A 115,343-nucleotide genomic window follows, 5' to 3' on the forward strand; every position below is an offset into this window, starting at 1 on the left:
CGCATCGCCTGCACGTCGGCGACGAAATCCGGACGCTCCGAGGCCGACCACACCATCGGCATCAGCGCGGCGCGGTACTGCTCGCCCAGCGCGAGATCACCGGTGGCCGGGCGATTCTTCAACAGCGCCTGGAACTCCCAGGTCCGCGCCCACCGCTTGTAGTAGGCGATGTGCGAATCCAGGGTCCGCACCAGCGCACCGGCTTTGCCCTCCGGCCGCAGCGCCGCGTCCACCTCGAAGAACGCCTGACTCGCCACGCTCATCATCTCCGCGGCCAAGCGCGTGGCGGTGGCGTCGGCGGGTTCGGCGACGAACACCACGTCGACGTCGCTGACATAGTTCAGCTCGCGCGCACCGCATTTGCCCATCGCGATCACGCCCAGCCGCACCGGCACCGGCTCGTCCTTGCAGACCCGCGCGACCGCGACGGCCAGCGCCGCGGTCAGGGCGGCGTCGGCCAGGTCGGTGAGCTGTCTGCCGACCACCTGGTAGGGCAGCACGGGCTCGTTCTCCACCGTGGCCGCCAGATCCAGCGCGGCCAGCAGCATCAGCTGGTCGCGGTACCGCTTGCGCAGCGCCGCCACCACCTCGGGCCCGGCGATCCCGGCGCGGAACAGCATCGGGGCCGCGTTGGGGCCTTGCTCGGGTTCGGCCTCGACGACGGCGAGCAGCTCGGCGAGCAGCTCGTCGCGCCCGGGTAACTCCTTGCGCCGCAAGCACTCCCAGGCCGACGGCGCCGCGACGAGATGGTCGCCGAACGCGCTGGACGAGCCGAGCAATGCGAACAGCCTGCCTCGCAACGCCGTATCGGCACGGATCGCCGAATCGACGGCGTCCCATCCGTCCCCGATGCTCTCGCGCAGCCGCATGAGCGTGCTCAACGCGAGATCGGCGTCCGGCGCGCGGGACAGCGACCACAGCACGGGAATGCTCTCGACGTTGTCCCAGCCCAGATCGCGCAGCGACGCGGCAGCGGACGGCTCGAGCAATCCGAGCCGACCGACACCGGGGACGGCGGAACGCGCAGAAGGGGGCCGGACCATGGTTCTCAAATTACCTGGCCGCGACCGGGGGCACGCCGCCCCCGGGCATCGCTCGGATTACAACCCCAGGTATTCCTTCAGCTCGAACGGCGTGACCTGGCTACGGTAGTCCGCCCACTCCCGGCGCTTGTTGCGCAGGAAGAAGTCGAACACGTGCTCACCGAGGGTCTCGGCGACCAGTTCGGAGCGCTCCATCGCCTGCAGCGCCTCGTCCAGCGTGCCCGGCAGCTCACGGAAGCCCATCGCGCGGCGCTCCGCGACGGTGAGCGACCACACGTCGTCCTCCGCCTCCGGCGGCAGCGTGTAGCCCTTCTCGATGCCCCGCAGCCCGGCCGCGAGCAGCACGGCGAAGGCCAGGTAGGGGTTGCAGGCGGAATCAGGGCTGCGGATCTCGACGCGGCGCGAGGACGACTTGTTCGGCGTGTACATCGGCACGCGCACCAGCGCGGAACGGTTGGAGCGACCCCACGAGGCGGCGGTGGGAGCCTCCCCGCCGTGGATGAGGCGCTTGTAGGAGTTCACCCACTGGTTGGTGACCGCGCTGATCTCCGGGGCGTGTTCGAGGATGCCCGCGATGAACGCCCGCGCCGTCTCCGACAGGTTCATCGGGTCGTCCGGGTCGTGGAAGGCGTTGGTCTCGCCCTCGAACAGGCTCATGTGCGTGTGCATCGCCGAGCCCGGGTACTGGGCGAACGGCTTGGGCATGAAGGTCGCGCGCACGCCCTCGTCGATGGCCACTTCCTTGATCAGGTAGCGGAAGGTCATCACGTTGTCGGCCATGGACAGCGCGTCGGCGTAGCGCAGGTCGATCTCCTGCTGGCCGGGCGCGCCCTCGTGGTGGCTGAACTCCACCGAGATGCCCATGGACTCCAACGCGTCGATGGCGTGACGGCGGAAGTTCGGCGCCGAATCGTGCACGGCCTGGTCGAAGAAGCCGCCGCTGTCCGCCGGGATCGGTTCGCCGCCGCGCGTTCCGTTCTCCAGCAGGAAGAACTCGATCTCGGGGTGCACGTAGCAGCTGAAGCCGACGTCGCCCGCCTTGTTCAGCTGGCGGCGCAGCACGTGGCGCGGGTCGGCCCAGGACGGCGAGCCGTCCGGCATGGTGATGTCGCAGAACATGCGCGCGGAGTGCTGGTGGCCCTTGCTGGTGGCCCACGGCAGCACCTGGAAGGTCGACGGATCCGGCCGGGCGACCATGTCGGCCTCGGAGACCCGGGCGAAGCCCTCGATGGCCGATCCGTCGAATCCGATACCCTCTTCGAACGCGCCTTCCAGCTCGGCGGGCGCGATGGCGACGGATTTCAGGTAGCCCAAGACGTCGGTGAACCAGAGACGTACGAAGCGGATGTCCCGCTCTTCGAGCGTCCGCAGCACGAATTCCTTCTGGCGATCCATGCCCGCGAGCGTAAGCATCCGGCGTTAAATCTGTGTTACATACACGCTTAAGATTGCTGACCTGGATGTTTTCGGAAGACTTCGCACAGCCGGATCGTCCCGTTTGTGAGGTTTTTCCGAACCGGGCCGGGTGGCGTCACCGATCAGCAACCGCGCCCGCCTGCCTCAGCAGGTGAGGCCGGGCGCGGGCACGGTCAGATCGACCAGATAGGCGATGACCGCGTCGTCCACACAGGGCACGCCGCCCGCCAGCGCCACCGTGTGCCGGTTGCCCTGATAGGTGATCAGCGCGGCGCCCAACTGCGCGGCCAGATCCACTCCGGCCTGGTACGGCGTCGCCGGATCCTCGGTCGTCGAGACCACCACCGTCTTCGGCAGACCCGACACGGAGATGCGATGCGGTTCGCTCGTGTTCGGCACCGGCCACGCGGTGCACAGCTCCAGCGGCGCCGCGCCGGTGCTGCGGCCGTCGTCCAGGAACGGGGCCGCCTTGCGGTATTCCGCGTCCTGACGTCCGGCGACCTCGCGATCGGCGATGCGCGGATCGTCCACGCAGCGGATCGCGTTGAACGCGTCGGTGGTGTTGGCGTAGGTGCCGTCGTCGCGGCGGCCGTCGTACAGATCAGCCAGCGCCAGCAACGTATCGCCGCGTCCGTCGCGCAACTCGGACAGCCCCAGCGTGAGCACCTTCCACAACTCGTCTGTGTAGAGCGCCTGGCGCACGCCGGTGAGCGCGTCACCGTAGGTCAGCCCGCGCGGATCGGTGGTTTGCGCCGGCTTGTCCCACAGCGGGTTCACCAGCGCGCGGAACCGCGCCACCGCCTGCGCCGGATCGGAGCCCAGCGGGCAGTCCGGCCGCTGCGCGCAGTCCGCGGCGTAGGCGTCGAACACCTTCTGGAAGCCCGCCGCCTGGCGCAGCGACTCCTGCACCGGATCCTGCGAGGAGTCGATGGCGCCGTCCAGCACCAGGGCGCGCACGCGGTCGGGGTACTTCTCCGCGTACGCCGAACCGATCTTGGTGCCGTAGGAGTACCCGACGTAGGTCAGCTTCGCGTCGCCCAGCGCGGCACGCATGACGTCGAGGTCCTGCACGACCTCCCGGGTGCCGACGTGGGCGAGGAAGTCCTTGCCGGTGCGCTCGGCGCAGCGGTCGGCGTACCGGCGGTTGTCGGCCTCGGCGTCGGCGATGCCCGCCGGGGTGTAGTCCTCCTCCGGCTCGGCGCGCTCGGCGTCCTGCTCCGGAGGTGTCTGGCAGACGATCACGGGCACGGAGGAGCCGACGCCGCGCGGGTCGAAGCCGATCCGGTCGAAGCGCTCGGCCAGCTCCGTCTTGTTGCCGAGCGACGACAAGCCGAGACCGGACTCCCCCGGCCCGCCCGGGTTCATCACCAGCGAACCGACCCGCCGCCCGGTGGCACGGGTGCGGGAGATCGCGATCTGCGCGGTCGCGCCGCCGGGCGCCGCGTAGTCCACCGGGACGGTGATCCGCGCGCACTCGGTGCTCGGCGGGAGCCGGTCGTCCGGCCCGCCGAAACCGGTGCAGTCACCCCACTGCACCGTCTGGCTGTAGAACTTCTCCAGCCCGTCTGGCGGCGCAGGCGTCGGCTGGCCCGATTCGGTGCGGGTGACGGCGCACCCCGACATCAGGACAGCGACCGACGCCAGCACCGCCACCGAAAGCGCACCGCGCCCGTTCCGCACCGTCGACATGCACTCGATATTGCCATCGGCCGAGCGCGGGCACCGCCCCGGGCAAACTTCGGGTTGTGACCAATTGCACCGGTCATCGGCCTTAATCCGCCTCGGTGGCGAGTGGCACACTGATTCTCGTCAGACAATCCCGGGGACCCGGACGGGCCCCGAGGCGACACAGACGAAAGGACGATGATGTCCGTATCCGATTCGGAAACCCCTGCCTACGGTGCGGCGCCCGCGGAGCCCAAGAAGGTCGCGCGCAAGACCCGGGTGCACCACTTGCAGCAGATGAAAGCCGACGGCGAGCGCTGGGCGATGCTGACCGCCTACGACTACTCCTCCGCGCGGCTGTTCGAAGAAGCAGGCATTCCGGTGCTGCTGGTCGGCGACTCCGCGGCCAATGTCGTGTACGGCTACGACACCACCGTGCCGATCACCGTGGACGAACTCATCCCGCTGGTGCGCGGAGTGGTACGCGGCGCGCCGCACGCGCTGGTGGTGGCCGACCTGCCGTTCGGCACCTACGAGTCCTCCCCGCAGCAGGCGCTGGCCACCGCGACCCGGTTCATGAAGGAGGGCGGGGCGCACGCGGTGAAACTGGAGGGCGGCGAGCGGGTGGCCGAGCAGATCGCGCTCGTCGCCGCGGCGGGCATCCCGGTCATGGCGCACATCGGCTTCACCCCGCAGAGCGTGAACACCCTCGGCGGATTCCGGGTGCAGGGCCGCGGCGACGGCGCCGAGCAGCTGATCGCCGACGCCATCTCGGTCCAGGAGGCGGGCGCGTTCTCCGTGGTCATGGAGATGGTCCCGGCCGAGCTGGCGGGGCAGGTCACCCGCAAGCTGACCATTCCCACGGTCGGCATCGGCGCCGGCGCCGACACCGACGCGCAGGTGCTGGTCTGGCAGGACATGGCGGGCTACACCAGCGGCAAGACCGCGAAGTTCGTCAAGCGCTTCGGCAACGTCGGTGACGAATTGCGCACCGCCGCCGCGGCCTACGCCGACGAAGTGCGCCGGGGCACCTTCCCCGGGCCGGAGCACAGCTTCTGACAAGCGACTTCGAAGCGACCGGCCGAGCGGCCCACGCGCCCGTCACGTTGCTCGGCCAACCGCTGGAACCTCTCGTGGGCTGGGCGGGCACTGTGCTGCGCGCACGGAGGATCGAGATCACCGGCGCGGTGGTGGAAACCAAGCGGCGCGCATGGTCACTGCTGGCCCGCATGCCCACCGACGCGGGGCCGATGTGGGTGAAGGCCAACGCCCGTGCCTTCGCCCACGAGGGCCCCTTATTGCGGCTGCTGGCATACCTGCGCCCCGGCAATGTGCTGGAACCGCTCGCGGTGCACCCGGACAACGGATGGCTGCTCTGTCCGGACGGTGGCGCCACGGCAGAGGGTTTCGACGACGGATGGCCCGCCCTGGTCCGCCACTACGCCGAACTCCAGCAGTCACTCGCCGGGCATCTGGACGAATTGCGCGCCACCGGCACCCCGTACCTGCCACCGCACCAATTGATCGGCGTATACCGGCATTTCGAGCCCCGGGTGCCCGGGCTGGGCGACCGCATCGCAGCGGCCGCTGCGGTTCTGACCACGTCCGGCAGGCTCAGCATCGAGCACAACGACCTGCACCCGGGCAACGTCTTCGCGCGCGAGCCGGGGCCGGGCCTGCTCTTCGACTGGGGTGACGCGGTGATCACTCATCCGTTCCTGTCCCACCGCGTGCTGCACAGCCCCTATCGCGCGGCGTACTTCGACCGCTGGCGGCAGATGGCTGATGTATCCGAGGCCGAGATCGCCGCAGCCGACCGGCTGGCTCCGTTGGTCGCCCTACATCCGTGGCAAACTGTGGAAAACGCCGAACCGGCGTTCGACCGCGTGCGCACAGATCTGCTCGACGAGCTGCGCGCGCACTTCCGCTGATCTATTCCCACCGAAAACGGCCGGTTCGGGCCGGTCGGCGAAATCAATGGCAGACTCGATGCCGACAATACCGACACGACCAGAGGTACCCATGCCGTACAGCCGTTGGATTTCACGCAGCACCCTGCTGGTGGCGGGCGCTCTCGCCGCCGCGGCGTTGACCGCTTGCGGCAGCGACTCGGGCCCGGCCCCCACCGGAAGCTCGAGTTCGACCACGGCGTCGTCCACCGCCACGCCGGGCACCACCACGGGCCGCACCACACCGGCGAGCCCGGAGATCTCCGACGCCGCCGCGGTCCAGCTGTGCGACATGATCCGGCCGGAGCTGTCCAACTGGCGGATCCAGGGCGGGACGCTGGGCAAGATCGGCCTGAACGCGCTGGTGCACGAGTGGGCGCTGCGCAACGGCGGCATCAACGGCGCGGTACTGGCCGACAAGCCGATCGTCGACCGCGTCACCACCAAGAGCTGCCCGGACGTGCGTCAGCAGGCCGTGGACGCGTTGGGCATCCCGGATCTGGCTTCGGGCCTGGCGTTCTGAGCCGGGCGGCCGGATGCGCACCCTCTATCCCCCGATCGAGCCTCACGCCTCCGGCATGCTGGCGGTCGGCGACGGCCAGTCCGTCTACTGGGAAGTCAGCGGCGATCCGGACGGCAAGCCGGTGGTATTCCTGCACGGCGGGCCCGGCGGCGGCACCGCGCCGTTCCATCGGCAGTTCTTCGATCCTGCCGCCTATCGCATCGTGCTGTTCGACCAGCGCGGGTGCGGCCGCTCCACCCCGCACCTGGCCGACGGCGCCGGCTTGGAGCACAACACCACCGGCCACCTGATCGCCGACATCGAGGCGCTGCGCGAACATCTCGGCATCGAGCGCTGGCAGGTGTTCGGCGGCTCGTGGGGATCCACGCTCGCGCTGGCCTACGCGCAGCGGCACCCCGGGCGCGTGACGGAGTTGGTGCTGCGCGGCATCTTCCTGTTGCGGCGCAAGGAAATCGACTGGTACTACAACGGCGCCGCGGGCTACGTCTACCCCGACGAGTGGGAGAAGTTCCTCGCGCCGGTGCCCGAGGACGAGCGCGACCAGGATCTGGTCGAGGTCTACCACCGGCTGCTGCACTCACCCGACGAAGACCTCGCTCGCGCGGCCGCGGTCGCCTGGTCCAGCTGGGAGGGCGCGACGAGTTCGCTGCTGCCCCACCCGGATCGGGTGGCCGAGACATCCGAGCCGCGATTCGCACTGGCCTTCGCCAGAATCGAGAACCATTACTTCCGCCACGGCGGGTTCCTCGAGGAGGGTCAGCTGCTGCGCGACATCGGCGCTATCGCGCACATCCCCGCCGTGCTCGTCCATGGCCGCCACGACATCGTCTGCCCGGCGGTCAGCGCGTGGGATCTGCACCGGGCCTGGCCGGGTTCGGTCCTGCACATCGTCGACGACGCCGGGCACGCGGCGAGCGAACCCGGCATCACGCACCACCTGATCGAAGCGACCGACCGATTCGCGAAAGCGGAGGCGAGCACCGTGACTACAGCCGGGGACGCGCTGGTGGACGCGTTGCGCGAGGACATCGACCGGCTTCTCGCCGCCGAGCCCGAGGTCCGGGCCGACGCACCGGATTCGGTCCATCAGATGCGGGTGGCCACCCGCAGGCTGCGCAGCGTGCTGCGGTCCTACGGCAAACTGCTCGTCAAGCAATCGGCCGCCGCGATGGGCGCGGAACTGAAGTGGCTGGCCGGATTGCTCGGCGCGGCGCGCGACGCCGAGGTGCGCGCCGACCGGTTCGCCGCGCTGCTGGCCGAGCACGCCGACCACGCCGACCAGGCGGCCCTCGACGCCGTCACGACGCGCCTGGTGCGGGCCGAACGGGATCGTTATCGCGCGGCCCACGACGAGGTGCTGAGCGCACTGGACGGCACCCGCTACCGCGAGCTGCGCGAAGAACTGTCCGGGTGGCGCACCGATCCGCCGCTGCGCCACTCCCGCGCCGCGGCGTCCGCGACCGACGTCTTCGGGGAGGTGTTGCGCCGCGATCTCGACCGGGTGGAGTCCCTGGTCCGCGCCGAGCCCACCGTGGACCCGCGGGAACGCGTGGAGCTGCTGCACGACATCCGCAAGAGCGCCAAGCGGCTGCGGTACGCGTGCGAGGCGGCGCAGCAGGTGATCGGCGAGGAGGCCGCCGATCGCGGCAGTCGCGCCAAGAAACTCCAAACCGTGCTCGGCGATCACCGCGACGCGGTGGAGTCGCACAACGCGATCCTGCACCGGGCCGCCGAGGCCGCCGCGGCAGGCGAAGACGCCGGTCTCTACGAAATCCTCGCGGCGGCGGAGGACGCGGCAGCCGGGCACGAGCTTTGCCGCTATCCGGCTACCGCCGCCGCGCTGTTCGGAGCGGCCATCACCGGGTGACCCGGAAGTTGCCGTCGCGCCCGGTCACACCGGGTAGGTGAAGGCCACTTTGCGCTCCGCCGGGTCGGCCGACAGCAGCCGCACCCGCACCGTCTCCCCTTCCGGTGGTTTCCCCACGCACGGCCCGAGCACCGGCGGGTCCGCGACGAAGACCACGGCCGGCCGGTTGCCGTTGGCCTCGCGCACCACGACGGCGTCGAATTCCGCACCGATCCGCCGCGCCAGCACGCTCGACTCGGTCAGGTCGATGCAGGCGCGCTCGAGCTTCCCCGCGATGCTGTCGCTGCGCCGCATAGCGTCGGCCGCGCCCGTCAGCCCGTCGCGCACCCAGCGCGGCACCTCGGCTCCCGCGCACCTGGCCAGGCAGATCTCCGTCGCGAACCGGTCCGACAACCGCCGCAAAGGAGCGGTGACGTGCGCGTACGGGGCCCCGATCGCACTGTGCCGCAGGGTGGAGGGCCCGGGTGGCTCCCCGGCCGCGCCGTCGACCACGGTGTAAGACGCTCCGCGCAGCAGGGTGGTCGCCTCGGACATCAGCGCCAACGCCGCGGGTGTGCCGGTGGCCAGCCGGGCCAGCATCTGCCCGACCGGTTCGCCGTCGGGCCAGTCCACGCCCAGCGCCTGCGCGGTCCGGCGCATCGATTCGAGCGCGGGTTCGGACGGGGGCGGCATGGTGCGCAGCAGCGCGACCCTCTCCGCGGCGGGTGCGTCGCCGTCCAGCATGATCCGGGCCGCGCACATGCCGGTCAGCAGGGAGACCTGTTCGTTCCAGTCGTCGGCGGCGGTGCGTGGTTCCACCACCAGCCGCCAGTGCCCGTCGGCGTGCTCGTCCTCGACGACGGTTTGCGCGGGCAATCGCAGACCGATCGCGCCGCGCGCCACCCCCGCCTCGATGCGGCGCGCGCCGAATTCCGGCAGGGCCGCGATCGAGGGATGCAGCAGGCCGGACTCCGCGTCGGCCTGCACGCGCAAGTAGTCGAGCCGGGCCCGGGAGCGCACCAAGGCGCGGACCACCGAGAACCGCACCGGTTCGGCCTGTTCATCGAGCTCGATGGTCCACAGCGCGGCCGGACGCGTCCGCTCGGGAAGCAGGCTCGCGGACCCCTCCGACAGCACGGGCGGGTGCAGCGGCACGGTGCCGTCGGGAAGATAGAAGGTTTGCCCTCGCGCGCCGGACTCTTCGGCGAGCGCGCCGTCAGGGGCGATCACGGCACCCACATCGGCGATGGCGTAATGGACGGTGAAGCCGCCCGGGGTGCGTTCGATATGCAGGGCCTGGTCCAGATCCATGGCCCCGGGTGGGTCGATCGTCACGAACGGAATGTCCGTGCGATCGACCCGGTCGCCCGCGAACACGTCCACCGCGTCGCGGGCCTCCGCGCTGGCCTCGGCGGGGTACGCCGAGGCCAGCCCGAACTCGGATCGGATGGCGCCGAAATCGACCGGCGCCGAGACGATCCGCTGGTGCAGTTCCACGCTGGCGCGCCGGTCCTACTGCAGCGCCAGCATGGTGCCGTTCAACTGGTCGAACGGCCCGTAGACGGTGAAGGTGACCCGGCCGCCCGGCACCGAGGAGGACACCTGAGCGGCGGCGTCCAGCGCCTCGCCGAAGGAGGCGGCGGACGGGTGCGGCAGCCCGGCGAGAGCCAGGCCGACGTGGTTCTGGTGCACCCACACCGTGTCCGCAGGACTCAGGTCGACCTGAACCCCACCCGGCAGCGGGGTCACCGCGACCGCGCCCGCCGAACCCGCACCCAGCACCGCGAAAATCGAAGCGGCGCCCGCGACCAATGCGCCGGCGACCATGGAGCGAACTACTCGCATATGTGTTGAGACCTGCTTTCCCGCGATCGAAGTATGAATAGCCCGGTGCTGCCCCGCATCGGGCCTTACCAACGGCGACTACTTTATGACGTCGATCACGATCAGGGCCAGTTCCGAACGAATCGGACAGCGGAAAATCCGGCCGCGCGACATGAGGACGGTCACGCTGCTAACGTGGCCCGCCGTGACGGGCGTCGGGTTCGCCCGCGCCTTCGGAAATGTCCCACACGTCGACAATTTGGGAGCTTCACACCTATGTCATCGATTTTGTACGACTACCTGTTGCCTCTGCTGGGCCCCGAGCAGGCCGCGTACTGGGCTCAGGTTTTCGTGATCAACCCGGTCTGACCGCGCGATTCTTTTCCCACTCCTCGTCGCCTCCCGTTCACCTCACGGGAGGCGATGGTGGTTACAGGCCGCTAGCATGCCGCTGCGTGACAAGAACTACCGCCGCGCACGCGGCCAGAACCACGGCCGCCCTCGCGGCAGGCGCCACCCTCTTCGCCCTGCTCCTCACCGGTTGCGGGGACGACAAGACCAGCGAGGCCACCTCCTCCGCCAGCACGACGACGGCGCAGGCCGCCGCCCAGGTCGACAGCGTGAAGACAGGCGCGTTCCTCGTCAGCTTCCGCGGCGCGTTCCCCAAGCTGGCCGAAGGCAAGGACGACGCGAAGATCGCGAGCATCCTGACCGAGACCTGTGGGGACATCAAAGCGGGCAAGTCCGAGGACGAGGTCGTCAAGAACATCACCAAGCGCGCGGGCGGCGCCACCCAGCCCAGCGCCGAGGAAGCCAAGGCGATCTATCAAATGGCCAAACTCATGTGCTGACCCCGCTCCTCCCGGCGTGCTTCGCATACCCGATCGAAGTCCCCGGCACGGAAACTCCGTGGCTGCGGGCAGGGGTGCGAAGCAGCCCCAGGGGGCGGACGAGCTGGTCTGTAAGCCGGATCCTGTCCCCGGCCCTGAGGCCGGGGGGCGACCATCCATCTGGGCACTCCGTCGCCGGGTGCCTCGAGCGGTCCACCCGCAGGCTCGGGCGAGCAGCCCTCGAGCGCCTGCGCAGCCGCACCGCGGACGGTGCGACCTTCGACCTTGCTCCGGGCGGGGTTTACCCAGCCGCCCCGGTCACCCGGGGCGCTGGTGCGCTCTTACCGCACCGTTTCACCCTTACCGCACGGCCCGAAGGCCGTGGGCGGTCTGTTTTCTGTGGCACTTTCCCGCGGGTCACCCCGGGTTGCCGTTAACAACCGCCCTGCTCTGTGGAGTCCGGACTTTCCTCGGCGCCGGGCGGCGACACCACCGTGCCCGTTCCCGACGCCGCGGCCGCCCGACCAACTCGTCCGCCGTCCCAGGATACTGGGTACGGTTGGTGGCCATGGAACGTGTCGAGGTCGGCTTCCCATCCGGAAGCGAACAGTGCGCGGCGTGGCTATATCGCCCGGACGGCGCACCCAAACCCCGCCCGCTAGTGGTGATGGGACACGGCCTGGGGGCCAATCGGGAAATGGGACTGGATCGGTACGCGCGGCGGTTCGCGGCGGCGGGTATAGCGGTCCTGGTCTTCGACTATCGGCACTTCGGCGCCAGTCAAGGCACACCGCGCCAGCTGCTGAGCATCGCGCGCCAGCGCGCGGACTGGCACGCCGCCATCGCGTACGCGCGCACCCTGCGCGGCATCGACGCGACCCGGATCGCTCTGTGGGGCACATCTTTCGGGGGTGGGCACGTGCTGTCGGTCGCGCCGGACGACGCCTATCTCGCGGCCGTGGTCGCGCAGGTGCCGTTCACCAGCGGCCTGTCCTCTGCCTTGGCCAAGGGGCCGATCAGCTCGGTCAAGGTGGCCGTCATCGCCGCCGCCGACCTGTTGCTCGCGCCGATCCGCCGCAAGCCGATCGGGATCCGGCTCGCCGGCCGCAAGCGCGCCGCGGCGCTGATGAGCGCGCCCGACGTGCCGGACGGCTTTCGCAGGCTGACCGACGAGAGCGAGACCTACGAGCCGAAAGTGGCCGCGCGGGTGGCATTCTCGACACTCTTCGACGCACCGGGGCGACGCGCGAAGGCTTTGAAGATGCCGGTGTTGTACGCGCTGTGCGACGACGACTCCGTGGCACCGGTGAAATCGGCGTTGCGCGCCGCCGAGCGCACCAAGCACGCGGTGGTGAAGCGTTATCCCGCCGGGCATTTCGACATCTATTTCGACGAGGTTTTCGAGAAGGCCGTGTACGACCAGACCGAATTCCTGGTGTCTGTGCTGCGGCCATAGGTTCTCGGCGGCCCGGTCTTATGCGGCCGGGCCGCACATCGGTGCCGCTCTCGACAGGTTTGCGAAACAGCACGCGCCGATCGGAACGAGGCACCGATGATCGATCCATTGATCTCGGAAGAACGGCGGCCGATTGCTGCGCCGGGGGGACGAACTGCGGCGTGACCTCGCGGCGCTGGCCGGCGATTACGGCGCTCTACCGGATTCGGGCCTGCTGATCGACACCGACGGGGTCGGCGCTCTGACCACCCCCGGATACTGCGCCGCCGGCGCGCGCGAAGTATTCGACGAAGCGGCGCTGGAACTCGCGGCGGCCGCCGTCGCGCTCGAGCGCGCCGCGACGTAGACCGCGCGGCTCGAACCTGTTGTGCTGGAAGGCTGAAGCTGTCGGTGCCCGGCGCTACAGTCCCTGCCATGCATTCCGTCGTGGTCGCCGACGTCGTGCGCCGGATCACGCCGCTCGACGGGCTCGAACAGCAGCACATCGACATCACGCTCAGCTGGCTGGCGGCGACCGGCGACATCTTCCGGCGGGTCCGACCTGCCACGCCGCCGCGGCACCTGGTCTCCTATGTCGTGCTGGTCGATCCCCGGGCGCGGGCAGTGCTGCTCGGCGCGCACCGCCGCTCCGGGCTCTGGCTGCCGACCGGAGGGCATGTCGATCCCGGCGAGCATCCGCTCGAGAGCGCGCGACGCGAAGCGGCCGAGGAGATCGGCATCGAGGCACGCTTCGACGTCATCGGGCCCGATCCGCTGTTCCTCACGGTCGCGACCACCGCCGGCCCTGACGCTCACGAGGACGTCAGCTTGTGGTACGTGATCCGCGGTGACCGCACCCGCCGCCACGCCCTGGATCCGCGCGAATTCGACGGCGAACGCTGGTGTGACGTCGCCGGGTTCGCCCTCCCCGGCACCGACCCCCACCTCGGACGATTCCTCACCAAACTGGACGGCGCGCTCCGGGGTCGCACCGGCTGAGGCCGCCCCCGAGTCGACGGAGCGGGCCGATGCTGTCACGATGGCGCGGATGATTGTCAGGCTTGCGCGGGAGGACGACCTCGCCGGTTTCTCCGAACTGGCGGGTCAGGTAGAGCACTGGTTCGGCGCGGCCGCCGACGACGCCGGGTTCCGTGCCGCGGTGCTGCGGCACGTCGAGCGGGGTACGGCGCTGGTCGCCCGGTCCGCGGGCGCGGAGGTGCTCGGCGGCCTCCTGTTCGGGCCGAAGCCGCCGATCTATCGGGTGCACTGGCTGGTCGTCGCGGAACAGGCGCGCGGCCACGGCATCGGGCGGGCGTTGATCGCGGACGCGATCCGCCGGTATGTGCCCGCCCCCGGCACGCTCGAAGCGGTCACCTTCGGCGCCGATCATCCCGGCGCGGTCGCCAGCGGTGCGCGCGCTTTCTACCAGAGCATGGGTTTCCATCCCGCCGAGGACGCGGCTCCCGGGCCGGAGGGCGGATCCCGGCAGGTCTATCGACGTCGCGTCTGAAGGGCGAGATCAGCGCCGGCGCAACGCGCGCCAGAGGATGAACGCGAGGGTGGAGGCGGGGATGGCTGCGAGGATCGGCTTGTCCCGCAGCGTCTCCAGCAGTGTGCGGCCCGGGCGGGCCACCGGGCCGGGGATGCCCGCGGCGCCGCGTTCGGCTGCCGCGGCGGCGTCCGCCTCGACCTGTTCGGCGCGCTCGGCCGCGCGGCGAACCGACTCCGCTATCGGTGTCTCCTCCCGGTCGGCGTCCCCGGCCGAGTGCCGCGCAGTGGATCCCGCCTCCGTGGTTCCTGCTGTGCCTGCGAGGTCGCCCGCGCCTTCCGGGGCTTCGGCCGACGTCACCGTCTCCGGCTTTCCTCCCGCGCCGCCCGCCGGTTCTTCCGGATCCTGCCTCGAACTCACGGTCTGCGGCTTCCCCGCAACGCCGCCTGCCGCCGCAGCCGCGCTCTCCGGGCCCTGTGCGGAGGTCGCGGTCTCGGACTCGTCTCCGGCACCGCTGAACTCCGCGGCCGCATCTTCGGAGACTTGCGCCGACGTCACGGTCTCCGGCTCCGGCGCCGCACCGAAGGCACCGCTCGCCTGCACGGCCGCGTCTTCCGGAACCCGCGCCGGGCGACGCGTTTCCGTCCGGGCCCCCGCGACATCACCGTGGTCCTCGCCGGACGTGTCCGCAGCGGGCCGCGCGAGGGGTTCGGCCTTCCGGCTCGCCCCCGCCGCACCGCTCAGCGCGTCCGCCGCACCGTGGGACGGCCGCCCGCTTCCGTTCGGCGCACCGCCGGTGCCCGGCACGTCGTCGGTCCCCTTGTCCGCGGGTTGGCGATCGTTCATGGCTGTCTCCTGTGCTCGGCGTCGCGGTGCGGGACGGACGTCCCGGATGCCGTCGCGGCCCGGATACCCTGCGGATGGAAGGGCAAACCAGTCCTCGACGATCGGTCCACTGCCCCCGGTCCGCGCGAAGCCGTTACGCGGGTACAGCCGCTCGGCGAAGGCACTGTGCTCGGCGAACTCCAAGCGGACGACGTCGTGCCCGCCCTCGACCGCCCAGTCGAGCACCGCGCGGACCGGCCGGTCCGACACACCGGTACCCCGCGCCCGCGGCGCCACCCACATCGAGATCAGGTGCACTCCACCGCGTTCCGGGTCGAGCATGCCCACCTCGCCACCGTCCGACTCGGCGACGAACTGCGCCCGATCCGACAGCGCGTGCCGCCAGTCGCCCTCGCTGCGGGCTCGTGCCTCGGCCAGGGGTGGTCTCGCCCGGCAACCACAACGGATTTCCGGTGACCCGTACGCACCGCGGACGCGCCGTCCGCTCATTCGCCGCTCGGCCGCCATTTCCTCGGCGGACCGCCACCGGTCGTCATCGTGCGCGGTGGTCACCGATCACGGAGCCTGCCCAACCCGGCGAGTTCCAATCCGGCGAAGGTCGCGACCGCCGCGGCGCCGACGAGCAGGAACGCCACCCCGAGCCCGGTCAGCGCGAGAACGCCCGACCCCGCCAGTCCGATCATTCCCACGGCCGACAGCGCGTTGACCGCGACGACCACCTGCCCGTGGCGTGCGGGCACCTCGGCGCGCCGCGCGATCGTGAGCAGCGCCGACGCACCGCCGACCATGACGACGCCGAACGCGATGCTCCAGCTCATGGGCAGCCCGAGCGGGTCGCGCAGCAGTCCCGCTCCGGCGAGCAGCAGGCCGCCGAAGATTCCCGTACTCCAGCCGTCCACGCGCAGCGCGGAGCGCAGGAACACGGCGCTGTCGCGATGCGGGGTGGTGGATTCCATATCGTCCTCCCGTTGATCGATCCGGCGGAGCCCATCGGCCCCCGGCACCAACCCTGCTGGCCGGAGGAGGGCGTCTCAATAACCTCGGAGGTCATGGCGGAGCCGCGCGACGGGGTGCTTAGCTGATCGAATGACATCGGTGCGGACACCCTCGCGGGCGGGCATCCTGCTGCGCGAATGGCGGCAGCGGCGCAGGCTCAGCCAGCTCGATCTGGCGCTGGCCGCCGACACCTCCGCGCGGCACCTGTCGTACGTGGAGACCGGGCGCGCCGCACCCAGCCGAGTCATGGTGCTACGGCTGTGCGAGACGCTGGAAGTGCCGCTGCGCGAACGCAACACGGTGCTGGTCGCGGCCGGTTTCGCGCCCGCCTACCGGGAGAGCGGCCTGGACGACGTCCATCTCGCATCGGTCCGCGCCGCACTGGACACCATGCTGACCGCGCACGAACCGTATCCGGCGGTGGTAATAGATCGCCTGTGGAATGTGGTGGTTGGCAACGCGGCGATGAGCGTGTTGATGGAGGGCGTTCCCGAGCACGTGCGCGCGCCGCGACCGAACGTGTACCGGCTCGTGCTGCACCCGGACGGGCTCTCGGCCCGGTTGGCCGACCTCGCCCAGGTGCGCGGACTGTTCTTGGAGCGGCTGGGCAGGCAGGTCGGCGCGAGCGGCGACGCGGAACTGGCCGCGTTGTACGAGGAGGTGTCGGCCTACCCCGATCCAGCCGGAGCGGGCGTACCGGACGCCGGGGCAGGCGCACCGCCGAGCCCGTTCGAGGTGCCGATCCGGATCCGGACGCCGATCGGCGAATTGTCGATGTTCAGCACGATGGCCACCTTCGGCGCGCCCGCCGACGTGACGCTGTCGGAGCTGGCCATCGAATTGTTCTACCCCTTGGACGACTTCACCGCGGCCGCGCTGCGCGAGGCGGCGGCCGCGGCGAAGAGGTGAGCGGCGCTCAGGCGTCCAGCATGGTTTCGTCCCACTCGCGATCCAGGTCGGGATCGGCGGCCGACAGCACCTCGTCCAACCGCAGGCCCAGTTCGCCGATGTTCGGTTCGGTCATCATGTTGAGGTGATCGCCCGGCACGTCGATCACCGTGAACCGGCGGGCCACGTACCGCTTCCAGCCGTTGTCGGCGCTGTCGAACATGCTGCCGACGGTCTTGTGCGCCAGGTCGACGCCCGGCGGCAGGCCCTCGGTCGCGCGCAGCAGCGTGACGTCGCGGTCGTACGGCTCGAGCTTGTAGTCCAGCATGGCCGAGTAGTTCGCGTAGAACACCTCGTAGAGCCGCCGGATCGCCTGCGGCGAACTGTCGGCGGGCAGGATGCCCGACCGCACCGACTCCGCCAGCATCGCCGCGAACAACTCCTCGGAGTTGTGCACGCCGGGCTCGAAATCGACCAGGGCGGAGCGGCTTCCGCGCGCGTACCACAACAGCTCGAGGAAGAACCACCGGATGAGTTTCTCCTCCGGGATCGGTGTCCGCGTGCGAGCGCGCAGCGCCATCGTGTCCAGCAGCGTCACGCTGGACACCTCGTGCTCGGGGAGCTGACGGGCCATCTCCAGGGCGACGTAGCCGCCGAACGACCAGCCCGCCAGGTGATAGGGGCCGGTCGGACGAACCCGCCGTACCGCCTGCAAGTACGACTCGGTCATCGCCGGGATCGTCTTCTCCGGCGCGCTACCGGAATCCGCGCCCGACGCCTGCAACCCGTACACCGGGCGATCCGGATCCAGGTGCCGCGCGAGAGCCAGATAGCACAGCACGTTGCCGCCGATCGGGTGCACCAGGAACAGCGGCGGCTTGGCGCCGCCCACGCTGATCGGCACCAGCGGGTCGAATGTGCGCTGGATGTCGCCCGCCCGCACCAGCGTGGCGAGCCCCGCGGCGGTGGGCGCGCCGATGAACTCGTCCAGCGGCACCTCCACGCCCCAGCGGCGCGACAGCGCCATCACCACGCGCATCGCCCCGATCGACGTGCCGCCCACGGCGAAGAAGTCGTCGTCGACGCCGATCGAGCGCAGGCCAGCGTACTCGGCCAGCAGTTCGACCGCCGACCGCTCGTACTCGTCGGCGGGCTCGCGCCGCGCCGAGACCGAATCCGTGGCGTCCTCCCCGTAGGCGCGCAGCGTCGCGTCGTCACGCTTCCCGCTGGGCGTGCGGGGCAGTTCGTCGAGCCAGACGAACCGCGCGGGCACCATGTGCGCGGGCAGCATCGAACGCAGGTCGTGCCGCAGTGCGGCCAGATCGGTCTGCTCGGCCGCGCCGACCAGGAACGCGATCAGCGAGCCGTCGATTCCACCGAAACCACGCGCCACCACGGCGGCTTCGGTGATGCCGGGGAACTTCTCGACCAGGCCGAGGATGCACAGTTCGACTTCGGCGGGCTCCACCCGGAACCCGCGAATCTTGACCTGGCTGTCGCTGCGGCCGAGGCAGACGATGTCGCCGGAGAACAGCCGGACACCGAGGTCGCCGGTGCGGTAGCGGATTCCGCCGGCGTGCGTGGCGACGAACCGCTGCGCGGTGAGCGCGGGCCTGCCCTCGTAACCGCGGGCGATGCTGCGGCCGCCGAGATAGATCTCGCCGATCACGCCGTCCGGCACCGGCCGCAGGGCGCTGTCGAGCAGTTCCACGGTGTCGCCGTCGACGGCGCGGCCGATGGGCGGCAGCGCCGGGAACTCGTCGGCCGGACCCGTGAGGGTGAACTTGGTCGCGACGTGGGATTCGGTAGGGCCGTATTGGTTCTCCAGCACCAGGCCCGGCACCACTTTGCACAGCGCGCGGATCTCGTCGGTGATGCGCAGCTGTTCGCCGGAGGAGATCAGCACCTTGAGTTCGGTCGGGAACATCCGCCGCGCCACAGCGGCCTCGGCGAAGGCCTGCAAGGCCACGTACGGCAGGAACAGCCGTTCGATGCCCTCCTCCACCACCGTGTTCAACAGTTGCTCGACGTTCGAGCGCAGATCGGCCGAGCTCACCCGCAGGGTTGATCCGGCCGTGAGGGTGGTGAAGATCTCCTGGAACGACACGTCGAAACTCAACGGCGCCAATTGCAGGGTGCTCAGCAGGCCGGTGCCGGTGACCGCGCGGTTCTGCCAGTCCACCAGGGAAGTCAAGCCGCGATGCGGCATCGCGACGCCCTTGGGCTCACCGGTCGACCCGGAGGTGAACAGCACATACGCCACCGCGTCGGGCGAAATGTGATCCGGCAGCGCCACCTCGGCTCCGGGCTCGGCGTCGTCGAAGAGCGCGGCGGTGTCCAGCACCAGGGCGGCGTCGTCGACGATGTCGCGATACGCGGCGTCGGCGATCACCCGGTGCGGGCGGGCGCGGTCGATCATCAGGTTCAGTCTGGCCCGCGGATAGCTGACGTCCAGCGGGACGCACGCGGCCCCGATCCTGGTCAGGGCGAGGACGAGCAGCACCAGCTGCGGGCGGCGCCCCATCAGGATGCCGACGCGGTCGCCCGGCGACACCCCGAGTCCGATCAGGCGCCGCGCCAGCCGATCGGAGCGCTCGATCATCTCGTCGTAGGTGACCGATTCGTCGTCCCCCGCGAGAGCGACGCGGGCGGGGTCAAGGGCGGCGGCCTCGACCACCAGCGTGCCCACGTCGCGGGCGGTCGCGGGACCCGCGCCGCGCTCGATCACCGCGTCGGGATCGGCGACGATGCCGGCCAGCATGCGCAGCTGGGTGCGCGCCACGGTCTCGCACTGTTCGGCGGTGAGTGTGTGGTCGCCGTCGACCCGCAACCACATCCGGCCGTCGCGCGGGTCGGTGGCCGCGGTCACCAGCAGCTGGAAGTTGGTCTCCTCCCGGGCGTCGAAGTCCAGCAGGCGCACGCCGTCCAGCACCAGCATGGGCTGGAAGACGTGGTAATTGACGAAGTTGAACGCCGTCTCGAAGACCGGCCCGCCGTCGGCGAGGATCGACCGCAGCGGGTAGCGGCGGAACGGGTAGGCCTCGCGCTCGCGCCGGGCGATCTGCTCCACCGCGGCACGCCAGGTGGTCGCGCTGCTGTCCAATCGGATCGGCAGCGTGTTGAGGAACAATCCGGCCACGCGTTCGGCGCCGGCCCGGTCCGGGCGGCCGTGGCTCACCACGCCGGTGGTGACGTCCGTGCGGCCGGTGAGCGCCCGCAACGCCAGGCAGTGCGCCGCCAGATAGACCGATTTCTCCGGAACCTGGTGTCGCGCGGCGAACGCCGACACCCGTTCGGCCAGCCCGCGTGGCACCAGCGCCCGTGCCTGCGGCACGCCCGCGACCACCGGCTGATGCACCCCGAGCGCGGTGAGCGCGGTGGGTTCGGCGCCGGCCAGGGCGGTCAGCCAGTAGGCGCGGGCCGCGGTGTCGTGCGCCGCGCCGAGCTCGGCCTGCGCGTACTCGGCCAGCACGGTGGCCGGATGCGGGGTGGCCTCCACCTGGGTGCGGGTCATGCCGAGGTGGTTGAGGTAGTCCAGCAGCAGTTCCAGCACCGACGTGGCCACGCTCCATCCGTCCAGGATGGCGTGGTGGAAGCTCAGCACCAGATCCACCGTGCCGACCGGTTCCTGCGGTCCGGGGCGGACGAATGCCCGGATGGCGAACAGCGGGGCCAGCGAGATGTCGTATTGAGCGTGGGTGCGCTCCTGGAGGTAGATCTCGATCAGGTCCTCGCCGTCCGCCTCATCCATGTCCCCGAGGTCGACGATCTCGAGCTCGTAGGGCGGCGCGACGTGCACGACCTGCAGCGGGACCGAGTACCTGCTCAGTTCGAACGATGAACGCAGCGCGGGTTGCCGCCGCACCAGCCGGTCCACGGCCTCCCGGAATTGCGCCGGTTCCCATGGGATTTCGAGCCGGTAGCGGAAAGCGTCCTTGTAAGTGACCGAGTCGGTGCGCTCGATGCTGTGATAGAGCATGCCCAGTTGCAGGGCGGTCGCCGGAAAGGCGTCCTCGGCCTGGTGCAGCGCGGCCCGGTCGATCAGCGGCACCGTCTGCAGGGGCGCCGCGACGCGCTCGCGGTCGTCGTGCCGGTCGTCGCGCACCACCCGGGCCAGCTCGGCGATGGTCGGCGCCTGGTAGAAGGCGTCCACGTCGAAGTAGAGCCCGGCGCGTTCGGCGGCCGTGCGCACGGCCAGCGCGAGGATCGAATCGCCGCCGTGGGTGAAGAAGTTGTCGTGCACGCCGATCGACTCGATGCCGAGCACGCTTTGCCAGACCTGCGCCAACCTGGTCTCGACAGCGGTGCGCGGCTCGCGGCCCACGACCGGCTCGGCGCCGTGGCCGAGCACGAGGTGTTCGGCGAGCGCGCGCCGGTCCAGCTTCCCGTTGCGGGTCAGCGGGATGCGGTCCACCCGGATCAGCCGGGAGGGCACCATGTAGCGGGGCAGCCGGTCCGCGAGCTGCTCGGCGATCCGCTCGCCGGAGACGTCCTCCCCGACGAAGTAGCCGACCAGTTGCACGCCCTGTGCCTCCGAGACTTCGTCCACCACGGCGGCCGCGCGCACCCCGGCGCAGCCGAGCATGGCGTTCTGCACCTCGCCGAGGGTGATCCGGTTGCCCCGGATCTTCACCTGGTCGTCGAAGCGGCCCAGGTATTCGAGGTTGCCGTCCGGCAGCCATCGCGCCAGGTCGCCGGTGCGGTACCGGCGGCGTCCCGGCACCCCGCGATCGTCGACGAACGCCGCCGCGGTCAGCTCCGGCCTGCCGCGGTAGCCACGGGCCACGCCGACGCCCGCGATGTTCAGTTCCCCCGGCACGCCGACCGGCACCCGGCGTCCGATGTGGTCGAGCACGAGCAGGTCGATGTTGTCGATGGGGCGGCCGATCGGCACCACGTCGAGCGGTTCGTCGGCGGGGCAGTCGAAGTAGGAGACGTCGACGGTGGCCTCGGTCGGGCCGTAGAGGTTCACCAGCTGCGGCGCTGACGCCCCGGCCGCGGCGAAGACCGCGTGGAACCGGCGCACCAGCGCCGGCGGTAGCGCCTCGCCGCTGCAGATCACCCGTCGCACGCTGCCGATCCGCGCGACCGTCGGCGGATCGGCCGCCAGCTCGTCGACGAACGCGGCCAGCATGGAGGGCACGAAGTGCAACACCGTCACGCCGTGCGCCGCGATCGCCTCGGCGATGCGGCGCGGATCGCGCTCCCCGCCCGGTTCGAGCAGCGCCACCCGGGCGCCGGTGATCGCCCACCAGAACAGTTCCCATACCGACACGTCGAAGGTGACCGGCGTTTTCTGCAGGATGACGTCCGCCTCGTGCAGGGGATAGCGCCGCTGCATCCAGATCAGGCGGTTCACCACCGACCGATGCTCGATCATCACGCCCTTGGGCACGCCCGTGGAACCCGAGGTGTAGATGATGTAGCCGAGATCCGCTGGGTGCGAGACATTTTCGATGCCACGTGCCGGGACGGTGTCGGCTACCGCGATCCGGGTGACGCCCAGTTCGTCGAAAACCGCCCGATGCCGTGGCCCCGCCACGACGAAGCGCGCCCCGCAGTCGGCGAGCACGGTCTCGATGCGGGCTGCCGGGAAGTCCGGGTCGAGCGGCACATACGCGCAACCGGCCCGCAATACACCGAAGATCGCGACGAGCATCTCGGTCGAGCGGGTAAGCACCACCGGCACGCATTCGTTGCCGGTCGCGCCCAGCGCGCGCAGCCTGGCGGCGAATCCGTCGGCCAGCGCGGACAATTCGGCGTAGCGCAGCGGTTGTTCGCCCGACCCGGCGACCGGTTCGATCGCGATGCGTTCCGGATGCCTGGCGGCCGCCTCGGCGACCAGCCGATCGAGGGTGGTGTACGGGAATTCCACACGCGGCCCGGATTCGAACGCGGCGATGGCCGCCCGCTCGCGCGCGGGCATCAGCGGCAGCGCCGAGATCGGCTCCTCGGGCCGGTCCAGCGCCGCCACCAGCAGCGCGCCGATGCCGCGCACCACCGACTCCAACGGGAAGTTCTCGTCGAACACGTCCCGGTCGTAATAGAGCTGGAGGTTCAGCGAGCCGTCGCGCGCGTGCTCGACGCCGAGGATGTTCAGCGCCTCGAGCACCGTGCCCGGATTGACGATGTCCAGGGTGGCCAGGATCTTGTCGAGGTGATCGGACGGCGGCATCTTGATGTAGGAGTACGCCACGTCGAACAGCGGCGGCGCGGTCGGGTCGCTGCTGAGCGCGCGGGCCAGGTCACCGTAGGGAAAACGCTCGTAGCGCTTGAGTTCCCGGATCTGCGCGGCCACCTCGGTGGCGACCGCGGACAGCGGCTGGTCCGGGTCGACGCGGATGCGCAGGGGCACCACGTTCGTCCGGTGCCCGGAGGTGCGGAAGGTCTCCGCGCTGTGCCGGTTGAGCATCGGGACACCGATCACCACCTCCTCGGAGCGGTGGATTGTGGTCAGGTAGGCGGCCAGCGCCGAAACGGTGAACGCGAAGACGGAGAACCCGGTCGCCCGGATGCGATCGAGGAAGGCGGGTTCGACCACCACGCGCTGACGTCCCCGGTTGACGTCGGGCGTGCTCGCCCGGCCGGAGAAGAGGGCGGGAACCACGCCTTCGAAGCGGCGCACCAGCGCGTCGCGATCGGCCACCCACTGCGCGGAGGACAGGTACTCCTCGTGTTCGGCGGCGATCTTGCGGTAGGTCGCGGCGCCGCGGTCGGTCTGCTCGGTCACCGGATCCGGCTCGGCGAGTTCTTCCAGCGACAGGTCGGTGCGGCTGTAGTTGTCCACCAGGGCGCTCCACAGCGCGTTCACGCCCCAGCCGTCGATCATCGCGTGGTGCATCGCCACGTACAGGTGGAAATGGCCGGGCCCGTCGACCAGCGCGGCGATCCGGAACGGCTGCCGCGGCGGCGACGGCGTCACGTTGGCCCGGTTCACCCAGTCGCGGCGGGCCGCGGCCGGATCCGACGCCCAGCTGAGATCGACCAGCTCGACCTCGGGTAGCTCGTCGGAGACCCACTGCAGGAAACGGCCTTCGGAGAACTCGAACCGCAGGCGCAGCGCGTCGTCGGCGAGCAGGGCCCGGCGCACCACCGCCCGCAACCGGGCCATGTCGAAAGGCTCGTCCAGGAACGCGCAGTAGGCGTTTCGGGTGACCGGCGCCGGGGCATACCGGTAGGCGACGGACAACACATCGCGCTGGTACGCGCTGACCGGCCAGGCTTCGGGGGGTCTCTCGGAAGTAGCACTCGGTTCGAATGTCACAGTCACTCCTATCGCGACAGTCGCGGCACCGGCCGTGCGCGGATCTACCCAAGCCCACCCTGATCGCTGACACGCAAAGCTGCTACCACACTTATCCAGTTATCGATATCGCGAATCACGGCATCGGCTCTGCCGATGCCGCGACTCTGCTGTTGTATCGGGTGTACGCGCGCCGGTCAGCAGGCCGACAGCAGCGCACGCACGCTTTCGTCGGCGAGCCGATCGGCTCGTTCGCGCGAGACCGCGGGTTCGACATAGCCGATGTTGAGCGACAGCGCGTTGTGCGTCGCGTTGGCGGTGGCCATGATGAAGCCGCTGACGGACATGCCGGAGACGAACTGCGCGCCTTCCAGCTGCCAGGCGCCGATCTTGTCCGGGAAGGGGTAGCTGCCCAGGTAGGTCATGCAGAGATGCCCCGGGCCGCGAGTGTCCATGAGTTTCACCGTGGAGGCGCTGGCGGCCACCGACTTCGGCGCGGCCACCTTCAGCAGGTTCAGCGCGGACAGGTGATCGCGCCGATCCATGCGCGTGCCGTACTCGCGCTCGATCTCCGCGGCGATCTCCCACAGCGAGGCCCACGGCGCGTACTTCGCCGGCGTGGCGATCATGCCCTGATAGGTGCCCACCTCGGTGTCGCCTGCGGCGCCGTCGAGATGTTCGCGGAAGTTGACCGAGCTGCCGACGGTGTACCAGGTGGCCTTCGCGGCGCCCGCCTCCCTGGCCGCCGCGATCAGCAGCGCGGCCGACAGCGCGGCCTGCAGTCCGACGCCGTGGCGGTCGCATCCAGCGGTGAGCGCCTCGAGCTGGTCGCCGTCGAGGCTGCGGTGCACCACCCGGCTGCGGCGTTGCGCGGGCGGCGCGAGCGTGGTCGGCTCCAGCCTGCGCGGCTTGCGCAGTTGCGACTTCTGGTCGCGCAGGAACGATCCCGCGGTGCGCAGCGCACCGCCCGGACCCCGGAAGCGCGGCGGAAACAGCTCCTCCGGGCCCGGTCGCACCGGCGCGGGCGAGAAATCGCCTTCATCCCCGGCGGCCACCTGGAGCACCTGCTTGGCCACCGACAGCGCGCTCTCGCCGTCGGCGATCGCGTAGTGCAGCGTGACGATCAGCTCGTTGGTGCCGTCGGTCTCCTTGATCAGCACCGCTCTGGCCAGCGGGCCGGTGCGCCAGTCGAACGGCTCGCGCAGCTCCACCTCGTCGGCCTCGGCCAGCCAGTTGGTGCTGTCCTCGGATTCGATCACGCGCAGCGGAATCGGCGCCTGCACCGGCACGAAACGCGGTGCGGTGCCGTCCGGTTCGGCGGCGACGGCGACCCGCAAGAGTGGATGTCGGCGCTGCACCTCGTCCAGGCCCGCGCGGATCTGCCCGGCCTCGACGTGCCCGCGGATCCGCACGCGCGACAGGATGTGCAGCGGCGCGAGCTGATCGGCGATCCAGTGCCAGCGCTCGACCGGCGAGAGCGGACGCGGCAGCCGCGCGGTCGGCCCGTCGGGCGCCGGGAAGGACATCGGCTTGCCGAGTTCCCGCAGGAAGAATTCGGTGGGCGCGTGCCGGAAGTAGGTGTCGCGCACGCGCACCAGGCGCGGGTCGGTGGTCTGCTCGATCTTGGCCAGCGACGCCGAACCGTTGACGAACATGGCGGTGCGGTCGGCGCGCAGCTTCTCGTACCGGCGCAGTCCCGCCACCGGGTCCAGGGCGCTGCGCAGCACGCCGGCCAGGACGACCGCGTCCTCGATGGCGGCGTTGGCGCCCTGACCGAGGCTGGGCAGCATCGGGTGCGCCGCGTCGCCGAGCAGCGTCACCCGGCCGCGGCCCCACTGCGCCAGCGGCGGACGGTCCTGTGCGGGCACGGCCAGGATCGCCGATTCGTCGGTCTGCTCGATGCAGGCGCGCACCTCCGGCGCCCATCCGGCGTACAGGCGCAGCAGGTCTTCCCTGCCGCCCTGCCAGTTCGCGGCCTCGTCGGCGGGCAGCGTCTTGGTGCCCCACCAGTACACCCGGCCGTGGCCGATGTCGTGGATGCCGAAACGCATTCCGGTGCCCCAGAAGTGCGCCGAAAGCCCACGGGCGACGTTGCGGTGCTCGAACGGGATGCAGGCCAGCCAGCACACGAAATTGCCGGGGCGCGGCTCGGCGCGGCCGTGCAATTGGGCGCGCACCATCGAGTGGATGCCGTCGGCGCCGACGAGCAGATCGCCCTCGGCGACCCGGCCGTCGGCGAACTCGACGCGCACGTGCTCGCCGTCGTCGACGAAGCGGGTGGCTTGCGCGCCGACGAAAGTCGGCGTGTCACCGATCGCGGTCAGCAGCACGTCGTGCAGGTCGGTGCGGTGCAGCGCTACGGCGGGCGCGCCGAGCTGGGCGTCGAGCCGGTGCACCGGGAGCACCCGGATCGGGCTGCCGTCGGGGTTGCAGAAACGGAAGGTCTCGACCCGTCCGCCGCGTTCGAGCAGTTGCTCATCGATTCCGCGGCCGAGGGTGCGCAGCGCGTTGATTCCGTTGGCCTGCACGGAAAGTCCGAAGCCCTGAGCCCGCAGCTCCGGACCGGCTTCATATAGTTCGACGCCGAATCCCGCATGCCGCAAGGCGGCCGCGGTGGTGAGTCCTCCGATCCCCGCCCCGAGAACGACAACCTTGATCGGACTGCTCATCGAACCTGCACTCTCATCGAACCACTCGACGGCACAGGTGCTTCCTGCCGCGACGCGGCCCACGGGCCACACTGCCCGCGCGAAAGCCATCCCATCGAGCAGCACTGACCGAGGCGACTGCGTCGACCCCGACCAGACGGGCCGCTGGGACGCCTGTGCCTGACCGACCGGAAGCCTACCGCTACTCGGCGCGCAAGGCCGAGTTGAAGTGAGATTCACCGCATCGCGCGATTGTGAAACGCAAATGTGTTGCAATGGGGCATAATTCGCCCTCCGCGCACCGCGTTCGCCCTCGATTCCGGTGCGGCGGCGGCCTCAGAGGTAGGACGTATCGTTCACCAGACGCACCGAGGACCCGCCGTCGGGATAGAACTCCGCTATCGATAGCGACGCCAGATCCAGATGCAACCGGTACAACAGCGACGGGCCGGTTTCGAGGGCCAGCCGCAGCAGCGTCTTGATCGGGGTCACGTGACTGACCACCACCACATTGGCGCCGGGATACCGCTCGACGAGATCGCGCAGCGCCGCGTCCACCCGTGCGAGCACCTGCTCGAAACTCTCCCCGCCGGGTGCGGCGACGGTGGGATCCCCGAGCCAGCGGGCGTGCAAGCCGGGATCGCGCTGCGCGGCTTCGGCGAAGGTCAGTCCCTCCCATGCGCCGAAGTCGGTCTCGATCAATCGCTCGTGGATCTCCACCGGGACCTCGAGCGCGGCCGCGGCCGCGTCGGCGGTCTCCCTGGCCCGGCCGAGCGGCGAACTGACCACCGCGGCGATACCGCCTTTGGCAGCGAGCATCTTCGCGGCGCGGGCCGCCTGTTCCCGCCCGAGCGGGGTGAGCGGCGGATTGCCGCGCCCGGAATAGCGGCGCTGCACCGACAATTCGGTCTGACCGTGGCGAAGCAGCAGCAACCGGGTGGGACGGCCGGTGGCCCGGGTCCAGCCCGGACCGTGCTGCGCCGGAGCGGTCTGCTCGGCGTTCGCGTTCCCGACCTCATCGATCCAGCTCGGCGCCTCGCGCTCGGCGACCGCGAGGGCCGGATCGGCGGCCTCGGCCGTCCGCGCGTCCGGGGCCGCCGCGCGGTTGTTCGCGACGCCGCTTCCCTCGTCCATGGCCTCGTTCGCCAGCCGGTCGGCGTGCGAGTTCTGCGCGCGCGGAATCCAGTCGTAGGTCACCCGGGTGAAGCCGGCGGCGAGCCTGCGAGCCTGGTCGGCGAGCGGGATCAAGGCCGCGTGCTTGATCTTCCAGCGCCCGGACATCTGCTCGACGACCAGCTTGGAATCCATGCGCACCACGACCGACTCGGCGCCCAGTTCGGCGGCCGCCGCCAACCCCGCGATCAAACCGCGATATTCGGCGACGTTGTTGGTGGCTACGCCGAGGAACTCCCGGCGCTCGGCGAGCACCCGGGCGTGGTCGGCGTCGAAGACGACGGCTCCATAGCCGGCCGGGCCGGGATTGCCCCGCGAACCGCCGTCGGCTTCGACGATCACCTCGGGCAACTTCACCGCGTTTCCCCGGCCATCGGTCGCGGCGAACTCACAGCCCCGATTCCTTGGTCCGGACCAGGATCGCGCCGCACTCCGGGCAGCGCACGACCACGTCCGGGGCCGTCTTGGCGATGCGCGCGATCTCGCCGCGATCGAGTTCGATACGGCACGCGCCGCAGCGGCGAGCCTGCAACAGCGCGGCGCCCGCGCCGTGCTGCTCGCGCTGCCGGTCGTAGATGGCGAGCAGCTCGCCGGGCACCTTCGCCACCATGCCCGCGCGATCGGTCACGCAGCGCGTCTGCGCCACGTCCAGATCCGCGAGCGCCTCGTCGCGCTGCCGCCGGGCGGCGGAGAGTTCGTCCTCGGTCTTGCTCAATCGCGCGCCCGCGTGCTCGTAGTCGGCGGCGGAGGCCTCCCTCCGCTCCATCACCTCGAGCAGCTCGTCCTCCAGGACGGAGCGGCGCCGCTGCAGACTGCCCAGCTCGTGCTGGAGTTCCGAAAGCTGTTTGGCGTTCACCGTTCCCGCGGTGAGCATGGCTTGATCGCGCTCCTCGCGCTTGCGCACCGCCTCGACCTCGCCCTCCAGCTTGCGGATGTCGCGGTCGAGGTCGTCCAGCACGATCTGCACGGCCACCGCGGCGTCGGAGTGCGCGTTGCGCTCGGCTTCCAGCCGCGCCACCTCCTGCTGCTCGGGCAGCACGGTGCGGCGGTGCGCGATCCGGGTCAGCTCGGCGTCGACGGCGGCGAGCCGCAGCAGCTCGGCCTGGATCGGGGGTTCGACATTCAACGCGGACAAACTCCTGGACGGGGTGGACGGGACCGAGGTTCCACCGTACCCCGCCGCATCGGCGAACCGGCGTCAGCCGCCGACGGCGCGAGTTTTGATGGCGTCGCGGGAGATGTAGACGTCGTACTCCCCGGGCACCGCGATCACCGCGTTGCCGTAGGCCGAACGCACGAACGGCTGGGTCCACCAGCGGCCCTCGCGCATGTCGGCGAAGAAGTCGCGGTCGCCGTCGTTGAGGAAGATCTGGTTCTGCTCGGTCGCGACGCCGTCGAGGCGCTGGCCGTACAGGCGGCTGATCCGGTAACCGGAATGAAAGCCCAGCGCGTTGACCCACGGCTCCAGCTCGACGATGCCGGATTGCAGCACCCACATGTCGCCTTCGACCCGGTAGGTCTGCCGCTGTTCGGGGTGGTCGTCGTCGCCGTACAGGACGAGGTCGACGTCCATCTGGTGTTCCTGGCCTGCCACCGGCTTGGCCACCACGTGCGCCGCCTTGATCTCGCCGGTCAGTCCGAGGTAGGTCTGCAGCAGGGTCGCGATCCACAGCAGTACCGCCGCGACCAGCAGCAGCGCGAGCCCGCCCGACCCGCGCGCCAGCAGCGGCCGCATCCCCACCCGGCGCCAGGCGATCAGACCGGAGACGATCAGCGCCACACCGACGACCAGCAGCAGGATCAGCCCGATCTGCACGAGCCCGAAATCAACCGGGAAGTTCATGCGGTAGTTGTACCCCGCACGAACTACTCGATTCACGCAAACCGCCCAACCCGTCCGGGCTCGGCGCGGACACGCCCCGACACGCCGTGACCGGTCCGCCGCCGCGCCAACGGCTTCGGACGCTCAGTCGGTGGCGCGCACCGTCCACGGGTCGGTACGCAAGGTGGACACCCTGGTCTCCAGGCCGGGCAGCGCGGTTCGCACAACCGCTTCGGCCTGTGCGCACCACGGGAATTCGGTGGCCCAGTGCGCGGCGTCGACCACGGCGGGACCGCCCTTGCGCAGGTGCTCGTCCACCGGATGGTGACGCAGGTCGGAAGTGACGTACGCGTCGACGCCGAGGCCGCTGACCCTGCCCAGGTAGGAGTCGCCCGCGCCGCCGCAGACGGCGACGGTGTAGACGGAGCGGTCCGGGTCACCCGCGGCCCGCACGCCCCAGGCGGTGGACGGGAGAGCGCGGGCCACGCGATCGGTGAAGGCGCGCAACGATTCCGGTTCCGGCAGGGTGCCGACCCTTCCGATGCCGAGCGACGACGGCAGCTGGGCGCGTTCGCCGATGTGGTAGACCGGGTCCTCGCCGGGATGCGCGGCGAGCAGCGCGGCGAGCACGGCGGAGCGGGCCGAGGAGGGAGCGGCGACCTCCACCCGGTCCTCCTCGGCGTACTGGAGTTCACCCAGGGTTTCCTGCGTCGGAGAGGCTTCGGTCGTCGGACGGGACTGCACGGTCGCGGGCACCCGTACCGCACAGTCGCACTGGTCTGCCCGCTTGCCCGCACCGGCGGCGAAGAGCGCGGCGAGTACCGCCTCGGTGTGCGTACGTGGCACCTGTATCACCCAATTGTCCACGGCCGACTGGGGTTTCGCGTCCAGCGGGCCGGTCACCGTCAGTCCGATGGCCGCGGCGAGCGCGTCGGAGACGCCGGGTTCGGCGGAGTCGGCGTTGGTGTGCGCGGTGAACAACGCGCAACCGGAGCGGATCAGCCGGTGCAGCAGCGCGCCTTTCGGTGTGCTCGCCGCGACCGTGTCGACGCCGCGCAACAGCAGCGGATGGTGCACCACCAGGGCCTGCGCCCGCCAGTCGATCGCCTCGTCGACGACCGCGGCGGTCGCGTCGACCGCGAACAGCACCCGGGTCAGCTCCTCGGCCGGGTCACCGCAGACCAGGCCGACCGAGTCCCATGGCTCGGCCAGCGCGGGCGGGTAGGCCGCGTCGAGCACCCCGATGAGATCCGCGAGCGTGGTCATCGTCCACCTTCCTTCGCTTCGGCCCTGCACTGCATCGCCGGATTCGACCGGATCGCCGCGACCAGCCGATCGACCTCCGCCGCACCGCGGACCGCGACGCGCAGATGATCCGGGCCCAGGCCGGGGAAGGTATCCGCGCGCCGGACCGCGATCCCCGCCGCGGCCAGGTGTTTGCGCAGCAGTGCGCCGTCCGGGACGCGCAGTAGCAGGAACGGCCCCTCGGCCGGGGTGTGGACCTCGATGCCGAGAGCGGTCAGGCGCTCGATCATCGCGGCGCGCTGCTCGGCGAGCGTCCGCGCGCCGCGCTGGGACTCGGCCACGGCCGCCGGGCTCGCGGTGGCTGCGATCGCCTCCAGTTGCAGGGTGCCCAGCGCCCAGTGCGGCCGCCCCTGGTCGAGGCGCGCGAGAACCTTGGGCGCGCCCAGGAAATAGCCGCAGCGCAAACCCGCCAGCGCCCAGGTCTTGGTGAGGCTGCGCAGCACGAGCAGGTCGGGCGCGGAGTCGGCGGCGAGGGATTCCGGCTCATCCGCGACCGCGTCGGCGAAGGCTTCGTCGACCACGATGACGCGGCCCGGCCTGCGCAGGGCGCGGATCGTGTCGGCCGGGTGCAGCACCGAGGTCGGGTTGGTCGGGTTGCCGAGCACCACCAGGTCGGCCTCGGCGGGCACCGCCGCGGGATCCAGCCGGTAGGGCGGTTCCAGTAGCACCCGGGTGACGGGGACGCCCGCCTCCCGTAACGCGAGTTCCGGCTCGGTGAACGAGGGATGCAGCACCGCGGCCGAGCGGGGCGCGAGGCGGGGCAGCAGTGCGAAGCCTTCCGCCGCGCCCGCCAGCAGCAGCACCTCATCGGGAGCACGGCCGTGCCGGGCCGCGACCGCGCGGCGCGCGGCGTCGGCGTCCTCGGCGCTCGGATAGCGGCCCAGATCGGACAGCCGCCCGGCCAGGCGCCGCCGCAGCCACTCCGGCGGCGCGGCTCCCTGGACGTTCACCGCGAAATCGAGCATGCCGGGGCGCGCGTCCACGTCGCCGTGGTGACGCAGTTTCGCGCGATCGACGGTGTCCTCGGCCACGAGATCACACCCTACGTGGCGGGCCGGGGGCGGGACCGGCCAGAATGGCAGGCGTGGGTCAGCTGCACGTCTCGTTCGTCTGTACCGGCAACATCTGCCGCTCTCCGATGGCGGAAAAGATCTTCGCGTCGCACCTCTACCGGGCCGGGCTCGCCAACCGGGTGCGGGTGAGCAGCGCGGGCACCGGTTCGTGGCACGTCGGCGACGACGCCGACCCGCGGACCTGCGCGACCCTGCGCAAGTACGGATACCCGACCGGCCACGTCGCCGCGGTGTTCGGCGCCGAGCACAGCGACGCGGACCTGGTGATCGCGCTGGACCGCTCGCACCAGCGCGACCTGGCCCGCCTCGGCATCCCGGCCGAGCGACTGCGGTTGCTGCGCGCCTTCGACCCGGACGCCGACGACCAGGATGTGGCCGACCCCTACTACGGCGACGCGGCGGACTTCGAACTCGTGCGCGCGCAGATCGAGGCCGCCGTCCCCGGCCTGCTCGACTGGGTGCGCGCCGAACTGGCCACCGCCGAACCGCCCGATCCGCGCCGAATCTCCGACGAGCGATCCTGATGCGCAGGCTCGCCTTCCTGCTGCGCCCCAGCTGGCTGATCCTGGCGGTGCTGGTGGCCGCGTTCGCCTACCTGTGCTTCACCGTGCTCGCGCCGTGGCAACTCGGCAAGAACACGGCCACCTCGCATCGCAACCAGCTGATCGCCGACTCGGTGAAGGCCGAGCCCGTGGACGTCACCACCGTGCTCTCCGGAAGCGACGAGCACACCGAGTGGCGGCGGGTCACCGCCGCCGGCGGTTATGTGCCGGACTCCACGGTGCTGGTGCGGCTGCGCCACCTCGACGGCGCTCCGGGGTACGCGGTGCTCGCGACGTTCCGGTTGGACGACGGCCGCGTGCTGCTCGTCGACCGCGGGCTGGTGCCGGCGGTCGACGGCACCCGCCCGCCGCAGATCCCCGATCCGCCCATGGGGCCGCAGCGCATCGAAGCCAGGGTCCGGATGTCCGAGGGCGTCACGCCCGGCAAGGACCCGAGCGTCCAGGACGGCTACCGCCAGGTGTATTCCATCGACACCCCCCAGGAATCGGCGGTCCTGCGACAACCCCTCACCCCGGTGCCCACCGGCGGCGAACGCGGCGGTTACCTGCAGTTGAGCGAGAACCAACCGGGCGCGTTCACCCCGACTCCACTCCCCCAGCTGGACGCGGGGCCCTATCTCTCCTACGGCCTGCAATGGCTGGCCTTCGGCATCATGGCTCCGCTCGGCCTCGGCTACTTCGTCTACGCCGAGATCCGGGAACGACGGAAGGAAAAGGCTTCCACCGCCGCACCGGCACCAGCGCCGTCCCCCGCCGACCAGCCCCGGGCCGATCCGGTCCCGTCGGCCTCTGCGGCCGCGCCGACCACAGAGGCTCGCCTCGCCGACCGCTACGGCCGCGGCCGCGGTTGATCCCGGCCGCGAACAGGTCGCGGTCGGCCGAGCGCTACGACTGATCCGGGCCGAGCAGATCCCACCGGTTCCCCGCGATGTCGAGGAACACCGCCACCCGCCCGTACGGCTCGTCGCGGGGCGCGCGCACGAACTCGACCCCGCGCGAGACCATCCGGTCATACGCCGACTGGAAATCCTCGACCTCCAGGAAGAACCCGACCCGTCCCGCGATCTGCCGACCGATCACCGCGACTTGCGCCGCACCGTCGGCCCGGGCGAGCAGGATGCCCGTTTCGGCGCCGGGCGGCCGCACGACCACCCACCGTTTCGCGCGGCCGTCATTCGTGAGCGCCGCGGAATCCTCGACCAGCTCGAATCCCAGCGAATCGACGAAGAAATCGATCGCGGAGTCGTACTCCGCCACGACGATGGTCATCAGCCCGATCCGCATCCGCGCGAGCCTATCCGAATCGGAACGCGGGCTGGCCAGGTCGACGGCCCCCACCCCCTCAGCGTCTGGTCACCGCGACGGCGGCGGCGAGCAGAGTGGCGGCGACTTGCACGGCTTCGGAAAGGCGGACCGCGCGGCGCAGGTCGTGCACCGTGGGAGCCGGGCCGTCCCCGAGCACCGGGCGCATCTCCACACCGTGCGGGTACTCGGTACGGCCCCCCAGCCGGACGCCGAGGGCCCCCGCCATCGACGCTTCCACCACCCCCGCGTTGGGGCTGGGATGCCCGGCCGCGTCACGCCGCCATGCGGCCAGGGTGGCAGCCGGCCCGCCGCCGATCGAGGAGGCGAGGGCGGCGGTGAGCAAACCGGTGACCCGCGCCGGGACCAGATTGGCCGCGTCGTCGACGCGGGCGGCGGCCCAGCCGAAACGCCGGTAGCGCTCGTTGCGGTAGCCGATCATCGCGTCCAGCGTGTTGACCGCGCGATACCCGAGCAAACCCGGGATGCCCGCCATGGCTCCCCACAGCACCGGCGCGACGGCCGCGTCGGAGGTGTTCTCGGCGATGGACTCCAGGGCCGCGCGGGCCAGCCCGTCCGCGTCGAGTGCCTGCGGGTCACGGCCGCACAGCGAAGGCAGCAGCGCGCGAGCGCCGTCGAGATCACCCTGCGTCAACCGGTCGGCCATCGCGTGACCGGTCCGGGCGAGGCTGCGTCCACCCAGCACGGTCCAGGTCGCGGCGGCGGTCGCGGCCACTCCGCCGCGCCGCACAGCCACCCCGAGACCGACCACCGCGCCGACGGCCAGCGTCTCGTGCAGCAACCCCGCCGCGCGCCGGTCGGCGTAGGTCACCGACTCCAAAGCCGCCACCGCCGAGCCGAATCCGGCCACGGGATGCCATCGGCGCGGATCGCCGAATACTCGGTCGAGCGCGAATCCGAGCAGCAATCCGAGCGCCCTGGAGGTCCCCTTCTGCACCCGGCGACAGTATCGGTCGCGCGTCGAGCGGCGCGCACGGCCCGGACCGTCCGCCCGGTGTCACACTCTGTGCCCCTGCGTCGTCGACTTGGTGACGCATCCATAGACTCGCCCGGCGAGGCCCGAACGACGAACGGCGAACAGCAGTGACTTCCGAACAGCCTTCCCCCGAGTTCCTCGACCAGGCCGAGCTGGCGCGGCGGTTCGAGGAGCACCGCCCATATCTGCGCAGGCTCGCCTACAGCACACTGGGCAGTCTCAGCGACGCCGACGACGTCGTGCAGGAGGCGTGGTTGCGATTGCAACGCCAGTACGAGGCGGGCGCCGCGAGTGAGATCGACAACCTGCGCGCCTGGCTGTCCACCGTCACCGGCAGGCTGGCCCTCGATCACCTCGGCTCCGCCCGCGTCCGCCGCGAGCAGTACGTCGGCGAGTGGCTGCCGGAGCCGGAGGTGACCAGCTGGGACGACCCCGCCGACCGGGTCACCCAGGACGAGCGGGTCACCACCGCGCTGCTGGTGGTGCTCGAGTCCCTGTCCCCGGCCGAGCGCACCGCCTTCGTGCTCCAGGACGTCTTCGGGATGAGCGGCCCCGAGGTCGCCGAAGTGGTCGGACGCACCCCGGCCGCCGTCCGCCAGCTCGCCTCGCGGGCGCGCAAGCACGTCGAGCAGGGGACCCCGCGCTTCCCCGCTTCCCCGGACGAGCAGAAGAAGGTGGTGTCGGCCTTCTCCGTGGCCTGGCGTTCCGGCGACCTCAGCGCCCTGCTGGGCGTGCTCGACGCGAACGTCAGCCTGACCGCCGACGGCGGCGGCAAGGTGCCCGCCATCCGGCAGCCCGTGCGCGGCGCCGAACTGGTGGCCAAGCTGCTGCTCGGCTGGTACCACTCGCCGTCCGCGGTGGGCGGCTGGGGCCGCGCGGTGCTGGTCAACGGCCAGCCCGGGCTGGTGGTCTTCGACGGCACCCACACGGGCGTGTTCTCCTTCACCGTCGACGACGGTCGCATCGTCGCGATCGACGTGGTCCGCAACCCGGACAAGCTGCGCGACCTGCCCGCCACCGGTGCGCCCGACTGGTTCATGGGCGAGGGCCGCACCGAGGCGGAGTAGTCAGCCCGCGACGCCGAGCGGGCGCGAATACCCGTGCGCGGCAGCCACTTCCGCCGACAACAGCCGCCCGCCGTCCGCGGTGAGCCCGTGCGCGAGGTCGGGATGCCTGGCGCAGGCCTCCTGCCAGCCGAGGCCTGCGATCGCCCGCACGTAGGGCAGGGTCGCGTTGGTGAGCGCGATCGTCGAGGTGTGCGGCACCGCGCCCGGCATGTTGGCGACGCAGTAGAACAGCGAATCCGCCACCCGGAAGGTGGGATTCGCGTGCGTCGTCGGACGCGCGGAGGCGAAGCAGCCGCCCTGGTCGATGGAGATGTCCACCAGCACCGCGCCGGGGCGCATTCCGGCGACGAGGTCGTCGGGGACGAGTTCCGGCGCACGCGCACCGGGAACCAGCACCGCGCCGATCACCAGATCGGCCGACAGCACCGCGCGGCGGATCTCGGCGGCGTTCGACGCGACCGTGGTGATCCGGCCGTCGAAGCGGGCGTCGAGCTCACGCAACCGGTGCAGGTTGGTGTCCAGCACGCTGACCCGCGCGCCCATGCCCACGGCGACCGCGGCCGCGTTCGACCCCGCCACGCCGCCGCCGAGCACCACGACTTCCGCCGGGCGCACGCCCGGGACGCCGCCGGGCAGCAGCCCCGCGCCGCCGAGCGGGGCCATCAGGTGATACGCGCCGACCTGGGCGCCGAGTTTGCCCGCGATCTCGCTCATCGGGGCCAGCAGCGGAAGCGACCCGTCGGCGGCGCGGACCATCTCGTAGGCGATGGCGGTGATGCCCGAGCGCAGCACCGCGTCGGTGCAGTCGCGCGAGGCCGCCAAGTGCAGGAAGGTGAACAGCACCTGCCCGCGGCGCATCCGCGGGTACTCCGGTGCGATCGGTTCCTTCACCTTCAACACGAGCTCGGCTTCCCGCCACACCCGGTCGGCGTCGGGGATGAGGCGGGCCCCCGCCGCGGCGTAGTCGGAGTCGGGAAAGCCCGATCCGACGCCCGCGCCCGCCTGCACCAGCACATCGTGTCCCAGCCCGGCCAGTTCCCCGGCGCCCGCCGGAGTCAGGGCCACGCGGAACTCTTGCTCCTTGACCTCCTGGGGTACTCCGATCCTCATACCGTCATCGTCGCCCCGCGGCGGGGCCCGCGCCACGACCGACGCGCCGAGCGCACACGGCGACCACCCGCGGCCCGCCCGCGTGCGGGTTTCTCGGCACGTTGCCCAGCTGGGCGCGGACTGCCCGTCTCACACGGTGGCCGGCCTGCCCAACGGCGGTATCCGCAACTGCTCGGCGCGGCCGCCGAAACGGAAGACGTGTCCCAGGTAATCGAGCGTCTCGCTGAAGTGCGCCCAGCCTTCGGAATGGACCGGCACGATCACCGCGTCGCCGAGTATCTCGGCCGCCTGCAGCGCGGTGCGCGCGTTCAAGGTGACGTCGGTGTCGCCGAAACGGCCGATGTTCGCGGCGCCGATGTTGAGCACGGCGACGTCGATGCGGCCGATCCGTTCGACGATCTCGCGCACCACGTCCACGGACGCGTTGTCACCCGAGACGTACACCGTCGGCTCCCCCTCGGCGCGCAGCACGAACCCGGTGACGATCCCGCTGAACGGCTCGCAGCCCTCCGGTCCGTGCAGGGCGGGCACCCCGGTCACCTGCACTCCGTGCACCGTCACGGTCTCCCAGTTCTCCAGTCCGCGCACACCCTCGATCCGGGTGGCGGCGCCGGGTGTGGAAAGCACGGTCGGCACGGTGGTCAGCAGCTTCCGGCCGGAGTCGTCCAAGTTGTCGGCGTGTTCGTCGTGCGAGAGCAGCACTACGTCCACAGGGCCGACCTCCTCGGCCGACACCGCGGGTCCGGTGAGCTTGTGCAGCGTGACGGGTCCCGGGTAGTCGCCCGGCTCGTCGAAGGTGGGGTCGGTCAGCCAGGTGCGGTCCGCGTAGCGGAACCGCAAGGTCGGTCCGCCGATGTGCAGGATTTCCAGGCCGGTGCGTTCGATCGTGTCGCTCATGTCGTTGATCTTGTCCTGCCCGCAAGGAGGACAACAGTGGCCCGAGAGCCGCTTACCATTAAGATCGGGCCATGCGTACGGTGGCCGTGTTGGCGTTCGACGGGATCAGCCCGTTCCATCTGTCCGTGCCCAGCCTCGTCTTCGGCCGGGTCGGCATCGACGGGCGCGCGCCGTATCGCGTGGACGTGTGCGCCGAGCGCCCCGGAAGCCTGCGCACGCCCGCGGGTTTCGACATCCATGTCCAGCACGGACTGGAGACGCTGACCCGCGCGGGCACCGTCGTGATCCCGAGCTGGCGCGCCGGCGAACCGTTGTCCGGCGAACTGCGCGCCGCGCTGCGAACCGCCCACGCGGACGGTGCCCGGATCGTCGGTTTGTGCCTGGGTTCGTGGGCGGTGGCCGCCAGCGGACTGGCCGACGGGCGCGAGGTCACCACGCACTGGGCCTCCGCCGCCGAGCTGGCTCGCGCGTTCCCCGCGGTCCGGGTTCGCGCCGACACCCTGTGGTCGGATCTGGGCGACGTCGTGACCTCGGCGGGCGTGGCCGCGGCGCTGGACTGCTGCCTGCACCTGGTCCGCCGCGATCTCGGCAGCAAAACGGCCACCGAACTGGCCAGGTCGCTGGTCACCGCTCCGCATCGCAGCGGGTCGCAGGCGCAGTACATCCCCGTCGCGGTGCCCGAGGCCGCCGACGACGATCCGATCGAGCGGGCCATGGTCTGGGCGCGGACGCATCTCGGCGACCCGGTCGACCTGGACGGCTGGGCCCGGGTCGCGTTGATGTCGCGGCGCACCTTCACCCGCCGCTTCCGCGACCGCACCGGCACCAGCCCCCAGCAGTGGCTCCTGCTCCAGCGCACCGACCGGGCGCGGTTGCTGCTGGAATCCACCACCGACACCGTGGAGCGCATCGCCGTCGACACCGGCTTCGGCACGGCGATGAGCCTGCGTCACCACTTCCACCGCATCCTCGGCACCAGTCCCGCCGCCCACCGCGCCAGCTTCCAAGGGCAGCGCCAACCGGCGATCCCCCCGATGCGGGCCGTGGCCGGCCCGGGCAGCCGGGCCAGCTAAGTTCGTGACCATGCGGATTCAGCTGGGCGAGCATGCGCCAGAGATCGAGGAGAGCGCGTGGATCGCGCCCAACGCCACCGTGATCGGCCGGGTGCGGCTCGGCGCCGAGGTCAGCGTCTGGTACAGCGCGGTGCTGCGCGGCGACCTGGAGACGATCGAGATCGGCGCGCGCAGCAACATCCAGGACGGCTGCGTGCTGCACGCCGACCCGGGCTTCCCGCTGACCGTGGGCGCGGGGGTCTCGGTGGGGCACAACGCGATCCTGCACGGCTGCACGATCGGCGACGACGTGCTGGTCGGCATGGGCGCCACCATCCTCAACGGGGCCGTCGTCGGGCCGGGCAGCCTGATCGCGGCCAACGCGCTGATCCCGGAAGGCGCGCAGATTCCGCCCGGCTCGCTCGTGGCGGGCGTGCCCGGCAAGGTGCGCCGGGAGCTGCGCGCCGAGGAACAAGATCGCATTCGCCTGAATGCGACTGCCTACCTAGCAAATACAGCTCAACATCGCACGGCGAATGAGGTGTGAGACACGACACATTCATCCGGGGTCCCGTAGCGTTCGCTGATAGCATTCAGCCAGCGTGCCCGGCGACCCGGGCTCTCCTGTCGACACGGTTGTCGTGCGACTTGTAGCGCAGTGGGGAACCCACCCGGGTCGGTGGGTGGGTGAGCGTGCAGGCAGGAGGTATCACGGTGTCGTACGTGCAGTCGGGTATGCACGGGCCCAAGGGCCGGATCAGCGTCGCCGACATCGCGGCCCAGCCCGGCGGAGTCGAGGCACTCCAGCGCCGGGTTCATGAGTTGCGTTCCCGCGGTGTGGATTTCGCCGCGAATGCGATCGAGAAGGAAATGGCCGAGCTGGATCTGCCGCGCCAATGACTTCGACGCCACGGTCACCGCGGTCCCTCAGACCACGGTGACCGTGGCGAGTCCGGCCGTGGTGTGCTGATCCAGCGCCATCAACGCGGCCCGTATCCGTACCGGTTGCCAACCGCCGTCCAGTCGCCGCAGGCGCACCGTTCCCTCCGTGCGATGCCGCGCCAGGTCTCGCGACAAGGTCTTCGCGGCCGCCAGGTCGTCCGGATGAATCTGCGGCCTCGGCTGCCCCGGGAGGTCCTCCCAGGCGATGTCCGGCATCGGCGGGCCGATCCATCGGATCAGCCGCAGGGAACGCAGGTTGACGATGGCGCGGTACTCGCCGGGTTCGGTGGCGGCTTCCAGTACGGCGTACTCCAGGATCGCCGGTGGCGGGGCCGCCGAGACCGCGGTGGACGCGCCGATGTCCTGGGTCACGCCACGCAGCAGCACGTGAGGTTCGCCCGCGTCATCGGGTTCGGTCACGATCCGGCAGGCGAAATGCCCGGCGCGCAGGGCGCCGTCGTCGCGCCGGATGGTCCAGACCGCCTGATGCTCGGTGCCCGGCGCGGAGTTGACGATCTTGGCCAGCGCCTCGCTCTCGTCGCGATTGGTGACCAGGCGGGTGAACGCGCCCGCGATGGCCAGCTCGGCGGCGCGGTCGCGCGGCGCGACGCCGTACAGGTCCAGCAGGTCGGTGCTGCGCACCGAGCGATTGGTCGTGAGATCGAAGTGCCACGCACCCATCGGGTCGGCCGCCGCGACCGCCTCCTGCCGTGGACCGACCCACAGTCGCACGGCATGCGTCTTCCGGGGCGCGATGAGCAGCGGCTCGGCCCGCACCGTGCGCCGCCCGTCGCCCGAGACCCAGGCGACCGGCACGCCGGTGGCGCACGCCTGCCGCAGCGCCGACTCCGCGTCGGCAAGCGACGACGGATTGCGCACGATATTGGTCAGCGGTACGAACGATTTCGGCGCCGACCCCACCGCGATCACGCGTCCCGGAAAGCCCGAGAAACACTCGAGCAGAATCCATTTCGTCACCGCTGACGCCCCCGCGCGCCACCACCGGCGCGGCGCGGAGCCCCGGTCATCCCCCATAACATGAAATATGCTCTACCAGTTGTCATTTCGGCATCCCCGTCCCTGACCGCGGGACTCTTCGTGCGGTCTCAGGAACGGAATACCATGTCCAGCACCTTCTCGTGGCAGGACCCGGCGATACGTGTGACCAGGTCCACAACAACGGCGTCCAGTCCGACCAGGACCTTCGCCTCGCCGCGCGCGGCGCCGCGCAGAATGGCCCGCGCCGCGGCGGCCGGGCTGGTCCGCGCGACGTGTCCTTCGAACCGGCGCACGACCTCCTCCGCGTCGACACCCGGCGCGACGCTCGCCGACCGGGCGATCCCGGTGAGCACGCCGCCGGGATACACCCCGGTGACCCGCACCGAGCCGCCCGCCGCCCGCATGTCCTGGCGCAGCGAGTCGGTAAAGCCCCGCACGGCGAACTTCGCCGCGTTGTACGGCGCATGCCGCGCCACCCCCACCAGCCCGAACGCCGAGGAAATGTTCACCACATGCGCGCGATCGGCGGCCAGCAGATACGGAAGGAACGCCTTGGTTCCGTTGACCACACCCCAGAAGTCGACGGCCATGACCTGTTCGAAATCACTGAACGGCGACTCGAGCACGCCGCCGACGTGCAGGATGCCCGCGTTGTTGAACAGCGCCTCGACCCGTCCGTACCGGGCGACGGTCCGCTCCGCGTACGCGAACACGGCCGCGCGGTCGGTGACGTCCACCGTGCTCACCGCAGGCTCCCGGCCCGCGGCGGCGCACAACTTCGCCGTCGCGGCGACCGCCTCCGCCGATTTGTCCGACAGCGCCAGCAACGCCCCCGCGCCCGTCAGGGCCACCGCCAATTCCCGGCCGATACCCGAGCCCGCGCCGGTGATCGCCACTACGCGATCCGCGAAATACCCCACCGCTCAACCCCTTTCCGCACCGGCCGAGGGTGCGGCCGGAGGTCATCCACAGGCTAGCCAGTCGGATCTGGACGCGCGACCTGCTCGACGGTATCGCGAGGTCGGGCAATGCCCGGTCACGCTGCGCCCACCCAATGAAATAATGGACGTTCCCGTCCGCACCCCGTCGCGATGCCGCACCCACCGGCCACGGCCCGGCCACCGCGCCGAACCCACTGGAGATCCGATGCCAACCATCTCGCCCATGCTGCAGCGCATCCTCGAGAAGCCGGTCGCCGACGGCGAAAAGCTCCTGGAAAGCGCGCTCTCGGCCTTCCTGGACTTCGGCATCAAGCGGACCAGCATGGGCGAGATCGCCCGCCGCGCCGGCATCAGCCCGGCCACGCTGTACCGGCGCTACGAATCCAAGAACGATCTCGTCGAGGCGGTCAGCGTCCGGGAGGCACAGCGCTTCGTCGCCTCGATCGAGAAGCAGGTGCGCACCGTCTCCGGCAACGACGATCAGCTGGTCGAGATCTTCGTGGCGTTCATCGGCGCCATCGCGGGCAACGAACTGCTGCGCAGGCTGCTGCGGACCGAGCCCGACCTGATCCTGCCCCGGCTGACCACCGAGGCGGGCCCGATCCTCGCGGTCGGCCGCGACTACCTGGCCGAGAAGCTGCGCGAATTACGGGATGCCCGTGGCACGCACGATTTCGACGCCGATCTGGTCGCCGAGATCATGGCCCGGCTTGCGTTGTCGCTGGCCCTGACGCCCGACGGCCTCATCCCGGTCAGCGATCGCAGCGCCGCGCGGGAATTCGCCCGCCGCACCCTGCTGCCGATGGTCGGCGTCCGGGTCAGCGCGTAAACCGACGCCGAACGCGGCGGCCACCCGCTCGTCCAGCTCGGCCCGCGCCGCCGGATCCGGCGCCCGGCCCTCGACGAACTCGCGCACCAGATCGATCACGCCCGCCGACCGGGCGTCCACCGGATCGGGCACCGGCAGGCGCGATACGTACTGGGTGATCCAGCGCCGCCGGCCCGAGTACAACCGATTACCGCAGACCACGTCGTAGAACCGCAAGCCGAGCGCCGAATTGGCCACGCCCATCAGCAGATACGCCAGACGGGTCGCCTCGTCGGGTGCCTCGGCCAGATCGGGCAGCGAGATCCAGTAGCAGTCGCCGTTGACCACCGCGCCCGAACTGTCCAACGCGAAGCGCGGGCGGTCGCTGATATCGGGGAAGACCAGTTTCGGCTCGCGCCACAGATGCGGACGCTGCGGAACCCAGATCTCGTACCAGGCGCGACCGCTCTCGGCGACGTAGCGCCGCCCGGCCAGGGTCTCTCGATGCGACCGCAGATACGCGGCGGCGGCGGGGTATTCGTCCAGATCGATCGGCGTGCGACGCGTACCGGTCAGGTCGTAGGGATAGAGCACGCGCACGTCGCGGGCGCGCGCGGCCCGCCACGGCGCGAGGTCATGGTGGGTGATCAGGTCGAGCAGCAGTTCCGGCTCCGGGCAGGGGTCGGTCTGGGCCCAGCGGTCGGAGATGAACACGCGGTCGGCCGTCGTCTTGATACCGACCCGGATGCGCGCCAGGTCGCCGAAACTGCGCCAAGTCGCCGTCGCTATCCGCGTCAGCCACGCATCGACCGCGTCGTGCGACATCCGCCACGCGGCCTCCGGCTCGCGCGCCACGCTTCGGCTGGTCGTTCGTCCGGCGGGGAGTTCCGGCGGCCCGTCACGCGTCGCCGCACCGATCACACTGTCACCGCCCGCACCAGCCACCGGGGTATCGATGGGTCCGCATCCCGTCATCAACGTGCCGACCTCGACCACGAACGAACGTCCGTTGTACGCGACGACCGAGCCGTCCGGGTCCACGAGCGCCTCGAACAGCGTTTTCGCACCCGGGTCCGCACCGCTGACCTCGTAGGCGGAGACGTAGCGACAGCCGTCGTCGTGCCCTGAGCGGCGCGCGATGGTGATCGCGGGGAGGACGGCGGCGGCGAACAGCTTGGTGTCCCCCAGGTCGTACAGCTCGACGGGAGCCAGGTCGGTCAGCAGCAGCCGACGGATGTTCGCACCTGCCTTCGTGGTCAGGAATCGGTTGGCGCACAACAGTCCCAGCACGCCCCCGGAGGCCAGCAGACGGGGCAGCGTCGCGACGAACGGATGGGTCAGGTCGATCCGCCCGCGCAGATCGAACCGCTTGCTCAACAAGCGCGCGGTCGATCCGCCCAGCTGCTGGGTGCGCACATACGGTGGGTTGGTGATCACGGCGTCGAACGAGCCGTCCGCGAGTCGCGCTTCGACGGCGAGGAAGTCGGCCATGCGCCAGTGCGCGGCGATCCCCGCCGCACGGGCGCGCTCGCGAGCGGCCGCCAGCGCGCGGGCGTCCAGGTCATAGCCGATCAGCACCAGGCGGATCCCGGGAAACCGGGTCGCCGCCTCGCGATGCACGGCGAACAGCAATTCGCCGTCGCCGCAGGCCGGATCGAGCACGCGCAGGACGCCCGCGTCCGACGGCTCGACATGGCGCAGCAGCCGTTGCGCCAGGAACCGGGCCAGCACGGGCGGTGTGTAATGCCTGCCGTGCCGTTTGCGGTCCCGCGCGGCGGGGGCTTCGGACGCCATATCGGGATTCTGCCTCGTGGGGCCGCGCCGATCGCCGCAACGCGGCAACTGGTTCGCGCGATCGCGCGCCGCGATCGACTCGCGGGTCACCATCCGCCGCGCAGCCGCCCGGCTTTCGCGCCGAGGTGTTCGATGTTAGCGTTTGGTCTCGAAATAAGACTCCAAAGGAGGCGGGGGATGCCCGTGACGACCGACGACTTCGCGGCGCTGACACGCGTGCTCGACGAACGGTGGACCTGCAGGCAGTTCCGCTCTCAACCGGTCGAGCGCGACACCATCCGCGCACTGCTGCGGCTGGCCCAGCGGACGCCGTCGTGGTGCAACACCCAGCCCTGGCAGGTGGCGGTGACGGAGGGCGCAGGAACGGATCGTTTCCGCAAGGAACTCCTCGCGCACATCGCAACGGCTGCTCCCGCACCGGATTTCGAATTCCCCGCGCGATACACCGGCGTATACCGGGAGCGCAGGCGCGAGTGCGGGAAGCAACTGTACGACAGCGTCGGCATCGCCAAAGGCGATCACGAGAAGACCATGCGGCAGGCCGTGCGGAATTTCGAACTCTTCGACGCGCCGCACGTGGCGATCGTGACCAGCGAAGCGGATCTGGGCGTCTACGGGGCGGTGGACTGCGGCCTCTACATCGGCAGTTTCCTCCTCGGCGCGCAGAGCCTAGGACTCGGCGCGGCTCCGCAGGCCGCACTGGCCTCCTACTCCCCCTTCCTCCGGGAGTATTTCGGCATCCCGGAGCATCGCAAGGTCGTCGCCGGAATCTCGTTCGGATACCCGGACGTCGATCACCCGGTCAACGGATTCCGTACAGCCCGAGCCGACGCCGACGACGCGGCCACCTGGTTCGCCGACTGAGACCACCGCGCCGACATGCCCTCCGCGGTCGACTCGGCGCCGGCGCCGCCCAGCAAGCCGGGCCCCGGCTCCGGGGCGACCTCTCGCGCGGTAAGTTCTGTTCCGCACGAATCACATTCGAGCCGAACATGCGCCTCGCCCGGACAATCGCGGTGGCCGTAGCGCACCGGAGGCCCTTCAGGCGCCATGTAGGTGTCACCCCAATCGCGGATGGCCAGCAGAATCGGGTAGATGTCGTGGCCTTTGCGGGTCAGGCGGTACTCCTCGTGCGCGCCTACGGCGGCCTTCTGTTTGACGAGGATGCCGTTATCGATCAGCCGGTCCAACCGATCCTGCAACCTGCTGCGCGAAATACCGAGTGCGCTCTGGAAAGCGTTGAACCGCCGGATACCGGAGAAGCACGACTTGAGGATCAGCAGCGTCCAACGGTCACCGAAGATCACGAGTGGGCGCGTGATCGAGCACGGCACGTCGGCCAGTTCTTCGTAGCGCACCTTCCGATGCTACCGACCACCGGGCCGCATCCGCCCTGTGCAACATCACGACCTCGCACCTGCCCGGACGAGGACATAGCAGTACACCACCGGACCGGCCCGCACCGCCGCCGTCACGGCGCGAAGTCCGGAACGCGAAGCGGGCCCCGGCATCGCCGGGGCCCGCTTCGGTGCGTGGGTCAGAGCGGAATGTTCTTGTGGTGGCTGGCGCGAGCCGGAGCCGCGGCGATCGCCGCGGCGATGATGCTGCGGGTCTTCGCCGGGTCGATGACCTGGTCGACGACACCGATCGCGATGGCGCGCTCCACGCCGCCCGCGATGCGCTCGTGTTCGGCGGTGAGGCGCTCGTGCAGTGCCTCGCGCTCCTCCTCCGGAGCGGCCGCGAGGGCCTTCTTGTGCAGGATGCCGACCGCGGCCTTGGCGCCCATGACGGCCACCTCGGAGCCGGGCCACGCGTAGACCGCCGTCGCACCGAGCGAGCGGGCGTTCATCGCGATGTAGGCGCCACCGTAGATCTTGCGGGTGACCAGGGTGACCCGCGGAACGCGCGCCTCGGCGAATGCGTGCAGCAGCTTCGCGCCGCGCCGCACGACGCCTTCCCACTCCTGGCCGACACCGGGCAGGTAACCCGGCACGTCGGTGATCACGATCAGCGGAATGCCGAACGCGTCGCACAACCGCACGAAACGCGCCGCCTTCTCCGCGCTTTCGGAGTTCAAGCAGCCACCGAGGCGGATCGGGTTGTTCGCCAGCACGCCGACGGTGCGGCCGCCGAGACGGCCCAGACCGGTGACGATGCTGCGGGCGTACAGCCCCTGCAACTCCTCGAACGACGACTCGCCGTCGACGTTGTCGAGCAGCTCGTGGATGATCGGCTTCACGTCGTAGGCGCGCTTGGCCGATTCCGGCAGCAGCGCCTTCAGGTCGACGTCGCCGTGCTCGGCCGCGACCAGGTCGAATTCGCCCTGCTCGGCGAACATCGACACCAGCCTGCGCGCGCGGTGCAGCGCGTCGGCCTCGTCGTCGGCGACGATGTGGGTAACGCCGGACTTCTTGCCGTGCGTCTCCGGGCCACCCAGGGTGGCCATGTCGACCTGTTCGCCGGTCACGCTGCGCACCACGTCCGGACCCGTCACGAAGACGCGGCCTTCCGGAGCCATGATGACGATGTCGGTCAGCGCCGGACCGTACGCGGCGCCACCGGCGGCGAAGCCGAGCACCACGGAGATCTGCGGAACCAGGCCGGACGCGCGGACCATGGCCTCGAAGACCTGTCCGACCGCGTGCAGCGCCTCGACGCCCTCGGCCAGGCGAGCGCCGCCGGAGTGCCACAGGCCGACCACGGGAACGCCGGAATCGATGGCGGTGTCGATGGCATCGACGATGTGCTTGCAGCCCTCCACGCCCATCGCGCCACCCATGACGGTCGCGTCGGAGCAGTAGGCCACGGTGCGCACGCCGTCCACCTCGCCGATGGCAGCGAGCACGCCGGACTTGTCACGCGGATGTAGCGGAAGAATGGTGCCCGGATCGAAGAAGCGCTGGAGTCGACCGAGCGGATCGCGCGGGTCGGTCGCCGTCTCCTGATGCAACGCGGGAGCGATGATTGTCATCGCGTGGTCTCCTCACCTCAATGAGTGTGCCGCTGCTGCGGCTGCGTATGTCGAACCACGGCGGGGCCGGCCCAATCGAGATGGCCGGCCCCGCCGGGATCGTTGTGCAGTCGATCGCGCGGCTACGCCCGACCGAAGGCGAGCGCCACGTTGTGCCCACCGAATCCGAAGGAGTTGTTGATCGCGTACTCGATCTCCTGGCGGCGGGCTTCGCCCTTCACCACGTCGAGGTCGATCTCCGGGTCCTGGTTCTCCAGGTTCAGCGTCGGCGGCACGATGCCGTCGCGGATGCTGAGCACGGTCAGCACGGACTCCAGGGCGCCGACGGCGCCGATCGAGTGGCCGAGCGCCGACTTGGGCGCGTACACCGAGGCGTGGCTGCCCACGGCTTTGTTGATCGCGTTCGCCTCCGCGGTGTCGCCGATCGGCGTCGCGGTCGCGTGCGCGTTGATGTGCGTGATGTCCTTCTTGGTCAGACCCGCGGACTGCATCGCCCTGGTCATCGCCCGCGCGGCGCCGTCACCCGTGGGATCCGGGGCGACGAGGTGGAAGCCGTCGGAGGTGATGCCCGCGCCCAGCAGGCGCGCGTGGATGGTCGCGCCCCTGGCCTTCGCGTGCTCTTCGGTCTCGATGACCATCAGCGCGCCCGCCTCGCCGAAGACGAAGCCGTCGCGATCCTTGTCGAACGGACGCGAGGCGCCCTTCGGGTCGTCGTTGCGGGTGCTCATGGCACGCATCATGGTGAACGCCGCGATCGGCACCGCATCGATGAAGCCTTCGACGCCACCGGTGACGACGATGTCGGCGTCACCCATGACGATCATGCGCCAGGCATTGGCGATGGCCTCGGAGCCGGACGAGCACGCCGAGACCGGAGTGACCACTCCTGCCCTGGCCTTCAGTTCGAGGCCCACAACGGCCGACGGGCCGTTCGGCATGACCATCTGCACAGCCAACGGCGAGATCTTGCGATAGCCGCCGTTCTTCAGCTTGTCCACCGAATCGATGAGGGCGTCACCGCCGCCCAATCCGGTGCCGATGGCCACACCCAGCCGCTCGGGGTCGACTTCGGGGCTGCCCGCGTTCCGCCAGACCTCGCGACCGAGCACGGTCGCGAGCTGCTCGACGTAGGCCATGCGCCGACATTCGACACGAGACAGCAGGGTGTCGGGCCGGACCTTCAGGTGACCGCCGATGCGGACCGGAAGGTCGTATTCCTCGACGAAGGAATCCTCGAGAACGTCGATGCCGCTCTCGCCGTTGAGGAGTCCCTTCCACGTCGCATCGACGTCACCCGCGATCGACGTGGTCGCCGCAAGGCTGGTTACGACGACGTTGGGGAAGTTCCCGTTCAAGGTGGAAGGAGTGGTCACAGTTTCGGCCCTACTCGGCGTTGTCGAACTTGGCCTTGAGCTCGGCCGCCGCCTCAGCGTTCTCGGCCTCGAGCTTCTGGATGTAGTTGACGGCGTCGCCGACCGTCTTCAGGCTGGCCAGATCCTCGTCGGGGATCTTCACGCCGTACTTGTCCTCGGTCTGAACCGCGATCTCGACCATGGACAGCGAGTCGATGTCCAGGTCATCGACGAAGGACTTCTCGATCGTCACCTCGGAGGGCTCGATGCCGGTCACCTCTTCGATGATCTTGCCGAGTTCCTCGACGATTTGTTCCTGGGTCAGAGCGGCCACTTCGTGGCTCCCTTCTTGATACTTTGTAGGGCTCTACTGGTTTTTTTCGGATCGAGCGCGGTAATAGTTACCGCCTCTCGGTCACGACCTCGCATCTGGATGCATGGTCGCGGAGGAAAGCTAGCCGGATACGGTCAGCTCAGCCAACGCGGGGAGGTCTTGCGGGGTCTTCAGGGCCAGCGTGGGCGTGCCCTTCAGTTCCCGCTTGGCGATGCCGACGAGGGTGCCCGCCGGCGGCAGCTCCGCCACTGCCGAGACGCCGGCTTGCCGGACGGTCTCGGTGCACAGGTCCCAGCGCACAGGCCGGGTGACCTGCGCGGCGAGCTTATCTATCGCGTCCTGTCCGGACGCGACAGGCTTGCCGTCGAAATTCGAGAGCAAGGTCCTGATCGGCTCGTTCGGCGTGATCTTCGTTATGGCATCGGTCACAGCATCCTGCGCCGGGGCCATGAACGCCGTGTGGAACGCGCCCGCGACGGGCAGCGCGCGAACCCGGGCCTTCTCCGGGGGGTTCGCGGCGAGCTCGGCGAGAGCGTCCAACCGACCCGCGGCCACGATCTGACCCACCGCGTTGCGGTTGGCCGGCACGAGGTCGAGTTCGGTGAGCCGTTCGAGCACGGCGGCCTCGTCGCCGCCGAGCACCGCGGACATTCCGGTCGGCTCCAGTGCACACGCCTTGGCCATCTCCGCTCCGCGGAGGGCGGCCAGCCGGACCGCGTCGTCGGCGGAGATGACCCCGGCGACCGCGGCGGCGGCGAGTTCACCGACCGAATGCCCGGCGATGATGGTAGCGGCGGGAAGCTCGTCCTGCGAGATCTCCGCGAACGCGAGCAGCGCCGCAGCGACCACCAGCGGCTGGGTAACGGCGGTGTCGGTGATCTCCTCGGCCGTCGCGGTGGTGCCGAGACGGACCAGGTCCAGGCCGGAAGCCTTGGACCACAGCGTCAGGCGCTCGCTCGCGCCGGGAAGGTCGAGCCAAGGCGCGAGCATGCCGGGTGTCTGAGAGCCCTGTCCAGGGGCGAACAACGCGATCACGCCTCTAAGAAAACACTGTGAGGCGGGCCGCACGAGATGTCGACGCGGATGAAGCTTGGGAAGCGCTTTTGTGGGGGTTCCACAAAAGACCACGTGGGCTGTCCGAATCGACCGGTTCCACGAATGCGTTACAGGCCTTCGGGACCGGAGGCCATCGAAGTGACCTCTGGGGCGGGAGATGACGATTCGTTACGGGTTCGTGTCAAACGACCCACCGTGGCGGCGATCCGGAGCACATACGCGTCGCGCGGATTCATCGGATCACGGCCGGTGACCTCGGCGATGCGCTTGAGCCGATACCGAACCGTATTTGGATGGACGTACAGCTGACGCGCACACGTCTCGACCGCTCCGCCGCAATCCAGGTAGGCATCGAGGGTGTCCGCCAGCGACGACCCCGCCGCGGCCAACGGTAGGACAAGGTACTCGTTCAACGCGTCGATCGCAGCTCGATCGCCCAACAAAGCGCGTTCCGGAAGCAATTCCGCCGCGTGCACCGGCCGCGGGGCCCCGCGCCAGCCCACCACGGCCTCCATTCCGGCCAGCGCTTCCACCGCGCTGGCGTGCGCCGCGCCCAGCGTGCGGGTGGTCGGCCCGATCACCACCGGGCCGTCGGAGAAAACCTCGGCGAGCAGATCGGCCAGGAACGGGGAGATGTGCGCGGTCTCGCCCAGATGCCCGGACACGACCATCACCAGCCTGGTGCCCTGCACCACCGCGAGCGCGGCCCGACCGTGCCGCGCCGCGATGGAATGCACCGCGCCCACCGACGAGACGCCCTGTTCGCCGGGCGGGGTACCCACCAGCACCGTCGCCGGCGCGGTGGCGTCCCAGTTCAGCGTCGCGGCCCGGGAGAGCATGTCCGGCCCGGTGTCGCCGCGCACCACGGCGTCGACGACGAGCGCCTCCAACCGGGTGTCCCACGCGCCGCGCGACTCGGCGGCGCTGGCGTACACCGAGGCGGCGGCGAATCCGAGCTCGCGCCCGTATCGCAACACCGCCTCGGTCAGAGCGACCAGCTGCCGGTCGTTGCGCGCGAGCGCGGGCAGCCACTGCTCGAAGAACTCCATGGCGACGCGGACCATGTCCACGGTCTGGCGCAGCGTCAACCGCCGCGCCAGATCCTGCGGAATCACCTGGAAGGCGTCCAGGCTGAACCGGATGTCGCTGTCCGGGTCCTGCAGCCATTCCAGGAAGTTCACCACCGCGGTCTGCACCAGCATCTGCACGCCGGCCCGCTGCGCGGCGTCCAGATCGGCGAAGAACGGCAACCGATCCTGCATCGACCCCACCGCCTCGGTGGAGAGGCGGCCGGAGAACTGCTTCACACGTTTGAGCAGCGTGTCCGGGAGAGGGTCGCGCGTCTGCCGGTTCGGGGAGAGCGCGCCCGTCGGCAGATACACCTCGTGCTCGGAAGAGCCTTCGGAGATCCGTCGCGGCCGCGGCGGTTTACGGTCCACCATCCAATATTCCGCTATGCGAGGTCTTCGTCCGAACTCACCGCTGCCTTCGGCGCGGCGTCCACGTCGGCGATCCGGTACTTCGCCGCCGCTTCCACCGCCTTGGCCGGGTCGATCCGGCCGGTCCGGCCCAGTCCGGCCAGCGCCGCGACCACGATGGACTGCGCGTCGACGTTGAAGACCCGTCGCGCGGCCGGGCGGGTGTCGGAGAAGCCGAAACCGTCCGTGCCGAGCGTGGTGAAATCGCCGGGCACCCACTTGCGCACCTGATCCGGTACCGCGCGCATCCAGTCGGTCGCGGCCACGTACGGGCCGTCGGCCCGCGACAGCGCCTCGGTGACGTACGGGACGCCCGGATCGGCGCCCGGGTTGCGCAGCGCGGCGATCTCCTTGTCGAGCGCCTCCTTGCGGAGCTCGCCCCACGAGGTCACCGACCACACGTCCGCCTGCACGCCCCACTCCTGCGCGAGCAGCGCCTGCGCGCGCAAGCCGTCGGGCACCGTGACGCCGGAGACCAGGATCTGGGCGCGCACGTCGCCCTCGCCTCCGCGCTTGTACAGATATATGCCCTTGAGCAGACCGGCGATGTCGAGGTCTTCCGGCTCGGCCGGCTGCGGGTACGGCTCGTTGTAGAGGGTGATGTAGTAGAAGACGTCCTCACCGCCGAACTCGCCCGCGCTGCCGTGCGGATGGGTGCCGGGCAGCGGCGCGGAGCCCTGCGGCGCGGCGCCGCCGCCGTACATCCGGCGCAGGCCGTCGCGCACGATGTGGGCGATCTCGAACGCGAACGCCGGGTCGTAGGTCACCACGGCCGGGTTGGTCGAGGCGAGCAGCAGCGAATGCCCGTCGTTGTGCTGGAGACCCTCACCGGTCAGCGTGGTGCGTCCAGCGGTCGCCCCGAGCACGAAGCCACGGGCGAGCTGGTCGGCGGCCGCCCACAGTCCGTCGCCGGTGCGCTGGAAGCCGAACATCGAGTAGAAGATGTACAGCGGGATCATCGGCTCGCCGTGCGTGGCGTAGGAGGTGCCGGCCGCGGTGAACGAAGCCGTCGAGCCCGCCTCGTTGATGCCCTCGTGCAGGATCTGCCCGACGGCGCTCTCTTTGTAGGCAAGCATCAACTCGGCGTCGACGGATGTGTACAACTGTCCGTTGCGGTTGTAGATCTTCAACGAAGGGAACCACGAGTCCATACCGAAGGTCCTGGCCTCGTCGGGGATGATCGGGACGATCCGCTTGCCGATCTCCTTGTCCCGCAGCAGCTCCTTCATCAGCCGCACCAGGGCCATCGTGGTGGCGACGTTCTGCTTGCCCGACCCCTTGCGCACCGAGCGGTAGGCCTCGTCGCCGGGCAGCTGCAGCGGCTTGGCCGCGGCGCGCCGCTCGGGCAGGAACCCGCCGAGCGCCTTGCGCCGGTCGAGCATGTACTGGACCTCGCGGGCCTCCATACCGGGGTGGTAGTACGGCGGCAGGTACGGATCCTTCTCCAGCTCGGCGTCACTGATCGGGATGCGCTGCAGATCGCGGAAGTCCTTGAGGTCCTGCAGCGTCAGCTTCTTCATCTGGTGCGTGGCGTTGCGGCCCTCGAAGTGCTTGCCGAGGGTGTAGCCCTTGATGGTCTTGGCCAGGATCACCGTCGGCTGACCCTTGTGCGCCATCGCGGCCGCGTAGGCGGCGTACACCTTGCGGTAGTCGTGACCGCCGCGCTTGAGGTTCCAGATCTCCTGGTCGGACAGATCCTGCACCAGCGCCTTGGTGCGCGGATCACGGCCGAAGAAGTGGTCGCGGACGTACGCGCCGTCGTTGGCCTTGTAGGTCTGGTAGTCACCGTCGGGGGTGCTGTTCATCAGGTTCACCAGCGCACCGTCGCGGTCGGCGCCCAGCAGCGCGTCCCACTCCCGGCCCCAGATCACCTTGATGACGTTCCAGCCCGCGCCGCGGAAGAACGACTCCAACTCCTGGATGATCTTGCCGTTGCCGCGCACCGGACCGTCCAGGCGCTGCAGGTTGCAGTTGACGACGAAGGTCAGGTTGTCCAGACCCTCCATCGCCGCGACGTGCGCGAGACCGCGCGACTCCGGCTCGTCCATCTCGCCGTCGCCGAGGAACGCCCACACGTGCTGGTCGGAGGTGTCCTTGATCCCCCGGTCGTGCAGGTAGTGGTTGAACCGTGCCTGGTAGATGGCGTTCATCGGGCCGAGGCCCATGGACACCGTCGGGAACTCCCAGAAGTTGTTGAGCAACCGCGGATGCGGGTAGGACGGCAGCCCGTGACCGGGGCCGCCGTTGCTGTACTCCTGGCGGAACCCGTCGAGCTGATCGGTCGACAGCCTGCCTTCCAGGAACGCGCGAGCGTAGATGCCCGGCGAGGCGTGGCCCTGGATGAAGATCGAGTCGCCGCCGCCCGGATGGTCCTTGCCGCGGAAGAAGTGGTTGAAGCCGACCTCGTAGAGCGCCGCCGAGGACGCGTAGGTCGAGATGTGGCCGCCCACACCGATGCCGGGGCGCTGGGCGCGATGCACCATGATCGCGGCGTTCCAGCGGATCCAGGCGCGGAAGCGCCGCTCCACCTCCTCGTCGCCGGGGAACCACGGCTCGTTCTCGGTGGGAATGGTGTTGACGTAGTCGGTGGAGGTCAAAGACGGGATGGCGACCCGACGTTCACCGGCCCGCTCCAGCAGACGGAGCATGAGGTAACGCGCACGGCCGGGGCCCTCCCGGTCGAGCATTTCATCGAACGACTCGAGCCATTCGCTGGTTTCCTCCGGGTCGATGTCCGGTAGGTAGGACGCCACCCCTTCGCGGATCACCCGCACCCGTCCGGCCGGCTGCGGCGCGTGCGACCCGTTCGGGTCGCTACTCGCGGCGGGCGCGGGAGCGGAGCTGGTACCGGCGGATTTCGCCGGTGCGGAAGAGTGGATCAGGTCGGTCAAATCTGCTCCTCGTACAGGGGTGGACATGCTGATGGCGTCGGTATCCCCGGGCGGGTTCGCTGGTTGGCGGACCGCCCGTTTACGAAAGGTTCGGGCGCACCATCCATCCTTGCCGATGGCGCGTCCCAAATCATCATGTCAGCCGGAAATCCAGTACCGTTCGACAGGCAAGGTGAGCAATGAGCGTGGCAGCCCTGAGGAGCGGGAGGACGATGAAGCTGCTGAACCCACGCGGGTTCGGAATGGTGTGCGCCACCGGCGCGGTCGCCGTCGGATTGGTCGTCGCGGGGTGCGCCAACCGGGTGGACGGCGTGGCGGGTCCGAACGCGAGCGATCTGGCGGCGTACAAGACCGAGGCGGCGTCCTCGTCAGCGGCGGCGACCTCTTCCCGGCGCGCCGCGGCCCAGGCCAAGGCCATCTCCGACAACTGCGGTCAGTTCCCCACCGTCACCGGAGCGGGCGTGAGCAAATACAACGAGTTCGTCGACGCGCACGATTCGAACGCCCCGGACTACGCCGCCAAGCGCGACTCGGCGGCGCAGACGCTCGACGACGCCGCGAACAAGGTGGAAAGTGGCGTGAACTCCGCCAAGGACGCGCTACCCGGAGACCTGGCCGGCTTGTTCACCGACTACGTGAACGCCGCCCGCGCGCTGGCCGCCGAGACGCGCAAGATGACCTACACCGCCCCGGTCGCGGCGCTCAACGACGCCAGCAAGCGGGTCAACGACGCGCGCAACGCCGTGCGCGACTCGTGTCCGAAGCGCTGAGAAAGCCCTTGACACACCATCGCAACGCGACATTCGGTGGCTAATTCGCCGGATCGGCTTGCGCTGAAGCCCATAACCATGTTCGCTTGCAACTACCTACTGTCGGGAGTTGAGGAGGACACCACCGTGGTCGCCGCGGCGGACGCGCAGAACTACGCTCAGAAGCTTGGCATCTTACACGGCTTGGTTGTCCAGGAATTGGGCTGGGACGAGGACGTCGACGACGACCTGAGGGCCGATGTCGAGGACGCGATCGGCGGCGAACTCGTCGACGAGGACTCCGACGAGGTGATCGACGTCGTGCTGCTGTGGTGGCGCGACGGGGACGGTGATCTGGTCGACGCCCTGATGGACGCCATCGGCCCGCTCGCCGACGACGGTTTCGTCTGGGTACTCACCCCCAAGACTGGACAACCCGGCCATGTCGAGCCGAGCGAGATCGCCGAGTCGGCGCCGACCGCTGGTCTGACGCAGACCTCGGCGATCAGCCTCGGTTCGTGGACCGGCAGCCGGCTCGTGCAGCCCAAGGCGCCCTCGAAGCAGCGCTGAGCCACCGCGCTATGGTTTCCACCAGGGTGGTGTCGTACGCCCCCCGGTGGAGACCCGACACGATGGAGGATTCGCTATGCCACTCGAGGTTGGCACTGTCGCGCCGGATTTCACGCTGAAGGACCAGAACAACCAGGAAGTCTCCCTGTCGGATTACCGGGGGAAGAAGAACGTCCTGATCGTGTTCTACCCGCTCGCCTTCACCGGGATCTGCCAGGGCGAGCTGTGCAAGGTCCGGGACGAGCTGCCCAAGTTCCAGAACGACAACGCGGAAATCCTCGCGATCTCGGTGGGCCCGCCGCCCACGCACAAGATCTGGGCCGCCGAACAGGGCTACACCTTCCCGCTGCTGTCGGACTTCTGGCCGCACGGCGCGGTGGCCGAGGCCTACGGCGTGTTCAACGAGAAGTCCGGCTACCCCAACCGCGGCACGTTCGTCGTCGACCGCGAAGGCTACATCCGCTTCGCCGAGATGAACGGCCCCGGAGAACCCCGTGACCAGGCGGCTTGGGAGAAAGCGCTCGCCGCGCTAGATTCATAAACCGCCGGTAACGGCCCGGGCGTATAGCTCAGCGGTAGAGCACTGGTTTTACACACCAGCGGTCGGGGGTTCGATCCCCTCTGCGCCCACAGAAGAAGATGCAGCTTCGAGCCACATAGTCGGTACTCCATGTTTGCCCCACGGCGATTCTGTGGGGCAGACATGGGGCAGACCGACTCGTTCCGACCACAGCAGACGCGGTGCAGAGACAAAGCGGGCGCGGGCATGGATGCAGTGATCGGGTCAGCGACCGCGCCTAGACCGCTCGTCCTGCCGATCCAGCATCCAGGGTCCCTCGAGTGCGGCTCCAGGCGGCGCGGACGCCTGCGAACACCCGCCGAAATTCGTCCTGAACTTCGCCGTCGCGCAGCCAGAGCCCGATGATCAGCCCCACCAGCACCTGCTCGTCGACACCGAGATGCACAGCGGCGGCGCTGAACCAGAATTGGTGGTTGGCGAATCGTGTTCGGTCCAGCGCCAGGATGACGTCCTCGACGCTTTGTCCTAGGAGGTCTGCTATCGGCCCTGGGTCGGCACGAACCCGCCGGAGCAGTTCTTCGTCAGGCACATGACCCGGCAGGAAGTCGACCGGGAAGCCTCGTTGGCCGATGACGGTCTCCCGCTGGTCTCCATCAAGCAGCACGCAGACCCGCAGCTCCTGTGAACGGCTCAACACCCGCGCGCCGGCCAGCGCCTCGTCCCGCCCGCCAGCGTCCACGACATCGACCTGCTCCGCCAACGACCTGTCGAGCCGCGCCAACGCAGCGGTGACCATCCGCCTCGCCAACATGTCCTCGACGAAAACCACACCCCCCACCGGCGTACGATGGCCCAGTGTCCGCAGCGCCGCGTCGGTCGTCGCCGGTTGGAGCACCCGGACACCATCCGGGCCAGGCGTCAGCACACGGAGCATCGACGCGGGAGTACGGGCAATCATGGCGGTCGAGTGCGTAGCGACAATCGTCTGGACGCCGCGGGCCAGCGTGGAGCGGGCCAGTTCGTCGAACAGGGCGACGTGCCCGACTGGCGATAAGTAGGTCTCAGGCTCATCAATGAATACCGTGCTACCCGGGTGGGCCGTACGTAGCACGTAGAGCAAGAAGTGCACCCACAGTTCGCCGCGGCTCATCCGCTCCGCTGGGACGACCTGTCCACCGGCGACACCCTCCGGGATCGGCACGACAAAGTCTTTGTCGGCTTCGTAACTGTACCAACGGAGTTCGTCGTACTGGCGGCCCGTGATGTCGCGCAGCACCCGTACTTCCGCTGCGGTGTAGGGAAACGGACCCTCGGTGTGATCTTCGGCGTCTCGCAAGCGGCTCAACGCCCAGTAGTAGTCAGTTTCGAACGCCATCACGGGGTCGGTGTACTCACCGTAGGGCGGCGGGATCTCGTAGGTCCACTCGTAGCTGGTGAGCGTCCCCGGCGGCGGTTGGTCGAGGTCGACCTTCCAGGTCGTCACCGTGCCTTCGGTGCGGTAGTGCACAACGTGCCGGCCGGTTATGCCGTCAACACGCTCGTGGTACTCGTTCGGGCCGAGCCTGGAATAACGCTCGAACGGCGGCCCCGTCGAGCCCAGATGCGGTCGGTCCGGAAATGAGGCAACCAATGCCCGCAGAAGGTACGTCTTCCCGGCACCGTGATTGCCCGTTACAACGGTGAACCGGTCCCACTCCACCTCACCCGGCGCGAAGACCGGCGAAACGACGATCGACACGCGCTCCAGGCCGACCGGGCCGGTCTCCGACAGCCTTCGCCAGACCTTCGCCCGAGCATCCACGCGCAGCCCCTCCCGTCTGCCCAACTCTGCAGCTCGGACGAGACCGAACCTGCGACCTGTGAATTATGAGTATCAAACACCCCGACACTGTCCTGACCAGGAACGATTCTGCTCAGACATATGCATAGAAGCAAAATACATCGCTGTCAGCAGATCGGCCGAGGTACTCCGTACATAGTCCGCAGACGCTGCTGACCCAGCGCGCCGCTCACGTCGAGCCGCCCTGCTCCGTAGGCGTCGTGATCAGGTGTGGGTTCATGGCGCAACGCGTAGCTCGGTGCCAGCGAACTCGACCGCCAGATGATCGCGTCCCCCGAGGACGGCAGCTGCGCAGGACCGCTTGCCGGACCGAACTAGTCCGAGTGCGGTCGCGCGCAGCGCGCGAGATTGTGGCGGGTGGTGCGGATGTCGGGGTGGTCAGCGCTCAAGACGCGTTGTTGGTCGGTGAGCAGTTCTTCCAGTTCCCGCATGGCAGCCGCCGCATTCCCGTTCTCGCCGCGCCGGAGGGCGAGTTCGCCACGGGTTCTGAGGGTGTGGGGGTGGTCGGCGTCGAGTACGCGTCTTTGGTCGGTGAGCAGTTCTTCGAGTTCCCGGATGGAGGCCCGGATATCACCGCTCATCCCGCGGCAGCGAGCGAGGTGGAAACGGATGTTGAGAGTTTCCGGATGATCGGCGCCCAGTACTCGTCGATGGTCGGTGAGCAGCTGCTCATACTCCCGGATGGCGCCTACGACGTTCCCGCCCTCGCTCCACCAGCGCGCCAAGCTCTCCCGAGTAGTGAGGAGGAGGGGGTCGTCGGCTTCCAGTACGCGCTGTTGGTCGGTGATCAGCTGTTCGAGTTCCCGAATGGCCTCCGCGACGTCACCGGCTGCGCCACGCCAGTAGGCGAGGCTGTTACGCGTATCGAGAGTGTCGAACTGCTCGGCGCCCAGCAGTCGCTGCTGGTGCGCGAGAACGGCCTCCAGTTCCGGGACGGCGGCGGCGAAATCTCCGGCCTCCCCCCGCCAACGCGCCAGGCTGCGTCGGGTGCCGATGGTATCGGGGTGATCGGCACCGAGTACGCGTATATGGTCGGTGAGCAGCTCTTCGAGTTCCCTGAGTGCGGCGGTGAGATTCCCGGCTGTACCGCGCCAGACGGCGAGGTTGTGGCGGGTGTTGAAAACGTCGGGATGATCCGCGTCCAGTACGCGTAGCTGGTCGGTGAGAAGCTGCTCGAGTTCCCGGACGGCGATTCCGACCTTACCTGCCGCACCATGCCAGGAGGCGAGACTCTGACGGGTGCCGAGGGTGTCGGGGTGATCCGCGCCCAGCACGCGCAGTTGGTCGCTCCACAACTGTTCGAACTCTCGGATGGCACCTGCGATATCCCCCGCTTCACCCCGCCAGCGCGCCAGGCTGTCGCGGGTACTGAGAGTGTCCAAGTGGTCGGCGGCCAGTACACGCTGTTGGTCGATGAGCAGGAGTTCGAGTTCCCTGATGGCGGCGGTGAGGTTCCCGGCGGCGCCGCGCCAGAAAGCGAGGTTACGGCGGGTGGTGAAATTGTCGGGATGATCGGCGCCGAGTACCCGAAATTGATCGGGCAGCAGCCATTCGAGTTCCTGGAGTGCGCCTGCGACGTCCCCGGCCGCGGCACGCCAGTAAGCGAGACTGTTACGGGTGCTGAAGGTGTCGGGGTGATCGGCGCCCAATTCACGCCAACGATCGGTCAGCAACTGTTCGAACTCCCTGATCGCGCCACCGAGATCCCCTGCCGAGCCGCGCCAGCGTGCCAGGCTGTCGCGGGTACTGAGCGTGTCACGATCGAAGGCGCCCAGCACGCGCTGCTGGTCGGTGAGCAGCTGTTCGAGCTCTCGGATGGCGCGCGCGATATCCCCGTTGGCCCCGCGCCGGCGAGCCAGCTGGTGACGGGCGAGAAGGGTGTCGCGGTGATCGGCGCCGAGTACTCGCTGTTGGTCGGTGAGCAACAGCTCGAACTCGCGGATGGCGCCCGCGAGGTCCCCGGCTTCGCCACGCCAGGTTGCGACGTTGCCGCGGGAGGCGAGGGTGTCGGGATGATCGGAGCCCAGCACACGCTGCTGGTCGCTCAGCAGCTGCTGGAATTCCTGGATCGCTCCCGCGTTGTCCCCGCCGACCCCGCGCCAGTAACCGAGGTTGCTGCGGAGTTCGAAGGTGTGTGGGTGGTCCGGGCCCAGGAATTGCTCGAATGTCGGAAGCCACGAGGCCCAGGTGTCACGATTGTCGGCGGCCCGTGGTGTCTCCCCCAGCCTGGTCAACAGATCGATCGCGGCGTCCGAATCACCGGCCGCGAGAAGGTGCCGGGCGCCGGATCCGCGAGCGTATGCTTCGGCGCGCGCACGGACGGTGGGAGACACAGCGTCGTCGGCCGCACCGCCGACCTGTTCGATGGCATCGGCGATGGCGCGGTGCACGGAGACGAATGCGACGTCGGATCTCTCGGCTTCGTCGCGGACCGGGCTGTAGAACTCGTCATGCGCGAGCCCGAGCAATTCTTCATCGGTTCCCGGGCTGCCACGGCTGATGAGTGTGCCCAAGACGACGACGCGGTCGCGCAGTCCACTGGCGGTGACCGGGTGCCCCAGCCCGGACAAGGCGATGGCCGCGAGCTCGATGGGTAGCACGGGCCCTGATCCAGCGGCGGCCAGTATCGCCAGCAACGCGGCGAGCGACCGCCCGGCCGAACCCTCGATTTCCTGTTCGGCACGGCGAATACGCCGATGCACCAGAGAGGCGACATCCAGGGCAACATCCAGCCGTCCGACCGCCCGGGTGTCGAGTTCGGTGAGTAATCGGGCAAGCAGCCAACCGCCGACCGCGGAGTGCATCGACAACTGCTGGATCCGTTCTTCCCAGCCGCGCTCCGCGCCGGCGGAATGCGCGGCGGCGACAGCCCGGCTCACTTCCTCCGGTTTCGGTGGCGTGAGCTGGATTCGATGCATCCCGGCGAACACCGGTCGTTGTTCGACCGGCGCCCCCGCGCGTATCCCCACGATCACTCGGACATGAGCCAGATCGTCTCGGGTGACCAGCTTTTCGATGGCACTCTCGAGCAGCTCGCGCGTGCCGGGTTCGGCTTGGTCCAGCCCGTCGAAGACGAGCGTGACCGGCTGTCCGAAGGTGTCGGTCCGGGCCAATGGTTCGACGATCCCGATATCGAAGACGTCGTGTTCCTGGTCGTCGCCCAGGACGGTATGGGTGCGGTCGGCCGCGTCGGCGAATCCGTCGATCCGGCGGCGCAACTGTTGCGACAGTTCCGAGGCCACGGCGTCGAACGAGGTCGCCGCAGAGACGAATACCGCAGCAGTGACGAAGTCGGCGGTGAATGGGGTGCGGCCGAGGAGATTCGGGCGGATCAGCAATGACATCAATGTGGATTTGCCGGATCCGGCCGGACCGATCACGCCCCGCAAGCGCACGTGGCCGGCGTTGAAGACCTCGGCCACACGGCGGCGCAAGGTGTCGGTCACGATCACTCCGCCGGTGAGCGCGTCGACCAAGCCCGCTGCCGGGCGATTCCACACCGCGTCATCGCGACGGGCGGCATTCGGCACCAACCACAAACCACGGTCTCCACCGAGCGCGACCCCGAAAAGGCCCGGCACCTGCAAGGGGCACGCCGACTTCAAAGGTTCCAGCAGATCGACCGGCAGCAGGTTCTCGCCGCGCACCGGCAGTCCTCGATCGAACACCGTCAACGCGGTGCGCGTGAAACAGCCGTCGTAAGCACTGTGCCGACCGGAAGCGACCAACAGCTCCAACCTCTGTGCGGACAGCTCGACGCGGTCGGTCAACCGACGCGCGGCGCCCAGCAGACTCTCGTGGGTTTCGCACGCGTCCACCATCACAATCAACCCGTCGACGCTGTGCCGGTCGAGTTGTTCACTGAGCACCTGGGTCAAATGCAATCCGGTCCCGGAATCCGGCAACCGCGGCGAATCGCGAGCCATCAAGAAGAAATTCTCCGGACCGGTGGCCACGCCGTGTCCGATGAAGGCGATCAGCAACGCCGCCTGCTGTTCGGCCGCCTGCGAGAATGCGGCCTTCACGGCGGCATTCAGCTCTGCCGCAGTAGGGCTCAGCAAAGCCCCGGTCATGGCCGATCCGGATGTCCAGTGGCCGAGGGTTTTCAAGCGGGCCGCCAGACGGTCGGCCAACTCCTCGACGAATCCCAGCCGCGGCATCGCATCGCACTCCGACCCCACCACCAGCGCCAGCCGTCCTCCCACGTCGACGACCATACGACCAAATCCGATTCCCCGCTGAGGAACACGTGCGGGCCGACCGCAGGACCCACGACAGTGCGAGTCCGTCATCGCGGGGATGACAGATCGGACCGCAGACCGAGATCCGCCTCCTCTTCGGCGTCCGGCACGACGCCTGGGTCGACGGGAGCAGGCTTCGCCCGCTTCCCGAGGTCAGTTGGCCGGTCGGTGCCTGCAATTCCCGAGAATGCCGTAATTGTGAACAAACAGGATCGTGGAACACTCGTCGCCCGATTGCCTGAACAATAAATACAGAGTTTTTCCGACACGTCGCGTCTTGCGGCGAACTTCCGATTAGAATATTCGGGGCGGGTGTCCTTCCGAGGAGGCGGTGATGGCCGACAACCCACGCTCGATCGCCGAAAACGATATAGCGCTCCCGTCGGGTGACGAGGAGCGATTCTCCGGCTATGGCGTGATGGGAATGCCATTCCTCAGTGGCCACTACTTGACACTCCGGCACTTCCCGGCGAGTTCGGTCGGTGCGGGGTACGACGCGGTGTGGCATCGGGATCCCGCGGGCGAATGGGTGATCTACAGCAGTGTCGACCCGGCGGCCAGCTGTGCCCGCTATTTCGGTGCAGCACTGCGGGACGCGCGAGTCGAGAACATCTCGGTCGAGTGGACCGGTCCCGCCGCGTTCACCGTGCGGGTGGGCGACCGAATCGTGTGGGAGCTCGAACTGGGCCGTTCGGCGGCGACGGCGGCGATAACCGGCCTCGGCCGCATGATGCCGGCAGCTTTATGGCGAAGCCCTGCCCTCTTGTCGCTGATGTCGCGCGTCGCGGGCCCGTCGCTGGGCGTCGGGCGGGTGCGGCTGAGCGGCACCGCCCCGAACGGCCAATGGTTCCGGGCCAACCCTCGGATGCTGTGGACCATCGAGAACAGTAGGGCCCGGATCGATGGAGTCGATATCGGTCCACCGGGCCCGCTGGACGAGCAGACCAAGCTGGGTGATTTCTGGCTGCCGCAACGCGGGATGTTCGCCGTCGGCGAGACCTATTTCGAGCAGTACGACCCGGCGCGTCATCACGCGGCCCACTCCGGCTCGTAACGACGCGTTCGTTTCGCTGCCACCCGGCCCCGATCGACGCAGCCCCGGCCAGGCCCATGCGGCTGTCGCCGGTCTCCGCCGAGTCGCGCATTCCCCCGGGTTGGTGTCGCCTCGCGCCGAAGTTGCGCGAGGAGTCCAGGAAGGCGTGGAGTTCAGGGCGTCGATCCCGGAATCCGATCAACCTTCGGACAGCACAATCCGACGCACCACCGGGCCGTACCCGGCTCGAACCGCAGCCGGTACTGTCCGGACAGCCTGCTCGGTATCGTCGCGATCATGCCCGTGTTGATCACTCCGACGACACGTCTGCGTACGGCCTGGCTCGAGGCGCACGACGAGTGGGGTCCAGGCCCGCACGAGGACGGCTTCGGACTGCGGCCGTACGACGAGGTGAATTCGCCGACCGGTTTCGCGGCCTGGGTGGCCCGGCTGGCCGACGAATCGACGCAGGCGTGGGCCGAGACGGGCCGCGCGCGGTGCACCTACCGATGGATCGTCGAGGACGACCGAGTGCTCGGGGGGATCGCTTTGCGGCACGGGTTCGACGACTTCGTGCGGTGGGCCGGCCATATCGGCTACGGCATCCGGCCGTCCGCGCGGCGACGCGGGCTCGCCACATGGGCGCTCGGCCGGATGCTCACAGAGGCGGGGAAGCTCGGCATGGACCGGGTGCTGATCGTCTGCGCGGCCGACAACATCGCCTCGGCGAAGACGATCGAGCGCCAGGGCGGCATCCTCGAGAGCATCGTGGATACCCAGCTCGGTCCGGCACGGCGTTACCGGGTGCCCACCGGCGACCAAGACCAGCGGCCCGGCCGCTGCGGCAGACAAGAAACGACGGCCACCCCACCGCGACGAATGGCGGACGGGTCGCACCCGTTATGACCTATCAGCCCGACCGGCGGCCGGTAACCAACAGGTACTCCCAGCCCATCCGCCCATTGCCGAGGTCGTGGCGAGAAGCGAGTTCCGCGAGTTCCCGGTCCAGCTGCGCGATCTTCTCGGGTTCCTGGGCGATCGCCTTGTACACCGCCACCGTCGGTCCGTAGTAGGTCTTGAAGAAATCGCGGAATTCGGCCGCATCGGCGAAGCGGTCGATCGCGGCGTTCTCACGCCGCAACTCCAGGTCGGTGACGCGATCACCCAACAGCGACCGCACATGCGACTCGTCCCCCCACAGGGGCGGCGGCTGGGCGCCGGGCGCGGGCGGAGGGGCGAACGGTTTCATCGTGGCGAACATCTGCCCGATGAAACCGGTGGGCGTCCAGTTGATCAGCCCGATCGTGCCGCCCGGCTTGGCCACACGCACCAGCTCGTCCGCCGCCGCCTGGTGAAACGGCGCGAACATGATGCCGACGCAGGAGATGACGGCGTCGAACTCGGCATCGGAGTAGGGCAATGCCTCGGCGTCGGCCTCCTGCCACCGAACCTCGACGCCCCGGGCGGCGGCGAGACGCCGACCCGCCTCGAACAATTCCGGCGTGAGGTCGCTGGCCACCACGTCGGCGCCGGCCTCGGCAGCTGGGATGGCCGCGTTCCCGGATCCGGCCGCGATGTCGAGCACGCGCTGACCGGGACCGATGCGACTGGCCTCGACCAGACGCCTGCCCAGCCCGGGGATGACTTCGGTGGCGATGGACGAGTAGTCGCCCAAGGCCCACATCGCGCGATGCCGCCGCTTCAGATCCGCGGAGCCGGGTTCGGCCATCTGACGCTCCCTCTGTAGTCGGGCCGGTGGACACTGCCGAAGTGAAACACTTCCGCGTCCGACCAATCGTCGAAACCGCAAGCCGACCACGAGTTACCCGGCGAAGTTCACAACAAACGGCTCACCTCCGGCGGCAGGTGGTCGTCTCCCGCAGGACGCGCATCGGCCGGCACGCTTTTGGGGCCGTCCGATCACCAGGCATGCACCTGAACGATCTGACGACTTCCTCGCCATTCGGCTGACCTCCATCCGGCTCGATGGTGGTTGTGCGGCTGTCCGGCGGCCCAAGTCCGCCCCGCGGAGGCACTGTCGTCGGCAGTGGCGCGCGAGCTACTGTCGGGATATGCCGAGCGAGCCCGCGCCGCCCATCCCGTCCTTCCACGTGAACGCTATTCCTGACCCTTCGCGCACCACCGCCGACGACCCGATGGCCGCGCTGGTCGGCATCCTCGATCTCCAAGCGGCGCTGCCGGGGATTCGGCGCATGCGGGCATGGGGACACGAGGTCTTGGCCGTCCAGCCGGGCGAGAGGACACTGGATATCGGCGCAGGCACGGGCACCGAGGTGCTCGAACTGGCCGACCGGGTCGGCCCCGACGGCGACGCGGTCGGCGTCGACCCGAATCCGGCGATGCTCGCGATCGCTCGCGGGCGCGCCGAGACCGCGGACTCCAGGGCCCGGTTCGTCGAAGGCACCGCCTACCACCTGCCGTTCCCTGACGATTACTTCCACGCGGTGCGCTGCGAACGGGTCTACCAGCACCTCGACGACCCGGCAGCGGCCACCGCCGAGATCACCCGCGTCCTGCGACCGGGCGGTCGCGTGCTGCTCATCGACAGCGATTGGCACACCGTGATCGCTCACCCGGGCGACCCCGAGGTCGTCGCCCGCCTCTCGAAGGCAATGCTGACGACCACACCCAACCCCGCGTCCGGCCGCCGCCTGCGCGGCCTGCTCACCGCCGCCGGTTTCGCCATCGACGACATGGGGTCGGAGGCGGTGATCTGGAACCCGGAAACCGCCCGCCCACTGTTCATGCAGATGATCGCCTCCGCCGCCACCGGCGGAGCGATCACCGAGCAGGAGGGGCGCGCCCTGCTCGCCACCATGGAGGCGGGTATCGCCAAGGGCGACTACCACCTCTCGGTGACGATGTTCGCGGTGCTCGGCCACCGAACATCCTGAGCTGCCCGGCTCTCACCGCTGCCGCCCCGCATCCGGCCGAATCCCGCGGCTACCGGATCGTGGACACCGACTACGGCGACTATCACCACACGGTTGACGGCGAGAGGCTGTGGCGCGAGGACCGCTGCTGAGCGCCCCAGTCGAGGTACTCATCGAGCGGCTGCGCAGCAGAACGGAAAACCAGTACGGAAAGAATCCGGCCGAGCTCGCCGAGACACTCGAATACATCGAGACAGTGGAGCCCCTGCTGAGAACGGCCGCGACACCATGGTTGTCACGACCGCGCCGGTCTCGAAGGTCGCCGACATCGTCCTCGGGCACGTGCTGTGACCCGCTTGCGCGCCGCAGCCGATCTGCTGGGATTCCCTGAGCCACAACCGAGTTCCCGGCGCGTCGCACCGATTTTCGCAGGAACGAGCCCACAGGAGAGAGCGTTTGCGTCTCAGAACAGATGACACTGGTCGGGCGGCAGGACACGGACCACGCACAGGCCGACGATGCCGAAGAACAGGACGCTGGCGATCCCGCCTCGGACCGCGTCGACGACGCCTGGGGGCACTTCTATCACCGCGACCGGTTCGGCGGTGATCTCGGCGGTTGCCGTCGCGGGGGCGGCGGTCGCGGCGGTCAGGGCGATCGTTGCGGCGGCGATGATGCGCATGCCGGCATGCTTCATGGTCGACTCCTCGTTCTCGGCCCCGACCGTGTGACAACCCTACGTCCGTCGGCGAATCCCGGACAGCCGCCGATTCCGGTGGCTGTCGGAGCCGCGACCCCCTACCCCACGTCGCGGCGCAGCCAGGTGACCTCAGCCCCGGATTCCGTTCCGTAGCGGTAGATTTCGAGGTCCTCGTCCCAGGCGGTGCCCAGGGCGCGGTCGATTTCGGCGGCCAGGTCGTAGGCGGAGTACTTGCCGAGTTCGCGGGTCGCTTGGAGCATGGCGCGCAGGCGCATCTCGCCGATCATGACGTCGCCGTTGGCGCTCGTGGAACCGTGCCACAGACCCAGACCGGGGACGAAGCTGTAGCGTTCGCCGTCCACGCCGTCGCTGGGGTCCTCGGTCACCTCGAAGCGCAGAACCGGCCAGGAGCGCAACGATTGGGCGATCTTCGAGGCGGTGCCGACCGGACCGATCCACTCACTGGTGGCGCGCAGTTGACCGTCGGCCGGTTGGGCGGTCCAGCGCAGTTTCGCCGGGGCTCCCAGGGCCGAGGTGAGTGCCCACTCGACATGCGGGCACAGCGCGGCAGGCGACGAGTGGATGTAGACCACACCCGCCGTCGCGTCCGCGAACTGACTCGATGCGCGCACCACCAACACCTCCAGCTTCGACGAGGACCGTCTTCCCCAACGATTCGTCGAACTGGCGTTGCCTGAGTGTACTGGAGTGCCCGAAGTTACACGTGTTACTTCGTAACCGTGTTGCGCGCGGCTGTCGCCTCCGCGATCACGGCATCGCTCAGCGGTGGCCAGGCCGCCCGCGCCCAGTCGCCGAAATTCTCGTCGCTCAAGGCGAGACACGCCAAACCCGTTCTCGGGTCAACCCATAAAAATGTCCCGGATTGGCCGAAATGTCCATAGGTTTGTGGCGAATTCGTGCCACCGGTCCAGTGCGGGGTCTTGCCGTCGCGGATCTCGAAGCCCAGCCCCCAGTCGTTGGGGCGCTGCGAACCGAAGCCGGGCAGCACGCCGTTCAGGCCCGGGAACTGGACCGAGGTGGCCGCGGCGTGCGTCTGCGCCGAGATCAGCTCGGGGTTCAGCAATTCGGCGGCGAAGCGGGCCAGATCCGCGGCTGTGGACCGCGCCGCGTGCCCCGCCGGACCGGCCAGCACCGAGGCGGTCATGCCCAGCGGCTCGAACACGGCGTCGCGCAGGTACTCGTCGAACGCTATCCCGGTCTGCGCGGTGAGGAAGTCGGCGAGCACTTCGAAACCCGCGCTGGAGTAGATCCGACGGGCCCCTGGCGACGCCTGGACCTCGGTGGTGTCGAACGCGAGCCCGGACGCGTGCGCCAGCAGATGACGCACCGTGGCGCCGGGCGGGCCCGCGGGCTGATCGAGTTCGATCGCGCCTTCCTCCACGGCGACGAGCACGGCGTACGCGACCAGAGGCTTGGTCACCGACGCGAGCGGGAACACCCGCTCCACATCGCCTTCGCTCGCGACGTCGCCGTCGGCGGTGACCACCGCGGCCGCTGCGTGCCGGACGGGCCATTCCCGAATCTGCTCGAGTGAACGCACCCCCCGAGCCTACGAGAAGCGGGTAGCTACGATCGACTCGCCATGAGTGAAAAGCCCACTGTTCACGGCGACGTAGCATCCGGTTTCGGACCGGTCGCCGACGCCTTCCGCCGCAACTTCCAGCAGCACGGTGAAATCGGCGCCGCGGTCGCGGTCTATGCCGGGGAACGCCCCGTGGTGGACCTGTGGGCCGGCTTCCGCGACCGCAAACGCACGCTGCCGTGGGAGCGGGACACCATCGTTCCCGTGTTCTCCTCGACCAAGGGCATGGCGGCTTTCACGGTGGCCGCGGCGGTAGCCAAGGGTCTGCTCGATTACGAGCAGCCGGTGGCGAAGTACTGGCCGGAGTTCGCCGCCCACGGCAAGGACACGATCACCGTGCGCCAGCTGATCGACCACCAGGCCGGGCTGTCCGGCCTCAGTGAGATCGTGCGCCTGCCCCAGATCGCCGACTTGGACGGCCTCGCACCCGTTCTCGCCGCCCAGAAACCGGCCTGGCGGCCCGGCACCAGGCACGGCTATCACGCGATCACGCTCGGCCTGTACCAGGGCGAGCTGCTGCGCCGGGTCGATCCGAACCGACGGACGCTCGGCCGGATCTTCGCCGAGGACATCGCCGCACCGCTCGGCGTGGACTTCTTCATCGGCCTGCCCGCGGAGCAGAGCATGGACCGCATCGCGACATTGTCGGCCACCCAGGGGCTGGATGTGCTGCGCTACGAACGCGATGTGCCGCTGCGGATCGGTGCGGAGATCTACGCCAAACGCGGGCTGTCCTACGCGGCGCTGACCAACCCGCGCTGCGGGGCTCCGGCACGGGCGACCCGGCGCGAGTTCCTCGAAGTGGAGCTGCCGGGGTCCAACGGGGTGGGCAACGCCCGCGCGCTGGCCAAGGTCTACGGCGCGGCCGCCGGTCGCACCGGCGCGCTCCCGATCGACGACGTACTGCTGGACCGGCTCGCCGCGGCCGAGACCGCCGACGATGTCCCCGCCGACGACCTGGTGCTGCACACCAAGAGTCGCTATCACCTCGGCTTCCGGAAGTCGCGCGGCACCTTCCGCTTCGGCTCCGACAAACGCGCCTACGGCACCACCGGACTCGGCGGTTCGTTCGGATTCGCCGACCCGGCAACAGGTCTGGGCTTCGGCTACACGATGAACCGGCTGGGCCTGGCCGTCCTCGACGACGTCCGCAGTCGCAACCTGCGTTCCGCCCTGCTGCGCTGCCGGATCTGAGTACCGGGCTTCGCGCCCGCGTAGCTCGGCGGCCGCAGGCCACTGTTGACGCCGCGTTGGGTTTATGCAACGGTTTGTTGTATGAGTCCCGTGAGACGTGGGAAAAATCTTCCCATCTACAACCGTATCGGGGTGTTACGTGCCGAGCGGAAAATGAGCCGGGCCCAGCTCGCCGAGGTGATCGAGGTGAATCCGCAGACCGTGGGTGCGCTGGAACGGGGCGATCACTATCCGAGTCTCGATCTGGCGCTGCGGATCTGCGATGTGTTCGGGCTGCCGGTCGAGGCCGTGTTCTCGCGGGATGAATTCGCGCCGCTGTCCACGGCGGTCTACCGAAACGACGGAGGGGATGTTCGATGACGCGCCCGAATCTGCTGGAGCGCTACCAGGCTCGCCGGACCCGCCGGTTCGAGTTGTTCGCCGAGCGCTGGGCCCCCCTGTTGCCGCGATGGCGGACGCGTCGCCGCCGCCGGCTGCTGGTTGTGGCCCTCGCGACGATATTCCTGGCTCTGGCGGTCGTCGCGGCGCTGATCGCGTGCGGCCTGGAGCGGGGACCCCTGCTGTGGGCGCCGGTCTGCCTGGTGTTCTTCCCGCTGTGGATTTCGCTCCAGATCGTCTCGGGACGCCAAGCCGACGCGCCCGTCGGCGCTCTGGACGAATGGGAGCTCGAGCAGCGTAACGCGGCTCGCTCGGTGGGGCTCACCCTCACCCAGACGCTGGCGATGATTCCAGCGATCTGGCTGGTCGTCGTAGGCGGATTCACCGACCTCGGCAATATCCGAGCGGCCTACGCGGGCGGGCTGATGCTGCTGACCGCGCTGCTCGTCGGCGGCTGCGCCCCGACGATGATCCTGGCCTGGATCCGACCCGACACGGAACCGGAGGACGAGAGATGAACCTGCTCACCGAAGACCTGATGCTGCTGCTTCTCGACGAACGCACTGGGCGCTCGTCGACCGACAGCACACGTACCCCGAGGGTTCTCGCCGGAGCAGTGCTGCTGGACCTGATCGACGCCGGGGCGATCCGGCTGACCGGGCCGGGCGACGCGGCGAAACCGGGCCGGATCGTGGTGAGCGCGAACAGGAGTGCCGATCCGATACTGGGCGACGCGCTCGCCAGGATCGAGGCGGCAGGTCCGATGAAAGCCAGGGCCGCGATCGAGAAACTGTCGAAGGGGCTGCAACCAAAGGTGTTGCACCGGCTGGCGGACGAGGGTCTGGTGCGCGTCGAACACCACCGGGTCTTGGGCGTCTTTCCCCGGACCGCCTGGGTGCCGCGCGGATACCGCGCGGAACTCCGCGACCGGCTGACACCGCCGTTCGCACACCCCGACCTCCCCGTCGAGCCGCGCGCCGCCGCCTTGATCTCACTGCTGTCGGCGGCTGACGCGGCACCGAAGGTCTTCCCCGACCGTGACCGCCGAGTGGTGAGGCGGCGCGCCAAGGAGATCGCCGCCGGCGACTGGGCGGCGAAGGCGGCCAGGGAAGCGGTGCAGGCGGTGGACGCTGCGCTCACCGCCGCCGTCGTGCTGAGCGCCGCGGCAACGGGCTCCGCGTAGGTCGCAAAGCAAGGGAATGCCGGTTCCCGCTCGACAGCCATCCGTACGACTCGATCGCACGGATCGCCACCGAACTCCCGAGCGGGATCAGAGCCGAACCTTGCGCCGTGACGGCGGACACCGCATACCGGCGGCCCTCGCCCACGGGGCCGGAATCACCAGTCGGCGTCGGTGTACTTGATGATCCCGCGGATGTTCTTGCCGTCCAGCATGTCCTGGTAGCCCTGGTTGATCTCTTCCAAGGAGTAGCTGCGGGTGACCATGTCGTCCAGGTTGAGCTGGCCCGCCTTGTACAGCGACAGCAGGCGCGGCGCGTCCTGGCGGGCGTTGCCGCCGCCGAAGATGCAGCCCTTCACCGTCTTCTGCAGCATCGACAGCAGGAAGCTGTTCAGCTTGACGTCGTTCTCGTCCATCCGGCCCATCGAGGTGACCACCAGGGTGCCCGCCTTCGAGGTGAGGATCAGGCCCTCCTCGATGTACTCGCCGTGCATCTCACCCATGGTGAGGATGACCTTCTCGGCCATCCGGCCCTCGGTGACCTCCATCAGCGGCATGATCGCGGCGGCCATGCTCTCGTAGGTGTGCGTCGCCCCGAACTTCTGCGCCTGCTCACGCTTCCACGGGTTCGGATCGATGGCCACCACCTTCGACGCGCCCGACAGCACCGCGCCCTGCAAGGCGCTCATGCCGACGCCGCCGATGCCCGCGATCACCACCGTCTCGCCCGGGGACACCTGGGCCACGTGGGTGGAGGAACCGAAACCCGTGGGGACGCCGCAGCCGACCAGGCAGGCCACCTCGAACGGAATGCTCGGATCGATCTTCACCACGGAGGTGTGGTGCACCGTCATGTACGGCGCGAAGGTGCCCAGCAGGCACATCGGGATGACGTTCTCGCCGCGAGCCTGGATGCGGTAGGTGCCGTCGCTGATCGCCTGCCCCATCAGCAGGCCCGCGCCCAGGTCGCACAGCGCCATGTGTCCTGCCACGCAGGCCGGACAGCGGCCGCAGGCGGGGATGAACGAGAGGATCACGTGGTCGCCGACCTGCAGGTCGGCCGGGCAGTTCGGACCCAGCTTGGTGATCACGCCCGCGCCCTCGTGCCCGCCCATGACGGGGAAGGACGGCATCGGGGTCGCGCCGGTCACGATGTGGTGATCGGAGTGGCACATACCGGCGGTTTCCATCCGGATCTGCACCTCGCCGGCGACCGGGTCACCGACCTCGATCTCCTCCACCGACCACGGCTGGTCGATCCCCCACAGGATCGCGCCCTTCGTCTTCATTCCTGTCGACCCTCTCGCATGCACGTGCTTATATGTGACTGCACCCACAGTACGAGAAAAATGTAACGCGTTCTAGTACCGCTCTAAAAATTCGTCGATACAGCGTGACATTCGAGCCGAACGCGTTACAGTTCCGTGCGGCGTCAGGCGCGGACGTCGTGCACGTGGTGCACCAAGTCGTGCAGGATGTATCGAGCGAACGACTCCACCGTGAACTCCGCCCCGTCACTGCGCGCACCGCGCAGACCACGCCGCTCGGGCGGCACCGATTCGAAAGACCGCGCCGCCCGCTCGGCCGCCTCCGCCAGCTCCGCGGCGACCCGGGCCGGATCCTGCTCGTTGTAGCGGTCGGCGACCGCGGTCGCGTCCTGATCCCAGTTCGGGAAGCGTGGCGGCTCGCCGTCGGAGGCACCGGCCAGTATCAGGCCGAGGCGCGTGTCGGACATGCGGCACACGTCGCGCACGTGCGCGACGTATTCCAGGGCGGACCAGGTCGATTCGTCCGGCCGTACGCGCACCTCCGCGCGGTCGAGCACCGTGGCGAAGCGGACGGCCGCCTCCCGGATCAGCGCGGGCACGGCTTCGTAGGCGGTCGCGGCGGCGTCGAAACCGCATTCGGGACAGGGTCGGCTCAGCACCCAGGTCCAGTCCTTGACATCGGGAACGATCGGCATGCGCTCAACCTAGGCGCGGCCGGACCGCGCCTTCCACCGATATCCGGTCAACTATCGGGCACATCCCGACAGTTCACTCCATCAGCCGCCGCGCCCGCTCGAAGAGTTCCAGCGTGATCGCGTGCAGGAAGTCGCCGACCTGCTTGGGGGCTTTGCCCGCGAACGCCCGGGCGTGCGTGCCCTCCAGGACGATGCCGAGTTTGAAGCAGGCCAGCACGGTGTACCAGGACATCGCGCTCAGGTCGCGATCGGAGAACCGGCCGTAGTGCGCGATCATCTCCTCGGCCGTCGGCAACCCGCCGACCGCACCGAGCTTGCCGACCAGCGCCGCTCCGGTGGTACCGGGTTCGGGGCGGGTGGCGATCTGCCAGCCCAGATCCAGCAGCGGGTCGCCGATGGTGGACATCTCCCAGTCGACCATCGCGGCGACCTGCGGGCCGTCGAAGGAGAACATCATGTTCGCCAGATGGCAGTCGCCGTGCAGGATGCCCGGCGTCCATTGAGCTGGGCGGTTGCGGTCCAGCCACTCACCGACCTCCGCCACTCCGGGGATCTCCGGGCCGGGGTAGCCCTGGTTGGACGAGTACGACTCCAGCTCGCCCAGCCAGCGCGGCACCTGACGCTCCAGGAAGCCCTCCGGCTTGCCGTAGTCGGCCAAGCCGAGCGCCTGATAGTCCAATGCGCCGAGCCGTGCGATGGCTTCGACCGCGGACAGCCCCATCTGCCTGCGGATCTCCGGATCACCCGCGTGCAGTTCGGGCAGTTCGTTCTGCGGATTGAAACCGTGGATCGGCTCCATCAGGTAGAAGACCGCGCCGAGCACCGACTCGTCGGCGCAGGCGGCGATCACCCGGGGCGCGCGGACCTCGGTGCCGCCCAGCGCGCCGAGCAGTCGCGCCTCCCGCCGGATCACGTCGTTACTCTTGGCGCGCAGGTGCTTCGGGCCGCGGCGCAGCACGTACGTCCGGCCGCCGCGTGTGAAGCGGAGCATGATGTTCTGCGTTCCGCCGCCCAGCGCGGTCACGTCCTCGAACTCACCCCCGGACAGATCCTGCTCATCCATCCACTTTCCGACGACGGCGAAGTCGACGACCGCGGGATCCACATCGACCGGTTGCGCAACAGACATGCACCACATTGTGCACCACCCGACGACCCGAACTGAAGGCAGACGACAACAGTTGGCTCCGACCGGCGCGGCGTAGGGTTTCGAGCACCATGCACACGCTGTTGATCGACAACTACGACTCGTTCACCTACAACCTGTACCAGCTGATCAGCCAGGTGAACGGGGTCGAGCCGACGGTCGTGCGCAACGACGAGGCGCGTACGGTCGCCGAACTCGGCCTGGAACGCTTCGACAGCATCGTCGTCTCGCCCGGGCCGGGGCGGCCGGACGTGCCGCGCGACATGGGCATCTCCGCGGCGGTGATCCGGGAGACCGACCTGCCGTTGCTCGGGGTGTGCCTGGGTCATCAGGGCATCGTGGTCGCGGCGGGCGGCGTGGTCGCCGAAGCCCCCGTGGCAAGGCACGGGTATCTGGACCGGATCGAGCACGACGACCGGGACCTGTTCGCCGGGATCCCGCAGGACTTCACCGCGGTGCGCTACCACTCGCTGTGCGCGCTGCGGCCGCTGCCGGACGACCTGGCGGTCACCGCGCAGTCCCGTGACGGCGTCGTGATGGGCGTGCGGCACCGCACGCGACCGCAGTGGGGCGTGCAATTCCATCCGGAATCGATCGCCAGTGAGTACGGCGCGGCTCTGCTGCGCAACTTCGCGAAATCGGTTGCGGCGTGGCGAAGTGCGCCCGCGTACCCGATACCGAGCCCGTCGGTCGCCCTCGGGCGTGATTCCGCGGCGGAGCCGGTGGCCGAGGGCGCCTCGGTTCCCGCCGCGGCCGCGCCCGCGCCGCTCGCGGCCGAGCAGTTCCCCGCCGCGGCGGTGGAACTCGAGCGTCCCGCCGGTCGCGCGTCCTCCGCCGTGCGCACGGGTCCGGTCCGGCCCGATCCGCTAGTGCCGCGGACTTTCCGGCTCCAGCGAGCCGTCCTGGAGCGGCCGATCGACACCGAGAGCGCGTTCGTGCAGTTGTACGGCAACTCCCCCACGGCGTTCTGGCTGGACAGCGAGCATGTCGAACCCGGGGCCGACCGCTTCTCCTTCCTGGGCGACGCGAGCGGTCCACTGGCCGAGGTGCTGCGCTACCGCGTGGGCGACGGCGAGGTGACCGTGGAGTCGTCCGACGGACATCGGCGTACCGCCCCCGGTGGCATTCTCGATTTCCTGGCCGCCGAGTTGCGCACGCGCCGGCTCGAACTGCCCGATCTCCCCTTCGATTTCGCCGGTGGCTACGTCGGCTATCTCGGCTACGAGGTCAAGGCCGACTGCGGCGGGAACGCGGTCCATCGCGCCCCGACTCCCGACGCCCAATGGATCTTCGCCGACCGGATGGTGGTGGTCGACCATGTCGGCGGGCGCACGCACCTGCTGGCGCTGAGCGACGACGGGGAGACCGCCCGATCCGCCGCCGACTGGCTGCGCGACACCCGCGAAACCCTGGACACCCTGCCGACCTGGACGAACCCACCGCCGCTCGAACTGCCGCCGGACGGCGACGCGGTCGCGCCGCTGCTCACCCGCGGCCGCGAACGCTATCTCGCCGACATCGCGGTCTGCCAGGAGCGCCTGCACGCCGGGGAGTCCTACGAGATCAACCTGACCGACAGCGCCACGATCTCCGCCGCCGCCGACGGCCTGGATTTCTACCGGACGTTGCGCCGGTGCAACCCCGCCCCGTACGCCGCCTACCTGCGCTTCGACGACCTCGACATCGCCTGCTCGTCACCGGAGCGATTCCTGAAGGTCGACCGCCGCCGCATCGTGGAGAGCAAGCCGATCAAGGGGACCGCGGCGCGCGGCGCGACCCCGGAAGACGACGAGCGCCTGCGCCGCGAACTGGCCGACAGCCCGAAGACCAGGGCGGAGAACCTCATGATCGTCGATCTGCTGCGCAACGATCTCGGCCGGGTCTGCGAGATCGGCAGTGTGTACGTCCCGAAGCTGATGGCCACCGAGCAGTACGCGACCGTGCATCAACTGGTGTCGACGGTGCGCGGCAGGCTGCGCCCGGAGGTCGGCGTGGTCGATTGCCTGCGCGCCTGCTTTCCCGGCGGCTCGATGACCGGCGCGCCGAAGCTGCGGACGATGGAGATCATCGACGCGCTGGAAACCGAAGCGCGCGGCGTATATTCGGGCACGATCGGTTTTCTGGGGCTCGGCGGCACCGCGGACCTGAACATCGTGATCCGCACCGCCGTCCGCTACGGCGGACGCTGGCGGATCGGGGCGGGCGGGGCGATCGTGCTCGATTCCGATCCGGCCGACGAGTACCACGAAGTCCTGCTCAAGGCGGCCGCCACGTTGCGCGCTGCCGCCGACCACGCGCATCGCTGAACGCGAGCGCCGTTCCGGTCACTTGCGCCGTCGGGTGGGCTTTCGCGGAGTCGGTTCCTCGGCGGGTGGTTGCGATGCGCTCAAGCCGGTCAGCTTGCCCAGCAACGCGACGCCGGGCACCTTCGCCAAACGCCCGAGCACGTCCTCGCCGAGGGAGATCATCGCCTCCAGCCGGGGCAGCAACCGGTCGTAGGCGGCGAAAGCCGGATCGGCGAGGGCCAGGGTTCGGTCGAGCCGATCGATGGTGGAGTTGAGCCGATCGATCGCGGTCGAGAGGCTCTCGATCAGGCCGGGCAGTTGCGCGGCCAGCTGAGCGGACGCGGGGGGCAGCCGCACCGCCGTATCGAACGCCGACGTCGCGGTCAGCTGAGCGGCTTCCAGCGCCTGGCCCGCGGCCGTCTGCGCCGCCTCTACCGCCGCTTGGGCGGCGGCGAGGACGTCGGCGGGGCCGGGTACGCGCCCGCCGGGCAGTTTGGGGGTCGGCGGCTTACGACCCGGGCGTTTCGGGTTCGTCATGGGGAACACTGTGCCGTACGCCCCGCCGAAGGACCTCCCCTCGCGCGTTCGGCGTGTCGGAGGGCCGTGGCATAGTTCGAGCACCATGAAACTCAGCAAGGGCGCGAACGCAGCGGTACCGACATCCCTTCTAGCCGTGGTCGTTTCATGGCGATCGGAGCACGCTGTGGACGCGCACGCCTTGCTGCTGGACGGCTCCGGCACGGTGCGCTCGGACCGGGACCTGGTGTTCTACAACGCGCCGCGGCACGTCTCGCAGGCGGTCACGCTCGATCAGGAGCCCGCGCCGGGCACCGCGCGGCTGAGCGTCTCGCTGCCGCGCACCGAAGCCGACGTCGACCGCATCGTGGTCTCCGGCTCGGTGGAGGACGGCACTTTTCGCGATATCCACGGGCTCACCGTCGCTGTGCACTCGGTCGACGGGGCGGTCGCGACGTTCGAGATCGAGATCGCGGAGGCGGTGTCGGCGATGATGTTCGGCGAGTTCTACCGCCGCGACGGACACTGGCGGTTCCGCGCGGTCGGCCAGGGCTGGGCGGGCGGACTGGCGGGGTTGATCACCGAGTTCGGCGTCCAGGTCGATGATCCCTCGGCGCCCGCCCGCACCACCCATCCCACCAACCCGTTTCGGATACGCCGTCCGGTCGCCAATTCTTCCACGCACGAACGACTTTCCCCGGCCGAAGCCGAATCCGCCGCCGACCGGTCGGCTCGGCACGACCCGACCCCGGGCCGACGCTTCGTCCACGGATCGTTGCCCTCCGGTCCCCCTCCGCGAGACGGTGGATCTCCCGCCGACATCGAGCGAACGGACATCGCGGAAGACGTGCCGGTTCCACCCGAACCCATGCGCACCGACGACTCGCCCGGACGGCTCGAGGGCAGCGCCGCACGCCCGGGGGTCGACTCCCCTGCCCGGCCACGCACCGAAGTGCTCGACCGTACGGATACGTCGCCCCTGCCGAGACCGCACGCCCACCGCACGGTCGACCTCCACCGGCACAGCCGGGACGCCGCACCGCCGGCTCCGCCGCCGCCGAACCCCGAACTCGCGGATTGGCACCCGGATCCGGCCAATCCGCAGGTCATGCGCTGGTGGGACGGCACCGTATGGACCGAGGACCGGTATCTGCGCCCTCCGTCCGGCGGCCGCCATTGCGCTCGCTGCGGAAACGCGCTGCGCCGAAAGCTTTTCGGTGGGTTCGCGCCCTGCCAGAGGTGTGCGCAGGAGATCGAGGAGTACCTCACCCACTGGCACACGCGCGCGTGGCGGGTGCTCACCGGTCAGGGGCCGCGCGGTCCCGAGTGGGCGGACCTGTGGGCGTCGTTGCGTTATCAGCGCATCGACGCCGCAGCCGGACGCGCGGCGTTGCGCGACGCGGCGCTCAGCTATGTGGAGCGGCTGGTCACCTTCGCCTTCGCCGACGGCGAGGTCAGGGACGGGGAACTGGAGTTGTTCGAGCAGGCGGTTACCGAACTCCGGCTCGGCGGACCGCTGATCGAGGATTTGCGCCGACGTATGCATCGCGGCAACACCCTCCACCGCCTGCGCACGGGCGACCTTCCCGTGGTCCGTACGCCCGGCCTGCACCTGGACCCCGAGGAACAGGTGCACCTGGATCTGCCCGCGACGCACGTGCGTCAACTCGCGCGCGGCCCGAAACTCACCGAGGGCAGGCTGATCGGCAGCAACAAGAAGCTGCGTTTCGTCGGCGCCGACACCGGTATCGAGATGCCGTGGTCACGGGTGGTCGCCGTGCATACCGACCAGGGGACGGTGGTGGTCGCGGCCACCTCCGCGCGCGGCGGCGCGACCTTCGCCGTCGACGATCCGGACTACGTCTCGGCCGCGCTGGAAGGCGCGTTGCGCGTGGCCAAACGCCTCGTCCTCACCCCGGGCCAGCGCGACACCCGCAGTATCCCGCAGGAGGTGAAGGCGCAGGTGTGGCAGCGCGACGGTGGCCGATGCGTCGAATGCGGCGACGGGCACTACCTCGAGTTCGACCACATCATTCCGCTCAGCCGCGGCGGTGCGACCAGCGCGGCGAACCTGCAGATCCTGTGCCGCGCGTGCAACCGGGCCAAGGGCGCCCGGATATAGCCCGGTCTCAGTCGACGAGCAGGCCTGCGGTACGGCCCAGGTCGGCCAGCATCGCGTCGAACAGGATCTCCGGGTTGTCCAGCGGGATCGGATAGTTCCCGAACACCTCGAGCGTGACGTGGCCGTAGAGCCGCGCCCAGATCTGGATCATCAGGTAGGTCACCCCGAGATCCAGCTTCTCGGCGGGGAATTTCTGGCTGGACTCCGACAGGGCGGCCAGCAGTTCGGTCTGGAAGTGCACCAGATCGTCGCGCAACTCCGGCGGGATGACGTCGGTGGGTGGCGTGACGATGTCGTAGTTCGCCAGCAGCCTGCCCGCCGCGGCCAGGAAGACCCGGCCGAAGGGCTCGTCGAAGCGGCGCAGCGCGCGGGCCTGGCCGGCGCCGGGCGAGGCGAACACCAGGGTGAACTCCCTGGTGTGCGTCAGTGCCCAGCGCCGGAAGCCACGGCAGATGGCGAAGAACTGCGCGGCGCCGTCATCGGGCAGCGTGGCGATCTCGGCGGTCAGGTCCTCGGCCAGGTCGGCGCAGAAGTCCAGTCGCAGCCGCTCCAGCAGGTCTTCCAGCGAGTTGTAGTAGCGGTACAGCGCGGGCGCGGTGACGCCGAGTTCCCGCGCGATGGCGCGCAGCGTGACCGCGTCGGGCCCGCGCTGCACCAGCAGTGCGCTGGCCACCCGCCGGATGTCGGTGTCGGTCACCACCGGCGCGCGGCCTCGTGGTCTGGACTGTTGCACCGTTCGATTCAAGCGTATTCGACTTCCCAGCGCTTGATCCCGTTCAGCCAGCCCGACCGCAGCCGCACCGGATCGGAGACCTGCCGCAGGTTGGGCATCACGTCGGCGATGGCGTTGAACATCAGATCGATCTGCAGCCGCGCGAGGTTCGCGCCGACGCAGTAGTGCGTGCCGGTGCCGCCGAAACCCACATGCGGGTTCGGATCGCGCAACACGTCGAAGGTGAACGGATTGCCGAACGCTTCTTCGTCGAAATTGGCCGAGCTGTAGAACAATCCGAGCCGCTGCCCCTGCTTGATCTCCTGGCCGCCGAGCACGGTGTCCTGAGTCGCGGTGCGCTGGAACGCGGTGACGGGGGTGGCCCAGCGGACGATCTCGTCGGGCGCGGTGCGCGGGCGCTGCTGCCGGTAGATCTCCCACTGCTCGGGATGGTCGACGAACGCCTTCATGCCGTGGGTGATCGAATTGCGCGTGGTCTCGTTGCCCGCCACCGACAGCAGGATGACGAAGAACGCGAACTCGTCCGAGCCGAGGTGCTCGCCGTCGACGTCGGCGTTGACCAGCTGGGTGACGATGTCCTCGGCCGGGCAGGCGCGCCGCTGTTCGGCCATGTTCCAGGCATAGCCCATCACCTCGGCGGTGGCGGCGTGGTGGTCGCCCTCGAACTCCGGGTCGTCGTAGGAGATCATCTGGTTGGACCAGTCGAAGATCTTCTTCCGGTCCTCCTGCGGGATGCCGAGCAGCTCGGCGATGGCCTGCAACGGCAGTTCACAGGCAACCTGTTCGACGAAGTCGCCGCTGCCGGACTTCTTGGCCTCGTGCACGATCCGCGCGGCGCGTTCGGTCAGCGCGGCGCGCAGGCTCTCCACCGCGCGCGGGGTGAAGCCCTTGGAGATGATGCGGCGGGTCTTGGTGTGCTTGGGCGGGTCGAGGTTGAGCAGCAGCATGTCGCCGAGCATGTCGATCTGCTCGCGCGTGGTCTCCTCGTTGAACCGGATGATCGCGGTGTTCTCGTGCGAGGAGAACATCTCGGGATTCTTCGAGATCTCCTTGATGTGCGCGAGCTTGGAGACGACCCAGTATCCGCCGTCGTCGAAGCCGCTGGCCCGATCCGGCTGGGCGCACCACCACACCGGGGCGGTGCGGCGCAGTTCGGCGAACTCCTCGATGGGCAGGCGGGTGGCGAGCAGATCGGGGTCGGTGAAGTCGAATCCCGTCGGGATCGAGGGCGTGGTCACGGTCACGGCTGAACTCCTACGGGGATCTGGGCGCAGATCCACCGACGATGTGGCGAACACGGTCAAGGGAGATGCAACCACAGAACCAGCCTCCGTGAACACTGTTTAGTAAAACGCGTTTACTTTTTTGGTGCCCATCCGCGCGACCGGTCGGTTCGCCCCGCTGGCCGATACCGGCCAATACCGCGACTCGCCTGGACACCGGACTGGCGGGCTGCCTGTAATGAGATCCACAGCCCCACCCGGCCCGGGAGGTCCGATGCCCAGTCTCTACGACCACGTCGGCGGCGACGAGACGCTTCATCGCGTCGAAGCGGCGTTCTACGACAAGGCGCTCGCCGATCCGGTGCTGAAGACGTTGTTCACCGAACGACTGCCGCAGCACGTCGACCATCTCACCTGGTTCACCGCAGAATCCTTCGGCGGACCGGATCGTTTCACCCGGGAGCTCGGGTTCGACTACATCATCGCGGTGCACCGTGGCCTGCGGATCACCGACGAGCAGCGGGAACGCTTCGTCGAGGTGTACATGCAGACCTTCCAGGAGGCCGGGCTGCTGGAGGACGAGGCGTTCCGCACCGCGGTCTACGAGCACATCGCATTCGGATCGCAGGTCGCGCAGCAGAATTCGCACGCGACCAGCGATGCGCAGCTGCACCCGATCCGCGAGGTCCCGCGCTGGACCTGGGCGGGCGACGACTAGCTCAGCGCAGCGCGATCAGTGGGGGCGGCTGCCAGCGACGCTGCAGAACAGACGGTTCGGGCGCGAACAACGCCAGGGTGACCGAGAACGGGTCGGACTCCGGGATGGGCAGCCAATTGCCCTCCGGGACGCCCGCACCGGGATCATCGTGCTGAAGCGTGAGGTCGAGGGAGCCGTCCGGATTGAGCACGACGGGGACATGGTGACCGATCGAATAGATCTCGGCCGGATTGGACACCAAGTAATCTCCGGCATCGTAGACCCCCAGCGACCAGAAGGCGTCGACCGGCGGCAGCTCCCCCGACACGAAGTGCAGCCGGAACGGCCCGGAGCCGGCCTGGACCGCCGTGAAGAGGTAATGCGCGTCCTCGGGCAACGGCAGGCCGAGCGCGCCGAACGCGGTGACCGCCCGCAGCAGGTAGTCGGTGCCGTACCGGCCCGCCCCGAGATCGGACACCCAGCCGTTGTCGTTGGTCGTATTCGCCCCCAGGGTCACCGGGAGCTGCTGCTTCACGGTGTCCGCCGCCGCGGTCAGCTCCCCGTCGGAGATTCCTTCGACCGCGCCGCCCGGCCGGATGCCGATCGTCGCGAAGCGCCGCATCGCGGGCTCGTCCGCGGGCGCGGGCGGATTCACCGCCAGCAACGCGCACATCCGATCGAAGAAATCGTGCGCGTCCATTCCCATGACCTGATCGACCGGCCGCTGCCCGTCGGATCGCCCGCTGGGCGGCACGCTCGCGGACGGCTCGGCGCCCGCGCTCCACGCGCTCAACGGGACCAGCCGCAACCGCTGCTGCAACGACCGCACGACGGGAAGGTCTTTCTCCCCGTCGACCTGGATCCGCAGGATCAGCCACACCGTCGGCGTCGGCATCGGTAAGGGCGTCAATCCCTCGGGCAAAGTCCCCGACCACCCCGGACCGGTCACCACATAGGCATAGGGCGACGACTGGGACCGCGGCCGGACGCTGCTCGGATTGTGCACATTGTTCGTCCAGGCATCCAGCAGCTGCGCCAACCAGAACCGGCCCCCGTCCATGGCGGGCACGCTCAGCACCATCGGCTCGTTCGCCAGATCGAGCCACGCGGTCGAGTGCAGCGTGTCCGGGTCGGGCCTGGCCACGTTCCGCTGCGCCGCAGTCGGCAACGAGACCGCGTGCTCGAGCCGGTTGACGGGCGTGGACGCCTCCGCCGCGACGCGGGTGACGTCCATCAGCACCAGCGGAAATCCGAAGACGTAGGCATCCTTGGCGATATTTCCCGCTTCGCTGGTCACCCGGTGGGCCGGGCCGCTCTCGTCCGATCCGCCGCACGCGGCCGCACCCAGCGCGGCCATCGACGCCATGCCGAGCAGGGCGCGCCGCGACAGCGCGGATTCGCGGTGGGTCCGGTCGTCCATGATCCTGTTCCGCCTCCGATCCGATCGGTCACCGCGCCAGGTCCGTTCCGGAGTATAACCGCCTCATCGAGGCAAAGTGGCTGGTCAGCGCCCTGAACCGCGATCCGGCGCGGCGGCTTCGCCGGACATGGGCTCCGACCGCGGCGGCGCGGAGGGCGGATCAGGACGCCGGCATCAGCGGCGGCGGACGCCAGCGCCCCTGAATGGCCTCCGCCTTGGGCGCGTACATGCGCAGGGTCAGGGAGAATTGCCCGGATTCCGGGATCGGCAGCCAGTTTCCGGCCGGTACGGCCGGGCCGGGATCGGTGTATTGCAACGCGATGTCGACGGACCCGTCGGAGTTGAGCATCACCGGATCCGGATGGCCCACCGTGTAGATCTCCGCGGGGTTGGGCACCAGGTAGCTGTCGGCGTCGTAGGCGGTGAGCGACCAGAAGTTGTCGACGGGCGGCAGCTGGCCCGGTGCGAAATGCAGCCGGAATCGGCCTGCGCCGTCGCCGGTGCCGGTCGATGCGAACAGCGTCGGATAGAAGGCGCTCTCGGCCGGACTGGCGCCGAGGGCCACCCGGGCGATGGCGGCGCGCAGCAGGTAGTTGGTGCCGTAGCGCCCGACGTCGGGGTCGACGAGCCAGCCGTTCTCGTTCACTGTCCGCGCGCCCAGATACACCGGGATCTGCTGCTGGGCGGTGCCCACCGCGGCGGCGAGCTCGACGTCGGAGAGGCCTTCGACCGCACCGCCGGGCCGGATGCCGATCGTCGCGAAGCGCCGCATGGCGGGCTCGTCCTCGCGTGCGGGCGGATTCACCGCCAGCAACGCGCACATCCGATCGAAGAACACCTTCGCGTCCATCTCCCCGATCCATTCCGGCGGCGGCTGCACACTCGCCTGCCAGGGCGGAGCGGCGGGGGCGGGCGGCTCGACGCCCGCCACCCACGCGCTCAACGGCACCAGGCGCAACCGCTGCTGCAACGACCGCACGGCCGCCAGATCGGTCTCGCCGTCGACCTGGATCCGCACGATCAGCCACGCCGTCGGCGTCGGCATCGGTAAGGGCGTCAACCCCTCGGGCAAAGTCCCCGACCACCCCGGGCCGGTCACCACATAGGTGTAGGGCGGCGACGCCGACTGCGCTTGCGGACGGCGGCCATTGGGATTGTGCACGTTGTTCGTCCAGGCGCCCAGCAGCTGCACCAGCCAGAACCGGCCCCGGTCCATGGCGGGGACGCTCAGCACCATCGGCTCGTTCGCCAGATCGAGCCACGCGGTCGATCGCAACGTATCCCGGTCCAGCCGCACCACTTCTCGCTGCGCCGGGGTGGGCAACGAGGCCGCGTGCTCGAACCGGTTGACGGGCGTGGACGCCTCCGCCGCGATGCGGGTGACGTCCATCAGCACCAGCGGGTAGCCGAATACGTAGGCGTCCTTGGCGATCGTGGCGGCGTCATCGGGAACGGAACTGTGGTCGCCGGAACGGCCGCACGCCGCCCAGCCGAACGCGGCCACCGATGTCGCCGCGATGCCGAGCGCCGTGCGCCGCGACACCCTGAACTCGCCCTCGGTCTTCTCGTCCATGATCCTGCTCCGCCTCCGATCCTATCGGGCACCGCGAGATCCGCACCGGAGTATAACCGCCCTCCGAGGCAGAAACCGCAGGTCAGCGGGGCATTTACAGGATGAGCGCCCGGGGGGCCGCCCCGGGACGCCGAGGCGGCTCGATGTGTCGGCCGGATCCCTGGGCGTCCCGGACCGCGGCGACCTTTGCGGGCACGCTCGCCGGGCGCAGGCGGCGCAGCGTGGGAGGATCGCGCCGCGGTCAGAATTCCAGAACGGTGTTCATGATGGTGCCCGCGCTGGTGGCGACGACACCACCGAGCATCGCGCCCGCGATCATCTTCGGCGACTGCAGGCCGCCGCCGCTCCACTTCTCCCAGGCGAATCTGCCGCCCGCGTAGATGATGCTGACGATGCCGGACGCGAGCGCGAACCAGGTCAGATACCGCACGAACTGTAAGAGCTTGTCCGCCAGGGGCGGCGCCTCCGGGGTCGGATTGCCGATCTGCGCCAACGTCGTGAACGAATCGCCGACCGACGCCAGAATGATGCTCACCGTCTACTCCCTCTACGCTCGAATACAACCCTGCCGCCGACCAGCCTCTTTACGAAAGCTGTTCGACCACCGATGAATTCGGCCACGAACCAGGATACGGGCACGGAGCGCGCCGTGGTGGGCGCACTGCGCGGAACCTCCGCCGCCGCACGGCGGTGCGGGCGGGAGGACCCGGGATCGGGCTACCCCGGCGAGGACACCGGAAACACGAACTTCCCTGCGCTGCACGGACCTGACTGCATCGCGGCGAGCGAACGGATACGATCTTCTGAGCGAATCACTTGCCCCTGTCCCGAATCCAGAATGAGCGAACGACGATGATCCTGGCCGCCGCTTACGACACCCTGGCGCAGATCGGCAACCCCACCCCAGAAGCACCGCCGATCTCCGACAAGTTCCTTCAACTGGTCCGCTACCTGACGTGGTTCGTGCTCCTGTCGGGCATCTGCGGCATCATCTACGCCGGTGGCCGCTTCGCCTGGGAGAAGTGGACCGGCGGCGGGCTCGAGTCGCCGAAGATGGTGGCGGGAGCCATGATCGGCGGGGTGATCGCCACCAGCGCGGCACCATCATGAACGCCGTCATCGGCTGATCCGCAGCAGCGTTCATATTTCGTCATAGCTTCTCGCTATGACAGGCGGGGCTTTTTCGTGGGCAGTGCGGCTTCCCGCCGGCCGCCGAGATGGCGCCGACGCGCGGGTCAGCGCAGGATGCCCGCGGCTCGCGCGGCGCGCAGCCAGTCCGGGAATTCGCCGAGCAATCGGGCGTAGAGGTGCGCGTCGTCGACCTGATCGATGTCGTCGAGGGCGAAGAACCCCGCGTTGTCCACCGCTCGGTCGGACAATTCGTCCAAAGTGCGCAGCAGACCGTAATTGGCGCGGCCGAGGCCGACGAACTGCCAGAAGGCAGGCAGCAGTGCGGCTTCCCGCATCAGCGCCGCGATCTCGCGCTTCCTGGCGAAGCCGCCGTCGGTGAAGAACAGCACCAGAGTGGGGCGGCCGCCCGGGCGCAGCGAGTCGATGATGTCGCGCATGATCGGCAATTCCTCGTTGCGGCCGCCGAGCCGGTCGTAGTCGATGCCGCCGTGGGTTCCGCCGAGATGCAGATAGGTCCGTGCCCACTCGTCAGCGTGCTCGACAGCGATGTCGGGCAACTTGACGAACGAGACGGCGTAGAGGTACGCCTCCAGGGTGCCGTCGTCGTCGAGCTGCGTGGCCACGGGAATCATCCGCTGCACGACGCGATGCACCACCTGGTCGCGATACTGCCGGTTCATGCTGCCCGTCTTGTCGACGACCAGGACGACGCGGGCGCGGATGCCGAACGCGTCCCTGTCGATGAGTACCTTCGCGACCTCGCGCTTGCGCAGGTCCAACCTCGCGCGCTTCTCGAAGGAGAGCTTCGCCTCCCCGGGGACGGTGAAGACGTCCGGGACTACCCTCGCCGACGGATCCGGCGCGGCTGGTTCCGCGGACGCGACCGCCGGAGACGGCTGCTCGTCCACGCTCACGCCGTGATCGGTGACCAGCGCGGCGAAACCGCCCGCATAGCCCTGCCCGACCGCGCGCACCTTCCATCCGCCCTGGCGACGGTACAGCTCGAGGGCGATCACCACGGATTCGCTGCCCAAACCCTCGATGCGGTACTCGTACAGCACGTTTCCCGCCGCGTCGGCCACCGTGGCGACCGGGGGCGCGACCCGGCCGAAGGTCACGTCCGGATCGTCGAGCGTGAGCACGGCCCGCAACTGCGCGATGTCCGGTGGCAGGTCGCCGAGCGAAACCGACAGCGCGCCCGGCGTTCCCGGTTGCAGGGACACACCCGGCGCGCCGGGCTGGTTGAAGAACACGAAGTCCGCGTCCGATCGCACGCGACCGGCCTCGGTCACCAACAGCGCTGACACATCGACCGCGGCGTCGGTGCGCACCGACACCAGCACGCGCGCCACGTCCAACGCCGCGTTCTGACCTTTGATCAATGCCGCGCCCACCGAGACTCCCAGCCGTCGTCGCTCCGAAACCGCCACCGCGATCAGCGTAAATCGAGCGCTGCTCGAATGCGGAACGTTCGCCGCGCCAGACCGGCCGGAACTCCGCCGAACTCGCGGTCGCTGTAGCGCACTGGGAGCGTTCGCAGGCCGCCCCTTCGACCGGACCGCGGGCACCACGCCCGGCACCCGTCGGCCGTCGCGGGATCGGCTGTGAACGTTGATGCTTCCAGGCTGCGAGACGCCACAATGCTGGCCTCGATGAGGCGTTTCGAAGACGCGACCGGCCCGGTGGCAGCGCTTCCCGCCGTACAGGGGATCGGGAAGATGGTCGAATCGTTTGCTGATCCAACCCAACTCGGCCCGTCGGCACGCACTCCCAGGGTTACTGGCAGCAGGACCCGCGCAACTCCTGGCCGCTGATCGCCGCGGCCCTGGAGATCTCCCCCGCCGCCGGATAAGCGAATCCCCCGCGTCAGCGCGCGCGGGCCGTTTCCGCGGCGCCGGTGATGTTGCGCGCCATCCCGCCGAAGATCACGGCGTGGAACGGCGCGATCGACTTCCAGTACAGGTGCCCGGCCAGTCCGTGCGGCTCGAACACCGCGCACTGACGATAGGTGGCGCCGGGTCCGTCCGGTTCGACCGCCAGTTCCAGCCAAGCCCGGCCCGGCACCCGCATCTCCGCGCGCAACCGCAGCATCCGGGGCCGGTCCAGCCGCTCCACCCGCCACCAATCCAGCGCTTCGCCCTCGTGCAGCCGGTGCGGATCACGGCGCCCGCGGCCGAGACCGACACCGCCCGCCAGCCGGTCTATCCAGCCGCGCAGCGACCAGGCGAGCGGGAACGAATACCACCCGTGCTCGCCCCCGATCGCCTCGATCACCCGCCACAGCGTCGCGGGGTCGGCGTCGGTGTGCCGTTCGCGCACATCCCGGTACAGCGACCCGCCCGACCACTCCGGGTCGGTGGGCAGCGGATCCGACGGCGCCCCCCGCGGATGGGCGTCCGACCACCTGGTCGGCACGTCCAGGTCGCGAATCTTCTGCAGCGCGAGCGTCACCGCCCGGTGGTATCCGGTGGGTCCGTCCGGCGGGTCCGGGATGAGGCCGGCGATCGCGTGGTCATGGCACACCACATCGTTGATCAGCGATTCCATCAGCGGCACGGCGATCGACCGCGGCACCGGCGTCACCAGATTCACCCATTGCGCCGACAGCCACGGCGTCAGCACCGGCACCGGCACGATCAGCCTGCGCGGCAGCTGCGCCACTTCGGCGTAGCCGCGCATCATCTGCACGTAGGTCAGCACGTCCGGACCGCCGATGTCGAAGGCGCCGCCCGCGCCCTCGGGCAACGCCGCCGCCTCGGTCAGGTAATACAGCACATCGCGCACCGCGATCGGCTGGATCCGGTTGTGCACCCAGCGCGGGGTCACCATCATCGGCAAACGCTCGGTCAGGTAGCGCAGCATCTCGAAACTGGCCGACCCGGAACCGATGATCACCGCGGCCCGCAGCACCAGGACGGGCACCGCGCCCGCCCCCAGGATCTCGCCGACCTCGGCGCGGGAGGCCAGGTGCCGCGACAGGCGCTGCGCATCCGGGACGATACCGCCCAGATAGACGATCCTGGTCAGCCCGGCGTCCGCCGCCTCGGTGGCGACCAGCGTGGCGGCTTCCCGGTCCACGGTGTCGAAGTCGGCGCGCGTCAAGGAGTGGACCAGGTAATACAGCACGTCCTGCCCGGCCAGCGCGGCGCGCACGTCGGCGGCGGAGGTCACGTCACCGGCCAGCACCTCGACGCGATCGCGCCACGGCGCCTCGGCGAGCTTGCCCGGTGTGCGAGCGAGCACCCGGACCGTATGACCGGCGCGCAGCAGCTCCGGCACCAGCCGACCGCCGATGTAGCCGGTCGCACCGAACACCACACACCGCACGGCAACCACCCTTCCGACGACCTGCTCAGGTGATGACCCGGGGCCACGGGGTCAAACAGCGCGCCTCCGGACCGGTGCGCGGGCGGGCGGACCTGCGCGAGCTCTGATCGATCCGGCGTCCTCGTGCCAGACTGGGCCCGTGAGCGAACGTAGCAAAAGCCACGGATTGGACAAGCCCGCACCGCGGGATCGCGGCGAGGTCATCGGTGCGGGCCTGGTGTGGCTGGCCAAATGGGCAGTGTGCATCGTCGCGATCGCGGCGGGCGCGTGGGTGCTCGGATTCCTGGTCGCCCGGCTGTGGGTGGTGATCCTGCCGGTGGCGCTGGCGATCGTCGTCGCCACCGTGCTGTGGCCGCCCGTGCGCTGGCTCACCGCGCGCGGCCTGCCGCCCGCCGCGGCCGCCTCGCTCGCGGTGCTCGGATTCATCGGTGTGCTGGCCGGGATCATCGCGCTGATCGTGCCGTCGGTCGTGGACCAGGCGCCGGAGTTGGCCGACAAGTCGAGCGCGGGCGTCAACCAGGTGCGCGACTGGTTACAGGGTCCGCCGCTGAGAATCCGTGACGAGCAACTGGATTCGGCCGTGGACGCGATCGTCTCCCGGCTGCAGTCGAGTTCGGAGCAGATCGCGAGCGGCGTGTTCAGCGGCGTGACCACCGCGACGTCGGTGCTGGTCACCCTGTTCCTGGTGCTCGTGCTGAGCTTCTTCTTCGTCAAGGACGGACCGCGTTTCCTGCCCTGGTTGCACAGCGTCTCCGGCAGCCGCGGCGGCAGGCACCTGGAGGAGGTGCTCAGCCGGGTCTGGGTCGTGCTCGGCGGGTTCATCCGGACCCAGGCGCTGGTCAGCCTCGTCGACGCGGTGTGCATCGGCGCCGGCCTGGTCATCCTCGGGGTACCGCTGGCGCTGGTCCTGGCGGTGATCACCTTCCTCGGCGGATTCGTCCCGATGGTCGGCGCGTTCGTCGCGGGTGCGCTGGCGGTGCTGGTCGCGTTGGTGGGCAACGGCTTCGTGACCGCGCTGATCGTGCTCGGCATCGTCATCGCCGTGCAGCAACTGGAGGGCAACGTGCTGCAGCCGGTGCTGCAGAGCCGCAGCATGCAACTGCACGCGGTCATCGTGCTGCTCGCGGTCACCGCGGGCGGCTCGCTCTACGGGATCGTCGGCGCGTTCCTTGCGGTTCCCGTGGTCGCGATGGCGGCGGTCGTCCTGCGCTACGTCGGTGAACAAATCGACGCGGCCACCGCGCCGCCGCCGGAACCGGAGAGCGAGCCCGAGCCCGCGGACTGACCGCGTCACACGCAAGGTCGCGCGCCATTGTTGCACTCAGTCCGAATGTAACTATCGCCGTCGACCGCCGCGGTTCCTAGCGTCAGTGGACATGACAACTGATGTGGGCACCCCGCTCAACGACATCGCCGACGCGACGGCCCGCGCCGTCGCGGAGGACCCGGCGAACGCGCTGGTGGTGTTCCGTGCCTCCGGGGCCACGGAGGGGACGGTGGGCAGCGCGATCACCCTCGGCAAGTACACCGTGCGCGTGGACGAACCGCCCGCGCTCGGCGGCGCGGACACCGCGCCCAATCCGGTCGAGGTGTACCTGGCGTCGCTCATCGCCTGTCAGGTGGTGACCTATCGGTTCTGGGCCCAGCGCCTGGGCGTCACGATCGACGAACTGTCGGTGAGCGCCGAGGGCGATCTCGACGTGCGCGGATTCTTCGGCTTGGATGACAACGTCCGCGCCGGATTCCAGGCGGTGCGGGTGACCGTTCACATCGGCGGACCCGATACCGAACAGCGCTATGCCGAACTCCAGCAGGCCGTCGACGCGCACTGCCCCGTGCTCGATCTCACCACCGGGCGCACTCCGGTCGAGACCATCCTGATCACCGATTAGCCGCCGTCCCAATCCGATCGACCAACCACCAGAAGGAGGACCACTCCGATGACCGAACCCGACCTGTCCCAGGACTGGAGCTTCGAGACGAAGCAGATCCACGTCGGACAGATTCCGGACGGCACGACCAACGCTCGCGCGCTGCCGATCTACCAGACCACCTCCTACACCTTCCGCGACACCGCGCACGCGGCGGCGCTGTTCGGTCTGGCCGAGCCCGGCAACATCTACACCCGGATCATGAACCCGACCCAGGACGCGGTGGAGCAGCGCATCGCCGCCCTGGAAGGCGGCGTCGCCGCCCTGCTGCTGGCCTCAGGGCAGGCCGCGGAGACCTTCGCGATCCTCAACATCGCGGGCGCCGGCGATCACATCGTGTCCAGCCCCCGGCTCTACGGCGGCACCTACAACCTCTTCCACTACTCGCTGCCCAAGCTCGGCATCGAGGTCTCCTTCGTCGACGACCCCGACGATCTCGAGCAGTGGCAGGCCGCGATCCGCCCGAACACCAAGGCGCTCTACGGCGAAACGATCTCCAACCCGCAGAACCACATCCTCGACATCCCGGGGATCGCGGGGGTCGCGCACGACCACGGTGTGCCGCTGATCGTGGACAACACCGTCGCCACGCCGTACCTGATCCAGCCGCTGGCCCACGGCGCCGACATCGTCGTGCACTCGGCCACCAAGTACCTCGGCGGCCACGGCGCGGCCATCGCGGGCGTCATCGTGGACGGCGGCAAGTTCGACTGGACCGGTGGCCGCTTCCCCGGCTTCACCGAACCCGACCCGAGCTACCACGGTGTCGTGTACGCCGAACTCGGCGCGCCCGCCTACGCGCTGAAGGCGCGCGTGCAACTGCTGCGCGACCTCGGATCGGCGGTCTCTCCGTTCAACGCGTTCCTGATCAGCCAGGGCCTGGAGACGCTGAGCCTGCGCATCGAGCGGCACGTGCAGAACGCGCAGGCGGTGGCCGAATTCCTGAGCACCCGTACGGAAGTCACCTCGGTGTCCTACGCGGGCCTGCCGTCCTCGCCGTGGTACGAGCGGGGCCGCGCCCTCGCGCCGAAGGGCGCCGGCGCGGTGATCGGCTTCGAGCTGGCCGGCGGCGTGGACGCGGGCAAGCGGTTCGTCGAGGCGCTGCGGCTGCACAGTCACGTCGCCAACATCGGTGACGTGCGCTCGCTGGTGATCCACCCGGCCTCCACCACCCACTCGCAGCTGACACCGGAAGAGCGACTGGCCGCGGGCGTCACACCCGGCCTGGTCCGGCTCGCGGTCGGCATCGAGGGAATCGACGACATCCTCGCCGACCTGCGCGCCGGATTCGCCGCCGCTTCCTGACGCGTCGCGCCCCGGGGTGGATCCACCCCGGGGCGCGTTGCCTGTCCACGATCCGGATCGAGCGCGACACAGCAGGACGGAAACCCGTTTAGCGCTGGTTTTCATGATTTCCGTTGGCAAATAGGACCGTGACGACAACAACTGCCGGTCACCCTCCAGCGCACAGCTATTCGCCTCGGCCGTGCGGATTCGATTGGCACATGCGCGGTTCCTCACGATCGAAAAGAATTCGAACTTTCGCGCATCCGTAAGGCTTTCTGAACCGAACTAGAAAGGTAGGTATATGTCCTCTTCAGAATGAGGTGGGTAAGTTCATGGACATAGCGGTACCCGAAACTCCAGCACACCCCTTCTTACGCCGCGCCGCCACTCTGGTCGTCGCGAGCGCAATCCCGTTGTCCGTGGTCGGCGGCGCCACCGCCACCGCCGACCCGCTGCTGCCGGAGATCTCCGTTCAGATCCCGTTCGCCCCGGCGCCCGCCGTCGGCGTCCTCGCGCCGGCGGCCGATCCCGTGGACGACGTCGTTCCGCCCGAGGTCGCGCCTCCCGCGCCCCCGGTCTCCGCGGGCCGCAACGATCTGAGCACCAACCGGCCGATGCCCGACCCGAATGTGGTCGCCCCCATCGTCCCGCAGCGGCTGCATCTGCCCAACCCCGCTGCCCCGGCTCCCGCGGTCGCGCCGATCGAGGCTCCTCCCGGCACCCTGCGCGTGGGTTCGGTGGTGATCGGCCGACCCGACTTCCTGACTCCCGAGCAGGGCAAGATCTTCAACGACGCGGTCGCGGGGCCGGAAGCGGGTATCGCGCAGACCCTTGATTCGGTGGGTTTCGAGCCATCGCGCTCCGACCGCATCGCCGCCGACCTCCTCGGCTCCACCGCGATCGGCGCGTCGGTGGGCAGTATGGTGGCCTCGCCGGTCGCCTCCATCGGCGCGGTCATCGGCGCCGTCTGCGGCGCCATCGCGGGTCTGCCGATGTTCCCGACCGGAACGGTGGCCGTCATGGCTTTCGGCGCCGCCATCGGTTACGGGTTCGTCGCGTCCCCGGCCATCGCCGTCGGCGCGGCTGTGGGCGCGGGTGTCGGTGTGCTGCAAGGGCTTCTCACGCCGCCCACGGTTCCGGCCACGTAATCCGCTTTCCCGGCGCGCCACGCGACCAGAAAACATCGCCGGCCTCGCCGTTTTCGATGCGCACGAATTCCGCGAAGACCCGGTTTCGGCCGGGTCTTCTGCTTTACCGGGGAATGCCGGAGGTTTGGCCTGCCGATAACGGGCTATCGCAGAAAAGGACCGGCTGAAGATGGTCGGCCGGTCTCTTCACAAGGAGGTTGTGACATGAGCACAGTCGACAAGGCGAAGAACAAGGCCGAAAAGGTCGCTGGTCAGGCCAAGGAAACCTTCGGCGAGGCCGCGGGCGACCGGGGGAAGCGCGACGAAGGCCGCACCGACAAGGTCAAGTCGGACCTGAAGGACGCCGGGGAAAAGGTCAAGGACGCCTTCCGGCACTGACCACCGCCTGACGGACACGCGACGGCCGTAGCGAAGTACGCCAAGAGGACGCTGCCGACGAGAGTCGTCCCCTACGGCCGAGGCGCAGGACTGGGCGGGTGGCCGCACCGAGCGGCCACCCGCCTTTCTTTACGTCAACTGGTCCAACCAGTTGACCTGTTGACCTCGATGCGCCACACTCGGCTCCATGGAATTCGCCGCGGTCGCGCGCACCGCCGTCTCCGATGTCGTGTTCGGCCAGATCATCGACGCGATCCTGAGCGGACGGATCGCCCCGGAGGCCACGCTCCCCTCGGAACGGGAGCTGGCCGAGATGTTCCAGGTGAACCGGCACGCCGTCCGCGAAGCCCTCAAGCGCGTGCAGCAGAGCGGGCTGGTTCGCGTCACGCCGGGCGGCAAGACCCGGGTGCTCGACTGGCGCTCGCACGCGGGCCTGGACATCCTGACCGCCGTCACTCGTTCGGGCGCGGTACCCGCGCAACGGATACTGCGCGACATCGCGGTCATGCGGCGGTCGGTCGCCGCCGACGCGGCCCGGTTGTGCGCCGAGCACGCCGACGCCGAGCAACTGGCGGCGGTGCGGCGCGCTGCCGCCGCCTATCCGGATGCCACCGCGCCGTTCGGCACCGTGGTCGAGGCCGACTTGGCGTTCTGGGTCGCCATCCTCGACGGCTCAGGCAACCTCGCCTACCGACTGGCCTTGAACACCCTTGTCGCGGGCTATTTCGGGATCGGCATGGAGGTCGTCGCCGAATTGGGCCTGAACATGGAATACATCGATCCCGGCGCCCACCGCACCCTCGCGGAGTACATCGCCCGCCGCGACGCCGCCGCGTCCTACGACACCGCCTACGCCCTGCTCACCCGCCTGGTGGACGCTCAAGACCTACCGGAAGATTGACCCTTGTTCGACCTGATCGCCCACGCCATACCGGTTTTCGTGCTCTGCTTGGCACTGGAAGCCGCCTCCTTCCACCTGCTGCCCGACGACGACCAACTCGGCTACCGGTTCGATGACGCCCGCACCAGCGTGCTCATGGGGTTGGGCAATGTGGTGGTGAACCTGGGCTGGAAGCTCGTCGTCGTCGCGGTGTACACCGCGGCGTATCTGGTTGCCCCGGTGCATCTCCCGACCGGCCATCCGCTCACTTGGATAGCGCTCTTCTTCGCCGACGAGATCGCCTACTACTGGTATCACCGCACCCACCACACCGTGCGCGTGCTCTGGGCCAGCCACGTAGTGCACCATTCCAGCGAGTTCTACAACCTCTCCACGGCCCTGCGCCAACCGTGGACCCCGTTCAGCTCGCTGCCCTACTGGTTGCCGCTGGCGCTGGTCGGCTTCCCGCCCTGGATGATCCTGCTGCAGCAGTCGGTCAGCCTCCTCTACCAGTTCTTCATCCACACCGAGCGGGTGGGGAAGCTCTGGCGGCCGGTGGAATTCGTGTTCAACACGCCTTCCCATCACCGGGTGCACCACGGCTCCAACGACCGCTACCTGGACAAGAACTACGGCGGCATCCTGATCGTCTGGGATCGGCTGTTCGGCACGTTCGAACCGGAGGGCGAACGGGTCCGCTACGGGCTCACCAAGAACATCGAGACGTTCAACCCGGCCAGAGTCGCCACCCACGAGTGGACCTCGATCTGGCGCGATCTGCGCGGCGCATCCTCCTGGCGCGCCCGCGGCGGCTACTTGCTGCGCGGCCCGGGCTGGGCTCCGGCCGACTGATCCGCGGCGGAAGGACCACCGTGCTCCTCGACCAGCCGCAGCTCGCTCGGCCACCAGATCCTGCGCCCGATCAGGCTGAACAGTGCCGGGATCACCACCGTGCGCACCACGAACGTGTCGAGCAGGATGCCGAGGCCGACCACGATGCCGACCTGGGTGAGAGTGATCAGCGGAAGCACGCCGAGCACGCAGAACACCGCCGCCAGCACGATGCCCGCACTGGTGATCACCGCGCCGGTCACCGACACCGCCCGCACCATGCCGCGCGTGGTGCCGTATCGCGGCGTCTCCTCGCGGGCCCTGCTGACGAGGAAGATCGTGTAGTCCACGCCGAGCGCGACGAGGAACAGGAACGCGAACAGCGGCACGCTGATGTCCAGCGCCGGGAAGCCGAAGACGTGCTCGCTCATCCAGCTGCCCAGCCCCAGCGCGGCCAGCGCGCTCAACACCGTGACCGCCACCAGCAGCAACGCGGCGGGCACCGCGCGCAGCAGCGCGAGCAGCACCACCAGCACGACCACGAGGATGAGCGGGATCACCACCTTGCGGTCGCGGCTCGCGGCGGTCTGGACGTCCAGCGCCTGGGCGTCGGTGCCACCGACCATCGCGTCGGCTTCCGGCACCTGCGCGACCGACGCCCGCAGCGCCTCGATCGTGTCGAAGGCGCGCGCGGAGGACGGCGGCGCGTCGAGCACCACGGACCACCGGGTCAGCCCGGTCGGCGAGGCGCCCGTCCGCGAAGTCAGCACCACGCCCTCGGTCCGCCGGAGCGCCTCCTCGACTCCCGCCGCCGCATCGCCGCGCGCGAGGACGATCGCGGGATCGGAAGCGCCGGACGGGAAATGCTGCGCGAGGGCGTCGAATCCCTCCACCGATTCCGCGCGGACCCGGAACTGCTCGGTCTGCGAGAGCCCGACCTGCGTTGTGAGCAACCCGGTCGCGCAGACCGCGAGCACTACGATCGCGCTGCCGGCGACCAGCGCTGGCCTGCGCACCACCCGCGCGGCGATCGCGTGCCAGACGCCCTCGTCCGCCGTATCGCGGTCGTCGGCCTGCGGCACGAAGGGCCAGAACACCCCGCGCCCGCACAACGCGAGCGCGGCGGGCAGCGCGAGCAGCACGAACGCCACCGCCACCAGCAAGCCGAGTGCGGCCATCACCCCGAGACTGCGCGTGCTCGGCACCGACGCGAGCAGCAGCACGAGCAGTGCGGCCACCACCGTCACGTTGCTGGCCAGAATCGCCGGCCCGGCGCGCCGCACCGCCTGCCGCAACGCCGCACGGTGATCCGGTTGCCGGTGCAGCTCGTCGCGATAGCGCGACACCAGCAGCAGCGCGTAGTTGGTGCCCGCGCCGAAGACCAGCACACTCGTGACGCCGGAGGTCGAACCGTCGAAGCTGAGCTCGGTCACCCGCGCCAGCGCGGTTCCGGCGCTGGTGGCCACCCGGTCGGCCGCGCCGACCACCGCGAGGGGCACCAGCCACAGCACCGGGGACCGATACGTCGCGATCAGCAGCACCGCGACGACCACCGCGGTCACCGCGAGCAGCGTGACATTGGCGCCGGAGAACGAGTCCGCGATATCGGCGCCGAACGCCGGACCACCGGTGACCTGCAGAACGAGCCCGTCGGGCAAGCCGTCGCGCGCGGCGGCGCGGATGTCGCCGATGCGGTCGGTCAGCGCGAATCCGCTCAGATCGGCGTCTATCGGCACTTGCCCGATCGCCGCTTTCCGGTCCGGCGCGCCGATCAGATCGCCGGGGCCGGGTGTCTGTCCCGACGCGCGGGTCACCGCCGCGACGGTGGCGTTCCGATCGTCGTCGCTCAGGTCGGCCCCATCGGCGCGCGTGACGACGACGATTGCCGCGGCGGTCCCGGAGTCCGGGAATTCTTCCAGCGCCTGTTCGACGCGCGCCGACTCCGTCGAGGACGGCAGCGCGGTCGGGGCCTGCCCGGCGGACTCGTTCTCGCCCACCGCACCGATCAGGCCTATCGAGGCCGCGGCGAGGACCAGAAGCAGCACCCACGAAGTCCGGGCGGTCACCAACGACGCATAGCGATCCCAAGCGCTCACATTCGCAACTCTCTCAGAAATTGAAATATTAAGCAATTGAGACACTGGCTGAACTACGCTGATCCCCCGTGTGGAAAAGGATGCGCCGTTGACCGAGGAGCCGAACGCCGACAGGCCGGACCGTGACGGACTGGAAACCGACATCGCCGCCGACATCCGGGCCCTCACCGCGATCTCCGAGCAGATCGGGCAGGTCTTCGCGCGCACCAACGACCTGCGCGCCAACGACTTCCGCGCGCTGATGCACGTCGCGACCGCCGAGATCGAGGGAGCGCCGCTGACCGCGGGCGGCCTCGGCAAGCTGATGGGGATCTCGTCCTCCGCGGTGACCTATCTGGTCGAGCGCATGATCGAATCAGGTCACCTGCGCCGCGCCGCCGACCCGGCCGATCGCAGACGGGTCATCCTGCACTACGACGAGCACGGAATGGACGTGGCGCGCGGCTTCTTCACACCGCTCGGACGACGGACCCGCGCCGCGATGGCCGACCTGGCCGACGCGGATCTGCGTGGCGCGCACCGCGTCCTGGTCGCCGTCATCCAGGCGATGCGCGAGTACCACGACGAGCTGACCGGCGAGTGAACGCCCGGCTCGCGGGTCAGTCCCGGAGGGCTTGCTCGCGCAGCGATTTCAAGGTCTTCGACAGAATCCGCGAGACCTGCATCTGCGAACAGCCGATCCGCTGGGCGATCTGCTCCTGGGACATCGAATCGAAGAAGCGCATCACCAGCACCTGCTTCTCACGTTCCGGCAACGCGGCCAGCAGCGGCTTCACCGCCAGATAGTTCTCCACGGTGCTGAAATCGGGGTCCTCGGCGCCGAGCGAGTCCAGCAGCGAGGGACCGCCGGATTCGGCGTCGTCGGTGTCGGAGGCCGCGTCGATCGAGGAGGTCTGGTAGGCATTGCGAGCGATGAGCGCCTGGGTCACCTCGTTGAGGTCCGCGCCCAGCTCCTCCGCGATCTCCCGCGCCCGCGGCATGCGCCCGAGCCGTTGCGACAGGATCTCCACGGTCGGACCGATCGTGGACTGGATCTCCTTGAGTCGCCGCGGTACTCGCACCGACCACGCGTAGTCGCGGAAATGCCTGCGCACCTCGCCCATGATCGTCGGCACGGCGAAGGAGAGGAAGGTCGCGCCGTGTCCCGGATCGAAGCGGTCGACCGCGGCGAGCATGCCCACCCGGGCGATCTGCAGCAGGTCCTCGAAGCTCTCACCGCGCCCGCTGAACTTGCGAGCGATGTGCTCGGCCAGCGGGAGGCAGCGCTCGATCAACTCGGTGCGCACGGCCTCGCGGCGCGGATCGTCCGGGGCCAGCGCGGCCAGTTCGGCGAAGAGTGGCTCGATATTGTCGTAGCTGTCGCCCCGCGACTTGCGCTTGGGATCGACCTGATTCGACTCGCTACTCATTATTCGAGCCGCCGCGCACCCAACGGAAGTCGACGACAGTGGGGTAGCCGCCCGCGGCGGAGTCGTGCGCGCCGCGCGACGCCGAGACCGAATCCGTCAGCGTCGCCACGATGTGCCAGCCGAAGCCGGACTCGTCCGGGCTGGTGTCCGAAACCGTGACGGTGGAGACACACACCTCCACCGCGTCGTCCTCGAAGCCGAACGCGCATTCGAGTTCCGCGCCGTCCACCGCGTCCAGCACCAGCGCGCTGGCCACCTCGTCGAGCGCCAGCCGGATGTCGGTCACCTCATCGATGCCGAAATCGGCCATGAGCATGACGGTCTCGGCCAAGGCACGCAGCATCGCCAGCTGTTCGGACACCGCGGGCACCCGCACGCTGATCGTGCCGGTCCGCGTCGTCGCGGGAGGAGTCCCCTCACCCTTGCTCATGCACAGCTCCCAGAAGTCGCGCGTCCGTCGGAGCGCCAAGCCTACGCCCTCCCATCCACGGCTTTCGATCGGCCACGGCACAACGCGCGCGTCTTCGCCCGCGGTGGCGCGCCGAGAAGGCCCCGCCGCGCGAAAGCGCGCTTTACCCGCCACCCGGTAACGGACGATGACCAGCGCGTTCGTCCGAGTCGGCGCCCGAGTCCGCCGAGGGCGCGGCACCGGATTTCCGCAGCGCCGCCGACGAGCCGTCGCCAGGATCATTCCGCTCCCGATGTCCGTTTCGCCGGCAGACGGCGCCTGCCGTCCTCGACCGCGCGCACCAGATCCGTGTAGGCGATCTCCAGTTCGGCCAGCCGGGTCCACGCCGCATGCATACGCTCGCCGCCCGGATCGTCGTTCATCAGCAGATAGAACGCTTCTTCGGCGACCGCCGCCATCCGATCGATCACCTCACCCAGGCTCGCGTCGTGCAGACGCACTCCCGGCGCGGCGCGCGGCAGGTGCAGCGTCGCCCACGTGTCGATCCGGTCGACCAGCTCGCTCCGGCGCCGCCGGATCGAGACCTCGTTTCGCGCGTCGTCGCGGCACTGCCGATGCAGTTCGGTCAACTCACGCGCCCACCGGCTCACCGGGCCCTGCACGTGCTGCCCGCCCAGCGCGCACAGCAACGCGCTCGGATCGGGCAAAGCCGCGTTCTCGGACAGCTTCCGCGGTCGAGCACGCTGGACCAGCATCGGCCTACCTCCCCGGCACGACCGCACCGATCGCACGGCCGGTCGTCCAAGCCTTCATCAGGACAGCGCTCATTCCGGATCCGGCATGCCCGCTGCGGGCGCGCGCAAACTCACAGGGGCGCAGTCAGTTCGAGATGGATGCCATCGGGGTCGGAGAACGACAGGATCGCGATCCCGAAATCGGTCATCTCGGTGATCTCGCCGTGTTCGATGCCGGCTTCGGACAGGCGAGCGGCCGCGGCCACCAGATCGTCGCGCGCGGGAACGGTGAAGCTGAGATGGTCCAAACCCACCCGCTCGGAATCGAATCGGTCCGTCGGGGCGGCCACCGGCCGCAGGCCGAGCAGCATGCCGTTGGCCTGGAACACCACGCCGCCGAACAGGCGCATCGGATCGGCGCGCACCGCTGGATCGTCCGGGCTGCCCGGCGATTCGGCGGCGATCGGGAAACCGAGCACGTCCCGGTAGAAGGCTCGGGACCGAGCGAGGTCGGTCACCGTCAGCCGGATGTGGTGGGTCCCGGTCGTTTCGATCATGGTCACGCGAACTCCCAGCAGGCGAGGTATGGCGGGCTCGATCGGCTCTCCGGGCGATACCGTCTCCGGCGAGCCGTCTGCCGATGACGGTAGGACAGAATCACGCCGGAACCGAGTGTCGGAAACGACATATTCGGTACCGTTTCCGACATGAACGTCGTCGTCTTCGTCGTGGACGGCGTAGCCGACTTCGGATACGCCGCCTTACTGGAGACCTTCAACACCGCCAACGCCGTGCGCGCCGAACTTCCCGACCCGCCCGAGCCGTGGCGGGTGCGCACCGCGTCGTTCGGCACCACGGTGCGGTCGGGCCATGGCAACACCGTGCCGACGATCCCGCTCGACGAGCTCGGCGACGAATTCGAGCAGATGATCGTGCCCGCGGTGAACGTCCTGGAAGCCACGGCGCTGATCGACCTCGTTTCCGCCCCGGCCAGCCGCCCCGTGCTGGAACGGCTGATCACGGCCCGCGATCGGGGGGTTCATCTCGCCGGAGCGTGCACCGGAACGTTCTTCCTGGCCGAGGCGGGCGTGCTGGACGGTTCCCCCGCGACGACGAGCTGGTGGCTGGGCCCGAGTTTCCGGCGCCGTTATCCGCGCGTCGAACTCGACGAGGGCCGGACGCTGTGCCGCGGCCGTGGCGTCAGCACCGCGGGCGCGGCGCTGTCGCACATGGACCTCGCGCTGTCGCTGATCGCGGGCACGAGCCCGGCGCTGGCCGAGCGCGCGATGCGCTACCTCGCGGTCGGAGCGGGACGACCGCAACGCGAGTTCATCGTCCCGGAGATCATCGCCCGGGGTGATTCCGTCACCGCCGCCTTCGAACGCTGGGTTCGCGCGCACCTCGGCGAGAATTTCCGGATCTCCCACGCCGCCCGCGCCATCGGCGTCACCGAACGCAGTCTGCAGCGGGCCACGCACGCCGAACTCGGCATGTCGCCCACCGAATTCGTGCACGACATCCGCTTGGAACGCGCCGTGCATCTGCTGCGCACCACCTCTCTCACCGTGGACGCGGTGGCCGCCAAGGTGGGCTATCTCAATGCCGGGACCCTGCGCGGTTTGTTCCGCCGCCGCCGTGGCATGTCGATCTCCGAAATCCGCATTACGCGCGTGTCCTATCGAGTCCCGCCAGACGTGTCCGGCGCCCGAGATCCGGGGGCGGTATCGTCCGGCACCAGCGCCGAGGCGGCCGCGCGAGGAGGATTCCGGTGACCGACCAGCAGCACACGACCACATCCGACGAGGTGCGAGCGGCGGCGCCTGCCACGACGACCGCGCACGACACCGCGCGACTCGGGGTGGTGATCGCCGCGCTGGGCGTGGTGTTCGGCGACATCGGGACCAGCCCGATCTACACGATCCAGACGGTGTTCAACCCCGCCGACCCGCATCCGGTGCCGGTCAGCACGGACAACGTGTACGGCGTGGTCTCGCTGGTGTTCTGGTCGGTGACCGTCGTCGTCACGGTCACCTACATCCTGCTTGCCTTGCGCGCCGACAACGACGGCGAGGGCGGCATCATGGCGCTGATCACGCAGCTGCGGCGGTGGGGCTCGCAACACGGGCGGCGGCAGACCGCGGTACTGGCGGCGCTGGGCATCTTCGGCGCTTCCCTGTTCTTCGGCGACAGCATGATCACTCCGGCGATCTCCGTGCTGTCCGCGGTCGAGGGCATCGAGGTGGTGCAGCCGTCGCTGGGGGACTTCGTCGTACCGATCACCGCGGTGATCATCGTGACGCTGTTCCTGGTGCAGCGCCGCGGCACCTCGGCCGTGGGCCGGGTGTTCGGGCCGGTGATGATCGTCTGGTTCGTGACCATCGGCGCGTGCGGGGTGGCGGGGATCGCCGATCATCCGCAGATCCTGCGAGCCCTGTCGCCGACCTACGCGCTGGGCTTCCTGCTCGGTCACTTCGGCATCGCGTTCTTCGCCTTGGCGGCGGTCGTCCTCGCGGTGACCGGAGCCGAGGCGCTGTATGCCGACATGGGTCACTTCGGCCGCCGGTCGATCACCCGCGCCTGGCTGATCCTGGTTTTCCCGGCGTGCATCCTCAGCTATTTCGGCCAGGGCGCGCTGATCCTCGCCGACCCCGGCCATGTGAGCAGCCCGTTCTTCCTGCTCATGCCGTCGTGGGGTCGCCTGCCGCTGGTCCTGCTGGCCACGGCGGCCACGGTGATCGCCTCGCAGGCGGTGATCACCGGGGCGTACTCGGTGGCGTCCCAAGCCGCCCGGCTCGGCTACTTGCCCCGGCTGCGGATCGCGCACACCTCAGAGTCCACGGTCGGGCAGATCTACGTGCCGTGGATCAACTGGCTGCTGCTGGTCTCGGTGCTCACCCTGGTGTTCGCCTTCCGCAGTTCGGCGGCGCTGGCCTACGCGTTCGGCATGGCGGTGACCGGCACCATCACCATCACGACCCTGCTGTTCTTCTACGTCGCCCGCGCCCGGTGGGATGTCCCGCTGTGGCTGCTCGCCCTGGGCGCGGTCCCCTTGGTAGCGGTGGATCTGCTGTTCGTCGCGGCCAATCTCACCAAGCTCGCGCACGGTGCGTGGCTGCCGCTGCTGATCGGTCTCACCGCGTTCACCGTCATGACCACCTGGCAACGCGGACGCGAGATCGTCAGCACCGAACGCGAACGGCGCGAGGGGTCGCTACGCGAGTTCGTCGATCGGTTGCACGCCGGTGACGATCCGTCGATACTCCAGGTCCCCGGCACGGCCGTGTTCCTCAACCGCGGCAAGCAAACGGCGCCGCTGGCCATGCGGGCCAACGCCGAGCACAACCACGTGCGCCACGCGCATGTGGTGATCATGTCGATCGAGACCGAGCCCGTGCCCCGCGTTCCGGCCGGCGAGCGGGTCAGCGTCGACCCCCTCGGCCATACCGAAGACGGGATCATCCACGTCTGCGCCCGGTTCGGCTACATGGAGGCCCAAGACGTGCCCGGCGCGCTGGCGTTGCTCGATCCCGCCGACACCGAAGGGCCGTTGCAGCTGGACCGGGCGTCCTATTTCCTGTCGAAGATCGAGCTGCGCGCCGGATCCGAACCCACGATGGCCGCGTGGCGCAAGCGGCTGTTCATCGCCACCTCCTACATCACCGCCGACGCCGCCGAGCAGTTCGGCCTGCCCCGCGAACGCACGGTGATCATGGGCGCGCACATCGAGATATAGCGACCGCCTTGATCCGGTCCGGCACGCTCCCCCACCGGCGGGCACACTCGCCCCGATGATCCAGCGGGCCGCCTCCGACGTCCGGAACCCCACCACCTCGGCGATGTCGCCGGGCTCGCCGCGGCGGCCGAGCGGAATCCCTTGGATGATCTGCTGATCCGACCCCGGCCCCAGCGAAGCTGACCCGCGGATTGCCCGGAATCGACCGGAATCACGCTCGTGACCGCGACAGCGACTGCGCTCGCCGAACGTCGGTAAGGGCGACAGCGCAACTCTAATTGTTCCCCCGGTATCGCTTACCCGAGCAAACGTTTACCCCGGTGTTGCCACACCCCTGTTTCGAGTAGTTCGCTACTCGTGTGCGGCCGATGCGGTGATCCGACGATGGCAAAGCAGGTGCGACGACGACGTCCCACCACAGCGAACCTCGAACACGGAGTCACCCATGCCTGCGAAAAAGAACTCATCCGCCCGCCGGACGCCCGCCGAGAAAAACGATCTTCGCACCGCACTGCGCAAATTCATCCGCAGCAAGGGTGAGAACTTCCTCGAAGACCCCAATATCTCCTCGATCGGCGTCGGATACAAGCAAGTCGACGGGAAGCCGACCGGCGAGATCGCGGTGCAGTTCACCGTGAACGAGAAGGTGTCCGAACCGGAGGAACTCGAAGCGCTGGGCACGTCGACGATTCCGGAGACCGTCACCGTCGACGGGGTCGAAGTGCCCACCGATGTGTTGCAACGCAAATTCGAGCCGGCCTTCCGGCTGGTCGCCGAAGCGGTGGCGCCCGAGCGCAAGACGCGCCTGGATCCGGTGGTCCCCGGAATCAGCGTCGCCCACCCCGCCAGCACAGCCGGAACGATCGGCTGCGTGGTCTACGACCGGGACGACGGGACGCCGTACGTACTGAGCAATTGGCACGTCCTGCACACCTCGGCGGGCAGGCTCGGCGACGACGTCGTGCAGCCGGGTCCGCGCGACGACAACCGCATCGACCGCAATCGGCTCGGCAAGCTCGTCAGGTCCCATCTCGGCACGGCGGGCGACTGCGCCGTCGCGGTCATCGAGAACCGGCAATTCAGCGGCGAAGTCAGCGGGCTCGGCGTCGTCCCGGACCGCCTCGGGGACCCCGAGCTGGGCGACAAGGTGATCAAGAGCGGCCGGACCACCGCGGTCACCCACGGCATCGTGCGGCGCGTCGACGTGGTCGCCAAGATCGACTATCGCGGCGTGGGCAGCAAGAGCATCGGCGGCTTCGAGATCGGGCCGGATCCGGGCCATCCACCGTCCGACGGCGAGATCAGCAGCGGCGGGGATTCCGGGGCGGCGTGGCTGTTCGAACTGCCCGACGGCACGACCAGCACCGTCCTGGCCGGATTGCATTTCGCCGGGGAGACAGGCTCGGACACCGACGAGCACGCGCTGGCCTGCCTGCCGCAATCGGTGTTCGAGAAGCTCGGCATCACTTTGATCCCGCCCGCCGCCGAGGAGGTCGCGGTCGTCGCCGGATACGACCCGCATTTCCTCGCCTCACCGATCCCGCTGCCCGAGGTGGACGCCGAGATCCGCCCCGACGTGGCGACCGCACTCGACGGCGCGGACGTCCTGCACTACACGCACTTCTCCCTCGCGATGCGGCGCTCCCGCCGATTCGCCATCTGGGTGGCCTGGAATATCGACGGAGCCTCGATCAAGAAGCTCTCACGGAAGAAGATCGATTTCGTCAAGGACCCGCGGCTCGACGCGGACGCCCAGGTCGGCAACGAGCTCTACCGCGACGATCGGCTCGATCGCGGCCACCTCGCGCGCCGCGCGGATCTGCTCTGGGGCAGCATGCCCGAAGCGGCGAAAGCCAACACGGACTCGTTCTTCTACACCAACATCACCCCGCAGATGGACGACTTCAACCAGAGCATGCGCGGCGGGCTCTGGGGGCGGCTCGAGGACGCCGTCTTCGCCGACGCCACAGTCGACGACCTCAAGGTCAGCGCGTTCGGCGGCCCGGTCTTCACCGACGACGACCGGGAATTCCGGCAGGTCAGGATTCCGCGCGAGTTCTGGAAGGTCATCGCGTTCGAGGACAACGGCGAACTGAAGGCCCGCGGCTTCCTGCTGAGCCAGAACCTGGACCAGCTGGAGGCACTCGATCTCGACGAGTTCCGCGTCTTCCAAGTCCCGTTGACCGAGATCGAGCAGCGCGCCCGCTTCCATTTCCCGCAAGCGCTGCGGGAGGCGGATCTGCAATTGGCGCCGGAAGAAGTCGCGGCCCCGTTGAACTCGGCCGCGGACATCCAGTGGTGAGTCCGGGCCGGCGCGATAGGTGACCGCTATACCGCGCGCGATTGCGGGGGCGCGGTGAATCCTTCGGCGAATTCGATGAAGTTCTGCACGACGGTTTCACTCTCCCGGCGGACGCTGCGCTTGAGGAGAAGTCCGGGTAACAGCAGGGAGGAGTGCAGCTCGGTGTGATACCAGACCTGCGATCCCGCGCGGTCCGCGGCCACTTCGAACCACCCGCCACCACCGAGACCGACACAGCTGTCCATGACCCGCCACGACACTCGGTCATCGGTCCAGTCGTATTCCAGGACTTGCAGGTCGGACCGGCCGAGCAGCGTCTCGGCGGTCACGTAAACCCGTTGCGGCCGCCCGGATTCGTCTCGGGTGGCCACGCGCGCATCCGAATACGTCGACCATTCGGGGAGCATTTCGATCGCGGCGATCGCATCGAAGACCTGACCGGGTTCGACGGCGACGGTGAAATGGATATCGGTTTTTACGCGCATAACTCCTCCACCCCCGGTTCCAACCCGGCCGATTCTGCCCGGGCCGCTTCGCATCCGTCAACATGTTCCTGGTTCGCAATCACCGGCTACATGCGTATACCGATGTCACGCCCACACGCGTGCCGAAGTCAGGTAGTCGGCTACGCGTGAGCTATTTCGTCGCCGTGGCAGTGTTCCCAGTGAGCACGAGAAGTCGGATTGGGAGAGTTCCGATGCGGTCATCGACCAGCGAAATACCAGACCCCACAAGAGCGCTTCGCCTGACTTTGCGTTTTTCGGCGCTCGCGCTACCACTGCTGGTTCTCGCGGCCTGCGAGAGCGGCGGCACCGAGGCGCCACCGAGTCCGCCCGTACCGCCGACGGCGACATCCCCGTCTACCACGACGCCCGCCCGCACTTCCGGGCCGGCCGTCCCTACGGTTTCGCCTACCGGGGCGTCCGCTCCACCTTCCCGGGCGCCCGCTTCCGGCGCGAATGTGTTCCCTACCCCGGAGGACTTCCCGACCGGTCCCGCCGGTCCCCGTCCGACCGATCCGTCGGTGAACCCGAACCGACCGACAGTTCCGCAGGAGCCGACACAACTACCATCCCCCGGCCCCATGCCACAGCAATCCGATCCGCAGACCGTCCCGGAGCCCTCCGGCGGCACACCCGCGAGTCCGTGACATGACCGCCCGATCGGCTCAGACCACACCCGCGATGATCCACAGCTGGTTCGGCGTCATCGGGGCGATCGTCGCGCCGACCACGATCATCACCGCGTTGTGCTACTACTTCGGCTACGTCTACACCCGCAAGCGACTGGCCTATTTCGGCGTCGACTGTGACGCCCTCGGATTCACCTCCAGCGACTATGTGGTGGGAAGTGTCAGCGTGCTGTACGCCCCACTGTTGCTGCTTCTGGTCGGGTGGTTTGTGACGGCGTGGATAGGGGTCTACGCACGCCGCTTCATCAAGACCGGCCGACGACCGGTGCTCGTGCGCAACATCGGCCGGGCCGGGCTCGCGCTCGGAGCTGTGCTCATCGCCATCGGAGTCGTCGCGGCGGTGTCGCCCCGGCGCATACCCCATTTCTCCCTGATCGCCTGGGCCTTCTCCCCTGGCGCGCTCGCTGTGGGCGGTTTGCTCGTGGTCGGCGGCTATTGGGTCCTGTCCGCCTCGACGACCGAGCCGGACACCCGGGGAACGACCACACGGGTGAGCCAGCTCCTCGCGATCGCCGTCAGCCTGCTGGCGCTGTTCGGCCTGATGAATTCCTTCGCGTCCCGCCTCGGCGAGGACGCCGCGCAACTCGACGCGCACAATCTCTGGGCGAAGGAATCGGTGGTCTCGGTCGTGACCGACGAGCGTCTCGACGTGCCGAGGAATCTGGTCGCCGAGACCTTGGTCGTGACCCAGCAGGGCAAGCCGCCCGCATTCCGCTATCAATGTTTCCGATCGATTGTGGTGCGCGGCGACCTGTGGGTTCTCGTGCCCGCGAAATGGTCTGCGGAAAACGGCTTCGCCGTGATCGTTCCCGCCGACTCCTCCGTGGTCAGCGTCTCCCGATCGAAGCGGGTACGGGAATACGCCGAGAGCCATCCCGATTCCCAGAACGAACCGTGGGAGTGCCCGGAGCGCGCGGCCAACCGCTGAACGCCCCGCCCGGAGAAGACCGGCTCTCGCGGGCCCACGCCGGTCCGACGGTGAAGCCGTTCGACGCCGGCCGACAGCTACCCGGCCGTTTCCGTCCAGCCGACCGGCAATTCGTGGACGCCGTAGATATTCATGTCGGTCCTGAGCCGCACCTCGCCGGCGGGGATGGCGAGCTCGAGGGTCGGGAAACGGCGCAGCAGTCCGGCGAAACCGGCGCGCATCTCGATGCGGGCCAGCTGCTGGCCCAGGCACTGGTGCACGCCGTGGCCGAAGGACAGGTGGCCGCGGGCCTTGCGGTGGATGTCCAGTGTGTCGGGGTTGTCGAAGCGCTGGGGGTCGTGGTTGGCCGCCAGCAACGAGACCACGACGGTCGATCCCTTGCCGATCGTCTCGCCACCGAGTTCGATGTCGTCGGTGGCGTAGCGATAGAAGATGTCGGCAACGGACAGATAGCGCATGAGTTCCTCGACGGCGTCGGGAACCAGACCCGGGTCGGCGCGCAATTCGGCCAGCTGCTGGGGATGCTCCAAGAGCGCGAAGGTGCCCAGTGCGAGCATGTTGGCGGTGGTCTCGTGGCCGGCGAGCAGCAGCAGGAAGGCGATGCCGGTCAGCTCCTCGATGGTGAGGTCGTCGTGCCGGGCCAGGTCGGACAGGATGTCGTCACCGGGTTCGGCGCGCTTGGCCGAGACCAGTTGGGCCAGGTAGGTGGTCATCGCGCCGTACGCGGCCATCTTCTCGTCGAGCGTCTGGTCCTTGACCAAGAACTTGGCGGAGTTGACCTGGAAGGTCTCCCGGTCCGCGTAGGGGACGCCGAGCAGCTCACAGATCACCAGCGAGGGCACCGGAAGCGCGAACTCCTTGACCAGATCGACCGGCGGGGCCAGGCGCGCCATGGCGTCCAGTTGCCGCTCGGTGATCTCGATGATGTGCTCTTCGAGTTGCTTCATCCGCCTGACGGTGAAGGCGCCGATCAGCTTGCGCCGCAGCCGGGTGTGATCGGGCGGGTCCATGGCGATGAACAAACCCGGCACCTGCGGAGACGGTTCGGTGGCGACGGGCATGCCGGGAGTCTCGTACGGCACGTGGACGATGCCGATGTCCTGGCGGGAGCTGAACCGGGTGTCGGCCATGAGGCTGCGGACCGCCTCGTAGCCGGTGACGAGCCAGCCCTCGTGACCGTCGGGGAAGACCAGGGGACTGACCGGGCGAGCGTCGCGCAGCCGGGTGATCTCGCGAGGCGGATCGAAGGGACCCGCGTCGCGCTCCAAGGGGAGGCCGTGCGGAATCGGAACTGTCTGACTCATCGGTTTTCCTCTCGTATGGATTGCCGCGCGATGGTGATCGCGCCGGACGGGCACACCTGAGCGGCCTCGCGGACGGCCGGCTCCAGATCGGGCCCGGGTGCGGGGTCCAGCGCCACCACGCGGCCGTCCGCGGTGTCCTGGTCGAATACGCCGGGTGCGGTCAGTACGCACATGCCTGCGCCGATGCAGCGCTCCCGGTCCAGCTCGAGTTCCACGGGTCACCCCTGCGCTCGGGCGATCGGGAGGGGAGGCGCACCACCGTCGAGCGCGGCGGTGCGCAGCGCGACAGCGGCGAGGGTCGTTCTGTCCCCGTGGGCCTTTCGCTGTCCGGATGCGATTGCTGAACTATTCACACGAAGACTGTCGCCGGCCCGGCTGATATCGGCCTGACACCGCCCTGACACGTCCGCTGACACGACGTTCATCGCAGTGGTCGCCATCCGGGGGACGGGTGGCACCGCCGACCGCCGATCGTCACGGCAGAATGGTCCGGTGCAGATCGGGATGCTTGGACCGCTCGAGATCCGGATGGAAGGCGGCGGATCGATCGACGTGCCAGGTGCTCGGTTGCGGGCGCTGTTGATCGCCCTCGCGCTCGAACCCGGTCGCGCGGTCCCGAAAACGACGTTGGTCGACTGGATTTGGGGTGAGCAGCCACCCTCCGACGCGGCGAATGCCCTCCAGGCACTGGTCTCCCGGCTGCGGAGGGTGCTGCCGGACGGGTCACTCGACGGGCATGCCGGCGGATACCGGCTGGCCGTACAACCCCACGCTGTGGACGCCGTGCGGTTCGAACAACTTCTCGGCCAGGCCCGCGGCGGTGACGACGCGCATCGGGCCCAGGTGCTGCGCGAAGCACTCGAGTTGTGGCGCGGCGCCCCGATGCAGGACGTGGGCATGCAGGACAGCGCAGCGTTCGACGCCGTGGTCACCCGGCTCGAGGGGCTGCGCCTGGCCGCCATGGAGGATCGATACGAAGCGGAGATCCGCCTCGGGCGGGGTACGGAGCTCGTCGCCGAACTGACCGAGCTGGTGACCCGGCATCCGGCGCGGGAACGGCTCGTCGCCGCGCTCATGCGTGCACTCGCCGCCGCAGGTCGTGGCGCCGAGGCGCTGGTCGCGTACCAGCGCGCGCGGGAGGCGCTCGCCGACACGCTGGGCGTGGATCCTTCCCCCGAGCTGTCCGCCTTGCACGTCGCGCTGCTGCGCGGCGAAGTGCGGGCGGAGACGAACGACCCCCAGACGAACCTGCGGGCCGAGTTGACCGAGTACGTCGGCAAATACGCCGACATCGCCGCCGTGCGCGAACTCATCGCGCACCATCGGCTCACCACGTTGACCGGGCCCGGTGGCTCCGGAAAAACCAGGCTGGCCTTGGAAACAGCGCGGACCATGCTCGACGACCTCCCGGACGGGGCCTGGCTGGTGGAACTGGCGTCCGTCGGCGCGAGTGGCGACGTGGCGCAATCGGCGCTCGCCGCGCTCGGGCTCCGCGACGCCCTGCTCGGCGGCGCGCCGAACGCGGAACCGATGGACCGGCTCATCGCGGCGATCCGCGAGCGCGAAACGCTGTTGATCCTGGACAACTGCGAGCATGTGATCGAGTCCGCGGCGGCGTTCGCCCACCGGCTGCTCGGGGAATGCCGGCGGCTGCGCATCCTCGCGACGAGCAGGGAACCGCTCGGCATCACGGGTGAGGCGTTATGGCAGGTAGAGCCACTGGCGTTGCCTACAGAGGACGCGGATCCCGGCGAGATCGAGTCCGCCCCGGCCGTTCAGCTGTTGCGGGCTCGGGCCGGCGCGGTGCGCAAGGATCTCGCGGTCGATGCCCGCACCTTGTCGACGATGGCGCGTGTCTGCCGGGCGCTCGACGGAATACCCCTGGCGATCGAACTGGCCGCGGCCAGACTGCGCACCATGTCCCTCGATCAGCTCGCCGACCGCCTCGACGATCGATTCCGTTTGCTCACCGGCGGCAGCCGGACAGCGATCCCGCAGCACCGGACGTTGCGAGCGGTGGTCGACTGGAGCTGGGACTTGCTCACGGACGCCGAACGAATGGTCCTGCGCAGGCTCGCGGTGTTCTCCGGCGGAGCGAGCCTGGACGCGGCCGAGCAGGTCTGCGCGGGCACGGGAGGCGGCACCGAAGAGCAGGAGGACGGGAAGAACGCGACGGTCGAGCAGTGGGAGGTGCTCGAACTGCTGACCGCGCTCACCGAGAAATCGCTTCTGCTCACCGCCGGGGACAGCGGGCCGCGCTTCCGGATGCTCGACACGATCAAGCAGTACGCCCTGGACCGGCTCGTGGAAGCAGGGGAAGCGGACGAGGCGCGCTTGGCGCACCTCGCGTACTTCACCGGGCTGGCCGACACCGCGGAGCCGCATCTGCGCCGCGGCGAGCAGTTGGAGTGGCTGGCCGCGCTCGAGGCCGAGCACGACAACATCGCGGTCGCGATGCGGGGCGCGCTGGCGGCCGGTGACGCCGCCGGGGCGACGCGGCTGGCGGCGGCCGCCGGCTGGTATTGGTGGCTCAGCGGGCACAAGGCCGAGGGCATGGAGCTGATCACCGCGGCCGCCGACCTGCCCGGCGAAGCGGATGACGAGATGCGGGCCAGGGTGTACGGGCTGGTCGTGCATTTCCTGAACTCGGGGCCGAATGACGAACACCAAGTGGAGGAATGGATCCACAAGGCCTACCGGGCCAGCCTGCGCAGCCGGAGCGGGTACCCCCTGCTGGGCTTCGTCGCCGCGATGGAACGAATGCTGGAGGGTCCGGACGCGTTGCTGCCCGCCTTCGAACCGCTGCTCGCCGACGACGACCTCTGGGTGCGGGCGCTGGCCCGGCTCCAACTGGGCAAGGCGCGGATCGCGCTCGGCCAGGAGGGTCGGGAGGCGGACGAGTACCTCGAGACCGCGCTCGCCGAATTCCGGGCCATCGGCGAGCGCTGGGGGATTTCGTTCGCGCTCACCGAAGTGGCGAATCGAATCGCCATGCGCGGTGAGTTCGCCCGGGCCTGCGAACATCTCGACCAGGCGATCGGGGTGGTCACCGAGGTCGGCGCGATCGAGGACGTCTTCCTGATCCGGGCCCGCCAGGCTCAGCTGTATTGGCTGGTCGGCGACGCCGAAGCGAGCGCGGCCGCCATGGCCGAGGCGCAGCGGTACGCGGACCGCTCCGCCTGGCCGAACGCGCTGGCCACCCTCGCCCTGACGCGAGCGGAGCTGGCCCGTTGGAGCGGCGACACCGAGCAGGCGTACCGGCAGATCGACCTCGCGACGACCATGCTGGGCGGTGATGCGGAGCAGGGTTACGTCCAAGCGGTGACCCACGATCTGCTCGGCTACCTCGCGGACGGTCTCGACGAAGCCCGCGAACGACGTACCGCGGCTTTGCGGGCGGCGTCCGCTACGGGGTACGCGCCCCTGGTCGCGCAAGTGCTCGTCGGGGTCGCGGATCTGGCGCTGCGCGAAGATCAGGACGTGCAGGCCGCGCGCCTGCTCGCGGCGAGTGCCCGAGTGCGCGGGCTGCCCGATCGTTCCCAACCGGATGTGGGCCGGATCGAGCAGACAGCACGACATCGCCTCGGTGAATCACGATTCACCGAGGCGACGAGGGAAGGTGCGCAGGCGAACTGGCGTGAACTGGTCGAGGCGACACTCCTTTCTCGAGCGTGGCGGTAACCGGCCGTAGCGGCCGTGCGCGTCAGGCGGCGTGCCGAATGATGATGTTGCCGTAGGAGTTGCGCGCGTAGACCCGCACGACGGCGTCGTTGCCCTCCGACCGGCCGACCGGCTGCAATCGGTTCTGCACGGTGCCGTGCATGGCGTTGGTTTCCAGCCACGCCGCGCTGGCCGGGTTGATCCCGACCTGCAGCTCACCCATGGATGTCTCCAGCCGGAGCACGCCCCGCGACGCTTCGCCGATGCGGATATCGCCTTTGGCGGTTTTCGCGGTCACCGAGCCGCGCGGGCGCTCGACGGTGATGTCCCCGGCGGACATCTGCAGATGGCACTCGCCGAGTTCGCCTGCGCCGAGCAATCGGCCCACGGCGGCGGTGCCCGTCAGCCTCGAGCCGGTGGGGACCTCGATGGTCACCTCGATCGACGGGTTGCCGCCGAACGGGGTGTAGGTGCGCCAGTCTCTCGGCGTTTGCACGGTCAGAGCCCCTGCGACGAAATCGACCCGGGTTTGCTCGGCGGCGCGCACGTCGCCCCTTTTGGACGCATCGGCAGGCCGGACCTCGACGACGGTGTCGCTACGGTCCGAGGCGATCACGGTGACGCTGCCGGAGAGCACGTCGACGGTGACGGCGATCGGTTCCGGTGTCTCGAATGCGGGCATGGCGTTCTCCTTCGGTTGGGTGAATCGAGTCGGTGTGAACAAGTCGGCGTGCTACACGCGCTTGTCGAACGTGGCTCGGGACCACAGGTATCCGACCAGGGCGAATCCGGCGCACCAGGCCAGCGCGGCGGCCGTGTCGCCGCCGGACGGGTGGCCGCCGAGAAACCCGCGCAAGGCTTCGATGATCGGCGTGAACGGCTGGTACTGCGCGAACTGCCGGATGCCCTGGCCCATCTGATCGGCGGGCACGATCGCGCTGCTCACGAACGGCAGCATGATCAGCGGCACCACGGTCATGCCCGCGGACTCCGGAGTCTTCGCGGCCATGCCGAGGGCGACGGTGAGCCAGGCTGCCGCGAACGACGTCGCCGCCATGACACCGATCGCGCCGAGCCAGTGGAGCGCGGTCGCGGACGACCGGAATCCCAGCGCGAAGGCCACACCGAGCACGGCCGCGATGGCCACCACATTGGTCAGCACGGTGGCCGCGACGTGGCCGGTCAGTACGGCGCCACGGGAGACGCTCATGACCTTGAACCGGTTGATCACGCCCTTCGCCATGTCGGAGCTCACCGATACCGCGGTGCCCGACAACCCGTAACTGATGGCCAGCAGGATCATGCCCGGTGTCGCGTAATTGATGTACTGCTCGCCGACGTCGAACGCGTTGCCGAACACGTACACGAAGATCAACATCATCACGACCGGCATCAGCGCCGCGTTGAAAATCGTGACCGGAGTGCGGGCGATGTGCTTGAAATTGCGGCGCAGCATGATCGACGAATCGGCCAGCGGTGCGGAAATGGTGCTCATTGTGCGACAGCCTCCGTGG

Annotated in this window: 99 protein-coding genes, 1 tRNA gene, 1 other RNA gene and 3 pseudogenes (2 of these 104 running past the window's edge); 47 read left to right on the top strand and 57 right to left on the bottom strand. The window is 69.3% G+C overall.

The window, feature by feature from the left end; translation table 11 throughout:
• The 3 genes from NNI01S_RS13075 to NNI01S_RS13085 form a co-directional block, all read right to left on the bottom strand.
• Nucleotides 1–1,043, bottom strand: the beginning of a protein-coding gene (locus tag NNI01S_RS13075) for a bifunctional [glutamine synthetase] adenylyltransferase/[glutamine synthetase]-adenylyl-L-tyrosine phosphorylase (protein WP_063020338.1). It extends 1,969 nt beyond the left edge of the window; 1,043 of the gene's 3,012 nt are visible here — the first part of the coding sequence; it begins with the start codon at nt 1,041–1,043; the stop codon falls past the left edge of the window.
• Nucleotides 1,044–1,100: 57 nt separating this feature from the next.
• Entirely contained in the window at nt 1,101–2,438 is a 1,338-nt protein-coding gene (gene glnA / locus NNI01S_RS13080) for a type I glutamate--ammonia ligase (RefSeq protein WP_063020339.1), read from the bottom strand.
• A gap of 165 nt (nt 2,439–2,603) precedes the next feature.
• Nucleotides 2,604–4,148 (bottom strand): alpha/beta hydrolase, encoded by a 1,545-nt coding sequence (locus tag NNI01S_RS13085; protein ID WP_063020340.1) that lies wholly within the window; start codon nt 4,146–4,148, stop codon nt 2,604–2,606.
• A 177-nt stretch (nt 4,149–4,325) separates the two neighbouring features.
• Between NNI01S_RS13085 and panB the strand changes: the two genes are divergently transcribed.
• From panB to NNI01S_RS35970, 5 genes and pseudogenes are all read left to right on the top strand, one after another.
• Nucleotides 4,326–5,183 (top strand): 3-methyl-2-oxobutanoate hydroxymethyltransferase, encoded by an 858-nt coding sequence (panB, locus tag NNI01S_RS13090; protein WP_063020476.1) that lies wholly within the window; start codon nt 4,326–4,328, stop codon nt 5,181–5,183.
• A gap of 74 nt (nt 5,184–5,257) precedes the next feature.
• On the top strand, nt 5,258–6,055 hold the full coding sequence (locus NNI01S_RS13095; protein ID WP_157114751.1) for a phosphotransferase: 798 nt from the start codon (nt 5,258–5,260) through the stop codon (nt 6,053–6,055).
• A gap of 91 nt (nt 6,056–6,146) precedes the next feature.
• A complete protein-coding gene (locus tag NNI01S_RS13100; RefSeq protein ID WP_063020342.1) occupies nt 6,147–6,596 on the top strand; it encodes a hypothetical protein in 450 nt (149 codons plus the stop codon).
• Between the two features lie 13 nt (nt 6,597–6,609).
• Nucleotides 6,610–7,557: pseudogene (gene pip, locus NNI01S_RS35965) on the top strand (prolyl aminopeptidase); the annotation flags it as partial.
• A 45-nt stretch (nt 7,558–7,602) separates the two neighbouring features.
• Nucleotides 7,603–8,463 carry a CHAD domain-containing protein gene (locus NNI01S_RS35970; RefSeq protein ID WP_245676099.1) on the top strand — a complete coding sequence of 287 codons (861 nt, stop codon included), beginning with the start codon at nt 7,603–7,605 and terminating at the stop codon, nt 8,461–8,463.
• Between the two features lie 24 nt (nt 8,464–8,487).
• Here NNI01S_RS35970 and NNI01S_RS13110 read toward each other — a convergent pair whose 3' ends face one another.
• Both NNI01S_RS13110 and NNI01S_RS13115 read right to left on the bottom strand, forming a co-directional pair.
• Entirely contained in the window at nt 8,488–9,939 is a 1,452-nt protein-coding gene (locus NNI01S_RS13110; protein ID WP_063020343.1) for an RNB domain-containing ribonuclease, read from the bottom strand.
• Nucleotides 9,940–9,954: 15 nt separating this feature from the next.
• Nucleotides 9,955–10,269 carry a hypothetical protein gene (locus tag NNI01S_RS13115; protein WP_245676089.1) on the bottom strand — a complete coding sequence of 105 codons (315 nt, stop codon included), beginning with the start codon at nt 10,267–10,269 and terminating at the stop codon, nt 9,955–9,957.
• A 452-nt stretch (nt 10,270–10,721) separates the two neighbouring features.
• Here NNI01S_RS13115 and NNI01S_RS13120 point away from each other — a divergent pair, with 452 nt between their 5' ends.
• Nucleotides 10,722–11,117, top strand: a complete 396-nt coding sequence (locus tag NNI01S_RS13120) for a hypothetical protein (RefSeq protein WP_063020345.1) — start codon at nt 10,722–10,724, stop codon at nt 11,115–11,117.
• Between the two features lie 95 nt (nt 11,118–11,212).
• Here NNI01S_RS13120 and rnpB read toward each other — a convergent pair.
• Nucleotides 11,213–11,628, bottom strand: an RNA gene (gene rnpB, locus NNI01S_RS13125) — RNase P RNA component class A.
• 36 nt (nt 11,629–11,664) lie between these two features.
• Here rnpB and NNI01S_RS13130 point away from each other — a divergent pair.
• The 4 genes from NNI01S_RS13130 to NNI01S_RS13145 all read left to right on the top strand — a co-directional run bounded on the left by NNI01S_RS13130 (nt 11,665) and on the right by NNI01S_RS13145 (nt 14,041).
• Nucleotides 11,665–12,552 (top strand): alpha/beta hydrolase, encoded by an 888-nt coding sequence (locus NNI01S_RS13130; protein ID WP_063020346.1) that lies wholly within the window; start codon nt 11,665–11,667, stop codon nt 12,550–12,552.
• Between the two features lie 133 nt (nt 12,553–12,685).
• The gene (locus NNI01S_RS13135; protein ID WP_157114752.1) at nt 12,686–12,898 is read left to right on the top strand and encodes a hypothetical protein; all 213 of its coding nucleotides are present in this window, start codon (nt 12,686–12,688) and stop codon (nt 12,896–12,898) included.
• Between the two features lie 68 nt (nt 12,899–12,966).
• Nucleotides 12,967–13,530 (top strand): NUDIX hydrolase, encoded by a 564-nt coding sequence (locus NNI01S_RS13140; protein ID WP_063020347.1) that lies wholly within the window; start codon nt 12,967–12,969, stop codon nt 13,528–13,530.
• A 49-nt stretch (nt 13,531–13,579) separates the two neighbouring features.
• Complete coding sequence (locus tag NNI01S_RS13145) at nt 13,580–14,041, top strand: GNAT family N-acetyltransferase (RefSeq protein ID WP_063020477.1); 462 nt, start codon at nt 13,580–13,582, stop codon at nt 14,039–14,041.
• 9 nt (nt 14,042–14,050) lie between these two features.
• On the opposite strand, the gene NNI01S_RS13150 is transcribed toward NNI01S_RS13145, so the two are convergent.
• Both NNI01S_RS13150 and NNI01S_RS13155 read right to left on the bottom strand, forming a co-directional pair.
• Entirely contained in the window at nt 14,051–15,418 is a 1,368-nt protein-coding gene (locus NNI01S_RS13150) for a GNAT family N-acetyltransferase (RefSeq protein WP_063020348.1), read from the bottom strand.
• Entirely contained in the window at nt 15,415–15,822 is a 408-nt protein-coding gene (locus NNI01S_RS13155; protein ID WP_063020349.1) for a hypothetical protein, read from the bottom strand. The genes NNI01S_RS13150 and NNI01S_RS13155 overlap by 4 nt, the downstream gene beginning before the upstream one ends.
• A 130-nt stretch (nt 15,823–15,952) precedes the next feature.
• Between NNI01S_RS13155 and NNI01S_RS13160 the strand changes: the two genes are divergently transcribed.
• The gene (locus NNI01S_RS13160; protein WP_063020350.1) at nt 15,953–16,771 is read left to right on the top strand and encodes a helix-turn-helix domain-containing protein; all 819 of its coding nucleotides are present in this window, start codon (nt 15,953–15,955) and stop codon (nt 16,769–16,771) included.
• A 7-nt stretch (nt 16,772–16,778) separates the two neighbouring features.
• Here NNI01S_RS13160 and NNI01S_RS13165 read toward each other — a convergent pair whose 3' ends face one another.
• The 7 genes from NNI01S_RS13165 to cobC form a co-directional block, all read right to left on the bottom strand.
• Nucleotides 16,779–24,014, bottom strand: coding sequence for a non-ribosomal peptide synthetase (locus NNI01S_RS13165; RefSeq protein WP_063917448.1), 7,236 nt, complete (start codon nt 24,012–24,014; stop codon nt 16,779–16,781).
• 176 nt (nt 24,015–24,190) lie between these two features.
• Nucleotides 24,191–26,662, bottom strand: coding sequence for an FAD-dependent monooxygenase (locus tag NNI01S_RS13170; protein ID WP_063020352.1), 2,472 nt, complete (start codon nt 26,660–26,662; stop codon nt 24,191–24,193).
• 315 nt (nt 26,663–26,977) lie between these two features.
• Nucleotides 26,978–28,165 (bottom strand): bifunctional RNase H/acid phosphatase, encoded by a 1,188-nt coding sequence (locus NNI01S_RS13175; RefSeq protein WP_063020478.1) that lies wholly within the window; start codon nt 28,163–28,165, stop codon nt 26,978–26,980.
• A gap of 37 nt (nt 28,166–28,202) precedes the next feature.
• Complete coding sequence (locus NNI01S_RS13180) at nt 28,203–28,940, bottom strand: zinc ribbon domain-containing protein (RefSeq protein ID WP_063020479.1); 738 nt, start codon at nt 28,938–28,940, stop codon at nt 28,203–28,205.
• A 72-nt stretch (nt 28,941–29,012) separates the two neighbouring features.
• Nucleotides 29,013–29,657 (bottom strand): hypothetical protein, encoded by a 645-nt coding sequence (locus tag NNI01S_RS13185; protein ID WP_063020353.1) that lies wholly within the window; start codon nt 29,655–29,657, stop codon nt 29,013–29,015.
• A 123-nt stretch (nt 29,658–29,780) separates the two neighbouring features.
• Entirely contained in the window at nt 29,781–30,902 is a 1,122-nt protein-coding gene (locus NNI01S_RS13190; protein ID WP_063020354.1) for a Nif3-like dinuclear metal center hexameric protein, read from the bottom strand.
• Nucleotides 30,899–31,972, bottom strand: coding sequence for an Rv2231c family histidinol phosphate aminotransferase CobC (gene cobC / locus NNI01S_RS13195; RefSeq protein WP_063020355.1), 1,074 nt, complete (start codon nt 31,970–31,972; stop codon nt 30,899–30,901). The genes NNI01S_RS13190 and cobC overlap by 4 nt, the downstream gene beginning before the upstream one ends.
• A gap of 44 nt (nt 31,973–32,016) precedes the next feature.
• Between cobC and NNI01S_RS13200 the strand changes: the two genes are divergently transcribed.
• Nucleotides 32,017–32,538 carry a low molecular weight protein-tyrosine-phosphatase gene (locus NNI01S_RS13200; protein WP_063020356.1) on the top strand — a complete coding sequence of 174 codons (522 nt, stop codon included), beginning with the start codon at nt 32,017–32,019 and terminating at the stop codon, nt 32,536–32,538.
• Nucleotides 32,538–33,428 carry an SURF1 family cytochrome oxidase biogenesis protein gene (locus tag NNI01S_RS13205; protein WP_063020357.1) on the top strand — a complete coding sequence of 297 codons (891 nt, stop codon included), beginning with the start codon at nt 32,538–32,540 and terminating at the stop codon, nt 33,426–33,428. Before NNI01S_RS13200 ends, NNI01S_RS13205 begins: the two co-directional genes overlap by 1 nt.
• Nucleotides 33,429–33,462: 34 nt before the next feature.
• Here NNI01S_RS13205 and NNI01S_RS13210 read toward each other — a convergent pair whose 3' ends face one another.
• Together NNI01S_RS13210 and NNI01S_RS13215 are read right to left on the bottom strand one after the other, a co-directional pair.
• Nucleotides 33,463–33,861, bottom strand: a complete 399-nt coding sequence (locus NNI01S_RS13210; RefSeq protein ID WP_063020358.1) for a VOC family protein — start codon at nt 33,859–33,861, stop codon at nt 33,463–33,465.
• 58 nt (nt 33,862–33,919) lie between these two features.
• A complete protein-coding gene (locus NNI01S_RS13215) occupies nt 33,920–34,837 on the bottom strand; it encodes a cobalamin biosynthesis protein (protein WP_063020359.1) in 918 nt (305 codons plus the stop codon).
• Between the two features lie 146 nt (nt 34,838–34,983).
• Here NNI01S_RS13215 and sigJ point away from each other — a divergent pair, with 146 nt between their 5' ends.
• Nucleotides 34,984–35,943, top strand: a complete 960-nt coding sequence (gene sigJ, locus NNI01S_RS13220; protein WP_063020360.1) for an RNA polymerase sigma factor SigJ — start codon at nt 34,984–34,986, stop codon at nt 35,941–35,943.
• On the opposite strand, the gene ald is transcribed toward sigJ, so the two are convergent.
• Nucleotides 35,944–37,053 (bottom strand): alanine dehydrogenase, encoded by a 1,110-nt coding sequence (ald, locus tag NNI01S_RS13225; protein WP_063020361.1) that lies wholly within the window; start codon nt 37,051–37,053, stop codon nt 35,944–35,946. It abuts the gene before it with no gap.
• A gap of 129 nt (nt 37,054–37,182) precedes the next feature.
• Nucleotides 37,183–37,950, bottom strand: a complete 768-nt coding sequence (locus NNI01S_RS13230; RefSeq protein ID WP_084488763.1) for an MBL fold metallo-hydrolase — start codon at nt 37,948–37,950, stop codon at nt 37,183–37,185.
• A gap of 71 nt (nt 37,951–38,021) precedes the next feature.
• Between NNI01S_RS13230 and NNI01S_RS13235 the strand changes: the two genes are divergently transcribed.
• The 3 genes from NNI01S_RS13235 (at nt 38,022) to NNI01S_RS13245 (ending at nt 39,902) form a co-directional block, all read left to right on the top strand.
• Complete coding sequence (locus tag NNI01S_RS13235) at nt 38,022–39,023, top strand: GlxA family transcriptional regulator (protein ID WP_063020362.1); 1,002 nt, start codon at nt 38,022–38,024, stop codon at nt 39,021–39,023.
• Nucleotides 39,024–39,033: 10 nt separating this feature from the next.
• On the top strand, nt 39,034–39,549 hold the full coding sequence (locus tag NNI01S_RS13240; protein WP_063020481.1) for a gamma carbonic anhydrase family protein: 516 nt from the start codon (nt 39,034–39,036) through the stop codon (nt 39,547–39,549).
• A gap of 167 nt (nt 39,550–39,716) precedes the next feature.
• A complete protein-coding gene (locus NNI01S_RS13245) occupies nt 39,717–39,902 on the top strand; it encodes a hypothetical protein (RefSeq protein WP_063020363.1) in 186 nt (61 codons plus the stop codon).
• A 27-nt stretch (nt 39,903–39,929) separates the two neighbouring features.
• On the opposite strand, the gene NNI01S_RS13250 is transcribed toward NNI01S_RS13245, so the two are convergent.
• On the bottom strand, nt 39,930–40,979 hold the full coding sequence (locus tag NNI01S_RS13250; RefSeq protein ID WP_063020364.1) for a GAF domain-containing protein: 1,050 nt from the start codon (nt 40,977–40,979) through the stop codon (nt 39,930–39,932).
• A gap of 71 nt (nt 40,980–41,050) precedes the next feature.
• Nucleotides 41,051–41,863: an SDR family NAD(P)-dependent oxidoreductase gene (locus NNI01S_RS13255; RefSeq protein ID WP_063020365.1), complete on the bottom strand. Its 813-nt coding sequence runs from the start codon at nt 41,861–41,863 to the stop codon at nt 41,051–41,053.
• 343 nt (nt 41,864–42,206) lie between these two features.
• On the opposite strand from NNI01S_RS13255, the pseudogene NNI01S_RS36670 reads away from it, so the two are divergent.
• Nucleotides 42,207–42,566 (top strand): annotated as a pseudogene (locus tag NNI01S_RS36670) (TetR/AcrR family transcriptional regulator); the annotation flags it as partial.
• Here the strand turns inward: NNI01S_RS36670 and NNI01S_RS36675 are convergent.
• A complete protein-coding gene (locus tag NNI01S_RS36675; RefSeq protein ID WP_084488778.1) occupies nt 42,531–44,486 on the bottom strand; it encodes an Eco57I restriction-modification methylase domain-containing protein in 1,956 nt (651 codons plus the stop codon). The pseudogene NNI01S_RS36670 and the gene NNI01S_RS36675 sit on opposite strands and share 36 nt — an antisense overlap.
• A gap of 177 nt (nt 44,487–44,663) precedes the next feature.
• Between NNI01S_RS36675 and NNI01S_RS13270 the strand changes: the two genes are divergently transcribed.
• Nucleotides 44,664–45,350, top strand: coding sequence for a nitroreductase (locus NNI01S_RS13270; protein ID WP_063020367.1), 687 nt, complete (start codon nt 44,664–44,666; stop codon nt 45,348–45,350).
• On the opposite strand, the gene NNI01S_RS13275 is transcribed toward NNI01S_RS13270, so the two are convergent.
• From NNI01S_RS13275 to aceE, 7 genes are all read right to left on the bottom strand, one after another.
• Nucleotides 45,281–45,844, bottom strand: a complete 564-nt coding sequence (locus tag NNI01S_RS13275; RefSeq protein WP_084488765.1) for a winged helix-turn-helix transcriptional regulator — start codon at nt 45,842–45,844, stop codon at nt 45,281–45,283. The genes NNI01S_RS13270 and NNI01S_RS13275 overlap by 70 nt on opposite strands.
• Nucleotides 45,845–46,023: 179 nt before the next feature.
• Nucleotides 46,024–47,457, bottom strand: a complete 1,434-nt coding sequence (locus tag NNI01S_RS13280; RefSeq protein WP_063020368.1) for an acyl-CoA carboxylase subunit beta — start codon at nt 47,455–47,457, stop codon at nt 46,024–46,026.
• A 122-nt stretch (nt 47,458–47,579) separates the two neighbouring features.
• A complete protein-coding gene (locus NNI01S_RS13285) occupies nt 47,580–48,830 on the bottom strand; it encodes a KasA/KasB family beta-ketoacyl-ACP synthase (protein WP_063020369.1) in 1,251 nt (416 codons plus the stop codon).
• 10 nt (nt 48,831–48,840) lie between these two features.
• Nucleotides 48,841–49,143, bottom strand: coding sequence for a meromycolate extension acyl carrier protein AcpM (acpM, locus tag NNI01S_RS13290; protein WP_039796877.1), 303 nt, complete (start codon nt 49,141–49,143; stop codon nt 48,841–48,843).
• A gap of 120 nt (nt 49,144–49,263) precedes the next feature.
• Nucleotides 49,264–50,178, bottom strand: a complete 915-nt coding sequence (locus tag NNI01S_RS13295) for an ACP S-malonyltransferase (RefSeq protein WP_063020370.1) — start codon at nt 50,176–50,178, stop codon at nt 49,264–49,266.
• 128 nt (nt 50,179–50,306) lie between these two features.
• The gene (locus NNI01S_RS13300) at nt 50,307–51,641 is read right to left on the bottom strand and encodes a PucR family transcriptional regulator (RefSeq protein WP_063020371.1); all 1,335 of its coding nucleotides are present in this window, start codon (nt 51,639–51,641) and stop codon (nt 50,307–50,309) included.
• An 11-nt stretch (nt 51,642–51,652) separates the two neighbouring features.
• The gene (aceE, locus tag NNI01S_RS13305; RefSeq protein ID WP_063020372.1) at nt 51,653–54,568 is read right to left on the bottom strand and encodes a pyruvate dehydrogenase (acetyl-transferring), homodimeric type; all 2,916 of its coding nucleotides are present in this window, start codon (nt 54,566–54,568) and stop codon (nt 51,653–51,655) included.
• Nucleotides 54,569–54,780: 212 nt separating this feature from the next.
• On the opposite strand from aceE, the gene NNI01S_RS13310 reads away from it, so the two are divergent.
• The 4 genes from NNI01S_RS13310 to NNI01S_RS13325 all read left to right on the top strand — a co-directional run bounded on the left by NNI01S_RS13310 (nt 54,781) and on the right by NNI01S_RS13325 (nt 56,517).
• Nucleotides 54,781–55,338 carry an Rv2240c family protein gene (locus NNI01S_RS13310; protein WP_063020483.1) on the top strand — a complete coding sequence of 186 codons (558 nt, stop codon included), beginning with the start codon at nt 54,781–54,783 and terminating at the stop codon, nt 55,336–55,338.
• 126 nt (nt 55,339–55,464) lie between these two features.
• Nucleotides 55,465–55,887, top strand: a complete 423-nt coding sequence (locus NNI01S_RS13315) for a DUF3052 domain-containing protein (RefSeq protein ID WP_084488779.1) — start codon at nt 55,465–55,467, stop codon at nt 55,885–55,887.
• A 76-nt stretch (nt 55,888–55,963) separates the two neighbouring features.
• Nucleotides 55,964–56,428: a peroxiredoxin gene (locus tag NNI01S_RS13320; protein ID WP_063020374.1), complete on the top strand. Its 465-nt coding sequence runs from the start codon at nt 55,964–55,966 to the stop codon at nt 56,426–56,428.
• Nucleotides 56,429–56,445: 17 nt separating this feature from the next.
• Nucleotides 56,446–56,517 (top strand) — tRNA-Val (locus tag NNI01S_RS13325).
• Between the two features lie 167 nt (nt 56,518–56,684).
• On the opposite strand, the gene NNI01S_RS13330 is transcribed toward NNI01S_RS13325, so the two are convergent.
• Nucleotides 56,685–58,208, bottom strand: coding sequence for an AAA family ATPase (locus NNI01S_RS13330; RefSeq protein WP_157114753.1), 1,524 nt, complete (start codon nt 58,206–58,208; stop codon nt 56,685–56,687).
• A gap of 353 nt (nt 58,209–58,561) precedes the next feature.
• Nucleotides 58,562–62,452, bottom strand: a complete 3,891-nt coding sequence (locus NNI01S_RS13335) for a tetratricopeptide repeat protein (protein ID WP_157114754.1) — start codon at nt 62,450–62,452, stop codon at nt 58,562–58,564.
• A 370-nt stretch (nt 62,453–62,822) separates the two neighbouring features.
• Between NNI01S_RS13335 and NNI01S_RS13340 the strand changes: the two genes are divergently transcribed.
• Together NNI01S_RS13340 and NNI01S_RS13345 are read left to right on the top strand one after the other, a co-directional pair.
• The gene (locus tag NNI01S_RS13340; RefSeq protein WP_063020377.1) at nt 62,823–63,542 is read left to right on the top strand and encodes a hypothetical protein; all 720 of its coding nucleotides are present in this window, start codon (nt 62,823–62,825) and stop codon (nt 63,540–63,542) included.
• Between the two features lie 276 nt (nt 63,543–63,818).
• Complete coding sequence (locus NNI01S_RS13345) at nt 63,819–64,427, top strand: GNAT family N-acetyltransferase (protein ID WP_063917450.1); 609 nt, start codon at nt 63,819–63,821, stop codon at nt 64,425–64,427.
• Nucleotides 64,428–64,431: 4 nt separating this feature from the next.
• On the opposite strand, the gene NNI01S_RS13350 is transcribed toward NNI01S_RS13345, so the two are convergent.
• Nucleotides 64,432–65,250 carry a class I SAM-dependent methyltransferase gene (locus NNI01S_RS13350; RefSeq protein ID WP_063020378.1) on the bottom strand — a complete coding sequence of 273 codons (819 nt, stop codon included), beginning with the start codon at nt 65,248–65,250 and terminating at the stop codon, nt 64,432–64,434.
• 343 nt (nt 65,251–65,593) lie between these two features.
• Here NNI01S_RS13350 and NNI01S_RS13355 point away from each other — a divergent pair, with 343 nt between their 5' ends.
• The gene (locus NNI01S_RS13355; RefSeq protein WP_084488766.1) at nt 65,594–66,436 is read left to right on the top strand and encodes a methyltransferase domain-containing protein; all 843 of its coding nucleotides are present in this window, start codon (nt 65,594–65,596) and stop codon (nt 66,434–66,436) included.
• A gap of 442 nt (nt 66,437–66,878) precedes the next feature.
• Here NNI01S_RS13355 and NNI01S_RS13360 read toward each other — a convergent pair whose 3' ends face one another.
• The 3 genes from NNI01S_RS13360 to NNI01S_RS13370 all read right to left on the bottom strand — a co-directional run bounded on the left by NNI01S_RS13360 (nt 66,879) and on the right by NNI01S_RS13370 (nt 68,676).
• Complete coding sequence (locus tag NNI01S_RS13360; RefSeq protein ID WP_063020379.1) at nt 66,879–67,112, bottom strand: hypothetical protein; 234 nt, start codon at nt 67,110–67,112, stop codon at nt 66,879–66,881.
• A gap of 101 nt (nt 67,113–67,213) precedes the next feature.
• Nucleotides 67,214–67,747: a DUF3145 domain-containing protein gene (locus tag NNI01S_RS13365; RefSeq protein ID WP_039796858.1), complete on the bottom strand. Its 534-nt coding sequence runs from the start codon at nt 67,745–67,747 to the stop codon at nt 67,214–67,216.
• A gap of 95 nt (nt 67,748–67,842) precedes the next feature.
• Nucleotides 67,843–68,676, bottom strand: coding sequence for a serine hydrolase domain-containing protein (locus NNI01S_RS13370; RefSeq protein WP_063020380.1), 834 nt, complete (start codon nt 68,674–68,676; stop codon nt 67,843–67,845).
• A gap of 42 nt (nt 68,677–68,718) precedes the next feature.
• On the opposite strand from NNI01S_RS13370, the gene NNI01S_RS13375 reads away from it, so the two are divergent.
• The 4 genes from NNI01S_RS13375 to NNI01S_RS13390 all read left to right on the top strand — a co-directional run bounded on the left by NNI01S_RS13375 (nt 68,719) and on the right by NNI01S_RS13390 (nt 71,473).
• Nucleotides 68,719–69,912, top strand: coding sequence for a serine hydrolase domain-containing protein (locus NNI01S_RS13375; protein WP_063020381.1), 1,194 nt, complete (start codon nt 68,719–68,721; stop codon nt 69,910–69,912).
• Nucleotides 69,913–69,993: 81 nt separating this feature from the next.
• Nucleotides 69,994–70,272: a helix-turn-helix transcriptional regulator gene (locus NNI01S_RS13380; RefSeq protein WP_084488767.1), complete on the top strand. Its 279-nt coding sequence runs from the start codon at nt 69,994–69,996 to the stop codon at nt 70,270–70,272.
• Nucleotides 70,269–70,808 (top strand): hypothetical protein, encoded by a 540-nt coding sequence (locus NNI01S_RS13385; RefSeq protein ID WP_063020383.1) that lies wholly within the window; start codon nt 70,269–70,271, stop codon nt 70,806–70,808. Before NNI01S_RS13380 ends, NNI01S_RS13385 begins: the two co-directional genes overlap by 4 nt.
• Complete coding sequence (locus NNI01S_RS13390) at nt 70,805–71,473, top strand: GOLPH3/VPS74 family protein (RefSeq protein WP_063020384.1); 669 nt, start codon at nt 70,805–70,807, stop codon at nt 71,471–71,473. The genes NNI01S_RS13385 and NNI01S_RS13390 overlap by 4 nt, the downstream gene beginning before the upstream one ends.
• 155 nt (nt 71,474–71,628) lie before the next feature.
• Here NNI01S_RS13390 and NNI01S_RS13395 read toward each other — a convergent pair whose 3' ends face one another.
• From NNI01S_RS13395 to NNI01S_RS13405, 3 genes are all read right to left on the bottom strand, one after another.
• On the bottom strand, nt 71,629–72,759 hold the full coding sequence (locus tag NNI01S_RS13395) for an NDMA-dependent alcohol dehydrogenase (protein WP_063020385.1): 1,131 nt from the start codon (nt 72,757–72,759) through the stop codon (nt 71,629–71,631).
• 143 nt (nt 72,760–72,902) lie between these two features.
• Entirely contained in the window at nt 72,903–73,433 is a 531-nt protein-coding gene (locus NNI01S_RS13400; RefSeq protein WP_063020386.1) for a DinB family protein, read from the bottom strand.
• A gap of 73 nt (nt 73,434–73,506) precedes the next feature.
• A complete protein-coding gene (locus NNI01S_RS13405) occupies nt 73,507–74,562 on the bottom strand; it encodes a phosphotransferase family protein (RefSeq protein ID WP_063020387.1) in 1,056 nt (351 codons plus the stop codon).
• 89 nt (nt 74,563–74,651) lie between these two features.
• On the opposite strand from NNI01S_RS13405, the gene pabB reads away from it, so the two are divergent.
• Nucleotides 74,652–76,886 (top strand): aminodeoxychorismate synthase component I, encoded by a 2,235-nt coding sequence (gene pabB / locus NNI01S_RS13410; RefSeq protein ID WP_063020388.1) that lies wholly within the window; start codon nt 74,652–74,654, stop codon nt 76,884–76,886.
• A gap of 18 nt (nt 76,887–76,904) precedes the next feature.
• Here pabB and NNI01S_RS13415 read toward each other — a convergent pair whose 3' ends face one another.
• A complete protein-coding gene (locus NNI01S_RS13415; protein WP_084488769.1) occupies nt 76,905–77,402 on the bottom strand; it encodes a hypothetical protein in 498 nt (165 codons plus the stop codon).
• 85 nt (nt 77,403–77,487) lie between these two features.
• Here NNI01S_RS13415 and NNI01S_RS13420 point away from each other — a divergent pair, with 85 nt between their 5' ends.
• Nucleotides 77,488–79,503: a TerD family protein gene (locus NNI01S_RS13420; protein ID WP_084488770.1), complete on the top strand. Its 2,016-nt coding sequence runs from the start codon at nt 77,488–77,490 to the stop codon at nt 79,501–79,503.
• 7 nt (nt 79,504–79,510) lie between these two features.
• Here the strand turns inward: NNI01S_RS13420 and NNI01S_RS13425 are convergent, their stop codons facing one another.
• Nucleotides 79,511–80,236, bottom strand: coding sequence for a TetR/AcrR family transcriptional regulator (locus NNI01S_RS13425; protein WP_063020390.1), 726 nt, complete (start codon nt 80,234–80,236; stop codon nt 79,511–79,513).
• An 8-nt stretch (nt 80,237–80,244) separates the two neighbouring features.
• Nucleotides 80,245–81,474 carry a cytochrome P450 gene (locus NNI01S_RS13430; protein ID WP_063020486.1) on the bottom strand — a complete coding sequence of 410 codons (1,230 nt, stop codon included), beginning with the start codon at nt 81,472–81,474 and terminating at the stop codon, nt 80,245–80,247.
• A gap of 259 nt (nt 81,475–81,733) precedes the next feature.
• Between NNI01S_RS13430 and NNI01S_RS13435 the strand changes: the two genes are divergently transcribed.
• On the top strand, nt 81,734–82,177 hold the full coding sequence (locus NNI01S_RS13435) for a group II truncated hemoglobin (RefSeq protein ID WP_063020391.1): 444 nt from the start codon (nt 81,734–81,736) through the stop codon (nt 82,175–82,177).
• A 1-nt stretch (nt 82,178) separates the two neighbouring features.
• Here NNI01S_RS13435 and NNI01S_RS13440 read toward each other — a convergent pair whose 3' ends face one another.
• From NNI01S_RS13440 to NNI01S_RS13450, 3 genes are all read right to left on the bottom strand, one after another.
• Nucleotides 82,179–83,576 carry a DUF1254 domain-containing protein gene (locus tag NNI01S_RS13440; protein WP_063020392.1) on the bottom strand — a complete coding sequence of 466 codons (1,398 nt, stop codon included), beginning with the start codon at nt 83,574–83,576 and terminating at the stop codon, nt 82,179–82,181.
• Between the two features lie 160 nt (nt 83,577–83,736).
• Nucleotides 83,737–85,149 (bottom strand): DUF1254 domain-containing protein, encoded by a 1,413-nt coding sequence (locus NNI01S_RS13445; RefSeq protein ID WP_063020393.1) that lies wholly within the window; start codon nt 85,147–85,149, stop codon nt 83,737–83,739.
• Nucleotides 85,150–85,390: 241 nt separating this feature from the next.
• Nucleotides 85,391–85,684 carry a hypothetical protein gene (locus NNI01S_RS13450; protein WP_040865713.1) on the bottom strand — a complete coding sequence of 98 codons (294 nt, stop codon included), beginning with the start codon at nt 85,682–85,684 and terminating at the stop codon, nt 85,391–85,393.
• A gap of 317 nt (nt 85,685–86,001) precedes the next feature.
• Here NNI01S_RS13450 and NNI01S_RS13455 point away from each other — a divergent pair.
• A pseudogene (locus NNI01S_RS13455) lies at nt 86,002–86,276 on the top strand (hypothetical protein).
• A gap of 108 nt (nt 86,277–86,384) precedes the next feature.
• Here NNI01S_RS13455 and NNI01S_RS13460 read toward each other — a convergent pair.
• Nucleotides 86,385–87,710, bottom strand: a complete 1,326-nt coding sequence (locus tag NNI01S_RS13460) for a vWA domain-containing protein (protein WP_245676090.1) — start codon at nt 87,708–87,710, stop codon at nt 86,385–86,387.
• A gap of 436 nt (nt 87,711–88,146) precedes the next feature.
• Nucleotides 88,147–89,598: an SDR family oxidoreductase gene (locus NNI01S_RS13465; protein WP_369689666.1), complete on the bottom strand. Its 1,452-nt coding sequence runs from the start codon at nt 89,596–89,598 to the stop codon at nt 88,147–88,149.
• 148 nt (nt 89,599–89,746) lie between these two features.
• Here NNI01S_RS13465 and NNI01S_RS13470 point away from each other — a divergent pair, with 148 nt between their 5' ends.
• The 7 genes from NNI01S_RS13470 (at nt 89,747) to NNI01S_RS13500 (ending at nt 96,083) form a co-directional block, all read left to right on the top strand.
• The gene (locus tag NNI01S_RS13470; RefSeq protein ID WP_063020396.1) at nt 89,747–90,892 is read left to right on the top strand and encodes an AI-2E family transporter; all 1,146 of its coding nucleotides are present in this window, start codon (nt 89,747–89,749) and stop codon (nt 90,890–90,892) included.
• Nucleotides 90,893–90,983: 91 nt separating this feature from the next.
• Nucleotides 90,984–91,499 (top strand): OsmC family protein, encoded by a 516-nt coding sequence (locus tag NNI01S_RS13475; protein ID WP_063020397.1) that lies wholly within the window; start codon nt 90,984–90,986, stop codon nt 91,497–91,499.
• Nucleotides 91,500–91,547: 48 nt separating this feature from the next.
• Nucleotides 91,548–92,843 carry a bifunctional o-acetylhomoserine/o-acetylserine sulfhydrylase gene (locus NNI01S_RS13480; protein ID WP_063020398.1) on the top strand — a complete coding sequence of 432 codons (1,296 nt, stop codon included), beginning with the start codon at nt 91,548–91,550 and terminating at the stop codon, nt 92,841–92,843.
• 314 nt (nt 92,844–93,157) lie between these two features.
• A complete protein-coding gene (locus tag NNI01S_RS13485) occupies nt 93,158–93,973 on the top strand; it encodes a hypothetical protein (RefSeq protein WP_157114755.1) in 816 nt (271 codons plus the stop codon).
• A gap of 204 nt (nt 93,974–94,177) precedes the next feature.
• Complete coding sequence (locus tag NNI01S_RS13490; protein WP_063020400.1) at nt 94,178–94,351, top strand: CsbD family protein; 174 nt, start codon at nt 94,178–94,180, stop codon at nt 94,349–94,351.
• A gap of 187 nt (nt 94,352–94,538) precedes the next feature.
• Complete coding sequence (locus NNI01S_RS13495) at nt 94,539–95,252, top strand: FadR/GntR family transcriptional regulator (RefSeq protein WP_063020401.1); 714 nt, start codon at nt 94,539–94,541, stop codon at nt 95,250–95,252.
• A gap of 3 nt (nt 95,253–95,255) precedes the next feature.
• The gene (locus NNI01S_RS13500; protein ID WP_063020402.1) at nt 95,256–96,083 is read left to right on the top strand and encodes a sterol desaturase family protein; all 828 of its coding nucleotides are present in this window, start codon (nt 95,256–95,258) and stop codon (nt 96,081–96,083) included.
• Here the strand turns inward: NNI01S_RS13500 and NNI01S_RS13505 are convergent.
• Nucleotides 96,044–98,158 carry an MMPL family transporter gene (locus tag NNI01S_RS13505; RefSeq protein ID WP_245676091.1) on the bottom strand — a complete coding sequence of 705 codons (2,115 nt, stop codon included), beginning with the start codon at nt 98,156–98,158 and terminating at the stop codon, nt 96,044–96,046. The two genes, NNI01S_RS13500 and NNI01S_RS13505, sit on opposite strands and share 40 nt — an antisense overlap.
• 88 nt (nt 98,159–98,246) lie before the next feature.
• On the opposite strand from NNI01S_RS13505, the gene NNI01S_RS13510 reads away from it, so the two are divergent.
• Entirely contained in the window at nt 98,247–98,741 is a 495-nt protein-coding gene (locus tag NNI01S_RS13510; protein ID WP_157114756.1) for a MarR family winged helix-turn-helix transcriptional regulator, read from the top strand.
• Nucleotides 98,742–98,757: 16 nt separating this feature from the next.
• Here the strand turns inward: NNI01S_RS13510 and NNI01S_RS13515 are convergent, their stop codons facing one another.
• The 4 genes from NNI01S_RS13515 to NNI01S_RS13530 form a co-directional block, all read right to left on the bottom strand.
• Nucleotides 98,758–99,567: an RNA polymerase sigma factor SigF gene (locus tag NNI01S_RS13515; RefSeq protein WP_063020404.1), complete on the bottom strand. Its 810-nt coding sequence runs from the start codon at nt 99,565–99,567 to the stop codon at nt 98,758–98,760.
• Nucleotides 99,560–99,997, bottom strand: a complete 438-nt coding sequence (locus NNI01S_RS13520) for an ATP-binding protein (protein ID WP_063020487.1) — start codon at nt 99,995–99,997, stop codon at nt 99,560–99,562. Before NNI01S_RS13520 ends, NNI01S_RS13515 begins: the two co-directional genes overlap by 8 nt.
• A 257-nt stretch (nt 99,998–100,254) precedes the next feature.
• Nucleotides 100,255–100,731, bottom strand: coding sequence for a hypothetical protein (locus NNI01S_RS13525; protein WP_063020405.1), 477 nt, complete (start codon nt 100,729–100,731; stop codon nt 100,255–100,257).
• Nucleotides 100,732–100,841: 110 nt separating this feature from the next.
• Nucleotides 100,842–101,267: a VOC family protein gene (locus tag NNI01S_RS13530; protein WP_063020488.1), complete on the bottom strand. Its 426-nt coding sequence runs from the start codon at nt 101,265–101,267 to the stop codon at nt 100,842–100,844.
• Between the two features lie 150 nt (nt 101,268–101,417).
• On the opposite strand from NNI01S_RS13530, the gene NNI01S_RS13535 reads away from it, so the two are divergent.
• The 3 genes from NNI01S_RS13535 to NNI01S_RS13545 all read left to right on the top strand — a co-directional run bounded on the left by NNI01S_RS13535 (nt 101,418) and on the right by NNI01S_RS13545 (nt 106,745).
• Nucleotides 101,418–102,482, top strand: a complete 1,065-nt coding sequence (locus NNI01S_RS13535) for a GlxA family transcriptional regulator (RefSeq protein ID WP_063917452.1) — start codon at nt 101,418–101,420, stop codon at nt 102,480–102,482.
• A 32-nt stretch (nt 102,483–102,514) separates the two neighbouring features.
• Nucleotides 102,515–104,443: a potassium transporter Kup gene (locus NNI01S_RS13540; RefSeq protein WP_245676101.1), complete on the top strand. Its 1,929-nt coding sequence runs from the start codon at nt 102,515–102,517 to the stop codon at nt 104,441–104,443.
• Between the two features lie 445 nt (nt 104,444–104,888).
• Entirely contained in the window at nt 104,889–106,745 is a 1,857-nt protein-coding gene (locus tag NNI01S_RS13545) for a DNA/RNA non-specific endonuclease (protein WP_063020407.1), read from the top strand.
• 26 nt (nt 106,746–106,771) lie between these two features.
• Here the strand turns inward: NNI01S_RS13545 and NNI01S_RS13550 are convergent, their stop codons facing one another.
• On the bottom strand, nt 106,772–107,230 hold the full coding sequence (locus NNI01S_RS13550) for an SRPBCC family protein (protein ID WP_063020408.1): 459 nt from the start codon (nt 107,228–107,230) through the stop codon (nt 106,772–106,774).
• Nucleotides 107,231–107,896: 666 nt separating this feature from the next.
• Between NNI01S_RS13550 and NNI01S_RS13555 the strand changes: the two genes are divergently transcribed.
• Nucleotides 107,897–108,865, top strand: a complete 969-nt coding sequence (locus tag NNI01S_RS13555) for a hypothetical protein (protein ID WP_063020409.1) — start codon at nt 107,897–107,899, stop codon at nt 108,863–108,865.
• 77 nt (nt 108,866–108,942) lie between these two features.
• Here NNI01S_RS13555 and NNI01S_RS13560 read toward each other — a convergent pair whose 3' ends face one another.
• Nucleotides 108,943–110,169, bottom strand: coding sequence for a cytochrome P450 (locus NNI01S_RS13560; protein WP_063020410.1), 1,227 nt, complete (start codon nt 110,167–110,169; stop codon nt 108,943–108,945).
• Nucleotides 110,166–110,384: a ferredoxin gene (locus NNI01S_RS13565; RefSeq protein ID WP_063020411.1), complete on the bottom strand. Its 219-nt coding sequence runs from the start codon at nt 110,382–110,384 to the stop codon at nt 110,166–110,168. The genes NNI01S_RS13560 and NNI01S_RS13565 overlap by 4 nt, the downstream gene beginning before the upstream one ends.
• 289 nt (nt 110,385–110,673) lie before the next feature.
• Here NNI01S_RS13565 and NNI01S_RS13570 point away from each other — a divergent pair, with 289 nt between their 5' ends.
• Nucleotides 110,674–113,850 (top strand): ATP-binding protein, encoded by a 3,177-nt coding sequence (locus NNI01S_RS13570; RefSeq protein WP_218019193.1) that lies wholly within the window; start codon nt 110,674–110,676, stop codon nt 113,848–113,850.
• Between the two features lie 22 nt (nt 113,851–113,872).
• Here NNI01S_RS13570 and NNI01S_RS13575 read toward each other — a convergent pair whose 3' ends face one another.
• The 3 genes in view from NNI01S_RS13575 to NNI01S_RS13585 are tightly spaced (at most 51 nt apart) and all read right to left on the bottom strand, a layout consistent with a single transcriptional unit that may run on beyond the window.
• The gene (locus NNI01S_RS13575) at nt 113,873–114,511 is read right to left on the bottom strand and encodes a DUF4097 family beta strand repeat-containing protein (RefSeq protein ID WP_063020490.1); all 639 of its coding nucleotides are present in this window, start codon (nt 114,509–114,511) and stop codon (nt 113,873–113,875) included.
• Nucleotides 114,512–114,562: 51 nt separating this feature from the next.
• A complete protein-coding gene (locus NNI01S_RS13580; protein WP_063020412.1) occupies nt 114,563–115,324 on the bottom strand; it encodes an ABC transporter permease in 762 nt (253 codons plus the stop codon).
• Nucleotides 115,321–115,343, bottom strand: partial view of an ATP-binding cassette domain-containing protein gene (locus tag NNI01S_RS13585; RefSeq protein ID WP_063020413.1) — the end only. Its footprint extends 922 nt past the window's final position; the window shows 23 of its 945 coding nt (coding positions 923–945); its start codon lies beyond the right edge, outside the window; its stop codon occupies nt 115,321–115,323. The genes NNI01S_RS13580 and NNI01S_RS13585 overlap by 4 nt, the downstream gene beginning before the upstream one ends.

Source organism: Nocardia niwae NBRC 108934 = DSM 45340, from assembly GCF_001613465.1.
Lineage (GTDB): Bacteria > Actinomycetota > Actinomycetes > Mycobacteriales > Mycobacteriaceae > Nocardia > Nocardia niwae.

Bases quoted from the DNA above. Each gene is read 5' to 3' on its own strand.
- NNI01S_RS13520 (WP_063020487.1), bottom strand. From the start codon at position 99,997: ATGAGCAAGGGTGAGGGGACTCCTCCCGCGACGACGCGGACCGGCACG.
- NNI01S_RS13570 (WP_218019193.1), top strand. From the start codon at position 110,674: ATGCTTGGACCGCTCGAGATCCGGATGGAAGGCGGCGGATCGATCGAC.
- NNI01S_RS13535 (WP_063917452.1), top strand. From the start codon at position 101,418: ATGAACGTCGTCGTCTTCGTCGTGGACGGCGTAGCCGACTTCGGATAC.
- NNI01S_RS13475 (WP_063020397.1), top strand. From the start codon at position 90,984: ATGACAACTGATGTGGGCACCCCGCTCAACGACATCGCCGACGCGACG.
- NNI01S_RS13375 (WP_063020381.1), top strand. From the start codon at position 68,719: ATGAGTGAAAAGCCCACTGTTCACGGCGACGTAGCATCCGGTTTCGGA.
- NNI01S_RS13550 (WP_063020408.1), bottom strand. From the start codon at position 107,230: ATGCGCGTAAAAACCGATATCCATTTCACCGTCGCCGTCGAACCCGGT.
- NNI01S_RS13405 (WP_063020387.1), bottom strand. From the start codon at position 74,562: ATGTCTGTTGCGCAACCGGTCGATGTGGATCCCGCGGTCGTCGACTTC.
- NNI01S_RS13385 (WP_063020383.1), top strand. From the start codon at position 70,269: ATGACGCGCCCGAATCTGCTGGAGCGCTACCAGGCTCGCCGGACCCGC.
- NNI01S_RS13420 (WP_084488770.1), top strand. From the start codon at position 77,488: ATGAAACTCAGCAAGGGCGCGAACGCAGCGGTACCGACATCCCTTCTA.
- NNI01S_RS13445 (WP_063020393.1), bottom strand. From the start codon at position 85,149: ATGGACGAGAAGACCGAGGGCGAGTTCAGGGTGTCGCGGCGCACGGCG.
- NNI01S_RS13495 (WP_063020401.1), top strand. From the start codon at position 94,539: ATGGAATTCGCCGCGGTCGCGCGCACCGCCGTCTCCGATGTCGTGTTC.
- NNI01S_RS13140 (WP_063020347.1), top strand. From the start codon at position 12,967: ATGCATTCCGTCGTGGTCGCCGACGTCGTGCGCCGGATCACGCCGCTC.
- NNI01S_RS13205 (WP_063020357.1), top strand. From the start codon at position 32,538: ATGCGCAGGCTCGCCTTCCTGCTGCGCCCCAGCTGGCTGATCCTGGCG.
- NNI01S_RS13480 (WP_063020398.1), top strand. From the start codon at position 91,548: ATGACCGAACCCGACCTGTCCCAGGACTGGAGCTTCGAGACGAAGCAG.
- NNI01S_RS13515 (WP_063020404.1), bottom strand. From the start codon at position 99,567: ATGAGTAGCGAGTCGAATCAGGTCGATCCCAAGCGCAAGTCGCGGGGC.
- NNI01S_RS13130 (WP_063020346.1), top strand. From the start codon at position 11,665: ATGGAACGTGTCGAGGTCGGCTTCCCATCCGGAAGCGAACAGTGCGCG.
- NNI01S_RS13400 (WP_063020386.1), bottom strand. From the start codon at position 73,433: ATGCCGATCGTTCCCGATGTCAAGGACTGGACCTGGGTGCTGAGCCGA.
- NNI01S_RS13415 (WP_084488769.1), bottom strand. From the start codon at position 77,402: ATGACGAACCCGAAACGCCCGGGTCGTAAGCCGCCGACCCCCAAACTG.
- panB (WP_063020476.1), top strand. From the start codon at position 4,326: ATGTCCGTATCCGATTCGGAAACCCCTGCCTACGGTGCGGCGCCCGCG.
- NNI01S_RS13300 (WP_063020371.1), bottom strand. From the start codon at position 51,641: ATGGTGGACCGTAAACCGCCGCGGCCGCGACGGATCTCCGAAGGCTCT.
- NNI01S_RS13560 (WP_063020410.1), bottom strand. From the start codon at position 110,169: ATGAGTCAGACAGTTCCGATTCCGCACGGCCTCCCCTTGGAGCGCGAC.
- NNI01S_RS13530 (WP_063020488.1), bottom strand. From the start codon at position 101,267: ATGATCGAAACGACCGGGACCCACCACATCCGGCTGACGGTGACCGAC.
- NNI01S_RS13250 (WP_063020364.1), bottom strand. From the start codon at position 40,979: ATGGGGGATGACCGGGGCTCCGCGCCGCGCCGGTGGTGGCGCGCGGGG.
- NNI01S_RS13210 (WP_063020358.1), bottom strand. From the start codon at position 33,861: ATGCGGATCGGGCTGATGACCATCGTCGTGGCGGAGTACGACTCCGCG.
- NNI01S_RS13395 (WP_063020385.1), bottom strand. From the start codon at position 72,759: ATGAAGACGAAGGGCGCGATCCTGTGGGGGATCGACCAGCCGTGGTCG.
- NNI01S_RS13345 (WP_063917450.1), top strand. From the start codon at position 63,819: ATGCCCGTGTTGATCACTCCGACGACACGTCTGCGTACGGCCTGGCTC.
- glnA (WP_063020339.1), bottom strand. From the start codon at position 2,438: ATGGATCGCCAGAAGGAATTCGTGCTGCGGACGCTCGAAGAGCGGGAC.
- NNI01S_RS36675 (WP_084488778.1), bottom strand. From the start codon at position 44,486: ATGGCGTCCGAAGCCCCCGCCGCGCGGGACCGCAAACGGCACGGCAGG.
- NNI01S_RS13350 (WP_063020378.1), bottom strand. From the start codon at position 65,250: ATGGCCGAACCCGGCTCCGCGGATCTGAAGCGGCGGCATCGCGCGATG.
- NNI01S_RS13185 (WP_063020353.1), bottom strand. From the start codon at position 29,657: ATGAACTTCCCGGTTGATTTCGGGCTCGTGCAGATCGGGCTGATCCTG.
- NNI01S_RS13200 (WP_063020356.1), top strand. From the start codon at position 32,017: ATGGCAGGCGTGGGTCAGCTGCACGTCTCGTTCGTCTGTACCGGCAAC.
- NNI01S_RS13575 (WP_063020490.1), bottom strand. From the start codon at position 114,511: ATGCCCGCATTCGAGACACCGGAACCGATCGCCGTCACCGTCGACGTG.
- NNI01S_RS13380 (WP_084488767.1), top strand. From the start codon at position 69,994: ATGAGTCCCGTGAGACGTGGGAAAAATCTTCCCATCTACAACCGTATC.
- NNI01S_RS13555 (WP_063020409.1), top strand. From the start codon at position 107,897: ATGACCGCCCGATCGGCTCAGACCACACCCGCGATGATCCACAGCTGG.
- NNI01S_RS13240 (WP_063020481.1), top strand. From the start codon at position 39,034: ATGCGGATTCAGCTGGGCGAGCATGCGCCAGAGATCGAGGAGAGCGCG.
- NNI01S_RS13230 (WP_084488763.1), bottom strand. From the start codon at position 37,950: ATGAGCGACACGATCGAACGCACCGGCCTGGAAATCCTGCACATCGGC.
- NNI01S_RS13190 (WP_063020354.1), bottom strand. From the start codon at position 30,902: ATGACCACGCTCGCGGATCTCATCGGGGTGCTCGACGCGGCCTACCCG.
- NNI01S_RS13160 (WP_063020350.1), top strand. From the start codon at position 15,953: ATGACATCGGTGCGGACACCCTCGCGGGCGGGCATCCTGCTGCGCGAA.
- NNI01S_RS13545 (WP_063020407.1), top strand. From the start codon at position 104,889: ATGCCTGCGAAAAAGAACTCATCCGCCCGCCGGACGCCCGCCGAGAAA.
- NNI01S_RS13280 (WP_063020368.1), bottom strand. From the start codon at position 47,457: ATGACAATCATCGCTCCCGCGTTGCATCAGGAGACGGCGACCGACCCG.
- NNI01S_RS13320 (WP_063020374.1), top strand. From the start codon at position 55,964: ATGCCACTCGAGGTTGGCACTGTCGCGCCGGATTTCACGCTGAAGGAC.
- NNI01S_RS13485 (WP_157114755.1), top strand. From the start codon at position 93,158: ATGGACATAGCGGTACCCGAAACTCCAGCACACCCCTTCTTACGCCGC.
- NNI01S_RS13115 (WP_245676089.1), bottom strand. From the start codon at position 10,269: ATGGTCGCCGGCGCATTGGTCGCGGGCGCCGCTTCGATTTTCGCGGTG.
- NNI01S_RS13490 (WP_063020400.1), top strand. From the start codon at position 94,178: ATGAGCACAGTCGACAAGGCGAAGAACAAGGCCGAAAAGGTCGCTGGT.
- NNI01S_RS13310 (WP_063020483.1), top strand. From the start codon at position 54,781: ATGAAGCTGCTGAACCCACGCGGGTTCGGAATGGTGTGCGCCACCGGC.
- NNI01S_RS13170 (WP_063020352.1), bottom strand. From the start codon at position 26,662: ATGAGCAGTCCGATCAAGGTTGTCGTTCTCGGGGCGGGGATCGGAGGA.
- NNI01S_RS13390 (WP_063020384.1), top strand. From the start codon at position 70,805: ATGAACCTGCTCACCGAAGACCTGATGCTGCTGCTTCTCGACGAACGC.
- NNI01S_RS13340 (WP_063020377.1), top strand. From the start codon at position 62,823: ATGGCCGACAACCCACGCTCGATCGCCGAAAACGATATAGCGCTCCCG.
- NNI01S_RS13085 (WP_063020340.1), bottom strand. From the start codon at position 4,148: ATGTCGACGGTGCGGAACGGGCGCGGTGCGCTTTCGGTGGCGGTGCTG.
- NNI01S_RS13270 (WP_063020367.1), top strand. From the start codon at position 44,664: ATGCCCGTGACGACCGACGACTTCGCGGCGCTGACACGCGTGCTCGAC.
- NNI01S_RS13525 (WP_063020405.1), bottom strand. From the start codon at position 100,731: ATGCTGGTCCAGCGTGCTCGACCGCGGAAGCTGTCCGAGAACGCGGCT.
- NNI01S_RS13360 (WP_063020379.1), bottom strand. From the start codon at position 67,112: ATGAAGCATGCCGGCATGCGCATCATCGCCGCCGCAACGATCGCCCTG.
- NNI01S_RS13355 (WP_084488766.1), top strand. From the start codon at position 65,594: ATGCCGAGCGAGCCCGCGCCGCCCATCCCGTCCTTCCACGTGAACGCT.
- ald (WP_063020361.1), bottom strand. From the start codon at position 37,053: ATGAGGATCGGAGTACCCCAGGAGGTCAAGGAGCAAGAGTTCCGCGTG.
- NNI01S_RS13155 (WP_063020349.1), bottom strand. From the start codon at position 15,822: ATGGAATCCACCACCCCGCATCGCGACAGCGCCGTGTTCCTGCGCTCC.
- NNI01S_RS13580 (WP_063020412.1), bottom strand. From the start codon at position 115,324: ATGAGCACCATTTCCGCACCGCTGGCCGATTCGTCGATCATGCTGCGC.
- NNI01S_RS13145 (WP_063020477.1), top strand. From the start codon at position 13,580: ATGATTGTCAGGCTTGCGCGGGAGGACGACCTCGCCGGTTTCTCCGAA.
- pabB (WP_063020388.1), top strand. From the start codon at position 74,652: ATGCACACGCTGTTGATCGACAACTACGACTCGTTCACCTACAACCTG.
- NNI01S_RS13435 (WP_063020391.1), top strand. From the start codon at position 81,734: ATGCCCAGTCTCTACGACCACGTCGGCGGCGACGAGACGCTTCATCGC.
- NNI01S_RS13235 (WP_063020362.1), top strand. From the start codon at position 38,022: ATGCGTACGGTGGCCGTGTTGGCGTTCGACGGGATCAGCCCGTTCCAT.
- NNI01S_RS13440 (WP_063020392.1), bottom strand. From the start codon at position 83,576: ATGGACGACCGGACCCACCGCGAATCCGCGCTGTCGCGGCGCGCCCTG.
- NNI01S_RS13100 (WP_063020342.1), top strand. From the start codon at position 6,147: ATGCCGTACAGCCGTTGGATTTCACGCAGCACCCTGCTGGTGGCGGGC.